86 protein-coding genes (1 of these 86 cut by a window edge) are annotated in these 90,696 nt (G+C 71.4%); 33 read left to right on the top strand and 53 right to left on the bottom strand.

All coding sequences use genetic code 11. The features are described 5' to 3' along the window. Positions 1-561: the 3' portion of a LysR family transcriptional regulator gene (locus tag BL253_RS04525; protein ID WP_076813847.1), read on the top strand. The gene continues 345 nt to the left of window position 1, outside the view; only the last 561 of its 906 coding nucleotides appear in the window; its start codon lies beyond the left edge, outside the window; it ends in the stop codon at positions 559-561. 184 nt (positions 562-745) lie between these two features. Beyond that, a complete protein-coding gene (locus tag BL253_RS04530) occupies positions 746-1,582 on the top strand; it encodes an acyl-CoA thioesterase domain-containing protein (RefSeq protein ID WP_081438003.1) in 837 nt (278 codons plus the stop codon). Positions 1,583-1,901: 319 nt separating this feature from the next. Here BL253_RS04530 and BL253_RS04535 read toward each other — a convergent pair whose 3' ends face one another. From BL253_RS04535 to BL253_RS04555, 5 genes are read right to left on the bottom strand one after another with little or no spacing between them, the layout of a single operon-like run. Further along, positions 1,902-3,017 (bottom strand): ABC transporter ATP-binding protein, encoded by a 1,116-nt coding sequence (locus BL253_RS04535; RefSeq protein WP_076813849.1) that lies wholly within the window; start codon positions 3,015-3,017, stop codon positions 1,902-1,904. Beyond that, positions 3,017-3,937, bottom strand: a complete 921-nt coding sequence (locus tag BL253_RS04540) for a class II fructose-bisphosphate aldolase (RefSeq protein WP_076813851.1) — start codon at positions 3,935-3,937, stop codon at positions 3,017-3,019. Before BL253_RS04540 ends, BL253_RS04535 begins: the two co-directional genes overlap by 1 nt. Next, entirely contained in the window at positions 3,934-4,932 is a 999-nt protein-coding gene (locus tag BL253_RS04545) for a 1-phosphofructokinase family hexose kinase (RefSeq protein ID WP_076813852.1), read from the bottom strand. The genes BL253_RS04540 and BL253_RS04545 overlap by 4 nt, the downstream gene beginning before the upstream one ends. After that, complete coding sequence (locus BL253_RS04550; protein WP_076813854.1) at positions 4,929-5,873, bottom strand: SIS domain-containing protein; 945 nt, start codon at positions 5,871-5,873, stop codon at positions 4,929-4,931. Before BL253_RS04550 ends, BL253_RS04545 begins: the two co-directional genes overlap by 4 nt. Continuing rightward, positions 5,870-7,006 (bottom strand): carbohydrate kinase family protein, encoded by a 1,137-nt coding sequence (locus tag BL253_RS04555; protein WP_241834523.1) that lies wholly within the window; start codon positions 7,004-7,006, stop codon positions 5,870-5,872. Before BL253_RS04555 ends, BL253_RS04550 begins: the two co-directional genes overlap by 4 nt. Before the next feature lie 98 nt (positions 7,007-7,104). On the opposite strand from BL253_RS04555, the gene melA reads away from it, so the two are divergent. Next, complete coding sequence (gene melA / locus BL253_RS04560; protein WP_076813856.1) at positions 7,105-8,421, top strand: alpha-galactosidase; 1,317 nt, start codon at positions 7,105-7,107, stop codon at positions 8,419-8,421. 42 nt (positions 8,422-8,463) lie between these two features. On the opposite strand, the gene BL253_RS04565 is transcribed toward melA, so the two are convergent. Beyond that, positions 8,464-9,243, bottom strand: a complete 780-nt coding sequence (locus BL253_RS04565; protein ID WP_076813858.1) for a DeoR/GlpR family DNA-binding transcription regulator — start codon at positions 9,241-9,243, stop codon at positions 8,464-8,466. Between the two features lie 150 nt (positions 9,244-9,393). Here BL253_RS04565 and BL253_RS04570 point away from each other — a divergent pair, with 150 nt between their 5' ends. From BL253_RS04570 to BL253_RS04585, 4 genes are all read left to right on the top strand, one after another. Next, complete coding sequence (locus BL253_RS04570; protein WP_076813860.1) at positions 9,394-10,725, top strand: ABC transporter substrate-binding protein; 1,332 nt, start codon at positions 9,394-9,396, stop codon at positions 10,723-10,725. A gap of 224 nt (positions 10,726-10,949) precedes the next feature. Then, positions 10,950-11,792 carry a carbohydrate ABC transporter permease gene (locus BL253_RS04575; protein WP_241834524.1) on the top strand — a complete coding sequence of 281 codons (843 nt, stop codon included), beginning with the start codon at positions 10,950-10,952 and terminating at the stop codon, positions 11,790-11,792. Continuing rightward, entirely contained in the window at positions 11,789-12,712 is a 924-nt protein-coding gene (locus tag BL253_RS04580) for a carbohydrate ABC transporter permease (protein WP_241834525.1), read from the top strand. The genes BL253_RS04575 and BL253_RS04580 overlap by 4 nt, the downstream gene beginning before the upstream one ends. Before the next feature lie 94 nt (positions 12,713-12,806). Further along, positions 12,807-13,250 carry a VOC family protein gene (locus BL253_RS04585; RefSeq protein ID WP_076813862.1) on the top strand — a complete coding sequence of 148 codons (444 nt, stop codon included), beginning with the start codon at positions 12,807-12,809 and terminating at the stop codon, positions 13,248-13,250. Positions 13,251-13,284: 34 nt separating this feature from the next. Here BL253_RS04585 and BL253_RS04590 read toward each other — a convergent pair whose 3' ends face one another. The 4 genes from BL253_RS04590 to BL253_RS04605 form a co-directional block, all read right to left on the bottom strand. Then, on the bottom strand, positions 13,285-14,454 hold the full coding sequence (locus BL253_RS04590; protein ID WP_076813969.1) for an aromatic ring-hydroxylating oxygenase subunit alpha: 1,170 nt from the start codon (positions 14,452-14,454) through the stop codon (positions 13,285-13,287). 96 nt (positions 14,455-14,550) lie between these two features. Beyond that, a complete protein-coding gene (locus BL253_RS04595; protein WP_076813864.1) occupies positions 14,551-14,790 on the bottom strand; it encodes a biotin/lipoyl-containing protein in 240 nt (79 codons plus the stop codon). Continuing rightward, positions 14,790-15,785 (bottom strand): alpha-ketoacid dehydrogenase subunit beta, encoded by a 996-nt coding sequence (locus BL253_RS04600; RefSeq protein WP_076813866.1) that lies wholly within the window; start codon positions 15,783-15,785, stop codon positions 14,790-14,792. Before BL253_RS04600 ends, BL253_RS04595 begins: the two co-directional genes overlap by 1 nt. Further along, positions 15,782-16,765 (bottom strand): thiamine pyrophosphate-dependent dehydrogenase E1 component subunit alpha, encoded by a 984-nt coding sequence (locus BL253_RS04605; protein ID WP_076813867.1) that lies wholly within the window; start codon positions 16,763-16,765, stop codon positions 15,782-15,784. Before BL253_RS04605 ends, BL253_RS04600 begins: the two co-directional genes overlap by 4 nt. Before the next feature lie 400 nt (positions 16,766-17,165). Between BL253_RS04605 and BL253_RS42175 the strand changes: the two genes are divergently transcribed. Beyond that, positions 17,166-17,666 (top strand): hypothetical protein, encoded by a 501-nt coding sequence (locus BL253_RS42175; RefSeq protein ID WP_076813868.1) that lies wholly within the window; start codon positions 17,166-17,168, stop codon positions 17,664-17,666. 390 nt (positions 17,667-18,056) lie between these two features. On the opposite strand, the gene BL253_RS42180 is transcribed toward BL253_RS42175, so the two are convergent. Then, a complete protein-coding gene (locus BL253_RS42180) occupies positions 18,057-18,539 on the bottom strand; it encodes an HIT family protein (RefSeq protein ID WP_158230327.1) in 483 nt (160 codons plus the stop codon). Between the two features lie 521 nt (positions 18,540-19,060). On the opposite strand from BL253_RS42180, the gene BL253_RS04620 reads away from it, so the two are divergent. Beyond that, on the top strand, positions 19,061-19,291 hold the full coding sequence (locus tag BL253_RS04620; protein WP_096335913.1) for a DUF397 domain-containing protein: 231 nt from the start codon (positions 19,061-19,063) through the stop codon (positions 19,289-19,291). 67 nt (positions 19,292-19,358) lie between these two features. Here the strand turns inward: BL253_RS04620 and BL253_RS04625 are convergent, their stop codons facing one another. Next, entirely contained in the window at positions 19,359-19,952 is a 594-nt protein-coding gene (locus BL253_RS04625) for a PaaI family thioesterase (protein WP_081438007.1), read from the bottom strand. 181 nt (positions 19,953-20,133) lie between these two features. Here BL253_RS04625 and BL253_RS04630 point away from each other — a divergent pair, with 181 nt between their 5' ends. Beyond that, positions 20,134-20,586: a DUF3592 domain-containing protein gene (locus BL253_RS04630; RefSeq protein ID WP_076813870.1), complete on the top strand. Its 453-nt coding sequence runs from the start codon at positions 20,134-20,136 to the stop codon at positions 20,584-20,586. 42 nt (positions 20,587-20,628) lie between these two features. Here the strand turns inward: BL253_RS04630 and BL253_RS04635 are convergent, their stop codons facing one another. From BL253_RS04635 to BL253_RS04655, 5 genes are all read right to left on the bottom strand, one after another. Then, positions 20,629-21,636 carry a sugar phosphate isomerase/epimerase family protein gene (locus BL253_RS04635; protein ID WP_076813871.1) on the bottom strand — a complete coding sequence of 336 codons (1,008 nt, stop codon included), beginning with the start codon at positions 21,634-21,636 and terminating at the stop codon, positions 20,629-20,631. 72 nt (positions 21,637-21,708) lie between these two features. Beyond that, entirely contained in the window at positions 21,709-22,953 is a 1,245-nt protein-coding gene (locus tag BL253_RS04640; RefSeq protein ID WP_076813872.1) for a Gfo/Idh/MocA family protein, read from the bottom strand. Positions 22,954-23,088: 135 nt separating this feature from the next. After that, positions 23,089-24,162 carry a substrate-binding domain-containing protein gene (locus BL253_RS04645; protein ID WP_076813873.1) on the bottom strand — a complete coding sequence of 358 codons (1,074 nt, stop codon included), beginning with the start codon at positions 24,160-24,162 and terminating at the stop codon, positions 23,089-23,091. A gap of 146 nt (positions 24,163-24,308) precedes the next feature. Further along, positions 24,309-25,652, bottom strand: coding sequence for an ABC transporter permease (locus tag BL253_RS04650; protein ID WP_081438008.1), 1,344 nt, complete (start codon positions 25,650-25,652; stop codon positions 24,309-24,311). Next, on the bottom strand, positions 25,649-27,184 hold the full coding sequence (locus tag BL253_RS04655) for a sugar ABC transporter ATP-binding protein (protein ID WP_096335918.1): 1,536 nt from the start codon (positions 27,182-27,184) through the stop codon (positions 25,649-25,651). Before BL253_RS04655 ends, BL253_RS04650 begins: the two co-directional genes overlap by 4 nt. A 558-nt stretch (positions 27,185-27,742) precedes the next feature. On the opposite strand from BL253_RS04655, the gene BL253_RS04660 reads away from it, so the two are divergent. Then, a complete protein-coding gene (locus tag BL253_RS04660) occupies positions 27,743-28,981 on the top strand; it encodes a hypothetical protein (protein ID WP_241834526.1) in 1,239 nt (412 codons plus the stop codon). 380 nt (positions 28,982-29,361) lie between these two features. On the opposite strand, the gene BL253_RS04665 is transcribed toward BL253_RS04660, so the two are convergent. Both BL253_RS04665 and BL253_RS04670 read right to left on the bottom strand, forming a co-directional pair. After that, positions 29,362-29,850 (bottom strand): DUF2550 family protein, encoded by a 489-nt coding sequence (locus BL253_RS04665; protein ID WP_076813876.1) that lies wholly within the window; start codon positions 29,848-29,850, stop codon positions 29,362-29,364. A gap of 165 nt (positions 29,851-30,015) precedes the next feature. After that, complete coding sequence (locus BL253_RS04670; protein WP_076813977.1) at positions 30,016-31,209, bottom strand: ROK family transcriptional regulator; 1,194 nt, start codon at positions 31,207-31,209, stop codon at positions 30,016-30,018. A gap of 202 nt (positions 31,210-31,411) precedes the next feature. Here BL253_RS04670 and BL253_RS04675 point away from each other — a divergent pair, with 202 nt between their 5' ends. Beyond that, positions 31,412-32,359, top strand: coding sequence for a carboxymuconolactone decarboxylase family protein (locus tag BL253_RS04675; RefSeq protein WP_131831446.1), 948 nt, complete (start codon positions 31,412-31,414; stop codon positions 32,357-32,359). Positions 32,360-32,405: 46 nt separating this feature from the next. On the opposite strand, the gene BL253_RS04680 is transcribed toward BL253_RS04675, so the two are convergent. Next, positions 32,406-32,738: a hypothetical protein gene (locus tag BL253_RS04680; protein WP_076813880.1), complete on the bottom strand. Its 333-nt coding sequence runs from the start codon at positions 32,736-32,738 to the stop codon at positions 32,406-32,408. Positions 32,739-32,805: 67 nt separating this feature from the next. After that, the gene (locus BL253_RS04685; RefSeq protein ID WP_241834528.1) at positions 32,806-34,266 is read right to left on the bottom strand and encodes an MFS transporter; all 1,461 of its coding nucleotides are present in this window, start codon (positions 34,264-34,266) and stop codon (positions 32,806-32,808) included. Between the two features lie 378 nt (positions 34,267-34,644). Here BL253_RS04685 and BL253_RS04690 point away from each other — a divergent pair, with 378 nt between their 5' ends. Next, entirely contained in the window at positions 34,645-35,514 is an 870-nt protein-coding gene (locus BL253_RS04690; protein ID WP_076813884.1) for a DUF1206 domain-containing protein, read from the top strand. Between the two features lie 66 nt (positions 35,515-35,580). Here BL253_RS04690 and BL253_RS04695 read toward each other — a convergent pair whose 3' ends face one another. The 13 genes from BL253_RS04695 to BL253_RS04755 form a co-directional block, all read right to left on the bottom strand. Next, entirely contained in the window at positions 35,581-36,396 is an 816-nt protein-coding gene (locus BL253_RS04695; protein WP_076813886.1) for a dienelactone hydrolase family protein, read from the bottom strand. Positions 36,397-36,514: 118 nt separating this feature from the next. Further along, on the bottom strand, positions 36,515-36,976 hold the full coding sequence (locus BL253_RS04700) for an allophanate hydrolase-related protein (RefSeq protein WP_198946165.1): 462 nt from the start codon (positions 36,974-36,976) through the stop codon (positions 36,515-36,517). Positions 36,977-36,980: 4 nt separating this feature from the next. Beyond that, positions 36,981-37,838, bottom strand: coding sequence for a GntR family transcriptional regulator (locus tag BL253_RS44675; RefSeq protein WP_081438010.1), 858 nt, complete (start codon positions 37,836-37,838; stop codon positions 36,981-36,983). Then, positions 37,835-38,917 carry a hypothetical protein gene (locus BL253_RS04710; RefSeq protein ID WP_131831447.1) on the bottom strand — a complete coding sequence of 361 codons (1,083 nt, stop codon included), beginning with the start codon at positions 38,915-38,917 and terminating at the stop codon, positions 37,835-37,837. Before BL253_RS04710 ends, BL253_RS44675 begins: the two co-directional genes overlap by 4 nt. Next, entirely contained in the window at positions 38,914-40,362 is a 1,449-nt protein-coding gene (gene allB, locus BL253_RS04715; protein ID WP_076813888.1) for an allantoinase AllB, read from the bottom strand. The genes BL253_RS04710 and allB overlap by 4 nt, the downstream gene beginning before the upstream one ends. 121 nt (positions 40,363-40,483) lie before the next feature. Beyond that, on the bottom strand, positions 40,484-42,049 hold the full coding sequence (locus BL253_RS04720; RefSeq protein WP_158230328.1) for an aldehyde dehydrogenase family protein: 1,566 nt from the start codon (positions 42,047-42,049) through the stop codon (positions 40,484-40,486). Beyond that, positions 42,046-43,461 carry a M20 family metallopeptidase gene (locus BL253_RS04725; RefSeq protein ID WP_076813890.1) on the bottom strand — a complete coding sequence of 472 codons (1,416 nt, stop codon included), beginning with the start codon at positions 43,459-43,461 and terminating at the stop codon, positions 42,046-42,048. Before BL253_RS04725 ends, BL253_RS04720 begins: the two co-directional genes overlap by 4 nt. Then, a complete protein-coding gene (locus BL253_RS04730) occupies positions 43,458-44,321 on the bottom strand; it encodes an ABC transporter permease (RefSeq protein ID WP_081438012.1) in 864 nt (287 codons plus the stop codon). The genes BL253_RS04725 and BL253_RS04730 overlap by 4 nt, the downstream gene beginning before the upstream one ends. Beyond that, positions 44,318-45,172 carry a hypothetical protein gene (locus tag BL253_RS04735; protein ID WP_076813892.1) on the bottom strand — a complete coding sequence of 285 codons (855 nt, stop codon included), beginning with the start codon at positions 45,170-45,172 and terminating at the stop codon, positions 44,318-44,320. Before BL253_RS04735 ends, BL253_RS04730 begins: the two co-directional genes overlap by 4 nt. After that, positions 45,169-46,149 (bottom strand): ABC transporter ATP-binding protein, encoded by a 981-nt coding sequence (locus BL253_RS04740; RefSeq protein ID WP_241834529.1) that lies wholly within the window; start codon positions 46,147-46,149, stop codon positions 45,169-45,171. The genes BL253_RS04735 and BL253_RS04740 overlap by 4 nt, the downstream gene beginning before the upstream one ends. Continuing rightward, positions 46,146-47,582 (bottom strand): amidohydrolase family protein, encoded by a 1,437-nt coding sequence (locus BL253_RS04745; protein ID WP_076813896.1) that lies wholly within the window; start codon positions 47,580-47,582, stop codon positions 46,146-46,148. Before BL253_RS04745 ends, BL253_RS04740 begins: the two co-directional genes overlap by 4 nt. A 46-nt stretch (positions 47,583-47,628) precedes the next feature. Further along, complete coding sequence (locus BL253_RS04750) at positions 47,629-48,684, bottom strand: ABC transporter substrate-binding protein (protein WP_076813898.1); 1,056 nt, start codon at positions 48,682-48,684, stop codon at positions 47,629-47,631. A 141-nt stretch (positions 48,685-48,825) separates the two neighbouring features. Beyond that, positions 48,826-49,896: a 2OG-Fe(II) oxygenase family protein gene (locus BL253_RS04755; RefSeq protein WP_076813900.1), complete on the bottom strand. Its 1,071-nt coding sequence runs from the start codon at positions 49,894-49,896 to the stop codon at positions 48,826-48,828. Between the two features lie 293 nt (positions 49,897-50,189). Between BL253_RS04755 and BL253_RS04760 the strand changes: the two genes are divergently transcribed. Further along, entirely contained in the window at positions 50,190-51,188 is a 999-nt protein-coding gene (locus BL253_RS04760) for a threonine aldolase family protein (RefSeq protein WP_420801623.1), read from the top strand. A gap of 114 nt (positions 51,189-51,302) precedes the next feature. Here the strand turns inward: BL253_RS04760 and BL253_RS04765 are convergent, their stop codons facing one another. Then, complete coding sequence (locus tag BL253_RS04765; protein WP_076813902.1) at positions 51,303-53,627, bottom strand: molybdopterin-dependent oxidoreductase; 2,325 nt, start codon at positions 53,625-53,627, stop codon at positions 51,303-51,305. Between the two features lie 235 nt (positions 53,628-53,862). Here BL253_RS04765 and BL253_RS04770 point away from each other — a divergent pair, with 235 nt between their 5' ends. Next, complete coding sequence (locus tag BL253_RS04770; protein WP_076813903.1) at positions 53,863-54,312, top strand: MSMEG_6728 family protein; 450 nt, start codon at positions 53,863-53,865, stop codon at positions 54,310-54,312. Positions 54,313-54,423: 111 nt separating this feature from the next. On the opposite strand, the gene BL253_RS04775 is transcribed toward BL253_RS04770, so the two are convergent. After that, a complete protein-coding gene (locus BL253_RS04775; protein ID WP_076813905.1) occupies positions 54,424-55,446 on the bottom strand; it encodes an aldo/keto reductase in 1,023 nt (340 codons plus the stop codon). A gap of 146 nt (positions 55,447-55,592) precedes the next feature. Here BL253_RS04775 and BL253_RS04780 point away from each other — a divergent pair, with 146 nt between their 5' ends. Next, positions 55,593-56,435, top strand: coding sequence for a helix-turn-helix transcriptional regulator (locus BL253_RS04780; RefSeq protein WP_076813907.1), 843 nt, complete (start codon positions 55,593-55,595; stop codon positions 56,433-56,435). 100 nt (positions 56,436-56,535) lie between these two features. On the opposite strand, the gene BL253_RS04785 is transcribed toward BL253_RS04780, so the two are convergent. The 4 genes from BL253_RS04785 to BL253_RS04795 all read right to left on the bottom strand — a co-directional run bounded on the left by BL253_RS04785 (position 56,536) and on the right by BL253_RS04795 (position 60,580). Then, the gene (locus BL253_RS04785; RefSeq protein ID WP_241834530.1) at positions 56,536-57,501 is read right to left on the bottom strand and encodes a glycosyltransferase family 2 protein; all 966 of its coding nucleotides are present in this window, start codon (positions 57,499-57,501) and stop codon (positions 56,536-56,538) included. Positions 57,502-58,590: 1,089 nt separating this feature from the next. After that, complete coding sequence (locus BL253_RS04790; RefSeq protein ID WP_076813911.1) at positions 58,591-59,136, bottom strand: hypothetical protein; 546 nt, start codon at positions 59,134-59,136, stop codon at positions 58,591-58,593. A gap of 266 nt (positions 59,137-59,402) precedes the next feature. Beyond that, a complete protein-coding gene (locus BL253_RS42185) occupies positions 59,403-59,567 on the bottom strand; it encodes a hypothetical protein (RefSeq protein ID WP_158230329.1) in 165 nt (54 codons plus the stop codon). Then, complete coding sequence (locus BL253_RS04795; protein WP_076813913.1) at positions 59,564-60,580, bottom strand: acyl-CoA thioesterase; 1,017 nt, start codon at positions 60,578-60,580, stop codon at positions 59,564-59,566. The genes BL253_RS42185 and BL253_RS04795 overlap by 4 nt, the downstream gene beginning before the upstream one ends. 111 nt (positions 60,581-60,691) lie before the next feature. Between BL253_RS04795 and BL253_RS04800 the strand changes: the two genes are divergently transcribed. The 5 genes from BL253_RS04800 to BL253_RS04820 all read left to right on the top strand — a co-directional run bounded on the left by BL253_RS04800 (position 60,692) and on the right by BL253_RS04820 (position 65,471). Further along, on the top strand, positions 60,692-61,702 hold the full coding sequence (locus BL253_RS04800) for an NAD-dependent epimerase/dehydratase family protein (RefSeq protein ID WP_241834531.1): 1,011 nt from the start codon (positions 60,692-60,694) through the stop codon (positions 61,700-61,702). Between the two features lie 3 nt (positions 61,703-61,705). After that, positions 61,706-62,860: a sulfotransferase family protein gene (locus BL253_RS04805; protein ID WP_076813915.1), complete on the top strand. Its 1,155-nt coding sequence runs from the start codon at positions 61,706-61,708 to the stop codon at positions 62,858-62,860. Between the two features lie 88 nt (positions 62,861-62,948). Then, positions 62,949-64,130, top strand: coding sequence for a DUF1214 domain-containing protein (locus BL253_RS04810; RefSeq protein WP_076813917.1), 1,182 nt, complete (start codon positions 62,949-62,951; stop codon positions 64,128-64,130). A 35-nt stretch (positions 64,131-64,165) separates the two neighbouring features. Further along, on the top strand, positions 64,166-64,831 hold the full coding sequence (locus BL253_RS04815; RefSeq protein WP_076813987.1) for a nitroreductase family protein: 666 nt from the start codon (positions 64,166-64,168) through the stop codon (positions 64,829-64,831). A gap of 346 nt (positions 64,832-65,177) precedes the next feature. Then, positions 65,178-65,471, top strand: a complete 294-nt coding sequence (locus BL253_RS04820) for a hypothetical protein (protein WP_241834532.1) — start codon at positions 65,178-65,180, stop codon at positions 65,469-65,471. A 385-nt stretch (positions 65,472-65,856) separates the two neighbouring features. Here BL253_RS04820 and BL253_RS04825 read toward each other — a convergent pair whose 3' ends face one another. Continuing rightward, positions 65,857-66,453: a TetR/AcrR family transcriptional regulator gene (locus tag BL253_RS04825; RefSeq protein ID WP_076813919.1), complete on the bottom strand. Its 597-nt coding sequence runs from the start codon at positions 66,451-66,453 to the stop codon at positions 65,857-65,859. Between the two features lie 128 nt (positions 66,454-66,581). On the opposite strand from BL253_RS04825, the gene BL253_RS04830 reads away from it, so the two are divergent. Next, complete coding sequence (locus tag BL253_RS04830) at positions 66,582-67,775, top strand: cytochrome P450 (protein ID WP_076813921.1); 1,194 nt, start codon at positions 66,582-66,584, stop codon at positions 67,773-67,775. Positions 67,776-67,900: 125 nt separating this feature from the next. Here the strand turns inward: BL253_RS04830 and BL253_RS04835 are convergent, their stop codons facing one another. Next, positions 67,901-68,650, bottom strand: coding sequence for an SDR family oxidoreductase (locus BL253_RS04835; RefSeq protein WP_076813922.1), 750 nt, complete (start codon positions 68,648-68,650; stop codon positions 67,901-67,903). Positions 68,651-68,700: 50 nt separating this feature from the next. Here BL253_RS04835 and BL253_RS04840 point away from each other — a divergent pair, with 50 nt between their 5' ends. Beyond that, on the top strand, positions 68,701-69,303 hold the full coding sequence (locus tag BL253_RS04840; RefSeq protein WP_076813924.1) for a TetR/AcrR family transcriptional regulator: 603 nt from the start codon (positions 68,701-68,703) through the stop codon (positions 69,301-69,303). A gap of 10 nt (positions 69,304-69,313) precedes the next feature. Further along, the gene (locus BL253_RS04845) at positions 69,314-70,513 is read left to right on the top strand and encodes a cytochrome P450 (protein WP_076813926.1); all 1,200 of its coding nucleotides are present in this window, start codon (positions 69,314-69,316) and stop codon (positions 70,511-70,513) included. A 635-nt stretch (positions 70,514-71,148) separates the two neighbouring features. Here the strand turns inward: BL253_RS04845 and BL253_RS04850 are convergent. After that, positions 71,149-71,634 carry a nuclear transport factor 2 family protein gene (locus BL253_RS04850; protein ID WP_198946166.1) on the bottom strand — a complete coding sequence of 162 codons (486 nt, stop codon included), beginning with the start codon at positions 71,632-71,634 and terminating at the stop codon, positions 71,149-71,151. A gap of 157 nt (positions 71,635-71,791) precedes the next feature. Between BL253_RS04850 and BL253_RS04855 the strand changes: the two genes are divergently transcribed. Further along, positions 71,792-72,685, top strand: coding sequence for a LysR family transcriptional regulator (locus tag BL253_RS04855; protein WP_076813929.1), 894 nt, complete (start codon positions 71,792-71,794; stop codon positions 72,683-72,685). Between the two features lie 115 nt (positions 72,686-72,800). Here the strand turns inward: BL253_RS04855 and BL253_RS04860 are convergent, their stop codons facing one another. After that, positions 72,801-73,745, bottom strand: a complete 945-nt coding sequence (locus tag BL253_RS04860) for a GlxA family transcriptional regulator (RefSeq protein ID WP_241834533.1) — start codon at positions 73,743-73,745, stop codon at positions 72,801-72,803. Between the two features lie 83 nt (positions 73,746-73,828). On the opposite strand from BL253_RS04860, the gene BL253_RS04865 reads away from it, so the two are divergent. Beyond that, positions 73,829-74,773 carry an NADP-dependent oxidoreductase gene (locus tag BL253_RS04865; RefSeq protein ID WP_076813932.1) on the top strand — a complete coding sequence of 315 codons (945 nt, stop codon included), beginning with the start codon at positions 73,829-73,831 and terminating at the stop codon, positions 74,771-74,773. Positions 74,774-74,839: 66 nt separating this feature from the next. On the opposite strand, the gene BL253_RS04870 is transcribed toward BL253_RS04865, so the two are convergent. After that, positions 74,840-75,055, bottom strand: a complete 216-nt coding sequence (locus BL253_RS04870; RefSeq protein WP_198946167.1) for a hypothetical protein — start codon at positions 75,053-75,055, stop codon at positions 74,840-74,842. Between the two features lie 525 nt (positions 75,056-75,580). Here BL253_RS04870 and BL253_RS04875 point away from each other — a divergent pair. The 3 genes from BL253_RS04875 (at position 75,581) to BL253_RS04885 (ending at position 77,439) form a co-directional block, all read left to right on the top strand. Further along, positions 75,581-76,363, top strand: coding sequence for a MerR family transcriptional regulator (locus tag BL253_RS04875; RefSeq protein ID WP_076813933.1), 783 nt, complete (start codon positions 75,581-75,583; stop codon positions 76,361-76,363). Continuing rightward, positions 76,360-76,662: a hypothetical protein gene (locus tag BL253_RS04880; protein ID WP_198946168.1), complete on the top strand. Its 303-nt coding sequence runs from the start codon at positions 76,360-76,362 to the stop codon at positions 76,660-76,662. The genes BL253_RS04875 and BL253_RS04880 overlap by 4 nt, the downstream gene beginning before the upstream one ends. A 177-nt stretch (positions 76,663-76,839) precedes the next feature. Then, positions 76,840-77,439 (top strand): cation diffusion facilitator family transporter, encoded by a 600-nt coding sequence (locus BL253_RS04885; RefSeq protein WP_076813934.1) that lies wholly within the window; start codon positions 76,840-76,842, stop codon positions 77,437-77,439. Positions 77,440-77,498: 59 nt separating this feature from the next. Here the strand turns inward: BL253_RS04885 and BL253_RS04890 are convergent, their stop codons facing one another. The 6 genes from BL253_RS04890 to BL253_RS04915 form a co-directional block, all read right to left on the bottom strand. Beyond that, positions 77,499-77,948 (bottom strand): group II truncated hemoglobin, encoded by a 450-nt coding sequence (locus tag BL253_RS04890; protein ID WP_076813989.1) that lies wholly within the window; start codon positions 77,946-77,948, stop codon positions 77,499-77,501. Between the two features lie 250 nt (positions 77,949-78,198). Continuing rightward, positions 78,199-79,419 (bottom strand): MFS transporter, encoded by a 1,221-nt coding sequence (locus BL253_RS04895; RefSeq protein ID WP_241834535.1) that lies wholly within the window; start codon positions 79,417-79,419, stop codon positions 78,199-78,201. A 296-nt stretch (positions 79,420-79,715) separates the two neighbouring features. After that, on the bottom strand, positions 79,716-80,123 hold the full coding sequence (locus BL253_RS04900; RefSeq protein WP_076813936.1) for an arsenate reductase ArsC: 408 nt from the start codon (positions 80,121-80,123) through the stop codon (positions 79,716-79,718). A gap of 70 nt (positions 80,124-80,193) precedes the next feature. Continuing rightward, on the bottom strand, positions 80,194-80,433 hold the full coding sequence (locus BL253_RS42800; protein ID WP_076813938.1) for a hypothetical protein: 240 nt from the start codon (positions 80,431-80,433) through the stop codon (positions 80,194-80,196). After that, positions 80,423-81,232 (bottom strand): aquaporin, encoded by an 810-nt coding sequence (locus tag BL253_RS04910; RefSeq protein ID WP_076813940.1) that lies wholly within the window; start codon positions 81,230-81,232, stop codon positions 80,423-80,425. The genes BL253_RS42800 and BL253_RS04910 overlap by 11 nt, the downstream gene beginning before the upstream one ends. A gap of 10 nt (positions 81,233-81,242) precedes the next feature. Further along, positions 81,243-81,833 carry an ArsI/CadI family heavy metal resistance metalloenzyme gene (locus BL253_RS04915; RefSeq protein WP_076813942.1) on the bottom strand — a complete coding sequence of 197 codons (591 nt, stop codon included), beginning with the start codon at positions 81,831-81,833 and terminating at the stop codon, positions 81,243-81,245. A gap of 101 nt (positions 81,834-81,934) precedes the next feature. Between BL253_RS04915 and BL253_RS04920 the strand changes: the two genes are divergently transcribed. After that, positions 81,935-82,357: an ArsR/SmtB family transcription factor gene (locus BL253_RS04920; RefSeq protein WP_076813992.1), complete on the top strand. Its 423-nt coding sequence runs from the start codon at positions 81,935-81,937 to the stop codon at positions 82,355-82,357. 752 nt (positions 82,358-83,109) lie between these two features. Here the strand turns inward: BL253_RS04920 and BL253_RS04925 are convergent. Then, positions 83,110-83,649: a MerR family transcriptional regulator gene (locus tag BL253_RS04925; RefSeq protein WP_076813944.1), complete on the bottom strand. Its 540-nt coding sequence runs from the start codon at positions 83,647-83,649 to the stop codon at positions 83,110-83,112. Further along, a complete protein-coding gene (locus BL253_RS04930; RefSeq protein ID WP_076813946.1) occupies positions 83,646-83,996 on the bottom strand; it encodes a hypothetical protein in 351 nt (116 codons plus the stop codon). Before BL253_RS04930 ends, BL253_RS04925 begins: the two co-directional genes overlap by 4 nt. A gap of 29 nt (positions 83,997-84,025) precedes the next feature. On the opposite strand from BL253_RS04930, the gene BL253_RS04935 reads away from it, so the two are divergent. The 3 genes from BL253_RS04935 to BL253_RS04950 form a co-directional block, all read left to right on the top strand. Then, positions 84,026-84,475 (top strand): hypothetical protein, encoded by a 450-nt coding sequence (locus BL253_RS04935; protein ID WP_241834536.1) that lies wholly within the window; start codon positions 84,026-84,028, stop codon positions 84,473-84,475. An 808-nt stretch (positions 84,476-85,283) separates the two neighbouring features. Continuing rightward, positions 85,284-87,905, top strand: coding sequence for a hypothetical protein (locus BL253_RS04940; protein ID WP_076813947.1), 2,622 nt, complete (start codon positions 85,284-85,286; stop codon positions 87,903-87,905). Positions 87,906-88,453: 548 nt separating this feature from the next. After that, positions 88,454-90,696 (top strand): hypothetical protein (locus BL253_RS04950; protein WP_096335916.1); only part of this gene is annotated, 2,243 nt, incomplete at its 3' end.

Here is a 90,696-nt window from a genome sequence, read left to right on the forward strand (position 1 = left end):
GCGCATCCCGGCGTGGAGCTCACGCTGCTGGAGGACGGATCGGCGCGGCTCATCGAGCGGGTCCGCGCCGGCACGCTCGACCTCGCCGTCGTCGGCACGGCCGGCGCGACGCCTCCGGAGCTGGAGGCGCTCACCATCGCCCGGGATCACCTCGTCGCCGTCGTCCCCGCCGTCCACCCACTGGCCCGGCGCGCGCAGGGCCCGCGGGTCGCTCTGCGCGAGCTGTGCTCGTACCCCGTCATGTGCATGCCACCCGGCACGGGCCTGCGCGCGGCGTTCGACCAGGCCTGCGCCGCGCGGCAGATCGAGCCCCGGGTCATGCTGCAGGCAAGCGCCCCGGACGCCATCGCCGGCCTGGCCGCCCGCGGGCTCGCCGTCGGGATCCTCAGCGACTCGATGGCGACGTCCTACCAGGGTCGGCTCACCGCGCTGACCATCGCCGACGCGCGAACGCCCGCCCTGCTGTCCATGGTCTGGCGCCCGGCCCACAGCCCCGCCGCGCGCAGGCTCGTCGAGCACAGCCGGCAGGCCTTCGCCGAAGGGGCCTCAGGAGCGACCTGACGACGGATCACCAGGTCAGCCAGCGGCCGGACGGCGGCGGAAGGCCGCACGCGAGGCGCGGATTCTCCTACGATGCGACTGCGCGTCGCCGCCGGCGACCGGCTGGCGGGCGGCGGTGCCGCGGTATTCGCCGCGGGCGGTGGTACGTCGTCCCAGCAGCGTTTCCCGCGGATGAGGAACTGCCATGATGATCGACCTGGACCCGGTTCTCGACACGTTGGCGCTCGAACGGGTCGCCGACGACCGCTATCGCGCGGGGAACCTTCCGTTCAGCACGGGCGTGGTCTTCGGCGGGCAGATCCTGGCGCAGGCCATCGTCGCCGCGCTGGTCGGGCAGGACGGGAAGTCGGTCAAGACCATCCACACCGTCTTCGCCCGCGGCGGGGTCCCGGACAAGCCCATGGAGATAGACGTCGACCGGATGCACGGCGGACGGACGTTCTCCAGCAGCACCGTGACCTTCAGCCAGGACGGGAAGGTGCGCAGCCGGTCGATGGTCCTGCTGTCCGCCGAGGAGCCCGACCTCATCCGGCACGCCGACACGCCGACGCCCGCGCTGTCACCCGCGCCCATCGACAAGGCGGTCCGCCGGCTGCAGTCCGTGATCGTCGGCGACGTGGACCTCAACACCCCCGACCTGGTGGGCCCCCCTGACCTGGACGTGTGGTCGCGCTGGGCCGACGCGCCCGGCGACCCCGCAACGAGTCAGGCGCTGATCGCGTTCGCGAGCGAGAGCTTTCTGATCGGGACGGCGATGCGCCCGCACGAGGGCGTCGGCCAGTCACTGGGCCATGTGACGTTGTCGACCGGCGTCATCAGCCACACCGTCACGTTTCACCAGCCGTGCGACGCCGGGAGCTGGTTGCTGTCGCGGCTGCACAGCTCGTACGCGGGTGGCGGGCGCGCCTACGGACATGGCGACGTCTTCACCGAGGACGGCCGCCTGATCGCTTCCCTGGTCCAGGACAGCATGATCCGTCCCATGGCGCCCGCCCCGGACGGCTCCCGGCCAAAGCTCTGACCGCCCCGCGGTGACGCGGCAGGTCAGGCCCCGAGAGTCGGTGCTCCGGCGTATCAGAATTTGAAGGTTGACGCCCCGCCGCCGCATTTTCATGATCTGGTGGGATTTTGGGAGCTGTCGCGCCGAGGATCCCACCAGATCATGAACGGCCCGCGCGTCTGGGATCGGGTTGCGGGAGTCGGCGCGGTGCGATCGTCCGGCCAGTCGTTCCGGATCAGGGCAGGCGGAACGCACTGGAGCGCCGCCTCGGGAACGAAGGAGGACGTGGCCGAAGCCGACCGCCAACCTCCAGATGCCGCCCGCGCCGACAGGAACGCCGTCAGGTGAGGCGGCGGCCGGAGTCGGCGTTGAAGACGTGCTCGACGGGGCCCGTCAGGGTGAGGGGGAGCGTCTCGCCGCGGGCCGGGTCGACGCGGCGGTCCACCCGGACGACGAAGGGCTTGTCGCGGGTGTCGTCGCCTGGCAGCGTGCCGTGCACGTAGGAGTCCGCGCCGAGGTGCTCGACCAGGGTGACCCGCAACGACAGCGAGCCCGGGCCGTCCTGCGTGTTCAGCGTGTCCGGCGTGGCGACGGCGAAGGACTCGGGGCGTAGCCCGACGGTGATCTCCTTCCCCTTCGTCATCCGCACCGCGGAACGCGCCGTCGGCGCCAGGGGGAGAAGCGCGCCGCCCAGACGGATGGAACCGTCGGTGCGGCCGACCCAGCGCAGGTTCATGGCCGGCGAGCCGATGAAGCCGGCGACGAAGACGTTGGCGGGCCGGTCGTAGATGGCGCGCGGGGTGTCGACCTGCTGCAGCTCGCCGTCGTTCAGCAGCGCGACCCGGTGGCCCATGGTCATGGCCTCGGTCTGGTCGTGGGTGACGTACACGGTCGTCGTCCCCAGCCGGGCCTGCAGGGCGGCGATGTTGGCGCGGGTCTCGACGCGCAGCTTCGCGTCCAGGTTGGACAGCGGCTCGTCCATGAGGAAGACCCGCGGCTCGCGGACGATCGCCCGGCCCATCGCGACCCGTTGCCGCTGGCCGCCCGAGAGGGCCTTGGGCCTGCGGTCGAGGTAGGGCACCAGGTCGAGAAGCCTCGCCGCCTCCAGGACCTTCGCCTTGCGTTCCTGCTTGCCGATCCCGCTCAGCTTCAGCGAGAACGCCATGTTGTCCGCGACCGAGAGATGCGGGTAGAGCGCGTAGTTCTGGAACACCATGGCGATGTCCCGTTCCCGGGGTGCCCACCTGGTCACGTCGTCGTCCCCGATGCGGATCTCGCCCTCGTCGACGTCCTCCAGGCCGGCGAGCATCCGCAGTGCGGTCGACTTGCCGGAGCCGGAGGGCCCGACCAGCACCATGAACTCGCCGTCCGCGATGTCGAGGTCCAGTGCCTTCAGCGCGGCGGCGGAACTGCCGGCGTACCGGCGGCTCGCGCCTATGTAGCGGACCTCGGCCATCAGCGTGACCCTCCCGAGTTTCCCGAGTTTCCCGAGCCCGTCGAGCCCGTCGAGCCCGTCGAGCCGGCCGTGCCCGCCGAGACGACGGACAGCAGGTCGAGCACCGTGGCCGTGATCTCATCGCGGGCCTTCGCCAGGTAGGTCCGCGGATCGACGAGCCTCGGGTCGCCGGCGAGCACCCGCCGGACGGCGCCCGTCATGGCGACGTTCAGCGCGGTGCCGATGTTCACCTTGCTGATGCCGGCGGCGACGGCGGCGCGCAGCGTCTCGGCCGGGACGCCGGACGACCCGTGCAGCACCAGTGGGACGGACAGCCGCGCGCGGAGCCGCTCGATCAGGGGAATGTCCAGGACCGCGGACCGCGAGGTCATGGCGTGCGAGCTTCCGACCGCGACGGCCAGGGCGTCCACGCCCGTCTCGTCGACGAACCGCCGCGCCTCGTCCGGGTCGGTGCGCACTCCCGGCTCGTGGGCGCCCCGAGGCGCGTCCGGCTTGCCGCCGACGTAGCCGAGCTCGGCCTCCACCCAGAGCCCCGCCGCCTGCGCGGCCGATCGGGCGCGGCTGGTGCGCTCGACGTTCTCCCGGTAGGGCAGCGGCCCGCCGTCGTACATCAGGGAGCTGAACCCGGCCTCGGCCGCCTCGGCGACGAGTCCGTCCTCGGTGACGTGGTCGAGGTGCAGGGCGATGGGAACGTCCGCGAGCCGGGCCACGGCGCCGGCCGCGGCGGCGATCGGGACCACCTTCCCGCCGTGGAACGACACCGCGTTCTGGCTGATCTGGAAGATCAGCGGAGTCTGGCTGATCTCGGCGGCGTGGGCGATGGCCTCGGCGTGCTCAAGCGTGATGACGTTGAAGGCCGCGACGCCTCCGCCGCGAGCAGCCGCCGCGGCGACCAGCTCGCCCGTGCTGACGAGGGTCATCGGGCGGCCCGCCCCAGCGGCTCGGCGGTCACGCCGACGGACTCCCGCTCGTAGTCGGCGGTGTCGAGCTCGCCGGCCGTGGGGGACAGCACGGCGGCCGCGGCGAGGGCGACGCAGTCCACCAGCAGCGGCCCGAGCGCCGTGCCGGCCCGCAACCCCCGGGCGAGCCCGGCCACGACCGCGTCGCCCGCGCCGGTCGGATTCCCCGCCAACCGGCGCCGGGGCCTCGCCCGCCACCCGCCCTCGCCCTCGCCCTCGACGGCGATCAGGCCGTCGGCGCCGAGCGAGGCCACGACCGTGACCGTCCACCGCTCGGCGACCGCGCGGGCCGCGATCACAGGATCCGCCGCCGTAGAGCCCGCCGCCGCCGTAGAGCCCGCCGCCACCGCCGAACCCGCCGCCGGATCCGCCGGGTCGGCCTCGCCGGCGCAGTCCCGCAGCTCGTCGGCGTTCGGCTTGACGATGGTCGGTCCCGCGGCGAGGGCGGCGACCAGCGCCGGCCCGCTGGCGTCGAGCACGACCGGTCGCCCGTCGGCGCGGGCGACGCGGACCAGCTGCGCGAGGCCGTCGACCGGCGCGTCGGCGGGCAGCGTGCCGCTGAGCACCACGACGTCGGCGCCCGGGATCAGCTCGGCCGCCCGGGCGAGGAACCGAGACCAGTCGTCCACCCGCGCCGGCTCGTTGAGCAGGGTGACGGTGCCGGTGGCCTCGTCGACGATGGCGACGGTCCGCCTGGTCGCGCTGGCGGTGGGCACCACCTCGTGGGGGACGCGCAGGCGGGTCAGGCCGGCCATCAGCTCGGCCCCGGTGTCGCCGCCGGCCGTGGTGAGCAGCCGGGTGTCCTCGCCGAGCAGGCGCAGGAGCCGGGCGACGTTCGTGGCCTTGCCCCCTGGCCGGCGCGCCGTCTCCTCGACCCGGTTCGTGGCGCCCACCGCCAGCCGCTCGACCCGGTAGGTGACGTCGATCGCCGGGCTCGCCGAGACGCAGAGGATCACGGCGCGGCACCGGCCGGGGACGCGGCACCCGCGGGGGAGGTGGGAGAGGCGGGGGAGAGGATGACGGAGCGGGTCAGGTGGCGCGGCCGGTCGGGGTCGAAGCCCTGGCGCCCCGCGAGCGCCACGCCCAGCCGCTGGACCCGGACGAGATCGGCGACCGGGTCGAGGTCGTCGTTGACGATCGTCGCGCCCGTGCCCACGACGTCGTCGACCAGGCCCGGCGCCGGCTCGCCGAAGATCCAGACGACCCGCCCGGGCTCGGCGATGGAGATCGGCCCGTGCCGGTACTCCAGCTGGGGGTAGCTCTCCGTCCAGACGCGCGCGGACTCGCGCATCTTCAGCGCCGCCTCGGCCGCGATGCCGGCGCCCCACCCGCTGCCGACGAACGTGAACTGGCTCGCCGCCTCGACCGCCGGGTCGAGGCCGTGCTCACCGCCGAGGATCCGGGCCGCCTGCACCGCCGCCGCCTCGACGGAGTCACCGAGCGACGCCCGCAGCAGCGTCAGCGCCGTGGTGGCGAAGACGGTCTGCACGACGGACGCCTCGCCAGCGAAGTCGAGCACGATCGCCGCCTCGGCCTCGGCCTCGACCGGCGAGCCCGCGACCGAGGTGATGGCGGTGACGGGCGCCGCGGTGGCGCCGACGGCCCGCAGCACCTCGGTCGTCACGCCGGACCGGCTGATGGCGACGACGCGGTCGTAGCCGCGGGCCGCGGGCCACTGGCCGGCGGCGAACGCGTCGGTCTCACCGGCCCCGGCCGCCTCCCGCAGCGCGGCGTAGGCGGCGGCCATGAACCAGGAGGTCCCGCACCCGAGGACGGCGACCCGCTCGCCGGGCCGGGGCAGGAGGTCCGCGACCTGGGGGAGAAGCTCGCACGCCTGGGCCCACGCCCGCGGCTGTCGGGCGATCTCGCGGCCGGCGTGTGACGTGGTCTCGGTCATGATGCCCTTCGGTCGTCGACCAGCAGGTCGAGGGTGGGTTGGGCCGCGGTGCCCCCCACGGCGCGGACCGAGCGGGAGCCGGCGACGACGCCGCGCCGCAGGCATTCGGGCAGCGGCAGCGACCGCAGCCAGGCGTCGAGGAACGCGGCGTTGAAGCTGTCGCCGGCGCCGGTGGCGTCCACCGGAACCGTCGGTACGGCGGGCACGCTGGCGAGCTCGCCGTCCTCGCCGACCGCGCGCGCACCCCGCTCGCCGTCCTTGACGACGACGAGCGGGCCGCGGCTGGCGAGGACGCGGCAGGCGGCGATGAGGTCCAGGTCGTCTCCGGCCTCTCCGGCCTCTCCGGCCTCTCCGGCCTCTCCGGTGACCCCGGCCGCCCCGGCGGCGCGCGCGAGCGCGAGCGCCTCGCGGCGGTTCGGCAGCAGCAGGTCGACATGCGCCAGTAGTGGTTCGACGCCGGCCCAGGCCCGGGCGGGATCGTCATTGGTGTCCAGGGACGTGGTCACGCCGGCAGCTCTGAGCTCGGGGAGCAGCTCGGCGAGCCCGGCGGCCAGCGCCGACTGGAGGAACAGCGAGCAGATGTGGACGTGCCGGAGGCCCGCGGGCTCCGTCTGCTCGCGACCGTCGACCTGCTCGCGACCGTCGACCTGCTCGACCTGCTCGACCTGCTCGGGCCGCTTGAGTCGTTCGGCGGCGGCGCGGACGTCGGCGGCGGTGAGCGTCGAGATGGTCCCCGTCAGCGTGAGGATGGCGCGGTCGGCTCCGGTCGACAGGACGACGGTCAGGCCGGTCGGCTGGTCCGGCCGGACGACGAGGGTGCTCGTGTCGACCCCGGCCGCCGCCAGCGCGCTCGTCATCGTCGCGCCGAGACTGTCCGCGCCGATCGCCGCGACGAGGGCGACGGGGCGCCCGAGCCTGGCGAAGCCGTGGGCCGTGATCCCGGCGGAGCCGCCCACGACCAGCGCGGCGGTGTCGAGCAGCTGCTCGGCCTGGCCGAACCGGGGCACGACGTCGCCGCCCAGGACCAGGTCGGGGTTGAGGTCGCCGACGACGAGCACCCGGCGGGAGCGCGCGCGGCGGGGCCGCGCGCGATCGGCGTCCGCGCGGTCGGCGCGCACCCCGTCCTCCGGCATGGCGCCAGTGTGTCGTAAGCCGTTCTTTGTGTCCACAAACGCTCAGAAAAGGTGATTGATCCTGTCCCTTTCGCGCGTCGCCGTGCGATGCTCGCCGCGTGACCACCGTCTGCTTCGTCGGCGCCGGCTCCGCCGAGTTCACCCGGCAGCTGCTGCGCGACCTGTTGACCTACGACGACCTCGGGCCGCTGACGCTCGTCATGCACGACGTCGACCCCCGCCGCCTCGAGCTCGCGGAGAACCTGGCGCGCGTCGCGGTCGAGCGCCACGCGCGCGAGGCCACCATCCGCGGGTCGCTCGACCGCGCGGCCGCGGTGAGCGGCGCCGACTTCGTCATCAACGCGGTCAACATCGGCGGCCACGCCGCGACGCTGACCGACTTCGAGGTCCCGGCCCGGTTCGGCCTGCGCCAGACGATCGCCGACACGCTGGGCCCCGGCGGTGTCTTCCGCGGGCTGCGGACCTTCGGCTTCCTCGACGGCCTGGCGACCGACCTGCGCGCCGAGGCGCCCGACGCCTGGCTGCTGAACTACACCAACCCGATGGCGATGAACATCCAGTTCCTCACCACCCGCCATCCGGAGCTGAAGGTCCTGGGGCTGTGCCACTCCGTCTACTGGACGGTGCACGACCTGTGCGAGCTGATCGGCGTCCCGTTCGGCGACGTGTCGTTCCACAGCGCCGGGGTCAACCACCAGGCCTGGGTGCTGCGCTGGGAGCGCGACGGCGTGGACCTGTACCCGGAGCTGGACCGCCGCATCGCCGCGGACCCGCAGCTGCGCCGCCGGGTCCGCGTCGACATGTACCGCCGGCTCGGCTTCTACCCGACCGAGACCAGCGAGCACTCCGCCGAGTACGTCCCCTGGTACCTGCGCGAGCCGCGCGAGGTCGAGCGGTTGCGGATACCGATCGACGACTACGTGGGGATCAGCGCTCGCAACCTGGCCGACGTCGAGGCGCTGATGCCGGTGGTGGCGGCCGGCGGGTACGTCGAGCCGGAGGAGGAGGCGGCCGAGTACGCCCCGCAGGTGATCCACAGCATGGTCACCGGGACGGCGCGCACGATCCAGGCGACCGTGCGCAACGACGCGCTCATCGACAACCTGCCGGCCGGGGCGGCGGTGGAGGTCCCGTGCCGCGTCGACGCGACCGGTGCGGCCCCGCTCCCCGCCGGCGACCTGCCAGCGCAGTGCGCGGCCCTCAACCGGACGTTCCTGTCGGTGGTCGACCTGACGGTGCGGGCGGCCACCCTTGGCAGGCCGGACCACATCCGGCACGCGCTGATGGCCGATCCCAACACCGCGGCCAGCCTGAGCGTGGAGGAGATCTGGCGGCTGGCGGACGAACTGGTGGCGGCGCACGGCGAGCGGCTGCCGGAGCCGCTGCGGGTGCGGCTCGGCGACCCCGTGTCCTGACGCCTGGCCGTCAGGGCGCCGGCCGCCGGGGCCGCCCCCCGGTCAGGGCGCCGTGGCGGCGTCGACCACGTGGACGGTCGGGCCGAGCCGCTCGAGCGCGGCGACCTCCTCGGCGCTGATGCCGGAGTCGGTGACCAGGTCCGAGGCCGCCGAGACGTCGCTGATCTTGGCGAAGCTGCGCTTTCCGATCTTGCTGGAGTCCGCCACGACGATGACACGCTCGGCCGCCCGCAGCAGGGACTGGTTGGTGTGCGCCTCGACCTCGTGGTGGGTGGTGAACCCGGCGACGGGGTCGACGCCGTCGACACCCACGATGGCGACGTCGACGTTGATGTTGGACAGGGTCAGGTCGGCCAGCGGGCCGACGAGCTCGTAGGACTCGCCGCGCACGCTGCCGCCGCACACCACGAGCTCGATGTTCGCGCGGACCGCCAGCTCCGAGGCGATGTTGAGCGCGCTCGTCACCACCCGCAGACCGGGCCGGGACGCGAGCATCCGGGCGACCTCGGTCGTGGTCGAGCCGCCGTTGATGCCCAGCGAGCCGACGTCGTCGGGCAGCAGGCGCGCGACGCACTGCGCGATTGCGCGTTTGGCCTCGTGGCGCTGGCCGCCGCGGTAACGCATCGGTAGCTCGTAGAGCACGCCCGACGCGACCGCCCCACCGTGGGTACGGGTGAGAAGTTGTTGCTCCTCCAGCAGGTGCAGGTCGCGGCGGATCGAGGCCCGCGAGAGCTTGAGGTCCTGGGCGAGGTCGTCGACTCCCACCGAGCCGGTCTCGTTGAGCCGCTGGAGGATGATCCCTAAACGGTCTTCGCGGCGCATGCCTGCACGATACGCGCATCTCACTGCTCGTTTGTCCGTACGTCTTGACCGTTTTGGGCACTAAGTGCAACACTGCGCACAATAGTTGATCGATCATGCGCGATTTGCTCGCGCGATCGACCCAGCCGCGTCGACCAAGGAGCGCCGACCATGGCTTCCCGCCCTGTAGCCAGTACCTGGATCGCGACACGGGGGCGGCGGCTGGGGGCGCTGACAGCGAGCACCCTGCTGGTGGCCGCCACGGTCGCCGCCTGCGGCGGGGGTGGGAGCGGGGGCAGTGGGACCGCCGACGACCCGACGACGATCACGCTGACGCACGGCTACACCGACGCCGAGGCGGCGGCGATCACGTCCCTGGTCGGCGAGTGGAACACCGACCACCCGACGACCAAGGTGAAGATCGAGTTCAACGGCGGGAACGACAACGCGCTGCAGAAGACCGTCGCGGGCTTCACGGCCGGCAACTATCCCGACGTCGCCTACGAGTTCGGCTCGTCGGCCGCCCAGCTGGCCCGCCAGCCGAAGCTGATCGACCTCACCGCCACGGTGGCCTCGCCCGCCTTCGACTGGGACGACTTCTACCCGTCCGAGCGCGAGGCCACCACCGTCGACGGGAAGGTCGTCGGGATCCCGGCGCTCGTGGACAACCTGAGCCTCGTCTACAACAAGAAGCTGTTCGAGCAGGCCGGGGTCGCGCCGCCCACGGACTCCTGGACCTGGGAGGACTTCCGCGCCGCGGCGAAGAAGCTCACCGACCCGGCCAGCAAGTCCTTCGGCTGGGCGTATGTGAACGACGGCAGCGAGGACACCGTGTGGCGGTACCTCCCGCTGCTCTGGCAGGCCGGCGGTGACCTGCTCACCGAGGACAACAAGGCGCCCGCGTTCGACTCGGCCGCCGGGCTCGCCGCCCTGGGGCAGCTGCGGGACATGGTCGTCACCGACAGGTCCGTGTACCTGGACACCGGCAACCAGAACTACCTGAACCTCTTCAACAGCGGCAAGATCGCGATGCTGTGGACCGGCCCGTGGGACCTGTCCAGCATCACGTCCGACGTCGACTACGGCGTGAGCGTCCTGCCGGGCTACCAGGGCAACCACGAGACGGTCTCGGGCCCCGACATCTACATGCTCTTCGACCACTCCGGCCCGCGGCACCAGGTCGCGATCGACTTCATCACCTGGCTCACCTCGGCGAAGGTGCACCTGAAGTTCTCCATCGCGACCGGTGACCTGCCGCTGCGCAAGTCGGAGACGGCGCTTCCGGAGTACCAGACCTTCCTGCAGAAGTACCCGGGCGCGAAGGTGTTCGTCGACAACCTCGACAACGTGCGGCACGTCCGCCCGAACATCGCCTCCTACGCCGAGGTGTCCACCGCGGTGGGGCAGATGGTGCAGTCCGTGCTCCTCGGGCAGGCCCAGCCGCAGGCGGCCCTCGACTCCGCCAAGGCGCAGGTGACGTCCGCGCTGTCCCAGCACTCGTGAGTTCCGCCGGCGGCGTCGGGGAGCGCGGCTCACGGGCCGCGCGCTCCCGGGTACCGCGACGCACGATCCTGCCCGGGCGGACGCCGCCCGGGCAGGGGCGGGCCGGGCAGGATCAGGCCCGGCAGGACCAGGCCGAGGCCCCCGCGCGCCGACGCCGGTCTGGTCGGCCGGGGCGGCGGGGGCCTGTCCGCCGGGGGCTCGGCGACGGCCTGGTCGGCTGGGCGATGATCTCGCCGAGCGTGCTGCTGATCGGCCTGTTCGGGCTGGTCCCGGTCGTCTGGTCGTTCGTGCTGTCGTTCCAGCACAACGACCTGCAGACGCCGGCGACGTCGGCCGGCTTCGCCAACTACCGCGACCTGGTCCACGACGAGGTGTTCCTCGCGGCTGTCCGCCGCACCCTCCTCTACACCGCGGTCTTCGTGCCGGTGACCCTGCTGCTCTCCCTGTTGGCCGCGGCCGCGCTGAACCGGCGGATCCGCGGGATGTCGGTCTACCGGTTGGCGTTCTTCATTCCCGTCGTCACGTCGACGGTGGCCACCGGGGTCGTCTTCACCTGGCTCCTGGACCCGGCGTACGGGCTCGTCAACACCGTGCTGGCGAAGGCGGGGCTGCCGACGTCGGGATTCTTCGCCTCGCCGCACGCCGCGCTGTTCTCCGTCGTCGCGATGACCGTCTGGGGCTGGGTCGGCTTCGGCACCCTGATCTACCTCGCCGGCCTCCAGGGCGTCCCGGGTGACGTCATCGAGGCCGCCCAGATCGACGGCTGCTCGAAGGCCGGCGCGTTCTGGCGTATCCAGGTGCCCTTGCTGAAGCCGGTCACCGGGTTTCTCACGGTCTGGCTCACGATCAACGCCCTGCAGCTGTTCGACGAGGTCTACGTGACGACCAGGGGCGGGCCGCTGAACGCGACGAACGTCGTCGTCTACTACCTCTACAAGCAGGCCTTCGAGCTCTTCCACGCGGGCTACGCCGCCGCGATGGCCACGGTGCTGTTCCTGATCATCGCGCTGGTCACCTGGGCGCAGACCCGGCTCGCCCGGGACGCCTCGACGGGGGGCCGGTCATGACGGAGCCGGCCTCGACGGCGCTGGACCTGTCGGGGGCGGCCGAATCGGGGCCGGCCACGACGGTCGCCGAGCTGCCGGGGCGGCGCTGGTGGCGCCACCGGCCGCGGCGGTGGCGGCGGCGGCCTTCGGGCTGGCATCTCGTGCTCATCCCCGCGTCGCTGCTGATGGTCGTGCCGCTGCTGTTCATGCTCGGAACGTCGCTCTCGACGCGGGAGGAGACCCGCCGGTTCCCGCCGGGCGTGCCGGGCGCGCTGCACTGGAGCAACTTCTCGCAGGCCTGGACCGAGTCGCCGTTCGGCCGCTGGCTGCTCAACAGCGCGATCGTCTCGGTCACCTGTGTGGTGACGAACCTGGTGCTGTGCAGCCTCGCCGGCTACGCGTTCGCCCGGCTTCGCTTCCCGGGCAGCCGGCTGGCTTTCGGCGCGATCCTCGCGACGCTGATGGTCCCGTTCCAGGTCCTGATGATCCCGACGCTGCTCATCATCAAGTACCTGGGGATCGTCAACTCGCTGCCGGCGCTCATCGTCCCGAACCTGGTGACGCCCTTCGGCATCTACTTGCTGCGCCAGTTCTTCCTGACGTTGCCGGTCGAGCTGGAAGAAGCGGCGCTCATCGACGGCGCGAGTCGTTTCCGGATCCTGCGCAGTGTGCTGTTGCCCCTGATGGGTCCGCCGCTGAGCACCGTGGGCGTCCTGACCTTCCTGACGGTCTGGAACGAGTTCCTGTGGCCGCTCGTCGTCACCTCCTCATCCGACGTGATGACCGTGCAGATCGGTCTCGCGACCTTCCAGAGCGCCCATTTCACGGACTGGCCGGTGCTCATGGCCGCGACGCTGATGAGCCAGATCCCGGTGATGCTGCTCTTCCTCGCCGGCCAGCGCTACTTCGTCAGCTCGATCGCGAACACGGGAATCAAGTGACCGGCGCCGRCCCTGGCGTTGGTGCGACTCGCCGGCCTGTGGCAAAATGCAAGGAGACTCTTGCATTCGAGCTGGTCCGCGGAGGAGCACGTCCATGGACGCGGCGCCGTTCCACATCGGCATAACGACCAACGACCTCGCCGCCTCGATGAGGGATCTCGCGAACGCCCTTGGCGTGTCCTGGACAGCACCGGCGACGCCGCCGGGGCTCTACCACACGGTGGACGGCGTGCCCCAGCCACGGCCGAAGTCGTGCATCTCGAGGGAAGGGCCGGTGCATATCGACCTCATCGAGGGCAGGCCGGGGACCATCTGGGAGACGAACGGGCCCCGCCTGCATCACTACGCCTACTGGACGGACGATCTCGAAGGAGACGTCACGCGCCTCGGCACGGAGGGCTGGAGCCTGGAGATGACACTGCCCGACGAGGCGGGCCGCCCGACGCTGTTCGCGTACCTCCGACGCGACGACGGGTTCCGCCTCGAGCTCATCGACGACGCCAACCGAGCCGACTACACCGCCCGCCTGCGCGCCTGACAGGACGCCGCCCGCCGCCCGCCGCCGAGCTCGCCTACGCGGGCTGCTCGCTCGGCGGGCCGAGCGCCCGCCGCAACGACATCGTCAGGTGCTGCATCACCGGCTCGTTGCGGCCGAACACCAGCGTCTCGGGGCTGTAGGGCGCACGCAGCGCGGCRCCGACCTTGGCCGCCATCGCGTAGTCCTCCTGGTCCACCACGGTCTGGCAGGCCCAGCGGATCTCCTGCTCCAGCTTCGCGGCCTCCTCGGGCTCCGCCGGCGCGGTGCGGCGGTACGCGTAGTGCATCGCCACGGTCTCGTGGAGGCTCTCACCGGGATAGATGGTGAAGATCTCCAGCCGTTCGCCGAAGACGACCGACAGGCTCAGGTTCGGGAAGAGCCGGTAGTTCAGATTGATGTGCCCGTCGTCAACGGGGCGCCACTGCTCCTCCGGCCGCTCCCGCAGCTGGTCGATGGTGCGCATGGTCGACGTCATGAGCGCGTGGTCGCCGTAGAAGTCGGCGATCGAGGTGTTCCCGTACACCAGCGGTCCCGCGGTATTCTTGTGCAGGTAGGCGAAGTGGTAGGTCTCCAGATGGGTGCCCCACGCCACCTTCCAGTTCGCGCCGACCCGGTGCGGGTGCGACGGCGCGACCGACTGCCAGGTGTCGAAGCCGAACGACGCGAACTGCTCGGACAGGCCGCCGAGGTACTCGTCGATCTCGAACGTCGCCTCCGGGTGCGCGGCGGCGAAGATCATGCCATGGCGCTCCTCGACGGGCAACTCGATGAGGCCGCGGCTGTCCCGGTCCAGCTCGGCGAACCCCTCGGCGTCGGTGACGCCGGCCAGCCTGCCCTCGATGTCGTAGGACCAGGCGTGGAACGGGCAGACGAAGCGGCGTGCCTGACTGCCGCGACCAGGCTCGACGACGCGGACGCCGCGGTGGCGGCACATGTTCAGGAACGCCCGCACGCGTCCGCTGGCGTCCCGGGTGAGGAGTATCGGAGTGCCGGTCGCGTCGAAGGTCAGCCACGATCTCGGCCCCGGCAGGTCGCGGCTCAGACCGACGAACATGGGATAGCGGCCGAAGATGACGCGCCTCTCCCGTTCCCACTGCTCGGGTGACCGGTATCCATCCAGCGGCTCCTCCATCAGGTGCGGAGCCATGTCGGTCGTCTTGTTGTCCAGCAGGGCCAGCGTCCGGCGCCCCAGCTCACGTTGCATCTCCGGTTTCACAGCGCCCCTGCCTTTCCGTGGCTGAGCCCGGCGAGCRCGATGGCCGCGCCAGGCGTCTCTTCCATCACGGTCACCGCACGCCTCCTACGCCTCGTCGATCAGGGCTAACGTCGTGAACACGGGCACGGTCTCCTCGGGCTGCACGAGGATCTTCACCAGCGTCCCGCTGACCGGCGCCACCACGACGACGGTGGTCTTCTCCGCCTCGACCTCGGCGATCTCCTCGTCCTCCACGACGGCGTCGCCGACCTGCTTGAACCAGCTGAGAATGGTGCCTTCGGCCATACCCATGCCGAACTGGGGGAGGTTGACTTCGACGCTCATCAGCTGACGAGATCCTTCACGGCGGAGGGCGCGCCGAGCACCGTGCGGACGGCGTCGGCGATGCGCTGCGGGGTGGGGTACATGAGCCGTTCCAGCGCCGGGCTGAACGGTGGGTGCACGTCGGGGGTGACGACCCGGACGATCGGCGCGCGCAGGCTGCCGAAGCCCTCCTCGGCGACGATCGCCGAGATCTCGGCGGCCGCGCCGCAGGTCTTGTGCGCCGGGTCGGCGATGACGAGCCGGCCGGTGCGGGCGACCGACTCCAGGATCGTCGTCTTGTCCAGCGGCACCAGCGTGCGCGGGTCGATCACCTCGACCTCGGTCCCGTCCTTGGCCAGCGCGCCGGCCGCCTTGAGCGCCGTGGGTACGGCGTCGCCGATGGCCACGACGGTGACATCCCGGCCGGGGCGGGTGATCGCGGCCTGGCCGATCGGGACGAGGTGCTCCCCGTCCGGTACCTCGCCCTTGGCGCCCCACAGCAGCAGCGGCTCGAAGTAGACGACGGGGTCGTCGTCCCGGATGGCCGACTTGAGCAGGCCCAGCGCGTCGGCCGGGTTGGACGGGACCACGATCTTCAGTCCGGGCACGTTCATCAGCTGCGGATACGGGCGGTCGGAATGCTGGGCGGCCGTCGCGTTGGCGTACTTCATCGCGGCGCGAAAGACGATCGGCACGCTCGCCTGGCCGCCGAACAGGTAGCGGTTCTTCGCGGCGTGGTTGACGATCTGGTCCCAGGCCACGTACATCAGGTTCGCGATCGTGTAGTCGACGATCGGCCGGACACCGGTCATCGCCGCGCCGATCGCGGCGCCGGTGAAGCCCTCCTCGGAGATGGGCATGACCGGCACCCGGTCCGGGCCGAACTCGTCGACGAACCCGTGGGTCGGCATCGTCCAGAACCGGGCGTCCTCGCAGAAGACCACGACGTTCGGGTCGCGGCGCATCTCCTCGAGCATCGCCTGGCGGACCGCCTCGCGGTAGCTGATCGTCCTCATCGGGCAGCCTCTCCCACGGGTGTGGCCCACAGGTCCTCGAACAGCTCCTCGGGCGCGGGCATCGGGCTCTCCTTCGCGAACCGCACCGCCTCCTGGACCTCCTCGTCGACGGCCGCCCTCAGCCGGGCCAGCTCGTCCTCGCCGAGGCCGGCCGCGAGCAGCTGGGCCCGCAGCAGGTCGATGGGATCGCGGGTGCGCCACCGCTCGAGCTCGTCGACGGCGCGGTGGCTGAGGTCGAGGCTTCCGTACTCGGCGTGGTCCCGGTACCGGTAGGTGCGGGTCTCGACCAGCGTCGGGCCGCCGCCGGTCCTGGCCCGGGCCACCGCCTCGGTGACGGCGTCATGCACCGCCCCGACGTCCTGGCCGTCGACGGCGACCCCGGGCATCCGGTAAGCCGCCGCGCGGGCGGCGATGCTGTCGCTGGCCATCGTGTCGGCCAGCGCCGTCGACATCGCGTACAGGTTGTTCTCGCACACGAACACCACGCCCAGTCCCCAGACCGAGGCCAGGTTGAGGCCTTCGTGGAACGAGCCGATGTTCGCCGCGCCGTCCCCGAAGAACACGAGCGCCACCTGGTCGGTGCCGCGGATCCGGGCGCCGTAGGCGGCCCCCGCCGCCTGCGGGATTCCCGAGCCKATGATCGCGGTCTCGCCCAGGCTGCCGATCCGGAAGTCGGCAAGGTGCATCGAGCCGCCCTTGCCCCGGCAGACGCCGGTGCTCCGGCCCATCAGCTCCGSCATCAACGGCCCGAGCTGTGCGCCCTTGGCGATCGGATGCCCGTGCGAGCGGTGGTAGCCGACCATGAAGTCGTCGTCCCGCAGGGCCAGGCAGGACCCGACGATCGCGGCCTCCTGGCCGATGCAGATGTGGACCGACCCGGCGATGCCCTGGCCCCTGCGCACGATGTCCATCGCCGATTCCTCGAAACGACGGATCCGCAGCATCCGCCGCAGCGCCTCGAGCTGTTGATCGTTGTTCATCCCCAACCCCGTCTCGTCTGGGCAGGACCCGGCGGCGGTGGCGGTCGKCCACGCGTATCCCGTGCCGTGACCAACTATGCAAGGACACCCTTGCTTAGATCTGCGGGACGTGTCAATCGTCAACTCGGGCGGCTGGCCCGCCGGGACGGTGCCGTCGGACGAGGGGGACGGCCGCCGTCGGGAACGGCCTGTCGTGCATCGATCTCCGCGTTCCTCGGAACGCGAGGATCGCGGCGACACGCGTGCCGTTCGACTTCCGGCCTGGGCGACAGGCGGGGTCGGCGTGGGGGAGTGGTTCCGTGTCCTGGCCGCTGGGGGCGGACCGATAGGGTCCCGTCAGACGACGGAACGTGAGCGGCTCCGGATGCCATCCGGTCGGCCCGAGCAGAGGAGAGCACTGATGACGGCAGCCGAGGTGCGGGAGGTGACCGAGTCGCTGCGGGCGATCGGGATTGCCGTCGTCGCCGATGAGCCGGAGGTCGACGAAAACCTTCCGGTCGTCAGCTGGGAGGACGACCTCCAGGGTTTCCTCGAGGCCGCGAAGGACCTCGAACCGGCCGGGGCGTACGTCGGCCCGCTCGCGATCGACGATGACCTGATCAGCTCGCTCGAGGATGACGACGACCTGGACGAGGCCGAKCGTGCGTCGCTCAGGACGATCCTCGACGACGCTCGTGCGCTGGTCGGCCAGGAGGTCGGAACGCAGGCGATCTTCCTCGCGGATCACATGATGCACGAGTACTACTCGCTGATCCCGGCCGCCCACGACCTGTTCGAGCGCATCGAGCACTTCGCCGACGCCCTTGGCGACGACGACGCCTGCGGCTGCGGCCACGACCATGGCCACGAGCACGATCACGCCGACGGCCGCGTCGAGCTGAAGGTGGTCACCGCCGACTAGGCACGCGGGTCACCGCGATCATCGGGCGTGGCGGCCGACCTGGGAGCAGGCCGCTCGCCACGCCGCGTTTCTCGCGGACCCGCGGGCCGTCTCCTTCAGAACGCGCGCGGCGAGATCCCGGTCGATGTAGGCATCGACGCCTTCCGGCCGGACAGAGACAATCACGGCCCAGAACAGGGATTCCTCCCGGATCGCGTCCGCCTCGACCAGGATCTCGATCGCGGCCTGTTCGTACAGGCCGTTGTGAACCCGGCGTCTGGCTGTCTGGGGACCATTACCCAGTCTGGATCCGCGGGAAGACTCAGATCCCGCGCTCGCTACTCCGTGAGCGGGAAGTCCAGCCAGGTCGTACTGGCGGTCGCGACGCTTCGGCGGGCCTTGTCGTGGATGTCAGCGCGCGAGTCGCTGTCCTATGGCGTCGCGGAGCGCGTCGAGGTCGGCGGCCGATCGGGTGACTGAAGCGCGGCGGGGATCGACAGGGCCTCCGACGAACGGGTCGTCGGTGTGCCGGGGGAAAAGATGAAGATGCAGGTGGGGCAGGGTGTTGCCGTGGATCTCGTAGTTCATCTTGATCGGTGTGACGACGGAGGCGACCGCTTCGGCGACGACCATGGAGTCGAGCCAGAAATGGGCCTGCTCGTCACGGCTGAGTTCATACGGKTCGTTCACGTGCCGGCGGGCGACGACGCAGACATAGCCCGGTAGCGGAGCTTGTGYCGGCGCCGTGGCCCATACCCCGGTCGACTCGGCGATCAGGTCGAGCGGCCCTGATGCGCAGATGACGCACCCGTCTGGGGAAAGCCGCCGTGCCCACTCATCGGGCTGCGTCCACAGCATCCCTCCGGTCAGCCTTGGGGCAGAGGGATCAGTCATGGTCCCGTCCTCGCTGCGATAGCGACGCGCCKCCACTCCGACGCGTGTGGGTGGGAGACGGAGTCGTGGGTGGGAGACAGAGTAAGGCGGTGCGCCTCGGACTCCGTCCGCATCGTGATTACCAGCCGACAGGGTCGGAGCGCGCTGGTGACCTGGTGGGATTCTCGGGGCTGGAGCGAGCAACCGACATTCGAAACGGTCCTCGTCGGATCCGGTCATGGCTTGTGGGGTGGATCCCGGCTTCCCGCCCGCCAGAACCCATGGGTGGATGGGCGTGGCTGGCCCGGYCTCGGCGGACCCTCGGCGAGGAGTACCGGCGTCGCCTCCCTCCGGCGACTTGGTCTCCGCCCCCTGATCGCCTCTGCTCATCCATGTCATCCCGAGTGACGCACATCCGAATGTCACGCTCCGTATCTAAAAGCTACGGATTGCAATCAAGGTGGGGGTACTTCACCCTGAATCAGTGCGGCTCCGCGTACAGGGCCGTACATCAAGGTCGATCTCCWCTTGGGAGGACAGTCATGAGTCGAGACATGCGATCCATGCTCGCCACCATCGACCAGGACCAGCTCGACTGGCACAAGAGCACCGCCAGCGGCCCTTACACCCACTGCGTCGAGGCGGCACCCGTCGATGGCGGCATGCTGCTGCGCGACTCCRCCGACCCGAAGGGGCCGGTCCTCGCCTTCAGCGACGACGAATGGGGCGCGTTCCTCACCGGCGCCCGCAAGGGCGAGTTCGACGTGAGCTGATCCACCGGGAGGCGGCCCCGAAGGTCACCTTGGTCTTCGGGGCGCCACCTCGCCAGTCCCGCGGGCGCTACGCGAGCGGGAAGACCAGGCAGGTCGTGCTCGCGGTCGCGACGATCCGGCCGGCCTCGTCACGGACGTCGCCCTCCGCGAAGGCCACCCGCCGGCCCGGCTTGGTGACCCAGCCGTGCGCGATCAGCTCGGTCCGCGCGCCCGGCTCGGCCCGCACCGGGCGCAGGTAGTTCACCTTGATCTCGATGGAGGTGTACCCGACGCCGGCCGGCAGGGTGGAGTGCACCGCGCAGGCCGCGGCGGTGTCGAGCAGGGTGCAGACGAGGCCGCCGTGCACGACCCCGATCGGGTTGTAGGCGGACTCGTCGGGGACGCAGATGAACCGGACCTCTCCCGGCTCGACGCTCACGGGACGGAAGTCGAACAGCGCGGCGATGGGCGGCGGCGGGACCTCGCCGTCCCGCAACGCGCACAGGAAGTCCAGGCCGCTCATCGTCGCGGCGCGCGCGGCCGTCGCCAGTGGGTCGTGCCAGCCGACGGTCTTCTGCCGCGGCTCCCCCCAGGCTTCGAAAGCCGGCGCCACCGGGCTCACCGGCGAGGCCGGCGGCACCGACTCCGACGAGGGCGACGTGGACGGGTCCGCGATCGTCATGGCGGCACCCTACCACCTAGGTTCGATAGTTGAATCTAGAGGAGTGAGGAGCACCGCCTCAGGAACCCCCGGCACTGTCCGATTTCCGCCAGGGGAACGATCTCGTCAAGACCGTGCCAAACCGGGATGATCGGCACGTGAGGCGCCATGGCGCAGAGGGTCTTCCGGCCGGGGCGGGCCGATGAGCATCGAGACGATGTCGGTGCTGGCAACGCTGGTGACCATCAGCATGGTGTGCGTCGGAGCGCTCTTCCTGCTGCTCGGCATCGACACGCTCCGCCAGATCATCCAGCGGATCTGGCTACGGTTCGCCGGCCACACCGCGCTCGCCACCATCGTCGACTGCGAGGTGACCGAAAGCGACGCCGAGGACGGCGGCTCGATCTTCACCCCGATCGTCGACTACACGACACGGGCCGGGGAGCAGCTTCGMGCCGTCACGCTGCGAAGCTCGGACGCGGCCTTTCTGGGAATCGGCGCCAAGATCAGGGTGGTGTACCGACCACGCGATCCGACCTGGGTGACCAGGACGGACTGGTTCGGCGCGGCCCTGTCGGGGATCTTCCTCCTCCCTTTGTACTTCACCGCCGGCCCGTTCTGCCTTTACTTCGGCATCAGGATGCTCACCGACTGACGCACCGACCGGCCGCCGCTGCCGGGCTCCGAAACCCGCCGGTCAGCCGGCGGAGCTGAAGGCGGCGTCGAAGGCGGCGGACGGCGGGTCGACGGCCAGCCGGCGGACGAAGGCCAGCGCCTCCGGTGCCCCGGCGAGGCGGTCCATGCCGGCATCCTCCCACTCGACCGAGATCGGCCCGTCGTAGCCGATCGTGTTCAGCATCCGGAACGAGTCATCCCAGGGAACGTCGCCGCGGCCGGTGGAGACGAAGTCCCAGCCGCGCCGCGGGTCCGCCCAGGGCAGGTGGGAGCCGAGCCGGCCGTTGCGGCCGTTGCCGACCCGGCGCTTCGCGTCCTTGCAGTCGACGTGGTAGATCCGGTCCCGGAAGTCCCACATGAACCCCACCGGGTCGAGGTCCTGCCAGACGAAATGGCTCGGGTCCCAGTTCAGCCCGAACGCCGGCCGCCGGCCGATCGCGTCCAGCGCCCGCACCGTCGTCCAGTAGTCGTAGGCGATCTCGCTCGGATGCACCTCGTGCGCGAACCGCACCCCGGCCGCGTCGAAGGCGTCCAGGATGGGGTTCCACCGGTCGGCGAAGTCGCGGTAGCCGGCGTCGACCAGCTCCTGCGTCACCGGCGGGAACATCGCCACGTACTTCCACGCCGCCGACCCGGTGATGCCGACGACGGTGTCCACCCCGAGGCGGGCCGCGGCGTGCGCGGTCGCGATCATCTCCTCGGCGGCCCTGGCCCGCACGCCTTCCGGGTCGCCGTCGCCCCACACCCTGGCGGGCACGATGTCCCGGTGGCGGACGTCGATCGGGTCGTCACAGACCGCCTGCCCGGCCAGGTGGTTGGAGATCGCCCAGACCTTCAGGTCGTTCTTCTCCAGGATGTCGAGCCGGGAGCGGGCGTAGGCGTCGTCCTCGGCGGCCCGCCGCACGTCGAGATGGTCACCCCAGCAGGCGATCTCCAGGCCGTCGTAGCCCCAGCCGGCGGCCAGCCGGGCGACCTCCTCGAACGGCAGGTCCGCCCACTGGCCGGTGAACAGCGTGACCGGTCGCGCCATGATCTGTCCCTACTTCCGTCGTGGTCAGTTCCAGACCCGGTCGGTTCCAGACCCGGTCGGTTCTCGACGCGGTCAGTCCTCGACATGGGTCCAGCGCGAGCCGCCCGCGGCGCTGCGGCCGACGGCGTCGAGGACGAGCTGTACCTGCAGGCCGTCGGCGAAGCTCGGGGTCGGCGGCGTGCCGTCGGCGATGGCCGCCACCAGGTCGCGGACCTCGTGGGTGAACGAGTGCTCGTAGCCGAGGGCGTGGCCGGGCGGCCACCAGGCGTCGAGGTAGGGGTGACCCGGCTCGGTGACCAGGACGCGGGTGAAGCCCGCGGTCTCGTCGTCCACCCGGCCGTCATAGAACTCCAGCTCGTTGAGCCGTTCCAGGTCGAAGACGAGGGAGCCCTCGGAGCCGTTCAGCTCGACCCGCAGCCCGTTCTTGCGGCCCAGCGCGAACCGGGACGCCTCGTAGCTGGCGAGCGCCCCGCCCTCGAGCCGGGCCAGGAACAGCGCCGCGTCGTCCACGGTCACCGTTCCGGTGGCACCGCCCCGCCCCTTGGCGCCGCCCTGCCCGTTCGCGCCGCCCTGCCCGGTGGCGGACAGGCCGCTGGCCGACAGCCCGGTGGCCGAGAGGCCGGCCACCGCCGCCGGCAGCGGCCGTTCCCGCACGAACGTCTCGGTGAGCGCGCAGACGCCGGTGACCCGCTGGCCGCTGATGAACTGGGTGAGGTCGATGATGTGCGCGCCGATGTCGCCGAGCGCGCCGGACCCGGCGATCTCCCGTCGCAGCCGCCAGGCCAGCGGGAACTCGGGGTCGACCAGCCAGTCCTGCAGATAGACGGCGCGCACGTGGCGCAGCGTGCCGAGCCGGCCGGCGGCGACCAGGTCGCGGGCGTACGACGCGGCGGGGATCCGCCGGTAGTTGAAGCCGACCGCCGAACGCACCCCGGCCGCCGCCGCCCGCTCGGCGGCCTCGGCCATCGCCCGCGCCTCCTCGACGGTGTTCGCGAGCGGCTTCTCGCACAGCACGTGCTTGCCGGCGGCGAGCGCGGCGAGCGCGATCTCGGCGTGGCTGGAGCCGGGGGTGCAGATGTCGACCAGGTCGATGTCGTCGCGGCGCAGCAGCGCCTTCCAGTCGGTCTCGTGGGAGCGCCAGCCCAGCTTCGCGGCCGCGGCCGTGACCTTCGCCTGGTCCCGGCCGCACACCGCGGCGAGATCGACCTCCAGCGGGAGGTCGAAGAACCGGTTCACCGAGCGCCACGCCTGGGAGTGGGCCGCGCCCATGAAGGCGTAGCCCACCATTCCGACGCCGAGGCGCTGTCGTTCCGTCATTGCGAGATTCTCCAGGTGAGGGACGTCGCTCAGATGCCACTGCCTCGTCGACGGCGCGTCGCGCGTCAGGACGGCGGGCGCGCCGGGTACCAGGACGGCGGCGCGCCGGGCGTCGGGATGGCGGCGCGTCGCGTGTCAGGACGCGAAGCCGAACTTGAGGTACTTGTCGACGTTGTCCTTGGTGACCGTGGCGGACGCGAGGGTGATCGACGACGGGACGTCGTTCTCGACCAGGTCGGACAGGGTCCTGCCCTGCGCGACGAGGCGGGCCAGGTTGATCGCGGAGGACGCCATCGACGGCGGGTAGGTGACGGTGGMCTTCACCACGCCGCTGTCCGCCTTGATCAGGTCCATGACGTCCTTGGACCCGGCGCCGCCGACCATGAAGAACTCGTCGCGGCCGGCGGAGTCGATCGCGGACAGGACGCCGATGCCCTGGTCGTCGTCGTGGTTCCAGAGGGCGTCGATGCGCGGCGCGGCCTGCAGCAGGTTCGCGGCGGACCGCTCTCCGGACTCGACGGTGAACTCGGCCGGCACGCGCGGGCCGACCTTGAAACCGGCGGTCGCGAGCGCGTCCTTGAAGCCCTGGCTGCGCTGCTGCGTGAGGGGCAGGCTGTCGATGCCGGGGATCTCGGCGATGACGGGGTTGCTGACCCCCTTCGTCTTGAGCTGCCCGGCTATGTAGTTGCCGGCGGCGACGCCCATGCCGTAGTTGTCCCCGCCGATCCAGGTCCGGTAGGCCAGCGAGCTGTCGAAGACGCGGTCAAGGTTGATCACCGGGATGTTGGCGAGCATGGCCTTGCGGGCGACCTCGGTCAGCGCCTTGCCGTCGTGCGGCAGGATCACCAGCACGTCGACGCCCTCGTTGATGAGGGTCTCGACCTGGCCGATCTGCAGGTTGAGGTCGTTGGTGCCCTCGGTCGCCTTCAGGGTCACGTCCGAGTGCACGCCGGCCTGGGCGCGGGCGTTGCGGGTGATGGCGCCGATCCAGCCGTGGTCGGCGGCCGGAGCCGAGAAGCCGATGGTGATCGCCTTGCCGGCCGCGGAGTTCGCTCCACCGCCGCCAGTGGAGACGTTGGCGGCGTCGCCGGGGCTGTCGTCGTCGTTGCTGGTGCAGCCGGCGAGCGTCGCGACGCCCGCCACGCCTAAGGCCGCGCCGCCGGCGAGAAACCGGCGCCGGCCGAGCATCGTGCCGCGCAGTTGTGTCATGTCCCGCTCCTCTGGATCGTTCTGAGCCCGAATCGTTCTGAGTCCCGACGGGTCCCTGCTCCCGGTGCTCCCGGTGCTCCGGTGTCGTCGCGGACGACGTTTCGGGGCCGCCCGCCCGCCCGCTATGTCCGCTACGCCGGCGTCGGCTACGTCCGCGTGTTCTCCCGGGCCAGCCGCTTCTGCAGGAGCACGGCGGCCACGATGATCAGGCCCTTGGCGAGGGCCTGGGTGGAGGTCGTCAGGTTGTTCAGGGTGAAGATGTTGCTGACCGTGGTGAAGATCAGCACTCCGAGGACGGTGCCGACGATCGTGCCGCGGCCGCCGGAGAGCAGGGTGCCGCCGATGACCACGGCGGCGATCGCGTCCAGCTMGTAGAGCAGGCCGTGCGTGGAGGTGCCGGACGTCGTCCGCGCCGTGATCATGATGGCGGCGATGCCGCAGCAGAACCCGAGCAGCGTGTAGAGCCACAGGGTCTGGCGCCGCACGTTGATGCCCGCGAGCCGGGCCGCCTCTGGGTTGCCGCCGACGGCGAACGTGCGCCGGCCGAACGTCGTCCGGTTCAGCGCCACCCAGCCGACCAGCGCGACGAGCGCGAACATGATGACCAGCACCGGGATGCCACCCGGCTCGGCGCGGAAGAAGTTCCGGAACCCCTGGACCCGCACGACCTGCGTCTGCCGGTTCGAGATCTCCTCGGCCAGGCCGCGGGCCGACGCCAGCATCGCCAGCGTCGCGATGAACGGCACGATCTTCCCGTAGGCGACCAGGATGCCGTTCACGAGGCCGCACACGGTGCCGACCGCGAGCGCGACGAACACCATCACCAGGAACGTCGAGTTGCGGGCCATGTTCTGGGTGGCGAGCGTGGTCGACCAGACCGAGGCGAGCGCCACGATGGCACCGACGGACAGGTCGATCCCGCCGCCCGCGATGACGAACGTCATGCCGACGCTGACGACGCCGATGACCGACGCCAGGCGCAGGACCGTGAGCGTGTTGTCGGTGCTGCCGAACCGGTCGCCGGCGGTGACGAGCCCGATCACGCAGATCAGCGCCAGGGCCGCGATCAGGCCGAGGTTGCGGCCAGCGCCGCCGCTCAGCAGCCGCCCGAGCGTCGCCCAGCCGGCCGCCCCCGGCCCCCGCCGCGCCTCGGCGGCGTCCGCCTTCGCCGCGAGAGCGCCGGTCAGGCCCGGGGCGACGGCGACGTCCGCCTCCACGGCGGCCTGTTCGACCCGCGCCCGCTCATCCGTCGGCGGTACCGCGGCTGGCACTGCCGCGTTCGGCGATGCCTTGGCCAGCGGCGCGGCTGGCGGGAGTGGCGCGGCTGGCGGCGGTGGCGCGGCTGGCGGTGCGTCGGCTGCCGCCGGTGCGCCGACGGGTGGCGCCGTGGCTGGCCCTGCCGCTGGCGGCGCGGGTGGTTCGGCGGCGGCCGGGGCCTCGGCCGCCGCCGGGTCCAGTGCCGGGGCGCCGGTCAGACGTGGCTCGTTCACGCGACGCGTCCCTCCTCCATGACCAGGTCGAGAACCTGGGACTCGCTGATGTCGGTCGCCGCGGCCTCGTGCACGACCCGGCCGGCTGCGACCACCAGCACCCGGTCGGCCAGCCCGATCACCTCGGGCACCTCGCTGGAGACCAGCACCACGGCGACCCCGGACCGGGCCAGCCGGCGGACCAGGGCGTAGATCTCGTCGCGGGCGCCGACGTCCACACCGCGGGTCGGCTCGTCGAGCAGCAGCACCCGGCAGTCCCGCAGCAGCCAGCGGGCCAGCACGACCTTCTGCTGGTTGCCGCCGGACAGGGTGCGCACCGGGCGGCCCACCCCGGCCGGCCGGATGTCGAGCGCCCCGGCCTGCTCGCCCGCCGCAGCCGACTCACGCCCGTCCCGGGTGAACGGCCCGGCGGCGAACCGGGACAGCGTGGCGAGCGTGATGTTGCGGTAGACCGGCTCGTCGGGCAGCAGGGCCTGGCTCTTGCGCTCCTCGGGGCACAGCCCGACGCCGGCGGCGACCGCCGCGCCGACCGAGCCGCGGCGCAGCCGACGGCCAAACACGCGCACCTCGCCGGTCGCGGCCCGGCGGGCGCCGTAGACGGTCTCGAGGATCTCCGAACGGCCGGAGCCGACGAGCCCCGCGAGGCCGACGACCTCCCCCGCGCGCACCGCGAACGACACGTCATGGAACTCGCGCGGGCGGGCGAGGCCGCTGACCCGCAGCACCTCGGGGGCGTCCGGGGCCGAGCCCACCCTGGGCGGGAACGCGTGCTCGATGGCGCGGCCGGTCATCATCCGGATGACGTCGTCGGTCGACGTGGTGCGCGCGGGCAGCCCGCGGGCGACGGTGCGGCCGTCCTTGAGGACGGTGACCCGGTCGCCGATCCGGCGGATCTCGGCGAGCCGGTGCGAGATGTAGACGACGGCGACGCCGTGCGCGGTCAGGTCCCCGACCAGCCGGAACAGGTTGTCGACCTCGTCCGCGTCGAGCACGGCGGACGGCTCGTCCATGATGATCAGCCGCGCGTCGTGGGACAGGGCGCGGGCCATGCTCACCACCTGCTTGCCGGCGGCGGACAGGTGGCCGACCTCGCGGCTCGCGGGGATCTCGGCGTGGCCCAGCCGAGTGAGCAGCGCCCGGGCGACGTCGTCCATCGCGCGGCGGCGGGACAGCCCGGCGCGGGCGAGCTCGTGGCCCAGGAAGATGTTGTCGGCGACCGACAGGCCGTCGACCAGGTCGAGCTCCTGGTACATCGTGGCGATGCCGAGCCTGGTCGCGGCGGTCGGCGTCGGCAGGCTGACTTGCTCGCCGTGCCAGTGGATCGTGCCGGTGTCCGGCTGGTGCGCCCCGGAAAGCACCTTGATCAACGTGGACTTGCCGGCCCCGTTCTGGCCGAGCAGGCAGTGCACCTCGCCGGCGCGGACGTCGAGGTCGACGCCGTCGAGCGCGCGCACACCCGGGAACGTCTTGACGACGCCGGTAACAGCTAGGAGCGGTTCGGGTGTTTTCGGTAAGACGGGGTCGCTGTCCACCACTGATCCCATGATCTGCGCCACTTCTGACCCGGCTTTGATCGGCCTGCAGTCAAGTTAGAGATCCCTCCAACCCAGGTCAAGAGGTCATCTTCAAAAGTTTCAAAGTCATTGACGAAAGTCTGGTGTGGCGACGCCACGTCGGCCCCTTGGTCGGCCGACCGCGACCGGTCCTGTGGCGCCACCGTCATTGTGATCGTTGACGGGACGCCCAGGCCTCGGCGTCAGGACGGCCGACACCCGGCGGCCAGGGCGGCGCAGACAGCTCCGCACGCAAGGCTCAACCATGATCTGGTGGGACCGTCGGCGCTCTGGCGCGCAAGAACCCAATTGCTCCACGAAGTCTTGGCGATCGCAGGGCCGCCCCCGACTGGAGCCCGGGCCGGGTCCAGCCGGAGGCGTCGCCCTCACGCCCGTGCGACCGCGTGCTCGTCCTGTCCGGCGTCACGGTTGATCGTCGGCACCCCGAGGACACCTGTCACGACGCGGGCTGGTCATGCCTGTCAGCGGGCTGGGGCTCGGGCGTCCGCGGACTCCGATGTCGATATTGTGCCGATCGTGCCGCTGCCCGAGTCGCTGATCACCGAGATGTGTGCGGACCTTTTCTGGTCCGAGGTCCTGTGGGAAGACGCCTGGGAGGACGCCTGGGTCCCGCAGACCGACCAGAAACCGAGTGTGCGCTTCGCAGTCGATGTCGGTGACGATTACGGGATCGGAACGGACATCATGCTGGGTTCCGGGATGCAGTCGCTGGAGATCTACGCGCCAGGGGCAGAGCACGGTAAGTCGATCGGGTACATCGACGGGGCGCATCCCGTCCCAGCGACGCTCCGGTGGGAGGAGCTGGAGTTGGTCTGCCGGGCATCCGCGCTGCGTGATCCGGAGATCCGGCATCCCGGGCCGGTGGCCGCGCTGCTGTTGCCCTATCTGCTCCGCGACGGCACCGAGTCCCTGGACGCCGTCAGCCCGGTTCTCGATGCCGCCTTCCGCCTGGTGAGGCCCCAGCCGGGGCACGGCCCGCGGCTCGAGACGCGGTCACGGCTCAAATGGCCACCGCCAAAGGGGACCACCTGGGTCACCCGACCAGACGGGCACCTGGCCGTCACGAGGACGGGTTGGCCTCCCTTGCACTCCTACCGGACGCCCAAGGCGGAGCACTTCCCGTTCGCTGTGCTGTCGGGCCTTCTCAGCGCGGCCAAGGCCACGGTGGCGGCGGTGGCGGCCGCTGCCCCCCTGACGGAACCGGCGGTCCGGTCGGCGCTGGACGTCGCGATCCGGGACCAGGACGTCTCCAAGCTGGCGGACGCACTTCGAGACGCCGGGTATGGCGACGACATCGAGTACGACGACGACGCCTGGTATGTCGAGGATGCCTGGCACGGCAACGCGGTGGTGCTTCGCGCCCTGGAGTCCCCGACAGAACCGGTGGAGACCGCCTGGGTACTGGAGGTGCTCAGCGGGGCCGCGCAGGGGTCGGTCATCGCGCGCTGGTTCGRCGAGAGCCCGATGCATCACCTGCGGTTGTGGGAGTTCGACCTCCACCTTGTCAACGTCGGCAAGTCGTTCGCACGGATCAGGAGCGGCCTGCGGAAACTCGAACGGTCCGATGTGTTGGCTCACGTCGGCCGCGCTGACGCCGCCGGGCCGAACGAACTGCGCCTGCCCGTTGTCGTCGGACGTGACAATCTCCCCACGGCATGGGCCGCGATCCGTGAGATCCTCGCTCAGGCCGACGACGGCGTGACCGCATCTCTGTGGAACGGCGATGAAGAGATCGGCCTGTCCAGCGAACAATAAGTGTGCGGACCGCCGCTGAGGCGGAAGGGGGCAGGATTCGACGGCCATCCGGACCCCGACGGCGATCCGTGCCAGGTCGGTGACCCGGTCGACCCGCTGACGGATCGGGTCACCAATCATCATGCACGCTCGTTCGCGCGGGGCCGCGGCACCCGCCGGGCCGCCGAATATCCCCGCTGCGCAAAAAGGACAGTGCGAGTCTGCGTGTCCTCCTGCGAGCAGATACCCGGAGGGTTGCCACAGGAACCCGACCGCGCAAGACCCGCACCCGACAGACAGCTCAGCCGGAGCACACCACACTTGACCGACGCCACGCGGATTCCCTGGCCCGGACGTGAGTGATTTCGTTTCCTCGCTCTGCCTCCGAGGACGTCACCAGATCATCGTGGGCTCTGGTCTGGCGTCGGCCTGAAGTTCCGCTTGTCGCGCTGGATTGCCCGCCGGACGAGTGGGACGTCGATGGTCGGCACGCCGAGCTCGATACGGTCTGACGCGGCGTGACACACGATGATCCGGAACAGATCGGCCTTGAGATGGAGACGGTCGGCGCCCCTGACGTCGCGTACCTGCTCGACCTCGAGTCGAGGAGGCAGGCGGGCACTGTCGCGTCGAACCGTGAAGTATCGCGCCCAGGTCAGGGAGTGGCCRTCCAGTGTCAGAGTTCCCTGTTGCCAGCGGCGCGGGAGGGAGCCCGATGTGCCGCGCAGGAAGCAGGAGACCGCTACGGGCTGTGTGCTGMGCCAGCCCGCGTCCATCTCGCTTAGGAGATTGTCTACGGCCTCCGGGTCGGGCGGGCGGAACGAGCCGCGGAGGACGTCCAGAGCGGTTCGAGTTCCTGGCGACCGCCGCGTGCGGGGCATAGACGCCATGATGGCCGACCTCTGATTGATTCGTCAGGACAGCCGACATCCCGGGATTCGAGCTGTTCCGCTGAACTGGATACATGCCGTCCCGAGAGCAGACGCCGGGTGCGGGCACCATAGGTGGAACCGCGAGCCGGCACGGCTAGCGTGGGAGGCAGGGCGGTGCGCGGGTCAGCCGGGGGAGTAGACCGTGTCGCTGGCCAGGCGGGCGGCGCCGACGATGCCGGCCGCGTCGCCCAGCTCGGTGAGGACCACGGGCAGGTTGCCGGTGGCGAGCGGCAGCGACCGCCGGTACACGACGCCGCGGATCTCGGCGAGCAGCAGGTGACCGAGCCCCGAGACGCCGCCGCCGATGACGAGCAGGCCCGGGTTGAAGAACGAGACAAGGCCGGCGAGGACGGTGCCGACCCGCCGGCCGCCGTCGCGGATCAGCGCGAGGGCCGCCTGGTCGCCGTGGCGGGCCGCGGTGCCGACGTCGGCCGCGGTCAGCGGGGCGCCGCCGGCGGCCAGCGCGGCGAGCTCGGGGGAGCGGCCGGAGCGGGCGGCCGCCGCCGCGTCCCTGGCCAGGGCGGCCCCGCCGAAGAACGCCTCCAGGCAGCCGGAGTTCCCGCAGGCGCACGCCGGCCCGGACTCCTCGGCCTGGATGTGCCCGATGTCGCCGGCGCAGCCGTCGACCCCCCGGTAGAGCCGGCCGTCTACGACGATGCCGCAGCCGATGCCCGTGCCGATCTTGACGAAGAGGAAGTCCCTCGCCGAGCGGGCGACGCCGGCGTGCAGCTCGCCGAGCGCCATCGCGTTGACGTCGTTGTCGACCAGCACGTGGCAGCCGAGCTCGCGGGCCAGCACGTCGCGCACCGGGTAGCCGTCCCAGCCCGGCATGATCGGCGGGGCGACGGGGGCGCCGGTGTGGAAGTTCACCGGCCCGGGCAGCCCGATGCCGAGCCCGGCCGGCCGGGCCAGGTTCTGCTCGGCGAGCAGCTTCCTCGTCAGCTCCAGGACACGGCCGAGCACGTGCTCCGCGCCGCGGCGCACGTCGAGGCTCTCCTMGCGCTGCACGAGGACCTGCAGCCGGCCATCGGTGATCCCGACCGTCAGCGAGGTGGCGCCGACGTCGACACCGACGAAACGCAGCCGCCCCGCGAGGTCGACCAGGGTGGCGCGCCGGCCGCCCCGGGACACGCCCGGTCCGATGTCGTCCACCAGGCCGAACTCGGCGAGGCGGCTCACCTCGGTGGCCACCGTCGTGCGTGACGTGCCGATGCGTTCCGCCAGCTCGACGCGGGACAGCGGACCCCCGTCGCGGAGATGGCGCAGGATGTGCGCCTGCGTGGGGTTCTCCGCGCCGGCGGCGAGAGTCGAGGCCATGGCGGCTCCTGTCGTGCGGGCCGGCCGATCATATGCGCCGTGTGCGATGGGTGCCGCGGAGATGATCGTTAGGTGGGACGGCTGCGCCGTGGCCGCCTGTCGGTGATGATGGTCCGGGGTGATCCCCGTCACCCGGCTGGCGGTGCCGAGTCGAGTGGACCGGTCCGCGGGCGGCGCACGAACACGTCCTGAGGTGGTCCGCGTGTCCGATTCCCAGGTGCTGGCCCCAGCGTCCGGGCTCGAGTCGATCCGGGCCGTCGCGCCGGCCGCGGCGACCTGGCTGCGGGCCGGGTGGGACGCGGCCCAGGCCACGAGCAGGGTCGAGCCACGGCTGCTCGACCTGGTCCGCGGCCGGGTCGCCGCCGGGCATGGTCTGGCGCTGGAGGAGGCGGCCGGGTCGCAGCCGGCACCTGCGTCGGCGGCGGCCGGGCGAGATGACGACGATCCGCTCGGCCAGGCGGTCGTCGCGTTCACCGACGGGTTCGTGCGCCATGTCGCGACCCGGCGGCCGGACCTGGTCGCGGTTCTGCGTGAGCATCTGCGCGGGCGCGGGACCCGTGAGCTCGCCGAGATCATCTACGTGTTCGACCAGGCCGCCCGGCTGGTCATCGGGCACGGCAGGCTGTTCGACCCGGGCGAGTTCGGCGACGCCCCGCCCGATGAGGCGCCGAGCGAGCCCAGGTCCCTCGGGGCGGCGAACCTCCTGCTGCACGACGCCGCCCTGGGACTGTCCGCGCTCGACCCGGTGACGACCGAGCTGGTCCGGCTGCGGGCGGGCAGCTACCACGACTGCCGCACCTGCCTCTCGTTGCGGCTCGTCATCGACGGCCGGGTGGTCGTCGACGAGGAGCTGTTCGCCCGGCTGGGCGGCTATGCCGACGACCCGGCGTTCTCGCCGTCGCGGCGGGCCGCGCTTCGCTACGCCGACGCGCACATGACCGGTCCGCGCCAGATCACCCCGGAGCTTCGGGCGGAGCTGCGGACGCATTTCTCCGCCGCGCAGCTGGTCGAGCTCTCCCTGGACGTCACCGCGTGGAACTACCAGAAGACCCTGGTCGCACTCGACCTGGATGCCCCAGCCAGCGGGGAGGGCCTGACGGGAATGGCCATCAACGCTGACGGCAGCCTCCAGCTCTCGCCCCTCGCGTAGTCGCGCCGGCGCTGACCGAGGCTGCTGCGAAGATCACGAGAGCTGGTCAGCCGCAACAGAACGGGTTGTCGCAGGGCTCGCCGACCTCGCTGCCGTAGGCGACGAGGCCCCGCACCGGATTCAGGACCTCCGCGTGGAGGCCGGGTTCCAGAGCCGGGGCGGACCGGGCCGCGGGCTCTCCCCAGCTGGGCGGGGCGTCGTCGATGTCGAGGCGCCGCACCCCGTTCACGAACAGCGTCCACAGCGGGTGGTCGGGAAAGCTGTTGATACGCAGCACCCACCACTGGCCGTCGACGGCCGCGGCGACCGGGAAGTACGCGTTCCCTGTGCGGCGCCACCGTGGCTGGGCATGTGTCTCGGGTGTCTCATGAGCCGGCACGCTCCTCACTCTTCTCCCAGCGCCCGCCCACGCGCTCACGGCACGGCTCACTGGAGAATTCGGTGTCTCAGCCCACCTGCTCCGGACGGGCGGCGTGATCGATGCCCACCGCCAGCCGCTGGTCGGCCGGCGGCGCGCTCGTGGAGGCGAGTGCCTCGACCGCGCCGGTGGGCTCGGCGCTCTGCCGGGACGGGATGGCCAACGCGACGGCGGCGGCGGCGAGCGCGACGCCGCAGCCGATCAGGAGGCCCAGGCGGAAGCCGGCCTCCGACGGCACGGCCCGCGTCCCGAGCAAGGTGGTCATCTGGGACAGCACCACGCCGACCACCGCCGCGGCCAGGGTGATGCCGATGGAACGCGACAGCGTGTTGAAGCTGGTGGCGGAGCCGGTCTCGGAGGGCGGCACCGCGCCCATGATGAGCGCGGGCATCGCGCCGTACGCGAAGGCGACGCCCACCATGCAGACACACGAGACGATCAGCAGGCCCCACGCTGTCCCGAGCAGCACCATCGAGGATCCGTACCCCACCGCGATGACCAGGCTGCCGGCGATGAGGGTGACCTTGGGGCCGCGTGACGCCGACAGCCTCGCKCCGACGGGCGAGACGAGGAGCATCAGCAGGCCGGAGGGGGCCATCCACAGACCGGTGGCCAGCATGGACTGGCCCAGCCCGTAGCCGGTGCTGCTGGAGAGCTGCAGCAGCTGCGGCAGGATGAGCTGCGAGGCGTACAGCGCGAACCCCAGCACGGCCGACGCGAGGTTGGTCATCAGCACCTGGCGCCGGGCCGCGACCCGGAGGTTGACCAGCGGGTCGGCGATACGCAGCTCCCACCAGCCCCATACGGCGAACGTCACCAACGAGGCCGCGAACAGGCCGAGAGTGATCCCGCTGAGCCATCCCCAGTCGGCGCCCTTGGACACGCCCAGCAGGAGGCAGATCAGCCCGCAGCCGAGCCCGATCGCGCCGGTGGCGTCGAACCGGCCGCTGCTTCTGGCGGRCATCGCGGGAACCACCAGGCAGATCAGCGCGGCGACCACCGCGCTGAGCCCGGCGGCGGTCCAGAACAGCACGTGCCAGCCGAAGTGCTCGGCCATCAGGGCGGAGAACGGCAGGCCGAGCGCGCCGCCGATGCCGAGGGAGGAGCTCACGAGCGCGATCGCCGAACCCAGCCGCTGGGGTGGGATCAGCTCCCGCAGCGCGCTGATCCCGACGGGGACGACCCCCAGGCCGACCCCCTGCAGCGCCCGCCCGATGACCAGCGGGACCAGGGATCCGGCGAGCGCGCAGATCACCGAACCGACCAGGAGAGCCCCGGTACACGTCAGGAGCAGGCGACGGTTGCCGTACAGGTCGCTCAGCCGTCCGATCGCCGAGATGGCCGCCGATCCCGCGAGCAACGTGGCGGTCACCACCCAGGAGGCGTTGACGGCGCTGGTGTGCAGCAGCTGGGGCAGCTCACCGATGAGTGGCACGACCAGGGTCTGCATGAGCGTGGCCACGATGCCACCCGCGGCCAGCACAGCCACGATCAAGCCTGGCCGGGTTGCCGGCGCGGAGCCGTTCACAGGCACCTCGTTTCCTCGTCTCCTGTGTCCGGCCAGGCGTCGCGTCCGAGCCCCGAGGTCGGGGCGTGTCAGGCCTGGGCTTGCCGGACCTGGGCGTGTCGGACCTGGGCTTGTCGGGCGGCGCGTGTCCGTACCGCCCGTCGTTTTTATACCAAGTTCAGAAAACGTGCTCGCCCTCCGCGGGCGGCGGTGACCGGCGGCCGGCCGTCACGTCGCCGTTGATCACGGGGGTGGCGGCTGGGTGGCGCGCCCATGCGGTGTGGGATGCGCGGTTTGTCTCGGCATCGGGCGGGGCAGCGTCTGAGGGGATCATCCGGCGATTCATCCCGCGGAGGAACGGTGACGGTGAACAGCACGTCGCGGCCCGGCGCCGCCATGGCCAGCGGCCGCGGTCAGGCCCAGAAAGCCAGCGGTCAGGCGCAGAAAGCCAAACACAGCAAGGCGGTGACCGTGACGGCCCGGCTGGGCCTCGCCTCCCGTGGACTGGTCTACCTGCTGATCGGTGTCCTGGCCATTCAGGTCGCCGCGGGGAACAGCAACGAGAAGACGAACCGTGAGGGCGCGCTCCGCCAGATCGCCGACAAGCCGTTCGGCACCGCCGTCCTGGTCATCCTCATCATCGGCTTCATCGGCTATGCGGCCTGGCGGCTGCTGGACGCGGCCACCGGGCACACGGACGAGGACGACGGCAAGAAGAAGGCCGGCAAGCGCGCCACGTCCGCCGTCCGTGGCCTGATCTACCTCGCCATCGCGGGCAGCACCATCAAGTTCCTCACCTCGGGGCACGGCGGCTCCGGCGAGCCGGCTCCCTACACCGCCCGGGTCATGGGCCACACCGGTGGGCGCTGGCTCGTGGGCGTGGTGGGCATCGTGGTGATCGGTATCGGCATCGGCATGATCTGGCGCGGCGTGGCCACCAAGTTCGAGAAGAAGCTGCGCGTCGGCGAGATGGGCCCGCGGGTGCGGACGCTGACGGTCCGCTCCGGGCAGATCGGCTACGTCGCCCGGGGCATCGTGTTCGGCCTGGCCGGCATCTTCGTGACGAAGGCCGCGGTGGACTTCGACCCGAACGGGGCGAAGGGGCTGGACGGCACCCTCAAGACGATCGCCGGAAACTCCTACGGTCCCTGGCTGCTCGGGATCTGCGCGGTCGGTCTGGCGCTGTTCGGCGCCTACTCGTTCTTCGAGGCCCGTTACCGAAAGCTCTGACTCTGACCTCCGCCGCCGGAACGCCCGGGCGCGGCGCCGACATCGGCGCCGCGCCCGGGCGTTCCGCTATGCCGGTAGGAGGCGAGCGCGGAACAGGTCGAGAACCTGGTCGAGTGCCGCCTGCGTCGGCTGGCCCCGCTCGTCGATGAGGTGCTCGGTGAGAACGGAGTGCGGCTTCATCGTCGCCTCGGGGTTGGCGCTGCCGTCGTCGAGCTCGACCGCGACGAACGCCTCGCCCAGCTGCTCCCGCAGGAACCGGAAGCGCTGACCGGGCGAGAAGGTGTCACCCTGGAAACGCAGGCCGAGCACCTGCAGATTCTCGGCCGCGCACCGTCCCTTGACCACCTCCAGGTCGGCGGCGGAACAGTCGATGGACCCCTTCTTGGCCTTCGTGAGGGGAAACGGAAGGGACGGCTGCGAGAGCACGGGCGCGATCAGGCTGGGGTGCGTCGCCATCGCCAGCGCGAACCCGCMCGTGAAGCACATGCCGATGGCGCCGACACCGGGCCCGCCGCAGCGCGCGTGCTCGTCCGCGGCCAGCGCCCGCAGCCAGAAGACCAAGGGTGACGTGCGGCTGGTCGCCCAGATGGTGAACTCCCGGCTGACGCAGGCCGGAACGACCGACGACAGCACGTACCGCATGGCGCCCACCCGGCCGCCGGCGACCGGGTCCTTGCCGGGGATGCCGAACAGGTGCGGCATCACCGCGGTGCAACCGATGCCGGCGACCTGGCGGGCGAACGCGGCGACCTTGGGCGTGATACCCGGCATCTCGGCGATCACGATCACGGCCGGGCCCGTACCCGTCCGGTACACCGTCCGGGCCTTGCCGTCATGGGTGAACGTATTCGCCTCGAAATCCGCGAGGCTGTCGTCGGCCACGGCAGGAGTCAACCAGAACGCCAGGTTCCCGGCGGGATTACGCGCCGCCTCTGCCCGCCCATGAGCACGGCATGCTCAAAGGAGCGTGACGGCGTTGTCCCGTGGCGCGAGCCGCGTGTCAGCCGGGCTGGCGGGTGGCGAGATGGCCGTGCCAGCCGTCGGGATGGCGGATCTCGACGGCGCCGGCCAGGGCTTCCGCCCGGACGCGCATGCTCAGGGAACCGCTGCCGTCGGCCAGTTCGATGACCGCCAGCTCCAGCTCGGGAGGCTCGAGCGGGAGCAGGCGCTCGCGCAGCACCGCATAGCTGACGGCGTACAGCTCGCCCGGTACGGACCAGCCGTCGGTGGAGACCGGCTCGAGGCCGGGAAACTCGTCGCGGAACGACCAGAACCGGTAGCGCGGCGCCGTCCACGCCCGCCCCAGGAACCGCGCGTCCGTCAGCGGCGCGTGGATCGAACCGCCGCTCATCGCCTGGCCGTTGACGAACATCCGGACCATGTCGGACCGGTTGTCGAAGGGGAGCTGGTCGATACCGAGGTCGGCGGCGCCTTCGCGCGCACCCATGCTCACGTCGGTCATGTCGTCATCCCTCCACCAGGCCGTCGGCGCGGCCGGCGCGGCGCGCGTGCCCGCGGACGGCGTGCGCGAGCGCGGCGGCGACGGCCTGCTCCTCGTCGCCGCTCGCGAGCGCCGCGATCAGCGCCCGGTGCTGCTCGACCGGTTCGTAGCCGCCCTGCTGGACGTAGTCGTCAGTCGGGTACAGGAAGGCCTGTGACTCCAGGAAGGTCGACGTCCGGGTGCTGAACGCGGCCCTGTTCACGGCCATGTGCAGGTCCAGATGCGCCATCGCGAACGCCGGGCTGCCGATCCCGCCGTCCCGCAGCGCCGCCTCCAGCGGGCCCAGCCTGTCGAGGATCGCCTGCCAGTCGACCTCGGCGGCACGCTGGCTCACCAGCCGGGCCACCACCTCGTCGAACGCCACCCGCAGCAGGTGCATCTCGGCGCGTTCGCGCGGGCCGACGGCGCAGACCTCCAGCTGGCCGCGCCGGATCCGGGTCACCAGCGCCTCGCTGGTGAGACGCTGCAACGCCTCCCGGACCGGCGTCCGGCTCACCCCGAGCTCCTCGGCGATCCGGTCCTCCACGAGCCGGCTGCCAGGCGGCAGCTCGCCGGTCATCACGGCCTGGCGCAGGTACCGGTAGACGCGCTCGCGCACGGTCGCGGCGCCCGCGGCGACGGTCACGCCCGCCGTGCCCGCGCTGCCCGCCGTGCCCGCGCTGCCCGCCGTGTCCGCGGTGGCCGCCGTGCCCGCGCTCGCCGTGTCCGCGCTGGCCACCGTGCCCGTGGTGGCCACGCGGCTCGCCACAGCGGCACCGGGAACGGGCGCGGAGCCGGGCGCGGGCCCGGCCGCCCCGGACGGGCGCAGTACCTCGGGTGTCATGGGATCTCCTGGGTCAGGACCGCGCGGGCCGCCGCCGCGCGGGCGGCGTGCGTCGCGCGCTGCATCAGCGTTCCCGAGCTGACCGTGGCGCCCGCGGCCAGAGCGCGCGCCTGCAGGCCGGACAGCCGGTTGTTCAGGTCGAAGAACGCTCCGCCTGGCCGGAGCAACAGGTCCATCGGGAAGGGAAACGGCTGGGACTCGGACTCCGGTGTCTCGCCCCACGCGGTGGAGTTGATCAGAATCGTGGGGGGCCGGCCGGCGAGCGCGTCCACGAGGCCGTCGGGTGCGACCGCGTCGGCGCCGGCGAGCCCCGCGAGCTCCGCGGCGCCGGCCGTCGACCGCGCGCTGACCAGCAGGCGCGTCGCCGGCCACACGCGGCGCACCGCGAGCGCGACCGACCGGGCCGAGGCGCCCGCGCCGAGCAGCACGATGCTGGCCGGAGTCCGGCCGGCGGCGAGCAGCTCGAGCACGGCCTGCGCCGCCCACGAGTTGGTGTTGACCCCTGTCGGCGCCGCGTCAGCCGTGTGGTGCGGGGAGGAGCTGGTCGGAGAGGAGAGCGCCGGGGAGGAGCCGGTCGGCGGACGGAGCACGGTGTCGACGACCCCGGTGGTGGCGGCCGACGGGGACAGTCGGCCGAGCCGGGCGGCGACCTCACGCTTCCATGGGCTGAGCACGACGCCGAGTGTCCAGCCGGGGTCCGCGACGAGCGCGTCCGGGTCGGCGAAGGGCCGGGCCGCGCCGAGCGACAGGCCGGCGTCGGCGACCGCCCGGGCGAGCATCGGGCTGCCGACGGCATGCGGCGCGGTGGTGCCGATGGCGCCGATCCCGACCGTCAGGCCGGGCCCGCCGGCTCGGTCCGCGGCGTCCGTGGCGTCCGCGGTGTTCGCGGTGTTCGCGGCGTCCACACGGACACCGAGGGGCGCGAGTTCCGCGGCGAGGAAGGCGGCGACCGCCGCGCCGACGACGTCGTCCGCGGGCGCCGGCCCGCCGTCCGGCCAGATCGGGGTGGGGGCGAGACCGGACCACGTGGTCACCGCGCCGGTCATGGCAGTGGTGGTTCCGGTAGCGGTTGCGGTCACGCCGGGCTCCCGGCGGTGGCCGTGACGGCGGGCACGGCCGTGGACGTCGCGGGGAGGGCGGGGGCAACGGTGACCGGGGCTGGCGCGAGCTGCCGCCCGCGCGGCGCGCCCAGCGCCTGGCCGTCCTTGGCGACCAGCTCGCCGCGCAGGTAGGTGGCCCGCACGGCGCCGACCGTCGGCCAGCCCGCGTACGGCGTCACCGGGTGCTTCGAGTGCAGCCGCCCGGGGTCGATCTCGCCGGGCGCGGCCGGGTCGACGAGCACCAGGTCCGCGTCGGCACCGACGCCGAGGTGGCCCTTGCGGTCGTCGAGGCGCCAGGTCCTGGCCGGGGTGTGGCAGCACATCCGGACCAGATCCGGCAGCGTGAGCCGGCCTCGGTGCACCTCGGTGAGCAGCAACGGCAGCATGGTCTCGACTCCGATGAAGCCGCCGTGGGCCCGCCACACGTCCTGCTCGTCCTGCTCGGCCGCGGTGTGCGGCGCGTGGTCGGTCGCGATGATGTCGACGTCGCCGGCCGCGATGCCCCGCCACAGCGCGGCGACGTCGCCCGCGGGCCGGATCGGCGGGTTCAGCTTCACCAGGTTCCCGTACCGGTCGTACGCGGTCTCGTCGAGCAGCAGGTGGGCGACGAGCACCTCGACCGTGACCCGGTGGCCGAGCGAGCGCAGCAGGCGGACCCGGTCGAGCCCGGCGGCGGTGGACAGGTGGTGGATGTGCAGCTGGGCGCCCGCCGCGCCGGCCAGCGTGACGATCCTCGTGACGGCCTCGACCTCGACGACGGCCGGCCGGCCCTCCAGGTGGGCGCGCGGGTCGGTCCGCCCGGCCGCGCGCAGCTCGGCGGACAGCCGGCGCAGCAGCGCGTCGTTCTCCGCGTGCACGCCGACGACGAGGCCCGCGGCCGCCGCCGCGCGCAGCCCGGTGAAGATCGCGCCGTCGTCCGGGCACGGGTTGTCGCCGGTGGTCTGCCCCATGAACAGCTTCAGGCCCATCGCGCCCGCGGCGGCCATGCCGGCGATCTCGTCGGCGTTCGTCTTGCCGAGCATCCCGTAGAGCCCGAAGTCGACGTGCGCCTTCGGCGCGACGAGCGCGAGCTTCTCGGCGAAGCCCGCGGCGGTCTCGACCGGCGGCAGCGTGTTCGGCATGTCGACGACGGTCGTCACCCCGCCGGCCGCCGCGGCCCTGGTGCCGCTGGCGAAGTCCTCCTTGCGGGTCATCCCCGGCTCACGCAGGTGGACGTGCACGTCGACGAGGCCGGGCAGGACCACCAGCCCGGTCGCGTCGATCTCCCGCAGCCCGCCGCCGAGCCCGCCGCCGACCGCGGCCACCCGGCCGTCGCGGATGCCGAGGTCGGTGCGTACGTCCCGGTCGTGCGAGACGACTGCGCCGCCGCGTACGACCAGGTCGAACGGTGGGCCCGCCGCGGCGGGGCCGGCGTGGCTGTCCATGAGTGTGCTCCTCGGTTGCGTGTCCAGGGTGACGGGGACAGCGTCGATCGTGACGGTGGTCGCTCGTGACGGTGACGGTGGCGGGGCCCGCCGTCCAGGGTGCCGGCACGGCGGCGGCCGGTCAGGCGGGCAGCTGCATCGACTTCACCTCGGTCAGCTCGGCGAGCCCCTCCCGCCCGTGCTCGCGCCCGTTCCCGGACTCCTTCACGCCGCCGTACGGCGCGGAGAGGTTGAACCCGCCGCCGTTGACGACGACCTGGCCGGCCTGCAGCCGGCGCGCGACGGCGACCGACCGGTCCAGGTCGGCGCTCCACACCGAGGCGGTCAGCCCGTAGCGGGTACCGTTCGCCACCGCGACCATCTCGTCGACGTCGTCGCAGGCATGCACCGTCAGCACCGGCCCGAAGATCTCCTCCTGGGCCAGCTGGTGGTCGGGCGGGACGTCGCTGAACACGGTCGGGCGGATGTAGTAGCCGTCGGCGCTGCCGTCCGGAAGCCCGTCGGGCGCGCCCGGCCCGCCCGCGAGCAGGCGCAGGCCGGAGTCGACCCCGGCGCGGATGTAGCCGGCGACCCGGTCGCGCTGGACGGCGCTGACCACGGGGCCGAGCCGGGTGCCGGCGGCCCGGGGCGGCCCGGCGGCGGTGTCCGCCACCAGCCCGACCAGCCGGTCCTCCACCTCGCCGAGCAGCGCCCGCGGCACGATCAGCCGGCTCTGCGCGCCGCAGACCTGGCCGTTGTTGAAGAAGCAGCTGCCGAGGACGGCCGGCAGCGCGGTGTCCAGCGGCGCGTCCGGCAGCAGCAGCGCCGGGTTCTTGCCACCGAGCTCCAGCACGCTGCGGGTGATCGTGGCGGCGGTCGCGGCGAGGATCCGCCGGCCGACGGCCCGCGAGCCGGTGAAGCTGATCATGTCGACGTCCGGGTGGGCGACGAGCGCGGCGCCGACGGCGGGGCCGGTGCCGCCGACGACGCTCACGACGCCGGGCGGCAGGTCCAGCTCGGCGAGCAGCCGGGTCGCCGCCCAGGCCGCCAGTGGCTTCACCTCCGACGGCTTGAGGACGACGGTGTTCCCGAGCGCGACCGCCGACGAGATCTTGCTGACCAGCATGTGCAGCGGGAAGTTCCAGGCGGTGATGGCGGCGACCAGGCCGGCGGGCTCCCGCACGATCAGCGAGATGCCCTCGCGGCGCGGCGCGAGCACCGCCTCGGCCAGCTCCTCCAGGCGCTCCAGGCAGGCGACCGCCCGGCCCACGTGGACGTTGCGGGCGAACGCGGGCAGCAGGCCCATCTCGTCGATGACCAGCTCGGTCAGGGAGTCCGCGGCGGCGGCGAGCTTGCCTCGCCACGCGTCCAGGTAGGCCATCCGCTCGCGCAGCGGCGTGGCCGCCCAACCGGGCTGCGCGGCCCGGGCGGCGGCCACCGCCCGCGCGACGAGCGCGTCGTCGCCGAGCCCGGCGTACCCGATCACCGCTCCGTTCGACGGGTCGTGCACCGCCACGGCGTCGCCGCCGGTGCCGTCGATCAGCTCGCCGGCGACGAGATGGCCGGTGACGGGCAGGTCGCTTGGGGCCACGGTTCCTCCTGGGGTGGGCGCGGGCACGGCGGACGGGTGGGGCACGGCGGTGGTCACCGCGCGGTCGGGCTGGTCAGCGGCGGGCCGCGGCGGGCGGCGGGTCGTCGGCGCGGTCACCTCGGCGGGTCCAGCAGCGGGACGCCCAGGTCGAGCACCTCGGCGGCTCGGGCCTCGGCGCGCCGCGCCGCCCGTCGTCCCGGGGTGCCCGCGGCGAGGTAGTGCCCGGCGTGCCGGGTCCCGGCGGACAGGAAGCTCAGCGCGAGCGCCCTGGCCCCGTCGGCGATCAGCAGGCGGGCGCTTTCGGACGCCGACGCGGCGGCGAACGCGGCCTCGTGGTTGCCGCAGCCCCCGGTCTCCAGCCGCAGCATCGGCTGGATCATCGGGATCACCCAGGACAGGTTGCCGACGTCGGTGCTGGCCGCCCGGCCGGACGGCGGCGTGTAGGTCTCGCCGGCGCCGTCCGTGCCCCCCTTCTCGCCGCCGTCGGCGCCAGCGCCAGCGGCGGCGGTGTTGGTGCCGGTGTCGGTGACGAAGCTCAGGTCGACGCCGTCGAACCGAGGACAGGCCTGGGCGAACAGGCGCGACAGCAGCCGGTCGTAGCGGATCTCGGAGAAGCGCGGCAGGGCGCGGCGCAGGGTCGGCGCGCAGCCGGCGGCGAGGCCGCCGGCACGCAGGCAGTCGCCGACCCGGGCGGTGACGCCCTCCAGGGTGCCGGCGTCGGCGGCGCGCACCTTCACCGTCATCGCGGCGCGTTCCGGGATGATGTTGACCGCGTCGCCGGCGTCGGTGACCAGGGTGTGGACGCGCACGCTGTCGGGCAGCTGCTGGCGCAGGAGGCCGATCGCGACGCTCGCGACGGTGATCGCGTCGTAGGCGTTGCGGCCGCGCTCCGGGAACGACGACGCGTGCGCGGCCTTGCCGGCGTAGCTGACCGCGAGGGTGTCGTTGGCGAGCGTCGCCGGGCACAGCTCGTCCCGGTTGGCCGGGTGGATCTGCCCGGCGAGGTGGACGTCGTCGAACACGCCGGCCTCGACGAGGTAGATCTTGCCGCCGGCGTTCTCCTCGGCCGGGCAGCCGATCACCAGCACCCGCAGTCCGGCCTCGTCGGCGACGGCCGCGAGCGCGGCGCCCGCGGCGGCGGCCATCGTCCCGATCAGGTTGTGGCCGCAGGCGTGCCCGATGCCGGGCAGCGCGTCGTACTCGGCGGTGAACGCGACGGTGAGCGGGCCGCCGCCGTACTCGGCGCGAAACGCCGTCGGCATGCCGGCGAGCCCGCGGGTGACGGCGAAGCCGTGCTCGGCGAGCACGCCGCACAGCGCGTCGGCGGCGTGGTACTCGACGAGCCCCAGCTCGGGTCGGGCGTGGATGTCCAGCGCCAGCTCCCACCAGCGCCCCAGCCCAGCGGCGAGACGGTCCTCGACCCGCGTGACGAGGGCCGGATCGGCGTCGACGACACCGGCCAACGTCGACCAGCCCGGCTCGCCGAACGCCAGCTCGGGCGGGGCGGCGGCGAGCGCCAGGCCGGTCACCGGGCGCCCCCGGTGGTCCCCGACGCGGTCGGGGCGACGGCGAAGCCGAACCGGTCGGCGAGCGCGACGAGGCCCGACGGCAGCGCGTAGGCGACCAGTCCGAGCAGCGCGGCGACGGCCGACGTCGCCCACAGCAGTTCGCTGTCCCGGTTCGCGAGGGACGTCGTCATCAGTTCTCCGACCCCTTCCAGCCCGGACAGCCATTCGGCGAGCAGCGCGGCGAGCACCGCCATCGGCGCGGCGACCCGCAGGCCGACCAGCAGGCTGCCGACGGCGTTCGGGAGCAGGCCGGTGCGCAGCCGGCGCGCGAACGGCGTGGCGTACAGGTCCTGCAGCTCGCGCACCTCCGCCGGCAGCGACTCCATCCCGTCCAGCGCGGCGATCAGCAGGGTGAACACGGTGACCACGACGACGCAGGCGACCGACGTGCCGAGGCCCCGGCCGGTGATCAGGGTGAGCAGCGGGGCCACGCCGACGATCGGCAGCGTGCGGAACAGCAGCGCGTACGCGGTCAGCGGGGTGCGGACCAGCGGCAGCCGGATCGCGGCGACGGCGAGCAGCAGGGCCACCGCCGCGGACGCGGCGAGCCCCAGCACCGCGCCCTGCATGGTCACCCAGCAGCGGTCGGCCAGCAGCGGCGCGTTCGACCAGGCCGCCCGCGCCGCCTCGGCCGGCGACGCGACCTGGTAGGTGGGCACGTCGCCGACCCAGACGTAGAGCTGCCAGCCGGCGGCCAGGACGGCCAGCGCCCCGACGACGCTGGCCGCGTGCGCCCCCCGGCGGGCGGCCACCCCCCGGCCGGCGGCGGAGCCCGGTCGGCGGGCGGAGCCTCGGCGGCGGTCGGTCGACGGGGCGTTCATCGGATCCTCCTGCGCAGCGGCGTCATCAGGGCGGCGGCCAGCGCGAACAGGGCCAGCGCGGCGAGCGCGGCCAGCAGCAGCGCCGCCCACAGCACCTCGGGCTGGTAGCTGAACAGCGCGTTGACCATGACCTGGCCAAGCCCACGGGTGCCCGTCGCGCCCGACCACTCGGCGACGATCGCCCCGACGAAGCAGGCCGGCAGCATCGCGCGCAGCCCGAGGTCGATGACCGGCACGCTGTTCCAGAAGCCGACGTGCCGCCACCAGCGCAGCCTGCCGGCCGAGTACAGCGCGCCGAGCTCGTCGCGGCCGCGGGCGGCGGCCAGCGCGGAGCCGGCGAGCATCGCGGCCACCGGCACCAGCCCGGACAGCACGGTCACCGTGGTCACGAGCGTCTGGCCGCGGGTCATCACCAGCGCGAGCGCCGGGGTGACGGTGATCAGTGGCAGCGACCCGATGACGACCGAGGCGCCGCCGAGCGCAGGGGTGAGAGCGGGCACCGCGGCGACCGCGACCACCCCGACGGCGGTCACCGCGAGCAGGATCCCGACCCCGGTGAACGTCGCGGTCAGTGTCGGCTCGGCGTTCCACCAGATCATGGACCACTGGTCGTGCAGCGCCCGGACGGTCGCGGCCGGGCCGATCAGGCCGGCGCCGAGCCAGCCGGTCGCGGCGAGCGCCGCCCACAGCGCGGGCAGCGCGACGACCGCCACGGCGGCGACAAGCAGGCGAACCGGCAGCGATGGGCGGCCCGAGCCCGACGCGGGCCGCGACGCCGTCGCTGTCGGCGCCGCCGAAACCGTCGCCGGGCCCGGAGCCGTGGCGGCGGTGGGTGCCGCGGTGGTCGTCATCGCGCGGCCTCCAGCTCAGCGCGGATGGCGCGGCAGCGGGCCGCGAACTCGACGCTGTCCCGCTGCTCGCGCCGGTCCCGCCGGGGCACCGGAACGTCGTGCACCGCGTGCACCGAGCACGGGCGCGGGCCGAGCACGACGACGGTGTCGGCCAGCAGGACCGCCTCGTCCACCGAGTGGGTGACCAGCAGGCAGGTGGTGCCGGTGTCGGACAGGATGCGCAGCAGCTCGAAGTTCAGGTCGGCGCGGGTGATCTCGTCAAGGGCGCCGAACGGCTCGTCGAGCAGCAGGACGTCCGGCCGGGTCGCCAGGGCCCGGGCGAGGGCGACCCGCTGGCGCATCCCGCCGGACAGCTCCCGTGGCCGCCGGCCCGCCCAGTCCGCCAGGCCGGTGATCTCCAGGAGGTGGTCGACCCAGGCCCGGTCCTTCGGCAGCCTGGCCAGGTCGAACGGCAGCTCGATGTTGCGCCGCACCGACCGCCAGGACAGCAGTCCCGGGTCCTGGAACGCGAACCCGGCCCGGCGGTCTCGCCGCAGCCGCGCGGGCGGGACGCCGGCGACGTCGATGGTGCCGGCGGTCGGTTCCAGCAGCCCCGCCACCAGGCGCAGCAGTGTCGACTTGCCGCAGCCGGACGGCCCCACCAGTACGCCTATGCCGCCGACCGGCACGGTGAAGCTGACGTCGTCGACGGCCGTGACGGCGTCGCGCCGGCCGGGGTAGCCGAAGCTCACGCCGTCCACCCGCAGGACCGGCGGGCCGGCCCCGTCGGCGGGCACGGGCGCGGGCGTGGCCGCGGGGGGCCGGCTCAGGCCCGCCGGCCCCGGCGTGGGCGCCCCCGCTGGTGTCCGCGCCGACGCCGATGCCGACGTGGGTGCTGACACCTGCCCGGCGGACCTGGGTCCTGGCACGTCGGTCCCGCTGGCGGCGGCCGCGCCTCCGGTCTGGGCGCGGCCGGTGGTGGGTGGGGCCATGCTCATGCGGGGACCTCCCGGGGTCGGGGCGCTGGAGCGCTGGACGGTTCGGGGCGGCTGGACGGTTCGGGGCGGTGGTGCACCCGGGTGCCGGCGACCCACACCTCGGCGACGTGCGCCGGGCCGGCCGCGGCCACCGCGATGTCGGCGAGCGGCCAGTCCGGATGGCCGAACAGATGCCGCCACGGGCTCAGGTCAAGCAGGACAAGGTCCGCGAGCTGGCCCTCGGCGGGCGGTCGCGGCGCGGCCGCGCCGAACGCGGCGCGCCCGGCGGAGGTGGCGAGCGCGAGCGCCGCGGCGCCCGGCACCCGCCGGTGGGTCTGGGCCTGCCAGAGCCCGCGGGCCAGGCGCAGCTCCGCCCAGCCGTCGTGGTCGTCGGAAAGGGCGAGCCCGTCCAGGCCGAGACAGGCCGCGCGAACCCTGGCCGCGGCCCGCGCTATCGGCGCCACACCGGCGGCCAGCCGCAGGTTCGACGAGGCGTTCAGGGCGAGCGTGACGCCCCGCTCGTCGAGCAGCGCCAGCTCGTCGTCGCGCAGCTGGGTGCCGTGCGCGACGGTGGTCCGCTCGGTGAGCAGCCCGAGCCGGTCCATCGCGGGCAGCAGCCCGTCCGGGTAGACGTCGTCCGCCCAGGCGCGTTGTCCCGGGCTCTCCAGCAGGTGCAGGTGCAGCCGCCGGCCGGTCGCGGCGCTGTGCTCGGCGAGCCTCGCGAGCGTCGCCTCCGCGACCCACTGCGGGCCCACCGGGCCGAGCTGGATGTCGACCAGCCCGGCGGCCGGTGAGCCGGCGACCTCATCCGCCAGCTCACCGGCGAGCCGTTCGACGTCGGCGATCAGCGCGTCGACCGCGGCGCGGCCGGCGCCGGGCGCGCCGCGTCGCCGCCCTCGGCGGTCGCCGCCGGCGTCGAGGACCGGGAACGCGACGGCGGCGCGGATCCCGCGGGCGACCGCCGCCCGGGCCGCCGTCCGCACCTCGCCGACGACGTCCGGGCCCGTCGGGTTGACGCAGAAGACCGCGGCGCCCACGCCGGCGCGCAGCATGGCGTCGGCGGCGAGCCCGACCAGCTCGTCCTGGCCGCGCGGGCGGACCGGCCGGCCGAGCGTGTCGAGCCACTCCTCGAGCGGCGCGTCCGGGATGCCCGCGTCGACGGTGCCCGGGCCGCGGCCGTGGTCGTGCCCGTTCAGCAGCGGCGGGCAGAGGACGAGCGCCGTCGGCGGCGCCAGGCCGGCCGGGTCGTCCCGCGGGCCGGCCGGGTCGTCCCGGTCGACCTGGCCCGCCTGGCCGGCCGGCGTCGGGCGCAGCGTCGTGATGACGCCGTCGTCGACCACCAGCTCCCATGCGCCGCCGGCGTCGACCCGCGCCGGGGGCTGGCCGGCGTCGCCGAGGACGCCGGCCAGCCGCCAGCGGCCGGTGCGAGTGGTGCTCATGGTGTGGACGGTCATCGTGGGGTCCCCGGTCGGCTTCCTGTCCTCGTGGCGGCGTCGGCGGCTACGCCGTCGCCCCGGCGCCGACGAGGATGTCGGTCGTCACGACGGCGGCGTAGTCGACCGGTTTGTCGATGAGACCGGCCGTCTTGTAGAGGTCGTAGACCTTCTCGAACGCGGCCTGGTCGACCCACATCAGGCCGTGGGTCCTGGTGTCCGGCCCGGCGATCAACGGCACGGCGGCCTTCGCCGACTCCTTCTCGTCGGCGAGCACCGCGCCCGTCTCGTTGTGGTACTGGTCCCAGGTGTACTGGGCGATCTCCTCGGGGTTCTTCACGAAGTAGTCCCAGCCCTTGCGGTCCGCGCGCAGCCACTTCGTGAGCAGGTCCTTCTTCCCCTCGACGGTCTTGCGCGTCGCGAACAGGGCGTTGCCGTAGTCGGGGTTGCCCAGCTCGGAGAAGTAGGTGATGGTGACCGGCACGCCGGACTGGCGCAGCGAAAGGCCCTGCTGGGTGCCGTAGCCGATGTAGCCGTCGACCTGCTTGGAGCTCAGGATGCTCGGGTCCGTGCCGACCGGGACCATCTTCACCGTCGACGGGTCGACGCCCGCCTTGCTGAGCATCGCGGACAGCAGYGGGCGTTCGGTGGTGGGCAGGCCGACCGTCTTGCCCGCCATCGCGGCGAGGGACGTCACCGGGTTGCTGTCCAGGGACATCAGCGCGTTCGGGGTGGACTGGTAGATCGTGGCGAACGCCATCACGGGGATGTTCTTGCTGACCGACAGGAGGATGTCGGAGCCGTTCGCGTCGCCGATGTCGGCCTGCCCGCTGGTCACGACCGAGACCGGGTCGATGTTCGGGCCGCCGGAGACGAACTTCGCGTCGATGCCCTCGGCGGTGAAGTAGCCGTTCTTCAGCGCGGCGAAGTGCCCGCCGAACTGGGTGAACTTCTTCCAGCCGAGCTGACAGGTGACGGTCGTGAGGCCGGCGGCGGACGCGGACGAGCTGTCGTCATCCGAGCCGCAGGCGGCGAGCAGCGGTCCGGCGGCGAGCAGGGCGCCGCCGCCGAACAGGCCGCGCAGCACGGCCCGGCGGCTGGTTGAGGAGTCGAGCGCGGACATGGTTTTCCTCTCCGGAACACCGAAGGAGCAGGCAGGGAAGGACGGGGGAGCCGCGGGGAGGGGTGCGAGGCGGGGTACCGCGGGAGGAGCCGGGTCTGGGCACGGCCGTGGCCGGGCCGTGGCGGACGAGGACGGTCGGTGTCAGGAGGTGACGCGCTGCTGGAGCTTGCGGCGGCGCACCCAGGCGCCCACGTCCAGTGGGCCGGCGTCGCGCAGCGCGTCGGCCAGGACGGTGTCGGCGAGAAATCCGTCCGTCGGCGGCGCGTCGGCGGACACGGAGCCGGCGCCGCGCACCTCGAACGGGACGAGCTCGTGGTGGTCGCTGGGTCGGTAGAAGAACGGGATGGTCAGCCGGTCGCCGGCGGCGGCGGAGCCGGCCGGCCGGACCTCGTGCGGCACCGCCCACCAGGCGCCCCGGGTCAGGTAGGTGAGCAGCTCGCCGACGTTGACGACGAACTCCCCGGCGGCGGGCGCGACGTCGTGCCACCCACCGGAGCGGTCCCGCATCACCAGGCCGCCGTTGCCCGGCGGGTCCTGGAGCAGGACGGTGAACAGGGTCAGGTCGGAGTGCACGGCGTTGCGGATCCCCGGCGCGCCGGACGGCGCGGGCGCCGGGTAGTAGTTGGCGGCGAGGTCAGCCCAGTTCCCGGCCACCATGTCCGACCAGCGGGAGGGTTCCAGGCCGAGTGCCGCCGCCAGCGCCGTGCCCAGCCGCGCCGCCGACTCCTGCATGGCGGCGTAGTAGCGGTGCCAGGCCTCGACGAAGCCGGGCAGCTCGGCCGGCCACAGCGGGCAGTCCGCGACGGCCGCCGTGACCAGGCCGGCAGTGTGCCCCCGCGTCGGCTCGACCGCGCCGGATCCGGATCCGGCGCGGTCACCCAGGCCGAGCAGCGTGCTGGCGACCCGCGGGCCGATGTGGAACATCTCCTTCTCGTCCGCGTAGCCGTACTCGTTGCGGTTGCCGTCCGTGCCGCGCCAGCCGACGTACTGGTCGTCCTGGCTGACCAGGGCGGCCTTCGCCCGCCGCGGCAGGGCGAACAGCTCCCGGGTCCGCCCGAGCACCTCGTTGGTGAGGCCGGTGGGCAGCGGCAGCCCGGTCAGGACGAAGGCGCCGATCTCGCGGCAGACCCGGTCGAGCTCCCCGCCGGCGGGGGCGCGGCCAGCGTGGGCATCCGCGACGATCTCCGGCAGTGAGAACGACGGAACCTGCATCGGGACACCTCCACGCGCTTCGGATCCGAACTTGGATCCGAACGTTAGGGGCGTCAGATTGCGGGCGTGTCACGCGGGCGTACCGGGACGTAACGGCCTTCGGCCGGGCCTCAGGACCGGGTGACCCCGCGCAAAGACGCAGCTCACAGGCGTTACCGTCGCAAACCATGGAATCCCACCTCGCCTCGGCCGCCGGCGCTGCGCCCGCGGCCTCCGTCGCGACGGGCGCGGCCTCCGCGACCGCCGCCCCCGTCGATCTGCGCAGCGACACCGTGACGCGCCCGACTCCCGGGATGCGCCGGGCGATGGCGGACGCCGAGGTCGGCGACGACGTGTACGGCGAGGATCCGTCGGTGCGGGCGCTGGAGGAGCACGCGGCGGACCTGCTCGGGCACGAGGCGGCCGCCTTCGTCCCGAGCGGGACGATGGGGAACTTCTGCGCGCTGCGGGCCGCCGCCCCGGTCGGCACGGAGATCGTGGCGGACACCGAGGCGCACATCGTGACCTACGAGCTGGGCGGCCTCGCCGCGCTCGGCGGCGTGCAGACCCGCACCCTGTCAGGGCTCGCCGGGCCGCTCGACCTCGCGGACGTGGCGGCCCAGATCCGGGCGCACTCGATCGGCCACAACTACAACATGATCAGGACCAGCGTGCTCGCCGTGGAGAACACCCAGGCCCGCGCCGGCGGCCGGGTCTGGCCGGTCGAGCGGCTGGAGCGCCTGCGCGCCCTCACCGACGACGCGGGGGTCGTGCTGCACTGCGACGGCGCCCGGATCTGGAACGCCGCCGTCGCGCTCGGCGTCCCGCCGCGCCGCCTCGGTGAGATCTTCGGAACCCTGTCGGTCTGCCTGTCGAAGGGGCTCGGCGCGCCGGTCGGCTCCCTTGTCGTCGGGGACGCCGCGCATGTCGAGCAGGCCCGCGAATGGCGCAAGCGGCTCGGCGGCGGCATGCGCCAGGCCGGCGTGATCGCCGCGGCCGGCCTGTACGCGCTGCGTCACCACCTCGACCGCCTCGCCGAGGACCACCGCCGGGCCGGCGAACTCGCCGCGACACTCGCCGACGCCGCGCCCGGCCGGGTCGAGCCGAAGCTCGTCGAGACGAACATGATCCTCGTCGAGGTCGGCGACGCCGACGCGTTCGTGGCCCGAGCCGCCGAGCGAGGCGTCCTGGTCGGCGCCGTCAGCCCGACGACGCTGCGGCTCGTGACCCACCTCGACGTCGACGACGCCGGAATCCGTCGGGCTGGCGACGTCCTCGCCCGGCTGCTCGCCACCAGCCGGCCCACCGGCTGACCGGCGGGGCCTCGTCCGGCGGCAGAAGGGTGTCCGACCCGTCGCCGTTGCCGGATAACCCCGGGCGCGCACTCGGACGCCAGGGTCGGGCCGGTGGCACGCGCCGGTCCACCGTCAGCCGATGGGGGCAAGCCGGACGGGGATGCCGTTGAGGACGGCGTTGCCGGACAGCGGATCGACCTGGGAGGCGTCCGTGAGGACGTTCGTGTTCACGCCGGGGTGTTCGGCGGCGGTCGTCATCCGGGTACCGGCCTGGCCGTGGCCCCAGCCGTGGGGGAGGCAGACGACGCCGGCCATCACCTCGTCGCTCACCTCGACCTGGACCTCCAGCGTGCCCACCGCGGACGTCAGCCGGGTCCGGCCGCCATCCCGGACGCCGTGGCGGGCCGCGTCGTCCGGGTGCACGAGCAGGGTGCAGCGCTCGCGGCCCTTGACCATCGCCGGGACGTTGTGCAGCCAGCTGTTGTTCGTCCGCGGGTGGCGCCGGCCGATCAGGACCAGGCCGGCCTCCGCGCCGTCGTCGCCGCCCCCGCCGGCGGCGTCGAGCGCGGCGCGCAGCCGCGGTACGTCCGCCACGACCGGTTCCGGGGCGAGCTCGACCTTCCCGCTGACGGTGCGCAGCATGGCCGGGATCCGCGCGGTGAGCGGCCCCAGGTCCACACCGTGCGGGTTGGCGAGCAGCAGGGCGAGCCGCATCCCGTCCGGCCGGGCGCCGAACCCGTCGCCGAAGTGCCCGGTGCGCAGCGCGATGTCCAGCAGGCGTTCCGGCACTGTCTCGCCGTCGACGAGCGGGCGCAGCTCGGCCGGGTCGCGCCCGGCGGCCGGCGAGCCCGGCTCGGCGACGGCACGGCGCAGCGCGTCGTCGACCAGCGACTCGTGGACGGCCGACACGTCGGTGTCCGCCGGCTGGCCGAGCGCGATCGACGTCAGCCGGGCCAGGATGTCGTGCTCGGCCAGCCCGCCGGGATCGGGTGGCAGGACCGGCGGCGAGTAGCTCGCGATGGTGCGTATCGCGAGCCCGCCGAGCATGAAGTCGTAGTGCCCGACGCGGGCCGGGTCGGTGGGCGGCAGCACGACGTCGGCGTGGCGGGACGTCTCGTTCAGGTAGGGGTCGACGCTGACCATGAAGTCGAGCGTGCCGAGCGCCGCCGCGAGCCGCCGGGCGTCCGGAGTCGACAGCGCGGGGTTGCCGGCCACGGTGACCAGTGCCCTCAGCTGGCCGTCGCCGGGCGTGTCGATCTCCTCGGCCAGAGCCGCGACCGGCAGCTCTCCCATCACCTCGGGCAGCCCGCGGACCCCGGTGTGCCACCGCCCGGTCCGCCACCCTCGCCCGCCGGGGCGCCCGTCGGGACGCGCCCGGTCGGCGCGGCCGTGGGCGCCGCGGCCGAACATCGCCCCGCCGGGGGCGTCGAGGTTGCCGGTCAGCGTGTTCAGGACGATCGTGAGCCAGCTCGTCAGCCCGCCGAACGCGACCGTCGTCGTCCCCATCCTCCCGTAGACGGCGGCGCCCGGCGCCGCGGCGAGCTCCCGCGCGATCCGCCGGGTCGTCTCGGCGGGCACCCCGCAGGGTGCCTGGACCGCCTCCGCGGTGAACGGCGCGGCCAGCTCGATGACGCGCTCCACCCCGGTGACGTGTTCGGCGACCGCGCCGAGCCCGACCTGGCCCGTCGCCGCCAGCTCGTTGACCAGCGCGAACAGCCACAGAGCGTCCGTGCCCGGCCGGATCGGCAGGTGCTCGTCCGCGAGGGCGGCGGTGCGGGTCCGGCGCGGGTCGACGAGGACGACCCTGCCGCCGCGGGCCCGGATCGCGGCCAGCCGGCCGGGGAAGTCGGGGGCCGTGCACAGGCTGCCGTTGGAGACGGCCGGGTTCGCGCCGAGCATCAGCAGGTAGTCGGTGCGGTCCAGATCGGGCACCGGGATCAGCGCCGGATGCCCGAAGACGTGGCCGCAGGCGGCGTGCATCGGCATCTGGTCGACCGTCGCGGCGCTGAACAGCGAGCGGCTGCCCAGGGCGCCGAGGAACGCCGGAACGTGCTGCGCGCCAGCCATCGTGTGCGCGTTCGGGTTGCCGAGATACACGCCTACGGCGTCGCGGCCAGCCGCGTCGATGACGCGACGCAGTCCCGCCCGCACGACGTCGAAGGCCTCGTCCCAGCCGACCTCACGCCACCTGGTCTCGTCAGGGCGCCTGTTGCCGCCGTGACCGTCGCGGCCGTCGCTGGTGGTCTCGCGGACGAGCGGGCGGCGCAGCCGGTCCGGGTCGTTCAGCAGCTGCGGGAGCGCGGCGCCCTTCGGGCAGATATACCCGTGGCTGAACACGTGCGCCGCGTCGCCGCGCGCGCCGACCACCCGGCCGTCGGCCACGCGCAGCTCCAGCCCGCAGGTCGCCTCGCAGAGTGGACAGGTACGCAACGCGGTCGTCCCTAACCCAGGGGTCATACCGGCCAGGGTCCCACATCTGATCGACACCGGCCCGGATACACCGTGGGAAACCGTGGAAAGTCCAGATCCACTATTGACCGCTAATGCCGTGCCCGCCCATGTTGGCTCGCCATGCATGATCGCCGATAGTCCCGCTGGTGCCGCGAACGCGTCACCCTCTGGTTGTGTGGGGGTGCGGCCGGGTAGCCCCGCGGCAGAAGGGGGTGCGGGCCGGCGGGCTCTGGTGGCGGGTATGCAGACCTTTCTTCCGTATGCGGACTTCGCGGCGAGCGCCGCGGTTCTCGACGACCGGCGGCTCGGTAAACAGCGGGTCGAGGCGCTGCAGATAGTGCGGGCGCTGACCTACGAGGGTTATGGCTGGCAGCGACATCCGGCGGTGCGGATGTGGGCGGGCCACCCGAGAGCGGTCGCGGCCTACGGTCTCGCGGTCTGTGAGGCGTGGACCGCCGTCGGGCGCGCCGACACGTGCGCGGCCACGATCAACACCGATCTCGCGCGGGCAGGCCTGGCGCCGCCGCGGTCCCAGCAGGCGCTGGCACGGCTCGGGCTGCTGCCCGGCTGGCTCGGCGACGAGCGCCTCCACCGCAGCCACCAGGCCGCGCTGGTCCGCAAGGACCCGCGGTTCTACGGCCCGCTGTTCGGCGACGTGGACCCGGCGCTGCCGTACTACTGGCCGGTCTGAACTACTGGCCGGTCTGACCGCCAACAGCGCTCGGTCAGGAGGTGGGAAAGCCAGGACCCGGCGGACGGTGGGAAAGCCGGGACCGTCAGGCGGTGGGATGGCCGGGACGCGTCAGGCGGCGGCGCGTTCGCTGGCGGGCCGGCGGCGGAGGCTCGCCTGCTGGAGAGCGGGCGGGAGATATGCCTGGTCGAGCGTGCCGACGTCGGTGGCCGGCGGAACGATCTCGTCGATCTGGTCGAGGACGTCGTCGGTCAGTGTCACGTCGAGGCCAGCGAGCAGGTCGTCGAGATGGCTCATCGTGCGCGGCCCGATGATCGCGCTGGTCACACCGGGGTGGGAGATCGCGAACGTCATGGCGAGGTGGGTCAGTGGCAGGCCCACCTTCTCGGCGAGTGAGATGAACCGCTCTACGGCGTCGAGCCGGCCCTCGTCGTTCAGATGCCTGGAGAAGGCCGCGCGGCGGAGCTCGTTCCGCTGGCCCTTGCGGACGCGTCCCGTGAGCAGTCCCTGTCCGAGCGGGCCCCACACCAGCGTGCCCATCCCGTTGCGCTGGGCGACCGGCAGCACCTCGCGTTCGATGCCGCGGTTGAGCAGCGAGTACGGCGGCTGCTCGGTGTGGAAGCGTTCCAGACCACGCCGCTCGGCGACCCACTGGGCTTCGACAATGTCGGACGCCAGCATCGCGGAGCTCCCGATCGCGCGGACCTTCCCGCTGTGGATCAGGTCGCAGAGCACGGACAGCGTCTCCCCGATGTCCGTGGTGGGATCCGGCCGGTGGATCTGGTACAGGTCGATGTAGTCGGTCTTCAGGCGGCGCAGCGAGTTCTCGACCGCGGTCACGATCCATCGCCGTGAGGCGCCCTGGTGGTTGGGGTCGTCACCCATCGGACGGCCGGCCTTGGTCGCGAGGACTACATCGTCCCGACGCCCCTGGAGTGCCCTGCCGACGATTTCTTCGGAGTCGCCGTAGGAGTCGGCGGTGTCGATGAAGTTGATTCCCGCGTCCAGCGCCCTGTGGATGATGCGGGCGGAGTCATCGGGGTCCGGGTTGCCGATGGACGTGGCGAACATCAGCGTGCCGAGCGCATAGGGGCTGACCTTGATCCCGGTCCGGCCGAGTGTGCGATACCGCATGCGAAATCCTCACTTCCTGGCAAGAGGACCCGTGGGGCGCGGGCCGGTTTCCAGCATGTGGCGGTGCCGGCGCCGGCGGGAGAGACGTCCCCATCCAGGGACGGGCCGTCCCTGGATGTGTCCCGCGTCGCGGGCATGGTGGAGGTGTGGACAGAACCGAGCTGGCGGACTTCCTGCGCCACTGCCGTGCCCGACTCGCGCCTGCCGACGTGGGGCTGGCGCAGGGCGCCCGGCGGCGCACTCCGGGGCTGCGCCGCGAGGAGGTGGCGCAACTGGCGGGCATGTCCACCGACCACTACACCCGGCTGGAACAGGCGAGAGGCTCACGGCCGTCCCGCCAGATGCTCGCCGCCGTCGCCCGGGCGCTGCGCCTGTCCGACGACGAACGCGACCATCTCTTCCATCTGGCGGGAGAGGAGCCTCCACGCGGCCGGCCGGGCACCCAGCACGTCCGCCCAGGGCTGCTTCTCGTCCTCGACCGGCTGACCGACACTCCCGCCCAGGTGTTGAGCGACCGCGGCGACATCCTCGCGCGGAATGCGATGGCCAGGGCGCTGCACGGTGACGCGTCCGCCAGCCCGGAGGGGGAGCACAACCTGGTGTGGCGCTATTTCACGGACCCCGCCGCGCGGGAGCTCTTTCCGGCCGAGGACCGTGACCCTGGCGCCCGCGAGGCAGTCGCGGATCTGCGCGCCACCTTCGCCCGCCGCCCGGACGACGCGCGGCTGGCGGCGCTCGTACACAGGCTCCGCGCCCGCAGCGAGGAGTTCTCGGCTCTGTGGGACGCCCACCACGTCGCCGTACGTCGCTCGGACACCAAGCGCTTCCTGCACCCGGTCGTCGGCCTGCTGGAGCTGGACTGCGAGGTACTGCTGAACCCGGACCACGACCAGCGGCTGGTCGTCTACACCGCCCGTCCGGGCAGCACGTCCTACGAGCGACTGGAACTGCTGCGCGTGGTCGGCCTCCAGAATCTGACCCATGGCTGAATGCTTCGCCGGGTTCGCCGGGCTGACGGGGATCCGGACCATCCGTCCGAGTCGGTTGACCTGGCCATCCGCGACCCGCCCGCTCGGGCGGGACAGACCGCTACCGACCCGGCGCCAGTCCGGCTGTGGTGTCAAGCGCGGGTGGAAGCGTGCCTACCTGGGTGCGGGCACTCGTGGACACCGCGCGCCACGGCGAGTGGTGCGCGGGCTCCCAGTCGGGCCGCGCGAGGCCGCCGACCAGACCACGGAGGATTCGCAGCGCTCGGGCTGTGTCCGTCGGTTGGCCCGTGACTCTCTTGCGGGCGGCGAGGAGAAGAAGCTGCGCGGCGTGCACTCCGGGCCAGGCCAGGCCGAGGTTGCGCCGGTGGCGACGGAAATACGTGGCCGCGGACCGCCCGAGTTCCCGGTGCATCATCGGTGACTGGCCGGTCGTCGCGCCGCCGTCATGCACCACGTGCCAGGTGTCATCCGCCCAGGCGATCCGGCCGCCCGCCTTGAGGAGGCGGTAGAACAGGTCGGTCTCCTCGTAGTACATCCAGTAGTACGGGTCGAATCCGCCGAGCCGGAGGAACGCTTCACCCCGGATCGCGAAGAACGCGCCAATCGGGTAGCGATGCCCCGGCCAGCGGCTGAGTGCCGCGGCCTCACCTCGTACCGCCATGTACGCGTTGGTCCGCGACGATGGCAGCACCGAGCTGGTTCGGCCTGGTCTCCCGTCTTCTGTCTGGATCGTGAAGCCGACGGCGTCGGTGTCGGCCGGGGTGTGGCTCAACAACGCGGGCAGCATCTGGGCTGTGCGCTCGGGTAGCTCGATGTCGCTGTTGACGACGAGCACCCAGGCCGGGATCGGATCGTTTTCCAGATGACGCCGCACACCCAGGTTCACCGCGGTGCCATAGCCGACGTTGCCGTGGTCATGGTGCGCACGCACGCCTTCGGGCAGCCACGGGTGCCRCACGCCAGGCTCGTTCTCGATGAGCATCACCTGACAACCAGGCATGCGGCGCAGCCCCGACAGCAACGCCGGGAGGTAGCTCGACCCGCCATAGGAGACTACGACCGCCAATAGGTTATTCATCATCCGCCTCGGGAGTAGGCGCCATGGTTCAGGGCTTCCGGCCGGCGCTGCCGGCTGGCAGAGTCCGTCAGGGCACGGCTGAAACCTCTGCAGGTATTCCGGTACTTGGTGAGCCACCACCACGGGACTGATCTGTGAGCCTCGGTCGGCGCCCGGAGCACGGGTCAGATCCAGTCGCCCGGTTTGAGGTATRCCGACACCTCGCGGCGGCTATTCGCCCTGTTCGTGACGAGGGTCACGGGCGGGTGGCCGATATCCGCACGGCGGCTGCCCGCGAGGCGTGATCAGGCCGGGAGTCGTGTCGTGCTCGACGTAAGCTGCGTCCGCTGGTCACCGGCCGGCTCGCGCGGAAAAAAGATAAATCGGCGGCATGGCCATCAATGGCTCTGCTGGCCGCAGCGCCAACGGAACGATCGGCCGACGACAGGGCGCCGTACGACACCGGCCTGGACATTAACGGGACTCTGCGGTGTCCATGGCGGAGGGCTGCGTGGGCACGACTGGTGGGCACGGAGTGCATACGGGTCCCGGTGGTCTTCGGGGGCCGGATGAAGCCGGTCTGCGTTCGACCGCGGTCACGGTTCTGTGCTCATTCTAGGCCGGCGTTTTTCGCCGCGGCCCGGCCGGGGGTCCGTTCCGGGTAGCACACGGTCGTTCATCGGATCGTCAGACTTCGTCGAGGGCCTGTCTGTCCTGCGCCGTGTCCATGCCCCGCCAGAAACGGTTGTGTGAGCAGGCAGGCCTCCGACGCGAGCGGGGCGGCGAAACGGCGCATCGGCCAGGTCCTCCCCGTGCCGTAGCGCCGTAAATCGTGTCGCGTATCACGAAGAAGCCGCCGTCGGCCGAGAGGTGTTTATCGGCGGATGGGGCAACGGCCCTGACGTGGTGGGTGTCACGGTTACCAGGAAGAGTTCCTCCTGGCCACGAGCCGCTGGGCGACCTTCAAGGGAGATCGAGCCGCCGTCGAGCGTCTCGTCCGCCGGGACACCGGCTGTCGCCGCGCAGGAACGATGTACAGCCCGATTCCCGGCCGGCCGGGCCCGGCGCCGGAAGAGCGGCTGACAGCCGCTCCCTGCCTCACCGCTCCGTAAGGGCCGCATGCCCGGCGCGCAGGCGCATCGCTTCCAGCCGCGCTGCCTGTCCGACCGCCCGCTGTTCCAGCTGGTCGAACCGTGCCGGGTCCAGTCCCAGGCCGGGCTCCTCCTCCGCCAGGTCGCGCAACGTCACCCAGGCCAGCCGCTTGCCCTCCACCCCCAGTCGCAGCGCCTCCAGTTCGGTCACCGTGCTCAGCGGGGAGCGGGCCACCAGGCGGCCGTTCGACTTCAGCCGGCCCACCAGCTCGGCGAGCAGACCGGCGGCGATCTTGTAGCGACGGCGCGGCGCTCCGAGCTGCTCCATCAGCGCGATGAGCACCGACCGGTCCTCGTCGATCTCCTCGGCGATGGACCGCAGCTCGGGTCCGATCGGCAGCCGCTCGTGCGCGCCGGCCAGCCGGCGCGCCAGGCGCAGCCCCGCGCTGGAGCCCGCGAGGTGGTCGTTCAGATAGATCCCCAACAGGCGCTCGCCAGCCGGCTTGTGAGAGGTCGTCGTGGTCTGGCCATCGGCGGTGGTGGTCTGGGCCATTGCGCTCCCCTTGTCGCTGCTGGACGCCTTCGCCGCATCTATGATCAGACGGTCCCGCGCCGTCGGCATCGCGCGGGCGTCCGGGGTCCTACCCGGCGAGCTCCCCGGATACCGCGTGCCAGCCCCTCACGGATCGCCGCTTGTGTCCCGCGGTGACCGGGCGGGCGGGGGGCGGATCGTGACCGCCACAGGGCACAAACCGCGATCAAGCCGCAGGCCCGACCGCCAGGGGCGGCGGTGGTCAACTTGCGGGGGTGGCTGTCTGGTCAGGGAACCCGGCAGCCGCCGCGGGTGAGGTCGTCGACGACGAAGCCAAGCTGGAACAGCCGGTACGCGCCCTCCGGCCAGGGCTGCTGGAAGTGACGGTGCTGGAACGTCGACGGTGTGGAAGGCCCGGGCGGCCCGGGCGGCCCGGGCGGCATACCGGTCATCGCGTCAACGCTCCGCTCTGGCCGTCCAGGCCGCTCTCGCCCTCTGAGCCCTTCGGGTCCTTGAGGCTATTCGGGCGCACGAGCACCTCCTGGGCGACAGTGGCCACCAGATGCCCGTCGGCGTCGTGGATCGCTCCGCGCACGAGGCCGCGGTGGCCCGTGACGACGACCGTCTCCTGGGTGTGCCGGTGCCAGCGGTCGAACCGCACCGGGCGGTGCAGCCAGATGGCGTGGTCGAGGCTGCAGGCCGACGTGTAGTCCGGCACGTGGTCGGGGTCGGCGCCACCGGGGTAGGACCGGAAGGCCATGTCGAGCAGGAAGTAGTCGCTCGCGTAGGTGAGCAGCGCCGCGTGCGTGCCGGCGTCCGCGCCGACGTCGCGGGGCAGGCGCATCCAGTGCGAACGCGCGCCGGCGGCCGGGGAGCCGCCCATGAAGACGACCGGCTCGGCGAGCCGCGTCTCCAGCGGCGGCGGGCGGTCGACCCAGGCCAGCGCCTGCGGCCGCAGCTCGGGCGGGGCCTTCTCCGCCCAGTCCTGCAGCAGCGGCAGCTGCTCGGGGTCCACCGCCAGGACGGAGGGATCGGCCGGCGGCTCGGGACCGGCGCCGTCCGCGTGGAACGTGACGATGGCGACCAGGAGCACGCGGTCGCCCTGCTGGACCGTCACCCGCCGCGTCGACATCGTCCGGCCGTCGCGTACCCGGTCGACCGCCAGCTCCACCGCGACGCCCGGCTTCCCGGTCTGGACGAACGACGCGTGCAGGGAGCACGGCTCCTGGCCGGTGACGGTCGCGCTGGCCGCCACGAGTGCCTGGGCGAGCGACTGCCCCCCGAAGACGCGGCCGAACCGGGGCGGCTCGGAGCTGGCTCGGAACCGCTCGGAGCCGGGTGGCGGACCGGAGCCAGGCGCACCGGCACCGAGTGGCCCGGCGCCGAGCGGCTCCAGGTCGAAGGCCGCGAGCAGCCCGTCGAGCGACTCGAGGATCGCCCGGCGAAGGGTGGGGTCGATGCTCACGCGGCCATCACACCATCCGCCCACGGTTTGGATCAAATATGCATGACTGGTCACGGTGATGGCTCCAAACTAGGCTTCACGTCCCGTGAGATGCCAAGAAGGACGATTACCGTGTTGACCGGCGAGAAGATCCTGATCACGGGGTCCGCCGGCCGGATCGCCTACGGGCTGGCCCGCTCGCTGGCACGCGACAACGAGGTCTGGGGCATCRCCCGCTTCACCGACCCGTCCTCGCGGGCGAAGGTCGAGGCGCTCGGCGTGACGACCAGGGCGGTCGACATCGCGGGCGACCCGCTCGACGAGCTGCCCACGGACTTCACCCACCTGCTGCACCTCGCGGCCGACTTCAGCGCGGACGACTACGACCGGGCGATCCGGGTGAACGCCGAGGCGACCGGCCGCCTGCTGGAGCACTGCCGATCCGCGAGGTCGGCTCTCGTGATGTCGACGGTCTCGACGTACAAGCCACACCCAGACCCGTGGCACGCCTTCGGAGAGAACGACCCCCTCGGGGATGCCATGGCGCCCCCGTCGGCGCCTTACTCGGTCTCCAAGATCGCCCAGGAGGCGGTCGCCCGGTACTGCGCCCGCTCGTTCGGGCTTCCAGTGACGATCGCCCGGATGGGCTGCGCCTACAGCGACCAGGGCGGCCTCCCGGTCTGGCACCTGGAAGCCGTCGCGGCCGGGCAGCACATCCGGACCCGCTGGGACCCGATGCCGTACAGCCCGATCCACGACGACGACATCTGCGCGCAGCTGGAGCCGCTGCTGGGAGCCGCGAGCGTGCCGGCGACGATCGTGAACTGGGCCGGCGACGACGCCGTGAGCGTCCAGCAGTGGGCGGCGTACTTCGGCGAGCTCCTCGGAGCCCCGGCCGCGGTGGACGTCGAGCCGATCCCGGGCGCGTCCGTCGGCTCCGTCGCCGACCTCACCAGGCGCGCCGCGATCACCGGTCCCTGCCTGGTCGGCTGGCGGGAGGGCTTCCGCCGGGTCGCCGAACAGCTGCTCCCTGACCGGCTGTCGGTGGGCGAGCTGCCCGCGAGCGGACCGCCCGTGGGCGAGAGCGCCGCCGCCGGCGACCTGGCCGCGGGTGGATCGTCCGCGGGCGAGCCGAGGACCTGAGCGATGCGCTACCCGACCAGCGAACAGCTGCTCGACGCGGCTGCCACGGCGGCCGGCCTCGCCGACTTCGGCGCCGGCGACTTCCGCGAGGGACTCGACGTCCTGCTCGACAGCCTGGAACGAGACGGGGACCTGAGCCCGGGCGCCGACGACGCCGTCGTCGGCGTCCTTCACCGACGGCTGGTGAACCGCCTCGAACTGGAGGCCTGGTACCGCGAGCACCCTGAGACCGCGGACCTGCCGGTGCGCGGGCCGATCGACGTCAACGGCCTGCCAAGGACCGGCACCACGGCGCTCGCGAACATCCTGTCGCTCGACCCGCGGTTTCGCGGGCTGCGCGGCTGGGAGCAGTCGAGGCCCTGCCCGCCGCCGGAGCTCGCCACCGAGCTGACCGACCCGCGGCGTCTGGAGCAGGTGAAGGAGTACGAGGAGACCCCGGCCCACCTGAAGGCGATGCACATCTACGACGCGGACGCGACGATGGAGGACAGCGAGGTCCTCGGCATGTCGTTCCACGGCCAGCAGATGACGCTGCCGGTGTACGGCTACCACGCCTGGTGGCGCGCCGCCGACCTGACGGACACGTTCGCCCACCACCGGCGCGTCATCCAGCTTCTGCAGTCGCGCCGGCCGCCGAACCTGTGGCTGTTCAAGGCGCCGCACCACAAGTTCCACCTGGAGCCGCTCGCCGCCGCCTACCCGGACGCGCGGTTCGTCATGACGCACCGCGACCCGGCGAAGGTGGTCCCGTCGTACGCGAGCATCGTGTCCGCGATCCTCCCGCCATCGGCGGGGGAGCGGGACAAGCGGCGGCTCGGCCAGGAGATCAGCGAGCACCTGCGCGTCGGCATGGAGAACGCCATCGCGGCGCGCGCCCGCCTGGGCGAGGACCGGTTCTTCGACGTCCATCACCGTGAGCTGGTCACCGACCCGATCGGGACCGTGCACCGGGTGTACGCCTTCCTCGGCCTGGTCCTGCGGCCGGAGGTGGAGCGGGCGATGGCCGGCTGGCACGAGGCGAACCGGTCCGGCGCGCACGGTGTGCACCGGTACACCGCCGAGGAGTTCGGCCTGGACGCGGAGCAGATCCGCGCCGACTACGACTTCTACGTCCGCCGCTTCGGCATCGAGATCGAGYGGAAGGAGGCCGAGCACTGACATATCGAGTGCTGACAGATCGAGTGCCGGGAAGTCRGGCGCCGGGAGGTCGAGTGTCGAGAAGTCGCATGCTGAGGGGATACGGACGATGAGCCTGCCCACCTGGTCCGAGCAGCTGAAGGCGCTCGACGGCGTCGCCGACAACCTGATCGCCCAGTGGCGGCCGGGCGGCGCGTCCGAGGCCGAGACGCAGGACATGAACAAGCTCGCGCTGTCGATCCTGGCCGGCGGCTACCTGTGCCGGGTCTACACCGACGCGCGCCGTCCCGTGTTCATGCCGCTCTGGAACTACGCGTTCAACCAGGGCGGCCCCGACCCCGACTACGTCTACTCGACGGCCGAGATCGACGTCGACGGCGTGTACGAGATCTCCGGCTACCGCGGCACGACGCGGTTCGTCGAGATCACGCAGCAGAGCTTCGACATCATGAGCCCGGCCGACATGAGCGGGGGACCGGTACCGGCCACCCACGACCTCGACGAGCTCCGGTTCGGCGGCGACGGCTCCTTCCGCGTCCTGCTCAGCGTGCGGCGCCCGGAAGGCCACACCGGCGACTGGTGGCGCCTCGAGCCGACCACACGCCGCCTGCTCATGCGGAAGTGCTCGTGCGACTGGATCCGGGAGGACGACGCCCGGGTGGCGATCAACCGGCTGGACGACGGGGGAGCGGACATGTCCCCGGCGGAGACCGCCCGGCGTTTCTCGGACCTGGCGGCCTGGGTCGAGGGCATGATCGCCTTCGACATGAAGCTGGTGCGGTACTACCGCGAGCACCACGGCATCAACACGCTGCTGCGCTCGAAGAAGATCGACGAGATGGGCGGCCTGCCGAAGCAGGTCTACTACGACGGCATCCACGAGATCACCGACGACGAGGCCCTGATCATCGAGACCGAGGTGCCCAGGCGGAGCCGCTACTGGCAGGCGCTCGTCGCCGACGACCGCTTCTGCACCGTCGACTGGGTGAACCGGCAGTCCAGCCTCAACGACGCGCAGGCCCGCCTCGACGGCGACGGGAAGTTCCGTGCCGTCATCTCGCGGCTCGACCCGGGTGTGCCGAACTGGCTCGACAAGGCGGACTATCCCTGGGGGGTCATCCAGCTGCGCTGGAACCGCGCCAGCGACCATCCCGACCCCACCGTCAGGAAGGTGCCGTTCGCCGAGATACGTGAGCACCTGCCCGCCGACACACCCCAGGTCACCCCGGCCGAACGCGCGGCACAACTGCGCGCCCGCCGGGAGGGTGCCCAGCTCCGCCGGATCTGGTGACCGGCCCGCCGCCCGAAGAGATCGGAGAAACCGGTATGGAGATCCACGAGGCGCTGTACACGACGAGAGCGATGCGACGGGTGCGTCCCGACCCGATCCCGGCCGATGCCCAGGCCCGCATTCTCGACGCCGCCATCCGGGCGCCGAGCGGCGGCAACACGCAGGGGTGGCGTTTCCTCCTCGTCGACGATCCCGCGGTCAAGGGCGAGCTGGGCGTCCTGTACCGGAGAGCGCTGACGAGGCTGTGGGAGACGTTCTACGCGGACCGCCTCGCCGCCGCCCGGGCCGACCCGGACTCGGCGGAGAGTGCCACGCTGCTGCGGATCCAGCGCTCGTCGGACTGGTTGGCCGACCACTTCGCCGAGGTGCCGCTCTTCCTCTTCGCGTTCGTGCAGCGGGACCCGACCGGCGGCTCGATCTACCCGGCGGTCTGGAACGCGCAGCTGGCCGCCAGAGCCGAGGGCATCGGGAGCTCACTGACCAGCGTGCTGGGCGCGTTCGCGAAGGACGAGGTGCTGGAGATCCTGGAGGTCCCGCGCGACGAGGGGTGGATCAACGCCTGCTGCGTCAGTTTCGGCTACCCGACCGGACGCTGGGGCGTCGCCGCTCGACGACCGGTGCACGAGGTGGCCGCGCGCAACCGCTGGAACGGCCCGCTGGGCTTCGAGGTGCCGTCGCCCCTCTGGCCGCCGAGCGAGTGACCAGCCGCCTCCACGGAGTTCGTCGCCGATCCGCGCGCCGAGGGTCGGTGTGAGTGATCCTCGCGAGTGGGACCGGGCGAGCTGGCATGCGGACGCCGTGCCGCATCTCGCCTACGGCGCGGCTACCGCGGCCACGTCGCGCGGTCTCGGTCGCTGGTGAGCTGGATCGATCGGGTGAGTGGAATCGATCTGTCGCGACGGGCGGCGTCGGTGTCGTCGGGCCGGGGCAGAGGCTGGACTTGCTGGTTGCCGCCGACCCAGCGGGGAACCGGACCGTCAGGCAACGGATGTTGGGCGAGGGTCGCCTGTAGAACAGCACCCTCACTTGAAGAATGAGGAGGCAGCTATGACCGAGCCCACGGAGCGCCTCGAGGACGTCGGGTCGGCTGAGGTTCTCGACGACGTGCCCCTGAGCGCCGAGGAGAGCCTGGACAGCGACGACCTGGGTGACACCGACGCGGGCCGGGACCCGCTCGACGACAGCTGGGACGCACCCGACTGGCCGAGCGGCGAGACCCGCGCGCGGCCGACCGCGGCCGAGCAGCAGGCCGGAACGTCGCTCGACGACCAGCTCGCTCAGGAGATTCCGGATGTCGATCCGTACGCGGACGCGGCGAAGACCGCATCACGGTGGCAGTGAGCCGGGCCTGGAAAGGATCCTGGTCGGGACGGCGTCATGGACGGACCCGATCTTGATCGACCCTCCGTGACCAGGCGCCCTCGGACCTGTCGCAAGACCAGCAGCGCGGCGAGGAACCCAGCCGGAAGCGTGGCAATCACACGGGTGAGGGCGCCCAACCCCCCGGCGGAACAGACCAGAGCGACGACTCGACATCACCGACCGGCACGAGGCTCCTGACCCGTCGAGTAGCTGGTGAGTGTCGACGCGGCGGGTCGGGGAGCGGTCGACAGAGTGACAGGGCGCATCGCGCCGTGCCGCGGGGCCGTGGGCGCGGCGAGCGCCACGGCGCGGGTGCGCGAAATCTGAGCCTTCGCTCGAACTTTCCGAGGCGCGGACACAAGGGTCAGAGCCGACGGGTCCGTTGCTGCTCGAGGCGCTCGACGAGGCGGCTCATGGCGGCGCGGGCTTGTTTGTGCGCGGTCTCGTAGCCGGCGGTCTCGTCGGCGACCAGACCGAGGGCCAGGCCCTGCATCGTGGCGGCGAGCAGTGCTGGTGGGAACTCGTGCGGGTCGAGGTCGTACTCGGGCAGGATCTTGTCCAGAACCTCCATCTGCATCCGCCGCACCTCCCGCGCGACCTCGCCCATCTGCGCCTTCAGCGTCGGTCGATGGTTGGCCGCGGCCAGGAACTCGATGAACAGGGCCGTCCCCCGCGGGTCGGAGGCGAGGTCCCACCAGGCCTGTAGGGGCCTCGGTGAGGCCAGCGCCGCCGCCATCCACTCGACGTTGCGCTCCGAGCGCCGCCGCAGCAGTGCGACGAAGAGGTCGTCGATGGTCGGAAAGTAGTAGTGCAGGAGCGGCGACGTCAGGCCGATCCGCTCGGCCACGTTGCGTGAGGTGACGGCCGCATACCCCTCAAGGAGCATGATCTCCTCGGCCGCGTTGAGGACGCGGGTCACCTTCTCTTCGGTCGCCGCGCGCCGGCGACGGGGCTCGGGCATCCCATCTTCCTTCTGTCAGTCCTCCCATCCTGCCTGAGCGCGGCACTCGCTTGACAGCATGGTCATGCCAGAGTTTGAATGACCGCTCAAACTTAGCGAGCCGCAGCAGTGAGCCGGGAGGTGTCGGAGTGAGCAACACGAGTCCGGTGTACTGGGACCCGTTCGACCGTGAGATCGCGCGCGACCCGTACCCGATCTACCGACGGATGCGAGCCGAGGCACCCCTCTGGTACAACGAACGCCACGACTTCTGGGTCCTGAGCCGCTGGGACGACATCAACGGCGGGCTGGTCGACTGGCCCACCTACTCCTCATCCCGGGGCCCGATCCTTGAGGTCATCAAGGCCAACATCGAGATTCCCCCGGGCACCCTGCTCATGGAGGACCCGCCGATCCACGACATCCACCGGCGCCTGCTCGCTCGGGTGTTCACCCCGCGGCGGGTGCTGTCGCTGGAGCCCGCGATCCGGGACTACTGCGTCCGTTGTCTGGACCGGCTCGACGGGGCCGACGGATTCGACCTGATGGCCCAGTTCGCCAACGAGGTGCCGATGCGTGTCATCGGCATGCTGCTCGGCATCCCCGAAGCCGACCAGCTGGCCGTTCGGGAGCGGGCCGACTCCAAGCTGCGCACCGAGCCTGGCAGGCAGATGAAGGTGTCCGCGGATGCCCTCATGGACACCGACCTGTTCGCCGACTACATCGACTGGCGCGCCGAGCACCCGTCCGACGACCTGATGACCGAGCTGCTGAACGCCGAGTTCACCGACGAGAACGGCGTCACCCGCACACTGACCCGCCAGGAGATCCTCACCTATGTCACCGTGCTCGCCGGTGCGGGCAACGAGACGACCGCGCGCCTCATCGGCTGGCTCGTCGCGCTCCTGGCCCGCTACCCAGACCAACGCGCGGATCTGCTCGCGCACCGGGAATTAGTCCCGAACACCATCGAAGAGACACTGCGCTTCGAGCCGACAGGCCACGCCATCGCCCGCTACGTGGCACGCGACGTCGAGCTGTACGGCCAGAAGGTCCCGGAAGGCAGCGCGATGATGCTGCTGGTCGCCTCCGCGAACCGCGACGAGCAGCGCTGGGAGAACGGCGAACGCTACGACATCCGCCGCAAGATCGACCAGCACGTCACCTTCGGCCTCGGCACCCACTACTGCCTCGGCGCCGCACTTGCCAGGATCGAGGGCCGGATCGCGCTGGAGGAGTTCCTCGACAGGTTCCCGTCGTGGGACGTCGACTGGGACAACTCGGCGTTGTCCTCCACGTCCACGATGCGCGGCTGGGAAACTCTTCCCCTCAGCGTCGCCTGACGTCATGCCGTGCCACTCCGGACGTCGGCATCCCCGGCGTGGGACTCCTCACCGGAGCCGAGGCCGGGTAACGGTCGGGCCGCGCGGCGCGGCGGTGTGGCCACGCCGCGCGGCCCCGGTCCGGGTCAGATGTACATGCCGCCGTTGACGCCGATGATCTGGCCGGTGATGTAGGCCGCGTCGTCGGAGACGAGGAACGACACGGCGTTGCCGATGTCGGCGGGCGTGCCGGCCCGGCCGAGCGGGACCATGGCGCTGACCGCGGTGAGGAACTGCTCCGCGCCGCCGGCCTGCCCTGCCTCGTGGTGGGCCATCGGGGTGTCGACGATCGTCGGCGGGATCGTGTTGACGGTGATGCGGTGCTCGGCGAGTTCGCGGGCCAGCGCCTTGGTCAGGCCGATCACGCCGCCCTTGCTCGCGACGTAGTGCGCCATCGCCGGGGCGCCTGACTGCGCGCTCGACGACGAGATGGTGACGATCCGGCCGTACCTCGCCTCGATCATGTCCGCCACCGCGGCCTGGACCGTGTGGAAGACGCCCGTGAGGTTCACCGCGATCATCCGGTCCCAGGCCGCCTGGTCGAGCCGCACGAACGGGACCATGTTCGAGATGCCGGCGTTCGCGACGACGACGTGGATCGGTCCGAAGGACTCGCGGACGGTCGCGTAGGCGGCCTCGATCGAGGCGCGGTCGGAGACGTCGACGGTGAGCGGCAGGACGGCGCCGCCGGCCGCGGTGAGCTCCGCGGCGAGCTTCTCGACCTTGTCTCCCTGCCAGTCGAGCATCGCGACCCTGTGGCCGTCTGCCGCCAGCCGCGTGGCGATCCCAGAACCGATGCCCTCGGCGGCACCCGTGACGACCGCGACGCGAACCATGCGCTGCTCCCTGCTAGACACGAAGTTTTGACGGGTGTAAAAATACGTCTATGGGTGAGTCGGGGCAAGAGGTCCGTCCGCGGGGTTCTCGCGCGCACGAGACGCGTGACCGGATCGTTGACGCCACGCTCCAGCTCCTCGCTCGGGAGGGGTACGGCGCCATCACGACACGGCGTATCGGCGAGGTCGCCGGCGTGAAGTACCAACTCGTCCACTACTACTTCGCCTCGATGGAGGATCTCTTCATCGAGGCGTTCCGGCGCGGCGCCGAGGAGAACCTCGCGCGCCTCGCCGAGATCGCGGACGGCGAAGCCTCGCTACGCAGGTTCTGGAAGATTAATTCCGACGCCGGCGCGAGCAAGCTCATGGTCGAGTTCGTGGCCCTGGCCCAGCGGCACCCCGCGTTGCGCCTGGAGATCGCGGCCTACGCGCGGCGGTTCCGCGCCGCCCAGCTCGCGTTCGCGCGAGCGGCCCTCGCGCGCGAGTCGATCGCGACCGACCAGGTGCCCCCGATGGTCGTGCTCCTGCTCACCACCGGCCTGGCGCAGCTCGAAGCGCACGACCGACTGATCGGTTTCACCGACGGACATGACGAGACCCGCGGCTGGATTGAGCAATGGCTTGCCGCCAACACCACCCCGGTAAAGGAATGAGAGACGACGCATGACCGCCACCGACCTCTACTGGGACCCGTTCCGCCACGACATCTGGGTGAATCCGTATCCCATCTACAGGCGTCTGCGTGCCGAAGCGCCGGTCTACTACAACGAAGAGCACGACTTTTACGCCTTCGCGCGCTGGGACGACGTCGATCGCGGCCTGCCCGATGTCGAGCATTTCAGCAACGCCCGGGGCAACATCTACGAGTTCATCAAGTCCGGCATCGAGATGCCCCCGGGCAGTGTGATCTTCGAGGACCCGCCGAGCCACGACATCCACCGCCGCCTGGTCTCCCGGCTGTTCTCCCCGGGCGGGCTCAGGGCACTGGAATCGAAGATCCGGGACTACGTCGCCCGCCAGCTCGACCCGGTGCGGGATGGCGCGGGCTTCGATGTCATCGATGTCCTCTCGGACAAGGTGCCGATGCGCGTCATCGGCATGCTCGTAGGGATTCCCGAGGCGATGCAGCAGTCGGTCCGTGACCGGACCGTCGCCAACCTCAAGACCGAGGAAGGCGGAAAGATCGACGCCGAGGCGTCACAGATCGCCACCGACATCTTCGAGAGCTACATCGACTGGCGCATCGCCAACCCCTCCGACGACATCATGACCAAACTCCTCAACGTGGAGTTCCAGGACCACGACGGCACCACCCGCAAGCTCACCCGCGAAGAGATCCTGGTCTACTGCGCCGTCATCGCCGGGGCGGGAAACGAGACCACCGGCCAGCTCATGGGCTGGATCGGCAAGATCTTCGGCGAGGAGAAGAACCACGCCCAGTACCAGCAGGTCGTCGCCGACCCGTCGCTGGCGGGCAGGGCGGTGGAGGAGATCCTGCGCCTGGAGCCCGTCGGCCAGGCCGTGGGCCGGTATGTCACGAAGGACGTGGAGTTCCACGGCCAGACCATCCCCGAGGGCAGCACGGCGCTGTTCATCGTCGGATCCGCCGGGCGCGACGAGTCCAAGTTCGCGAACCCCGACGACCTCGACATCCACCGCGACATCACACAGCAACGCAGCTTCGGCTACGGCCTGCACTACTGCCTAGGCGCGAACCTCGCCCGCATGGAAGGACGCATCGTCCTCGAAGAGCTCGCGAAACGCTTCCCGAAGGGGTGGGACGTCGACTGGAGCGACGCCAAGCTCGCGAGCACCTCGACGGTACGCGGCTGGGAGAAACTCCCCGTCGCCCTGCGGAAGTAGGACCGCACCGGCACGCCTGAAGGACAGTCACCACTGTCGCCGCTGGCGGTGCCCGACCCAGTAACGCTGGCGCGCGACGAAACAGAAAGCCCTGGACAGCGCGCGCCGATGTCGACCGCCACGGGACCACGCACAAACAGGTCCGCTGGCCTGCCTCTTTATCGACAGAGGCGGATCGGAAGTCCATGAGGCAGCGTGGCGGGTTCCGCGCCGGCTCTCGCCCTTCCCTGGATACTCCCCGGCCGTGATCGTCGGGATCGTGGCCGCGTCGGTCGCGCGGAACTTCCCTCGGATGGACCGGAGGATCGTGACCCCGGGTGCCAGCGACAGCTGAAAGGCCCCCAGCGTGACGCTCGCCGGTTGGCACCCGGACCTGCCCCGGTTGATCGAATCAGGAAGGCGCAGTCTCGGGACTGTTGCACGTTCACGGCACAGTCCCCCTCGGCGAGCAGGCGTGGCCGGAGGAGGCGCCGTTCCACACGCCGGTCTTCGTCGGATCTGGTAGGTCCGGACGCTCCGGTCCGCCTGATGGCCGTGATCATGATCACGATCGTGGTCGGGCTGACGTTGGGTGGCTCGCCGCCGGCCGCCACTGAAAGCGGTGGCCGGCGGCTTGCGTACGGCGCGCCGCCGGTTCAGCCGAAGACAGCGGCCGGGTCGCCCGCGTGCCAGACGGTCTCGACGCGGACGCGGCGCATGACCCAGCGCTCTCCATCGCGACAGAGAGCGACTGTATAGCGGTTCTTCATCAGTGCGTTGCGGCTGTGGTCCGCGGTGAGCAGGTGCTGGGCCTCCACGATCGCGGTGAGCCGGGCGGCGTCGCCGTTGACCTGGATGCGCGGATTGGTGACCACGTGCGTGGTGTCGAGGCGCGCGATGGTGGCCAGGACAGTCTCGACGATCGTGTCGCGTCCGGTCATGACCGGGCCTGGTTCGCCCTTCCCGGTCGTGGCCCGTGACTCCAGCTCGGCATCCGCGGCGAAAGCGGAAGCGGCCAGCTCCCGGTCGCGCAGGTCCAGTCCCAGCGTGAACCGGTACAGCGCATCGGTTACTTCAGCGCGGTCTTTCAATTCCCCGATGATGTCCGCGGGATCCTTGGCGGACAGGGCATGATCGGACACGACGTACACGGTTCTCCCGGTGGGAATGGCGGTGTCCGGTGGCCCGGGCCGCCGGCGGTGAGGTGGCTGGCGAGTCAACGATCGTGCGGGGGACAGTCGCGAACAACGCCATGTACTGTAACGATCGTTAAGCCACAATTAACGATGAGGGGAGCCAGTGGAGGGACAGGAGATCCAGGCCTTCCTGATGCTCGCCGAGGAACTGCACTTCGGACGGGCCGCCCAGCGGCTGCACGTGTCGACCGCGCGCGTCAGCCAGCTGATCAGAAAACTGGAAAGCCGGGTGGGGGTACCGCTGTTCGAGCGGACCAGCCGGCGGGTGGCGCTGACCCCGATCGGGCGGCAGCTGCGGGATGACCTGCGTCCGGGTTACGACCAGATCCAGCAGGGCCTGGACAAGGCGGTCGCCGCCGGCCGGGGGATCGACGGGACGCTGCGGGTTGGCTTCGCCGGTGCCGCGGCGGGTCAGTTCGTTCTCGCCGCGGCGCGGGTCTTCGGCACCCAGCACCCGGGCTGTGAGGTGCGGATCTCTGAAATCCAGGGCCACGGGTGCTTCCCGCCGCTGCGCGCGGGCGAGCTCGACYTCGTGCTCGACTGCTTCCCCATCCGTGAGCCCGACCTCGTCACCGGCCCCGTCGTTCTCCGCGAGCCGCGCATGCTCGCCGTGTCCAGCGACCACCCCTTTGCCCGCCGCGCATCGGTATCCATGGACGATCTCGCCCGCGACACCGTGCTGCGGCCCGCGGCCTCCACACCCGACTACTGGGACCAGTCCTGCGTCCCCCCGCGGACGCCCGCGGGAAGACTCATCCCGCGCGGCCAGGCCACCGAGACCTTCCAGGAGATGCTCACCCTCATCGGCGCCGGCAAGGGCATGTACCCGGTCGGCGGCCAGGCCGCCCGCTACTACGCCAGGCCGGACGTCGCCTACATCCCTCTCCGAGACGCCCCGCCCTTCGAATGGGGCCTGGTCTGGCCGGTCACCGGCGAGACCGCCCGGGTCCGTGCCTTCACCCTGGCCGCCATCACCACGGAGCAAGGCAGGAAATGACAGCTGGCAGGTGACCGCGATCATCGGGAATCACAGCAGGACCGTCATTCGCGTGCGCCCCTGGGCCCCGCTCCTCGTGCTCGATCGAAAATGAGCCCGGCGGCGGACCCCGGCACTATCCCCGGAAGGTTCTGCGGTAGGCCGTCGGGGAAATCGCGATGGTGGCGCGCAGATTCTCACGCAGTGACGCGGCGGTGCCGAATCCCGCACTCTCGGCGATTCTGTCGACCGCCATGTCGGTATGTTCCAGCAGGTTCCTGGCCAGGTCGACCCGCTGCTGGAGAAGCCATTGCCAGGGGCTTTGGCCGACCTCGGACCGAAAGCGGCGTGTGAAGGTCCGACGACTCATTCCGGCATGCGCGGCGAGGTCGTCCAGCCGCAGATCCTGGTCCAGGCGCTCGATGGCCCAGCTTCGGGTCGGCGCGGTGCCGGAGCCCAGTCCCTGCGGCACCGGTCGCTCGATGTACTGAGCCTGGCCGCCCTCGCGCCAGGGTGCCACCACAATGCCGCGGGCCACCTGGTTGGCGACGCCGCTGCCATGGTCCCGACGGACCAGATGGAGACAGAGATCCACACCGGCCGCCGCGCCGGCGGAGGTGAAGACCTGACCCGCCTCGACGAAGAGAACGTCGGGGTCGACGTGCACGGTGGGATAGGCCCGCTGGAAGTTCTCGGCGTGCCGCCAGTGCGTGGTGGCCGGCAGATCATCCAGACGGCCCAGGGCGGCCAGGACATAGGAGGCCAGGCAGAGGGAGACCACCCGGGCGTCCGCGCGAACCTGGCCGAATGCTTCTGTCAGGCCCGCCGGCAGCAGATCCCGGCCGACGATCTTCGTCATCGCGTCGGCCGGCGGAATCGCGATGGTGTCGGCCGTGGCGAGCACCGCCGCGTCGTGCGTGACCGCGATCGAGTAGTCGGCGGCGGTGGTCACCGGCTCGCCGTCCAGCGAACAGGTGAGCACCTCGTACAGCGGGCAGCCGGCCGTGTCCCGGGCCGTTCCGAAGATCTTGGCCGGCATGCTGAGCTCGAACGGCATCACCCCGTCCAGGGCGAGGACCACCACTCGATGCATGGCCCGATCCTTGCACAACCTGACCCCCGGGCCACTGGCTGAGTGACGGGCCGGCTCGCGACACTCGGGGCATGACGACGACGATGATGCGGGCGGTCAGCCAGGACCGGCTGGGCGGCCCCGAAGTCCTGCAGATGGTCGAGCTCGAACGCCCTGCTCCCGGGCCCGGCGAGGTGCTGGTGAGGGTCCACGCGGTCGGGCTCAGCCCGACTGACTGGTTTCATCGCCAGGCCCCGGGCTTTCTGGCGAGGCTTCCGCTGGTTCTCGGCTGGGACGTGTCCGGCGTGGTCGAGGCGGTCGGTCTGGGGGTGGTGCTCCACGGGGTCGGCGACGAGGTGTTCGGCATGCTGCCCTACCCGAACGGACACGGCTCCTGCGCCGAATACGTGATCGCGCCCGCGCGTGCCCTCGTCCGCAGGCCGGCGGAACTCGACCATGTCCAGGCCGGCGCGCTTCCGCTGGCCGCGCTGACCGCCTATCAGGCACTTGTCGACACCGCCGCGGTCCAGGCGGGCCAGCGGGTCCTGATCCACGCGGCGGCTGGCGGCGTCGGACATCTCGCGGTACAGATCGCCCGGTCGCTGGGCGCCTCTGTCATCGGCACCGCCAGTGCGCCCAAGCACGACATTCTCCGCCAGCTCGGCGCCGACGAACTGATCGACTATCGCGACCAGGATTTCGAGCAGGCCGTCCGTGACGTGGACGTCGTCATTGACGCGATCGGCGGCGACTACGCGGCCCGATCGCTGCGGACGCTTCGCCCAGGCGGGGTTCTGGTGTCACTGGCGCTCGGGAACACCGCGCCCATGACCGAGGAGGCCGCGCGCCTCGGCGTACGCCACAAGCTGATGCTCGTCGAGGCCGACCAGGCCGGCATGCTCGCGGTGGCCGCCATGGTGCGGGCCGGCGCGCTCCGCCCGGTCATCCAGGCGACCTTCCCCCTGGAGGATGCCGCGAAGGCACACGACATCGGTGAAGCAAACCGCGTCACCGGCAAGCTGGTCCTCACCGTCTGACCGGTCGACGGGGCCATCGGGGAAGCAGGCCGCAGGCGGCTTCCCCCGCCCTCGCGGCGGCTGTGGTCAGCCGGAATGGTGGCCGCGCAGGTGCTCTCCGGTGTGGGTCTCGGCACGCCTGCGCATCTCCTCCGGCGTCCCGCTGAACACGACCCGCCCGCCCTCATCGCCTGCGCCGGGCCCGATGTCGATGACCCGGTCGGCCGCCTCGACGACGTCGAGGTCGTGCTCGATGACGACCAGGGTGGCGCCGTCGCGGACAAGCCGTGTCGCACTCGACACCCGCAGCGCCGTGACAACGACGTAAACCGGGCGGCTCGAAGAAACGACGGTCGGATGGGCTCCGGGGCGCGGGCGATGCTCTCGACGCGGTGCCCCGGCTTGCCGTCTGCGCCGACCACCAGAAAGGCGGCTCACGACTACCTGACCGCGGTGGGCCGCGGATGGATCCGCCGGACCGGAAACGTGCACCGAGCGTGGCCTCTGTGGTGGGCTTTGTGTTGTGTCGACGACGTCTCCGTCCAAAGCGACCCGAATTGCTCTGAATTGAAGGACGGATCGCGTCCGCCATGCTGCGCGACGATGGAGCGCAGCATGGCGGACGTGGGATGTTCTCAGGAGTACTGATCCAACCCTGCCCTGAATCGGGCCACCTCAGTCGAGCGCCTGGTACGGCCATTTTTGTGAACGCGTGGCTCAAGCCTACGGGGCCTCCGCAATCTCGGCGACCACCTGCCACGACGATCGTTGCCATCGTTGGGGTCCTGGCTTGACCTTCGAGTCGGGTTGAAGGTTTACGGTGCGGCCATGGCTTCGTACCGGGTCTCACAGTTGGCGGATCGTGTCGGTGTGCCGGCGAGCACCCTGCGGTTCTACGAGTCGGCCGGCCTGCTGCCCGCCGAGCGCACCCCGTCGGGGTACCGGGTCTACGGCGAGGAGGCGGTGGAGCGGTTGGCGTTCATCTCCTCCGGGAAGCTTCTGGGCCTGTCGCTGGAGGAGATCGGTGACCTGTTGGGCGTGTGGGAGCACGGGGTGTGCGCGGCGGTCCGGGAACGGATGGCGCCGCTCGTCGCCGCCCGCATCGCCGACGCCGACCAGCGGGCAGCCGAACTGGCAGCGTTCTCCGCACGGTTGGCCGCGTTCCACGCCGAACTCAGACGGCCGGCACCCGCGGGTGGTTGCGGTCCGGACTGCGGCTGCCTGGCCGAGGCCGGGCCGTCGAACGCCGGTTCCGTCCCGCTGACGTTGTTCCCGGTCCGACCCGACGCGACGATCGACGATCAGGCTTGGCGTGACGCGCCGGTGGCCTGCGCGCTCAGCGGCCATGAGCAGACCGACCGGGTGGCGCAGTGGCGCGAGCTACTCGGCGAAGCGACCGGTCGGGAGGAGACCGCCGACGGCGTACGCGTGACGTTCCCGCCCGGCGCGGATCGTGCGGGGCGGGTCGCCGCGCTCGCCGCGGCCGAGCAGGACTGTTGCGGCTTCTTCGCCTTCACGCTGGAGCTTGCCGCGTCCGCGCTGGTCCTGACGGTCCGCGCTCCCGAGGCCGCCCATGCCCTGCTCACCGACCTGTTCGGGGTGTCCGTATGACCGCCTCGACCGGGCGCCCTCGTCCGTGGTCGACGATCGGCGGCGCTACCGCCGCGGTCGCCGCGTGTGCGGTGTGCTGCGCCGGGCCGCTGTTCGCCGCGCTCGGCGCGGTCACCGCCGCGGCGACGCTTGCCGCCGTGTGGGTTCCCGCGCTGGCCGTCGTGGCAGTGGCCGCGTTCGTCGCGGTGGTCGTGGTCCGACGCCGCCGCCGCGCGGCCTGCCGGACGGTTCCGGGCCCGGTCGATCTGGGCGTACCCGCGCCGCTGGAGCACCGGGACCCGGCGAGGACTGCCCGGTGAGAGCCACGCCTCCCCGAGCCGTGGCGGGCGATGCGGTGTCGGTGAGCTGCGAGGATGACCGGGACAAACCCGGCAGGTGACGCTGTGGAGGAGCCCGGACCCTGGCCGAGCAGGCGGACGGCCTCGTCGCGCGGATGGACCGCCATCAGGTCGCCGTCTACCTGGAAGACTTCCTTCGTGACGAACCCGGTTGAGCCCACCCGCGCCGTCCTGCTGCGTCGCGGTGTCGCGTTGGAGTACGTCACGCTCGGCTGGAACGTCATCGGTCTCGCGGTGCTCGTCGTCGCCGCGCTCGCCGCCCGATCGGTGGCGCTCGCCGGTTTCGGTCTGGATTCCCTCATCGAGATCGGCGCCTCCGCGGTGGTGTTGTGGGAGCTGTCCGGCGGCGGCGAGGAGCGTCGGCGCCGCGCGCTGCGCCTGATCGGGGTTGGCTTCGCGCTGCTGGCCGGCTACCTGCTCGCGCAGTCGACCTGGGCGCTGGCGGCCACGTTCCGCCCGCRCCACTCGCCGCTGGGCATCGCGTGGACCGCGGCGACCGCGGCCGTGATGTTCGCCCTCGCGGCGGGGAAGTCGCGGACGGGTGCCGCGCTGGCCAACCCGGTGCTGACGACGGAGGGCCGGGTCACGCTGATCGACGGCGTGCTCGCCACCGCGGTCCTGCTCGGCCTGGTCCTCAACGCCGCGTTCGACTTGTGGTGGGCGGATCCGGCCGCCGGGTACGTCCTGGTGTACTACGCGACCCGCGAGGCGACGGACATCTTCTCCCACCCTCACTGAGCCCGGAGTCGCCCCTGGCGGCTCTGATCACAGTCCCATCGGGCTTGGCGACGACTGGGTCAGTGCACGAGTCCTTGCTGTCCCCATCGTGGGGTGGGCCCGGGGTCGCCCAGGTCGGTTCCGGCGGGGTCCTGGGAGACCTGTTGGGCGATCGCGGTGCCCCAGCCGAAATAGTCCATGAGCGTCGCGGCCAACCCCGGCCGGCCGGGGAGCACCTCGTTGATCGCGTCGGCCATGAGGTCCAGCCAGCGTTGGCGGTGTTCGTCGCGGATGCCGAGCCCGAGGTGGCTGCGTAGCAGTGCCTGATGYCCGCCGAGGTGAGCGGAGAAGTCGGCTKGGCCACCGAACACCTCTGCCAGCCAGACGGCCACATGATCGAGATGGGTCGGGGTGAAGTCGGCGAACACGGGAGCGAGAAGTTCGTCGGCGAGTACACGGTCGTAGAACGCCGCGGACAGCCGCCRCAGGCCGTCGAGACCGCCGACTTCGGAGTAAAGCGAGGAACCCACCATGACCTCCCGAGGCTGGGACGCGGGGGCGCCCCGACCTCCACCATGCCAGACCTCGGCCTAGAGACCCCGCTAGCGTGATCTTGAATCGGATTTCGCGGGCTGCCTGCGCAGCTGGATTGACCTCGGGCGATCCGCGCCGCCTCCCGCAGTAGGAATTGAGGGCTGAACCGTGTCTGGGCTCGGGCTCATGAGCGGGTCTGAGGCCGGTCGGCCCGCGCGCAGGATCAGGTCGTTCGGCCTGGCGTCGTCAAGCCGCGGCGGTGTGGCCCTCCGTCGCGGCGCCGTCCGGGCGGTTCTCGACAGAGACAGCAGGGTGGGGCCGCGTGATCGCGGCGATCGCGAGTGCGGCGCCGAGTCCTCCGGCGGCGGCGAGGGTGACGAAGAGCAGGGGGTAGCTGCCCATGGCTGCGGCGAGGGCGGCGCCGATGCTGGGGGCGAGTGCGGTCGCGGCGGTGAGGGGGGCGTTGAAGATGCCGTTGAGTCGGGCGAAGTGTGCGGTTCCCCAGAGGTCGGCGACGATCGTGGCTTCGACGAGGGTGAACATGCCGCGGATCGCTCCGACGAGTGCGGCGAGGGCTACCAGTGCGAAGCCCGGTCCAGGCAGGGTGCCGAGGATCAGGGTCGCGAGGCCGCCGGCGCCGATGACCGCGGCGGTGCGGCCTCGCACGGTCAGTCGTGCGGCCAACGGTCGGTAGCAGAGGCGGCCGGCGACCTGGCCGACGCCGCCCAGGCCGATCGCCCAGGCGGCGAGGGTTGTGGACAGGCCCCGGCCGGTCAGGAGCGGGACGAGGTTGACCACGACGGCGTAGAGCGCGAACGCGCTGAACGTCAGCGCGGCGACGAGCAGCAGGAACTCGCGGCTGGCCACCACCCGGCGATCGCTGTGCTGGTTCGTCGCGTGGTCGCCCTGATCGTGGCTGGGGCGAGCGTGCTGGTCGGGGTGCCAAGGCGGACTCAGCGCCCAGGCATGGGCGGGAATCGTGATGGCCGCGAGGATCGCGGCGAGGATGAGGTAGACCTCCCGCCAGTCCAGACGGCCCGCGAGCGCGGCGGTGAGCGGCGCGAAGATCGTGCTCGCGAAGCCTGCCGCCAGTGTGAGCGTCGTCAGGGCGCGTACCCGGTGGGGCCCGTACCAGCCGGTGAGCGCCGCGAAGGCTGGTGGGTAGAACACCCCGGCCATCGCGATACCGGCTATCAGCCAGGCGGCGAGGAACCAGCCATACGACGGCGCCTCGGCCACTCCTGCCAGCGCGACGACGGCCAGGACAGAGCCCGCGGTCATCACCGGCCGCGGCCCGCGCCGGCCGAGAATGCGCCCGACCGGCACGCCAGCCACCGCGCCYAGAAGGTTCCCAGCCGAGAACGCCGCCGTCACCGCTGTGCGTGACCAGCCGGTGTCCTCGGCGATGCCCTGGGCGAGGACGGGGAACGCGTAGTACAGCACCCCGTAGCTGACGATCGTGGTCACACACAGCGCGCCTAGTGCCCGTCGAGGACCGGCCGCCGGGCGCCTGTCTCCGGTGGAAACGTCGACCACCAGAGCGCCTACGCGACGACGACGGTGACGTCGGCCGTCGGGCCGAGTTCGCGAGCGCGTAGTGCGGCGGAGATGCCGGCGTCGCTGCCGCCGATCGCGACGAGGTGCACGACAAACAACCCCTTCCAGGGGCGTGAAGAAACAGCAGGCAGGCAGGCCGCACGCGGCGGGCCGCCCGGAACGATCCGGGCGGCCCCGCTCGGCGTGGGCGAACAGCTGGGGCGGTGTCAGGCGGCAGGCAGGAGCTCGCCCAGCAGCTTCTCGACCCGGGTGCGGATGGCGTCGCGGATCGGGCGGACGGCGTCGAGACCCTGTCCGGCGGGGTCGTCGAGTTTCCAGTCCTCGTAGCGGATTCCGGGGAAGACCGGGCAGGCGTCGCCGCAGCCCATGGTGACGACCACGGTCGAGGACTCGACCGCGTCGATGGTGAGAATCTTCGGGGTCTCGGCGGCGATGTCGATCCCTACCTCGGCCATCGCGGCGACCGCCACCGGATTGACCTTCTCTGCGGGCATCGAGCCCGCCGAGCGGACCTCGACCTGGCCGGCGGCGAGGTGGGTGAGGAAGCCGGCGGCCATCTGGGAACGGCCGGCGTTGTGCACACAGACGAACAGCACCGACGGCTTGTCGGACACGGACGAGTCCCTTCATCGGGCGAGGAGGGCCACCGGCCCGGTCGCGGACAGCCGGGCCGGCGCGCAGGCGTCAGGCAGTGCGGGGTGCGGGCAGGGTGAGGTCGGGCAGAGGGCTGGCGATCAGGCCGCGGACGCGGTGGTCGAGATCGTCGCGGATCGCCGCGACCTCGTCCGCCTCGAACGTCGTGGCGTAGTCGTGGGCGAGCCTCTGGGAGGCCGCGGTCGGCGTGCGCAGGGTCGACGGGTCGACGGGTCGACGCCGGATAAGTCGGCCAGGCTGTCGGCGCTGTCGGAACTGGTCATGTGACACCTCGCGAAAGAGGGGTGGGGGCGGCACCGTTCACCGGTGCTGTCACCGGTGCTGCGTCATCGGTGGCCGCGGCGGGGTGCGGAAGCAGTACCTCGGCGGCCTGCCCCGCTCCGCCAGGGGCCGACCGGTAGAGCAGACGGACCAAGCCGTAGCCGACCACGCCACCCACCACCTGGGCTGCGATGAAGGGCGGAACGGACTCGGGGGCGATGCCGGCGAACGTGTCGGAGAACATCCGCCCGACGCTGATCGCCGGGTTGGCGAAGCTGGTGGAGCTGGTGAACCAGTACGCGGCACCGATATAGGCGCCGACAGCGGCCGGAGCCCGTTCACCGCGGCCGGACTGGACCAGCGAGAAGATCAACAGGATCAGGCCGGCAGTGGCGACGATCTCTGCGAGCAGATGCGCCCCTGAGGCCCGGTGGTGCGTCGAGATCGACACCGCCGAGCCGTCGAACATCAGGTTCGCCAGGACCGCGCCCGCGACACAGCCGGCGATCTGGACGGGCAGGTAGGCGGCGGCGTCCCGCCACGACAACCCGCCGAAGGCGGCATCGACCGCGGTGACGACCGGGTTGAAGTGGGCTCCGGACACCGGCCCGACCATCAGGATGATCGCGTACAGGCCCGCGGCTGTCGCCGCCGCGTTCTCGACCAACTGCAGGCCGACCTGCCCGGGGCTGAGCTGCTGCGCCGCGATCCCGGAGCCGACGACCAGCGCCGCCAGCAGCAGGCTGCCTAGCGCCTCGGCGGCCAGCCGTCGCGCCAACGGCGGCTGGGTAGCCTTCGCCTTCGTCACGGGCGGCGGCTCAGCAGCAGGAGCTGGCCGAGGCCGGCTCCACTGCCAGCAGCGTGCGCGTGCCGGCCGCCACCGCCGAAGCCGATTCCGCCGTCATCGCAGTCGCTACCGCCTCGTTGTCCGTCGAGGCCGGCGGGCGGATGGGACCGCAGTCGCAGGCGGAGCCCGGACCACCTTCGCGCTCGGCGACCGACGGTGTCGAACCAGGCCGGGCCATCTCGGCGACGTCCGCCAGCACCGTGTAGACCTCCCACGGCGCACCGTCCGGGTCGTCGACCCACACCTTGTCCTGCAGGGCATAGCAACAGGCTGTGTTGTCCTCCGCCGCCGTCGCCAGCCCTTCGCCAGCCAGCCGGGACGTCGCCGCGGCAACCTCCTCGGTCGTCTCTACCTCGACACCCAGGTGGTTGAGCGCCCCAGCGACGCCGGTGCCCCGCGCGTCCGGGTTCTCGATCAGGACCAGCTTCAGCGGCGGCATGTCGATCGCGAAGTTCGCGTACCCCGGCCGGCGCTTCGCCGGCTCGGCGCCGAACAGCTTCCCGTAGAACTCCACCGCCGCATCCACGTCCGAGACGTTCAACGCCAGCTGCACCCTCGCCATCACGCACCTCCACGATCTCATCGACAGCGGTCTATGTCCCGACGAGCAGAGGATGACCGACGAGATAGACGGCTGTCAATCCCTGAGGCATGCTAGAGGCCATGGCGACGACACCTTCCCAGGCCGCGAGTCCCGTCCTCGCCCCTCGGGCTGAGGCGGAGCCCCTTCCCGGCTTTGCCGGGGCGCTCTCGGCCTGCTGCGCGCCCTTGGCCCATGCCCCGCTGTCCGCCTCCGACGCCGAGCAGCTCGCGGTCGTCCTCAAGGCGATCGCCGTTCCCGCCCGGCTACGGCTGCTGTCGATGATCTATGCGCGTGATGGCGGCGAGGCCTGCGTCTGCGAACTGACCGAACCCCTCGGCCTGACCCAGCCCACGGTCAGTCACCACCTCAAGGTCCTCGTCGACGCCGRCCTGATCACCCGCGACAAGCGCGGCGTCTGGGCTTACTACCGCCCCGTACCCGGCGCCATGGCCGCCCTCGCCGCGATGCTGACCCCCGCCACGAGCGCCCTCGACGCTGCCTAACGGGCGCAGGCCGGAACGGTCAGGACTGTGGTGGCGCTGGCGGGCGTGACGCATTGACGGCTGAACCGGTTTCGCTAGACGCCTGGCGCTAGCCAATGTCGCGGGGAGTTCGCCAGCGTTCGTCCTCTCCAGGTTGCCGCGGAACAGCACAAGCGTGGCTGGGTCAGGCTGTGAGACKCGGGCTCGCGACTACGGAGCCCTMACCGGCAACCCGCATCACCGCTACGAAGAGTAGTCGATTGTCTCGGAGCTAACCGGGACTCGAACCGGCCGCCTAGTCCGACTACCTGCCCACTTGTAGCCAGGCCGGTCCTGCGCATCGAATGATCCAACCTATTTTTCCAGGTCGGACGTTTCGTGACGGAGAGTAGTGGACCATGTGTACCAGCATCCGAACCGAGTGGTCTTGGTTGCTGGCCCTGAAATCACTGTCCGGCCAGTCGCTACACGAGCCCTGACCAGGGACGATGCCCAGTGACCGCGCAGACCGTAACATCATCTACCGAATCGAACAGGCGTTCCGAATCTCGGGTAGTTCCGGACGGCCCGACCCGTATCGTGACCGTGATTGTCGGCGTGGTTGTCGCCCCGACGTTCCTCTTCGGGTTCGTGCGCCACGAGGCGCTGTGTTTCGAGTGGAGGTGAAAGACCTTCGCCTTTGGCCTGTCGCAGCAGGCTGATTGTAGCTGAGGGCAGCCTGGTCCGGGTGGTGCCGGGGAGGGTGGGAGCAGCCCTGACAAAGCCAGGACGTGTCAGCACTGCCAGATGGTGCGGGCCTGGCGAGCGAGTTGGAGAGGAGTACGCGAGGAACCGACGTCTACGTCCTTCAAAAGAGAAACCGGCTCGAACCTGGTGGATGTGGGCCGGTCGCGGTGCGCACCGAACACCCGCCTGGGCGTGAGGGAACTTCGGGGAGGTCTGAATCCGCCGATCCGGAGGCCACGGGGAATGTCGACCACGCCGGCGAGGACGTCGCGGATCGTCTGGAGGTGTCCGATCTTCGTGTCGATCTCGTCGAGCTTCGCGACGGCGCGTTCCTTCAGCGCGCCGGTGGGATGGCGGCGGCGGCCGGCGTCGACAAGTTCGGCGACCTCGTCGAGGGTGAACCCGATCCGCTGCGCTGCCTTGATCAAAGCGAGCAGGGTGGCCGCTTCTGCCGGGTAGAGGCGGTGCCCACCGGGCGTGCGGACGGGCTCGTCCAGCAGCCCTCGCCGCTCGTAGTAGCGCAACGTCTGGCCGTTCACTCCGGCCGCGGCGGCGAGTTCGCCGGAGCGCAGTCCCTGCTCGCTCACCGCGCCGCCGCGCTGGGGGCCGCGCCCGCGGCGAGCGCGGCCAAGCCGTCGAGCACCGCCGTCTGCGCGTCAGGCACCTCGACGTCGAGCACCACCTGCTCGCCAGCGGAAGTGACGGTGAAGGTGAAGAACGCGCAGCACGCGCTCTCCCGGGCGGCCAGGTCACGGGTGGTCGCTTCCAGCCCTTCGGCGCCGGCCAGGGTCAGCCGCAGGTGCTTGGTGTCGACCCGCTCGAGACGCCGCAGCGAGGTGGCGAACAGGGCGTTGAACTCGGCCACCCGCAGCGGCCGGCCGGCGGTCGGCAGCGTGCAGGCGTCTACGTGGAACGGCTCGGTCGCCAATGACATCAGTCCTCCGTCGGTCCTGGTGACGCCGCGTGCCGGCGCCACTGAGCCGACGGCAAGTCTGTACTCGGCTACCGGATGCAAGACCCGGCCTCGCGCATGCCATCAACCAGGTCCTCGGCGCGCTGTTGTTTGTGACCTTCTTGCAGGTCCCCGCCGCCGACCTGGTCCGCTCGCTGCGCGCCGGCCAGTTCCTCGGCGCCGCACTCACGGTCGACTTCGGTGTCGTCCCCGCTCGTCGTCGTGGCGATGTTCCCGTTCCTGCCCGACGACCAGGCACTACGATTCGGGGTGCTGCTGGTCCTGCGCTGCCCCTGTATCGACTCGTCATCGTGTTCAGCGGACGAACCGTGTCAGCAGCGGCCGGGACGAAGATGGTGCCGCTCATGGTCGCGACCCTGCTGACCGTCGTCGCCTCCCAGGTCCCCAAACTCGACGACAACCATCGGCGTAGCTCTGCCGCAGCAGCGCGGCGGTGTTGACGGCACGCGGCACGTCGTCCCCCAGGCTCCGTTCCACCCGCTACTAATGATCTTGAAGCCAACTTTTACGAAACAACCCTAGTCATTTAGAGCGCCGGTTTGCTACTTATAGCTAGTTCGAACTAGTCTCGGTGTATTCTTCGAGAAATATCCAAAAGAACCCTTGGCTCTGCGGCCGAGGCTCGACTTTTCCGTAAATCTGACGGTCATCCCATGGTCGACATGTAAACCGCCAGGGGTGCAGCAGTGGACTCCCGACCGACGTCCGACACGAAGAGTGCGCGGAGGATAACCGTCTTGTCGGCTGGCGTCTTGCAGATTCTCGATCTGCATCAACCACGGACCTCCTGTCGTCTGCGAGCTGGGTGGATAACTCGGCGTAAGGAAGGCGAGATCAAATTACGGGCCGCCCTAAATGAGATATTCCAGCCAAGTATGACAATTATCACCTTTAACGCTTGTTACCATCTCATTTCAGACAGTTCGTCTAACCGTTCTTTCGGATCAGGGCACGTATTTGTCGTCCAGCCTTCTCGCTTGTTTCGGCGACGGGTCATGACCTACCCACCCGAGCGGATCATTGTCTGGTCCTCCTCGCTGAGGCAATGTTCCCGCGGCGGGGAGATACACGCCTGGGCGATCCTGGGTGAACGCCCCGACCAATTCTTGGTACCGGCATTCGCCGGCTCCCCGCCGAAGGGGCAAGGGTCCTCCGGCTGGGAGTCGGGGGTTTGTTCACGCCAGCGTCCGAGGAGATCGGAGATCTCGCCGGACGGCTGAAAAGCGCGCTACGGAGGGATCATTCACGATGCCTGAAACGGGCAGCTCGGTAACCATCAGTGCGAACGGCTCGGCTGGCACCAAAGGCTTGGACGGGCCCACCCCGCTCGACCTCCTCCCCACGACCGACGACTATCCAGAGGAATCCGTCCAGTACCAGACGGTGGTCCTGACCGACATCCCTGGCGCCAAGGCCCCGCGGGAACTAACCGAAGCAATCGATCTCGACGAAGTCGACCTGGCGGTGTACGACCGACCGGCAGAGGGCATGATTGTCACCACCGAGCAGTCCTGGACGGCCGACGGAGTCACGCTGGGTCGGTTGTTGCACAGCCTGACCCTGGCCCCTGGGGAATGCACCAAGGTCGCGGTGATCGACTGGGAACGGCGCACCCGCGGGACCGGCGAAGAAAAAACGAGCGAGCGCGACGCGCTGACCAGTACCACCRACCAGGACCGTTCGATCAGCGAACTGGCCAATTCCGTTGCCCGCGAGGAACAGCACGGCTTCTCGGACACCTTCCAGGCGGGTGCCTCCGAGAGTTCCGGCGGCGGCGGAGGTATCGCCCTGTTCGGCTTGAACCTCGGTGGCTCAGGAAGCAGGTCGTCGAACGCCGGCGTGGCGACGTCGGTAGCGCGCAGCACCGGGACGCGGGCGGTCGCGGCCCAGGCGGCTCAGCGGATCAGCGACCGGACCGGGCAGCTGGCGACCGCGGCGCGCAGCCGGCACATGACGGTGGTGCKCGAGACGTCCCAGAGCGAGAACGAGCAGGTCACCACCCGGGTCGTCACCAACTACAACCACATGCACGCCCTGTCGATGCAGTACTACGAAGTCATCCAGGTCTACAAAGTCCGCACCCGGACCAAGACCGTCGAACGCTGCCTGTTTCTCCCTTTCGAGGAGTTGACCTTCACCCTTGACACGCTGAAACGATTCGGGGCCATTCTCGCTGCTGCGGCGCCACCCGAGTGGSCCAGCCGTATCCGCGCCGTCGACCCGTTCAGCGTCGCGTGGCGCCCTACTCGCTACGACAGCGTCAAGTTGAGTCACCTCTCGGCCTCGAAAGCAGGAGGGGTCTGCGGAGTCCGGACCGACGGGGTTCCCATGCGATTCGACGCGGCGACCGCGAAGTGGAACCCGTTGCCCACGACCGGTCTGCCGACCGGCGGCCTCAAAAAGCTCACCGTCTACCAGGCAGGAGTATTCGGCGTCGACACCGAGAACAAGATCGCGCTCCTCGTCACAAACAGCGCCGACCAGACGTGGAACTATCTTTCGTCCTTCGGGAAAGGCCTGGCGCTCGCCGTGGGGGCCGACACGAGCAAGCCGATTACGGAGTCCCTCTTTCGTGTCGGACTCGACAAGAAGATCTCCGCCTATTCGACGGAGGACGGCGGGAAATGGGTGGACACCGGCGGGGGGCCAGCCGACGACATTGCCGTCGTGAGTCGAGACCGGGCCTGGCACTGCTCGGACGGTRAGACGTGGGAGTTCGACGGTACCGAGTCGACGCTGCGGGGCTCCCCAGGCATCACCCGGATGGGCGCCTCTCCGGACGGCTCGATCTGGGGCGTCACCGCCGCCGGCGAGCTACGCCAGGTAGCACCGGGAGCGAGGTCCTGGTCGACTCCGGACCTCGGCCAGGTGCCGGGCTGCTCGATGGTCGCCCCGGTCGACGACGCGGACCTCTGGCTGTTGGACACCAAGAACGTTCCGGTTCACCTCGTGCGAGTCAGCACCGTCCAGCAGGGCGTGGCGCACCAGGAGATCGTGAATCATCTGAACGACAACCGGCGTCACTACAGCCAGGCGGTGTGGGCCAACGCCGACGAGTTGACGATGAGCCGGGTGCTGGCGAACTACCACTACGCCCCGCCCGGAGAGACCGACAGCGTCCCGCTCGGTGTCCGCCTCGACCCGACTCCGGTCGCCGTCACCGCGAACTACGTCGCGTTCCGCTGGAACTTCGCCACCGAAGCCGAACGCGACACCTGGACCGCCAAGAACAGCGAGAAAAACCCGACGTCACTCGAGACCGCCATCGGTGTGCCCACCAACGGCGTGTTCGCGGAAGCCGTCCTCGGGCGCTCCAACGCGGCCGAGAAGATCGACCTCACCCGCTTCTGGAACTGGAAAGACTCGCCCATCCCCATCCTGCCGCCAGACATCAASCCYGTCGCCACCGGRACCCGCAACACCGACGTCGATGTCAAGGTCAATCCCCTCGCGGCCAGCGAGGCCAGGTTCCAACAGGTCCAGAACCTGCCCGACCCCACCGGCATGCAGGCCACCCTCCAGGCCCTGGCAACCGCGAACCTCTTCCGCGACATGAGCGGCCTCGCCGACRYSAGCACSCTGCTCGCCAAGGGGCTCGAACACGCCGCCGGCAACGACCAGGCCGCCGCCAAGAACGCCACCGCCGCGATGAAGATCGCCGCCGAACACGCCCAGAAAATGGCCGAACTCGGCCTCAAAGCCGCCGAAGTGGCAGGCAAATTGGCCGCCGGTGCCGCTACCGGCGGCGCCAGCACCGCCGCCGGCAGCCTGAGCGGGCTCGGCGGACTCCTCAACCAAGCCAACGGCGACACCGAGGACGAGGAGGGGGACTCCGAGGAAGACACCGACGTCGAGGAAGACACCGAATAGTGTCGCGACGGCCGGGAATGGCATCGTTCGGTGTGGGGTGGACGGCCGGGCATGACGGCGTGCGGTGTATCGGTCGTCGCAGGGCACGTTCCCTTCGTATGGTCCTGCCTACTTGAGGCAGGCCAGCGAGTCCGGGAAGTATTCGCTGACGTGGCACGACGTGACGCGGCGGCCACAATTCTCCGGATGCTGCTGGTACTGCCGACTTCGGGAGCGCACATGGGTACCACGAGTTGGCTGAACACGTACTACGGAGGGGACTATCCGTGACGGCGGAAACGGGCAGTTCGGCGACCGTTCCCAAGAACGGTGCCGTCGATGCCAGAGGTTTGGACGGGCCAATCCCAAAGGATCTTCTTCCGACGACCGACGACCACCCTGAGGAGTCCGTTCAATACCAGACGGTGTTGCTGACTGACATCCCCGGCGCTACGGCGTCCCGTCAGCTGAAAGGGACAATCAATCTCGGCTTAGCGGACCTGCCGTCCTATGATTGCCCCGCCGAAGGCGTGATAATCACTACCGAGCAGTCTTGGACGGCCCAGGGCGTGACCCTGGGTCGGTTGCTGCACAGCCTGACGCTGGCCCCTGGGGAGTGCACCAAGGTCGCGGTCATCGACTGGGAACGGCGCACCCGCGGGACCGGCGACGAGAAAACGACCGAAGGCGACGTGCTGACCAGCACCACCGTCCAGGACYGTTCCATCAGCGAACTCGCCAACTCCATCGCTTTCGAGGAGCAGCACGGCTCCTCGAACACGTTTGCCGCGAGCTCGTCGGAGAGCTCCGGCGTCAGCGGCGGCATCGCCCTGTTCGGCCTGAACCTCGGCGGCTCGTGGAGCAAGTCCGCCAACCGGGGCCTGGCGACCTCCGTCGCGCGAACCTCCGGGACGCGGGCGGTCGCGGCCYAGACCGCCCAACGAATCAACGCCAAGACCGGCCAGCTCGCGACCGCCGCCCGCAGCCGGCACATGACAGTGGTCCGCGAAACCTCCCAGAGCGAGAACGAGCAGGTCACCACCCGGGTCGTCACCAACTACAACCACATGCACGCCCTGTCAATGCAGTACTACGAAGTCATCCAGGTCTACAAAGTCCGCACCCGCACCAAGACCGTCGAACGCTGCCTGTTCCTGCCGCTCGAGGACCTGTACTTCACGCCGGGCAACCTGAAGCGTTTCAGCGCAGTACTCGCCGACGCAGCGCCACCGGCCTGGGCCGGACGGATCCGCGGTACCGACCCGTTCAAGACCGCGGTGCGCCGGCTTGAAGGCGGCGCCGCTGTCGCGGCGAACGGGCCCGTGCGCTACGACCGGGTCAATCTGCTCGACCTGTCCGGATCGAGTCAAGGCGTCTACGGCGTCCGGAGCGACGGAGTTCCGGTGCGTTTCGACCCGGCGACTCGACAGTGGAACGCGCTGCCGACCAGCGGCCTCCCGGCCGGCACTCTCAGGAAAATCGCCGTCAGCAGTGGGGCGGTTTACGGAATCGGCCCGGGAAGAGAAATCATGCAGTACCTCGCTCCGACGTGGAGTCGATTCAAAGGTAGCGGCTTGAACATCGTCGGCGGCGTCGACGGGTCCTTGTACCACGTCGGTTTGGGCAGTCACATATGGGAGATGGCCGGCGCCACGTGGAAGAATCTCGGTGTCCTGGCTGACGACATCGGCGTCGTCAAGGGCGGCCAGATCTGGTACTGCCGGCAGGGTAAGACCTGGGAACGCCGCGACACCAACTGGGTGGAACGGAGCTCTCCCGGCATCGTCCAGATACTCGGGGCGTCAGACGGCTCGGTGTGGGGTGTCACCCGTGACAACAAGGTGTATTCGGTCCCGAGCGGGTCGACGACGTGGGAGCTAGCGACCCGCACCGGCAACATCCCCTACTCGAAGGTCGGCTCGTTCGACGGCCGCGAGTTGTGGCTGCTGGACGTCAACGGCACTCCGGTACAGATCGCAAGTCGTGAGACGCCCGTCTCGTTCGACCATCCGCCGCCAGCCGAGTCCGGATGGGCCACGAAGATCGACGTCTGGTGGGACGACGCCGGGATCCGCGGCGTCAACTTCGTCCTACCGGGACCGAACCAGACCTATTCACACGGTGACGTCGGGCCCGGCCTCCAGCACGCCGCATTCAATTTCACCGGCGGCGACAAACTGCTGTCCGTCGACTACTGGACGGGTGCCGCGGCGGAAGGCAGCCTGTCTGGACTACGGCTGACGATGCAGTCGGGCCCGGTGAACTTCGGACCCGCCGCGGCCGGCTCCACTCCACCCGACACGACGGAGGACACCGGCGGCGCCGCTCTCTGCGGCCTGCACGGTTCGACCGTCCGAACGGTCGAGGGGCGGACCTACCTGGCTTCCCTCGGCTTCCACGTACGGGGTGACGCGGCGCCCCAGGACCTTCTGGATCATCTGAACGACAACCGGCGTCACTACAGCCAGGCGGTGTGGGCAGGCGCCGACGAGCTGATGCTGAGCCGGATCCTGGCGAACCACTACTTCGCCCCGCCCGGACAGACCGACACGGTTCCGCTGGGCCTGYGTCTCGACCCGACCCCGGTCGCGGTCACCGCGAACTACGTCGCGTTCCGCTGGAACTTCGCCACCGAAGCCGAACGCGACACCTGGACCGCCAAGAACAGCGAGAAAAACCCCGAAACCCTGGAGACAACTGTCGGGATACCGAGCAAAGGCGTGTTCGCGGAAGCCGTCCTCGGGCGCTCCAACGCGGCCGAGAAGATCGACCTCACCCGCTTCTGGAACTGGAAAGACTCGCCCATCCCCAT

Origin of the sequence: Pseudofrankia asymbiotica (assembly GCF_001983105.1) — a bacterium.
Taxonomy (GTDB): domain Bacteria; phylum Actinomycetota; class Actinomycetes; order Frankiales; family Frankiaceae; genus Pseudofrankia; species Pseudofrankia asymbiotica.

Bases quoted from the DNA above. Each gene is read 5' to 3' on its own strand.
- BL253_RS04530 (WP_081438003.1), top strand. From the start codon at position 746: ATGATGATCGACCTGGACCCGGTTCTCGACACGTTGGCGCTCGAACGG.
- BL253_RS04535 (WP_076813849.1), bottom strand. From the start codon at position 3,017: ATGGCCGAGGTCCGCTACATAGGCGCGAGCCGCCGGTACGCCGGCAGT.
- BL253_RS04540 (WP_076813851.1), bottom strand. From the start codon at position 3,937: ATGACCCTCGTCAGCACGGGCGAGCTGGTCGCCGCGGCGGCTGCTCGC.
- BL253_RS04550 (WP_076813854.1), bottom strand. From the start codon at position 5,873: ATGACCGAGACCACGTCACACGCCGGCCGCGAGATCGCCCGACAGCCG.
- BL253_RS04555 (WP_241834523.1), bottom strand. From the start codon at position 7,006: ATGCCGGAGGACGGGGTGCGCGCCGACCGCGCGGACGCCGATCGCGCG.
- BL253_RS04565 (WP_076813858.1), bottom strand. From the start codon at position 9,243: ATGCGCCGCGAAGACCGTTTAGGGATCATCCTCCAGCGGCTCAACGAG.
- BL253_RS04570 (WP_076813860.1), top strand. From the start codon at position 9,394: ATGGCTTCCCGCCCTGTAGCCAGTACCTGGATCGCGACACGGGGGCGG.
- BL253_RS04575 (WP_241834524.1), top strand. From the start codon at position 10,950: ATGATCTCGCCGAGCGTGCTGCTGATCGGCCTGTTCGGGCTGGTCCCG.
- BL253_RS04580 (WP_241834525.1), top strand. From the start codon at position 11,789: ATGACGGAGCCGGCCTCGACGGCGCTGGACCTGTCGGGGGCGGCCGAA.
- BL253_RS04585 (WP_076813862.1), top strand. From the start codon at position 12,807: ATGGACGCGGCGCCGTTCCACATCGGCATAACGACCAACGACCTCGCC.
- BL253_RS04595 (WP_076813864.1), bottom strand. From the start codon at position 14,790: ATGAGCGTCGAAGTCAACCTCCCCCAGTTCGGCATGGGTATGGCCGAA.
- BL253_RS04600 (WP_076813866.1), bottom strand. From the start codon at position 15,785: ATGAGGACGATCAGCTACCGCGAGGCGGTCCGCCAGGCGATGCTCGAG.
- BL253_RS04625 (WP_081438007.1), bottom strand. From the start codon at position 19,952: ATGACGATCGCGGACCCGTCCACGTCGCCCTCGTCGGAGTCGGTGCCG.
- BL253_RS04635 (WP_076813871.1), bottom strand. From the start codon at position 21,636: ATGGCGCGACCGGTCACGCTGTTCACCGGCCAGTGGGCGGACCTGCCG.
- BL253_RS04640 (WP_076813872.1), bottom strand. From the start codon at position 22,953: ATGACGGAACGACAGCGCCTCGGCGTCGGAATGGTGGGCTACGCCTTC.
- BL253_RS04700 (WP_198946165.1), bottom strand. From the start codon at position 36,976: ATGACCGACGTGAGCATGGGTGCGCGCGAAGGCGCCGCCGACCTCGGT.
- BL253_RS44675 (WP_081438010.1), bottom strand. From the start codon at position 37,838: ATGACACCCGAGGTACTGCGCCCGTCCGGGGCGGCCGGGCCCGCGCCC.
- allB (WP_076813888.1), bottom strand. From the start codon at position 40,362: ATGGACAGCCACGCCGGCCCCGCCGCGGCGGGCCCACCGTTCGACCTG.
- BL253_RS04730 (WP_081438012.1), bottom strand. From the start codon at position 44,321: ATGAACGCCCCGTCGACCGACCGCCGCCGAGGCTCCGCCCGCCGACCG.
- BL253_RS04735 (WP_076813892.1), bottom strand. From the start codon at position 45,172: ATGACGACCACCGCGGCACCCACCGCCGCCACGGCTCCGGGCCCGGCG.
- BL253_RS04740 (WP_241834529.1), bottom strand. From the start codon at position 46,149: ATGAGCATGGCCCCACCCACCACCGGCCGCGCCCAGACCGGAGGCGCG.
- BL253_RS04745 (WP_076813896.1), bottom strand. From the start codon at position 47,582: ATGACCGTCCACACCATGAGCACCACTCGCACCGGCCGCTGGCGGCTG.
- BL253_RS04755 (WP_076813900.1), bottom strand. From the start codon at position 49,896: ATGCAGGTTCCGTCGTTCTCACTGCCGGAGATCGTCGCGGATGCCCAC.
- BL253_RS04760 (WP_420801623.1), top strand. From the start codon at position 50,190: ATGCGCCGGGCGATGGCGGACGCCGAGGTCGGCGACGACGTGTACGGC.
- BL253_RS04765 (WP_076813902.1), bottom strand. From the start codon at position 53,627: ATGACCCCTGGGTTAGGGACGACCGCGTTGCGTACCTGTCCACTCTGC.
- BL253_RS04770 (WP_076813903.1), top strand. From the start codon at position 53,863: ATGCAGACCTTTCTTCCGTATGCGGACTTCGCGGCGAGCGCCGCGGTT.
- BL253_RS04775 (WP_076813905.1), bottom strand. From the start codon at position 55,446: ATGCGGTATCGCACACTCGGCCGGACCGGGATCAAGGTCAGCCCCTAT.
- BL253_RS04790 (WP_076813911.1), bottom strand. From the start codon at position 59,136: ATGGCCCAGACCACCACCGCCGATGGCCAGACCACGACGACCTCTCAC.
- BL253_RS42185 (WP_158230329.1), bottom strand. From the start codon at position 59,567: ATGACCGGTATGCCGCCCGGGCCGCCCGGGCCGCCCGGGCCTTCCACA.
- BL253_RS04810 (WP_076813917.1), top strand. From the start codon at position 62,949: ATGAGCCTGCCCACCTGGTCCGAGCAGCTGAAGGCGCTCGACGGCGTC.
- BL253_RS04815 (WP_076813987.1), top strand. From the start codon at position 64,166: ATGGAGATCCACGAGGCGCTGTACACGACGAGAGCGATGCGACGGGTG.
- BL253_RS04820 (WP_241834532.1), top strand. From the start codon at position 65,178: ATGACCGAGCCCACGGAGCGCCTCGAGGACGTCGGGTCGGCTGAGGTT.
- BL253_RS04825 (WP_076813919.1), bottom strand. From the start codon at position 66,453: ATGCCCGAGCCCCGTCGCCGGCGCGCGGCGACCGAAGAGAAGGTGACC.
- BL253_RS04835 (WP_076813922.1), bottom strand. From the start codon at position 68,650: ATGGTTCGCGTCGCGGTCGTCACGGGTGCCGCCGAGGGCATCGGTTCT.
- BL253_RS04840 (WP_076813924.1), top strand. From the start codon at position 68,701: ATGGGTGAGTCGGGGCAAGAGGTCCGTCCGCGGGGTTCTCGCGCGCAC.
- BL253_RS04845 (WP_076813926.1), top strand. From the start codon at position 69,314: ATGACCGCCACCGACCTCTACTGGGACCCGTTCCGCCACGACATCTGG.
- BL253_RS04865 (WP_076813932.1), top strand. From the start codon at position 73,829: ATGACGACGACGATGATGCGGGCGGTCAGCCAGGACCGGCTGGGCGGC.
- BL253_RS04875 (WP_076813933.1), top strand. From the start codon at position 75,581: ATGGCTTCGTACCGGGTCTCACAGTTGGCGGATCGTGTCGGTGTGCCG.
- BL253_RS04880 (WP_198946168.1), top strand. From the start codon at position 76,360: ATGACCGCCTCGACCGGGCGCCCTCGTCCGTGGTCGACGATCGGCGGC.
- BL253_RS04915 (WP_076813942.1), bottom strand. From the start codon at position 81,833: ATGGCGAGGGTGCAGCTGGCGTTGAACGTCTCGGACGTGGATGCGGCG.
- BL253_RS04930 (WP_076813946.1), bottom strand. From the start codon at position 83,996: ATGTCATTGGCGACCGAGCCGTTCCACGTAGACGCCTGCACGCTGCCG.